Raw genomic sequence first — 81,905 nt, 5'->3', positions numbered from 1 at the left:
GGCAGCGTCCCCCTCACACCCGGCCGCCGAACGCCTCCCGGAAGGTCCCGGGGTGCCCCCTTCGCGGGTGCGGCCGGTGTCGGTGATGTCCACCGTTCGGCGGGCCATCCCGCGCGGTCGTGCGCGCATGCGTGCAGGGTGGTCGTACGCGAAAGACCGCCGCAGTCGGACAGGTGTCCGGCGAGGCGGTCTTGTGCGCGACGGCGCCGACGACTTAGGTAGGACGGCATGTGTATCCGCACCCCGGAAAGGCGGGCATCCGTCCATGACCGCGCGTGAGTTGACCGAGGCAGAGGCCGACGACCTGCTGCGATGTATCTGTTTCAAGACGGGTCCACCACGCACCGTCGGCGTGGAGCTGGAATGGCTCGTCCACGATCTGCACCAGCCCCGGCTCCCCGTCCCGCACGACCGTCTCAGATCCGCGTACGCGGCCTTGCGTACGCTGCCGCTGCGGTCACCGCTCACCGTCGAACCCGGCGGACAGCTGGAGCTCAGCTCGCTGCCCGCCGCATCCCTGATGGAATGCGTCTCCACCGTCTCCGCCGATCTGACGGCGGTCCGCTCCGCCCTCGCGGAGCGCGGCCTGGCCCTCGTCGGACTCGGCCAGGAACCCTGGCACCCTCCGCGCCGCATGCTGCGCGAGGCGCGGTACGACGCCATGGAAGCCCATTTCGACCGTACGGGCCCGGCCGGCCGGGCCATGATGTGTTCCTCGGCATCCGTACAGGTCTGCCTCGACGCCGGCTACGAGGAGCCGGGCCCCCTCGGCTTCGGGCGGCGCTGGCTGATGGCGCACCTGTTGGGGGCCGTGCTGGTCGCCGCGTTCGCCAACTCGCCGCATCACCTGCGGCAGTCGACGGGCTGGCGTTCGGTCCGCCAGGCGCACTGGAGCGACATCGACCCGGTGCGCGCGCTCGCCCCACCCATCGACGCCCCGCCGCGCGCGGCCTGGGCGGCGCACGTCCTGGACACCCCCGTCATGTGCGTACGGGCCGATGCGGGGCCGTGGTCCGCGCCCCCGGGTCTCACCTTCCGGCAGTGGCTGCGCACCGGAGAGCCGCGGCCCGCCACCCGGGACGATCTCGACTACCACCTGACCACCCTGTTTCCGCCGGTGCGACCGCGCGGCCATCTGGAACTGCGCATGATCGACGCCCAGCCCGGTGACGACGGATGGACCGTGCCGCTCGCCGTCACCCACGCACTGTTCGACGACCCGGAGGCGGCGGAGATCGCCTATCGCACCGTCAAACCCCTTGCCGAGCGCGCCGGTTCACGCCTGGCGCCGCGCAATCCGCTCTGGCATGCCGCCGCCCGGGACGCACTCGCCGACCCGGAACTGCGCGAGGCGGCCACGGTGTGCTTCGCGGCGGCACTCGACGCGCTCCCCCGGCTCGGCGCGACCCGTGACCTCCAGGACCGGGTCGCCGCCTTCACCGACCGCCATGTCGTACGGGGCCGATGTCCGGCCGACGACGTACCCTCGCCCGCCCCACCGAAGGACAGCCGCATATGACCGACCCGGAGCTGCTCAGGGCCCGCGCCCTGACGGCACTCACCGCCGCGCGCGCCCGCACCGGCGTGCTCACCTCCAGCGTCGACGACCATGAACTGACCTCACAGCACTCGCCGTTGATGTCCCCCCTCGTGTGGGACCTGGCGCACATCGGCAACCAGGAGGAGCAGTGGCTCCTGCGTGCCGTCGCCGGACAGGACGCGATCCGGCCCGAGATCGACTCCCTGTACGACGCCTTCGAGCACCCCCGCGCCACCCGCCCCAGCCTGCCCCTGCTCGCCCCCGCCGAGGCGCGCCGGTACGCCGCCGATGTGCGGGGCCGCGCCCTGGACGTCCTGGAGCGCACCCCATTGCGCGGCGGCCCGCTGATGGATGCCGCGTTCGCCTTCGGGATGATCGCCCAGCATGAACAACAGCACGACGAAACGATGCTGATCACCCATCAGCTGCGCAGCGGACCAGCCGCCCTGACCGCGCCGCAGCCGCCGCCCGGCACCACCGAGGGCCTGCCCGCCGAGGTTCTGGTGCCCGGCGGCCCGTTCACGATGGGCACCTCCACCGAGCCGTGGGCCCTGGACAACGAGCGCCCCGCGCATCAGCGCATCCTGCCCGCCTTCCACCTCGACACGACCCCGGTGACCTGCGGGGCCTATCTGTCCTTCATCGAGGACGGCGGCTATCGCGAGGAACGCTGGTGGGATCCCGCCGGCTGGGCGATGGTCCGCGAACACGAGCTCACCGCCCCGCTGTTCTGGCGCCAGGAGGGCGGCCAGTGGCTGCGCAGGCGGTTCGGGGTGACGGAGCCGGTGCCGCTGGGCGAGCCCGTCCTGCATGTGAGCTGGTACGAAGCCGACGCGTACGCCCGCTGGGCCGGGCGCCGTCTGCCGACCGAGGCGGAGTGGGAGAAGGCGGCCCGCCACGACCCGGTCTCGGGCCGCTCGCGCCGCTACCCCTGGGGCGACGCCGACCCGAGCCCGGCCCACGCCAACCTCGGCCAGCGCCATCTGCGCCCCGCCGCCGCCGGGGCGTACCCGGAAGGCCGGTCCCCCGCGGGCATACGGCAGTTGATCGGTGACGTGTGGGAGTGGACGGCGAGCGACTTCCTGCCCTACCCGGGGTTCGTCGCCTTCCCCTACCGCGAGTACTCGGAGGTGTTCTTCGGTCCCGAGCACAAGGTGCTGCGCGGCGGGGCGTTCTCCGTGGACGAGGTGGCCTGCCGGGGGACCTTCCGCAACTGGGACCTCCCGGTGCGCCGACAGATCTTCGCGGGCTTCCGCACCGCGCGGGACGCGACTTGATGTGCCGTCATATCGCTTACACGGGAGCTTCGGTAGTCCTCGGCGATCTGCTGGTGCGGCCCTCGCACGGGCTGTACCGGCAGGCGTGGGCGCCGCGCCGGCAGCGCTACGGAACGGTCAACGCCGACGGCTTCGGCGTCGGCTGGTACGCCGACGGCGACGTGGTGCCCGCCCGCTACCGGCGGGCCGGGCCGATGTGGGCCGACCCGAACGTCCTGGACCTGGCCCGGGTGGTGCGCTCGGGGGCGCTGCTCGCGGCGGTCCGGGACGCGACCGAGGCGGGCGCCGACAGCGAGGCCGCGGCGGCCCCGTTCGCGCACGGCCGCTGGCTGTTCAGCCACAACGGCGCCCTGCGGAACTGGCCCGGCAGCGTGGCGGAGCTCGCCGCCGCGCTGCCCCCCGAGGCTCTGCTCCGCCTGGAGGCGCGCTGTGACGCGGCGTTCGTGTGGGCGCTCGTGCTGCACCGTCTGAACAGCGGCGACGACGCGGCCCGTGCCATGTCCGAGACCGTCACCGAGCTGGCCGCCGCGGCGCCCGACTCACGGCTGAATCTGCTGCTCACCGACGGCGTGACGGTCACCGCGACCGCCTGGGGCGACACCCTCTGGTATCTGCACACGCCCGGCCGCTCCACCGTCGTCGCCTCCGAGCCCTATGACGACGATCCGCTCTGGTGCGACGTGCCCGACCGCACGCTGCTCACCGCCACTGACACCGACGTCCTGCTCACCCCCCTCAAGGAGCTCCAGTAGTGCGCCCCTTCCAGCTGACCCGCACCCTGCCCGAGGACGCCACCGGGGCCGCACTGCGCGCCGACGTGCTGCACGGGCTGACCAGCACCCCCAAGTCCCTCCCGCCCAAGTGGTTCTACGACGCGCGCGGCAGCGAGCTGTTCGAGGAGATCACCCGGCTTCCCGACTACTACCCCACCCGCGCCGAGCGTGAGATCCTCACCGACCGCGCCGCCGAGATAGCCGAGGCGACCGGCGCCCACACCCTGGTCGAGCTGGGTTCCGGATCCTCGGAGAAGACCCGGCTCCTCCTGGACGTGCTGCCCGCGCCCCTGACGTACATCCCGGTCGACGTGAGCGAGAGCGCGCTGGCCGGGGCGGCCGAGGGGCTGCTCGCCGACCACCCCGCTCTGCTCGTCCACGCGCTGATAGCGGACTTCACCCGGGTCCTCGAACTGCCCCGTACACCGGGGCCCCGGCTCGTGGCGTTCCTCGGTGGCACCATCGGCAATCTGCTGCCCGCCGAACGCGCCGAATTCCTCACCTCCGTACGCAAGTTGATGGAGCCCGGCGACTCGCTCCTGATCGGAACCGATCTGGTGAAGGAGGAATCGGTCCTGGTCCGGGCGTACGACGATGCCACGGGCGTGACGGCGGCCTTCAACAAGAACGTGCTCAGCGTCATCGACCGGGAGCTCGGCGCGGACTTCGACCTGGACGACTTCGCCCATGTCGCGCTGTGGAACCGCGAGGAGGAGTGGATCGAGATGCGGCTGCGCGCCCGCCGCGACGTGACCGTCAAGATCCCCGAACTGGATCTGGTGGTCTCCTTCACCGAGGGCGAGGAAATGCGCACCGAGGTGTCCGCCAAATTCCGCGAGCAGGGCGTACGGGCCGAGTTGGGCGCCGCCGGGTTCGAGCCGTCGCGCTGGTGGACGGATGCCGCCGGACGGTTCGCGCTCTCACTGGCGACCGCGGGCTGAGCCCCGGGGGTGGGGCCGCGCGGCGCAGTCGTCCGCGCAGCCCCACCCCGCGGTGCGCGGCCGCCGGAGCGTCCCGGGCCAGGGGGCGGCCGGGCGGCCGTGCCCAAGTGGCTGGAGACGAGGAAGGCCGGATTCGAACGCTTGCCCGCAGCAGGGGGCGGGCAGCGGACGGGTGTGCTGTTCCGCGCCGGACGACCTTCCCCCGACTCCTCCCGAGGACGTGCCGCCGATGGCGACTCCATCCCGTACTCCCTCCCCTTCCCGTGCCACCCCGCAGCCGCCGCGCGGTCGTCCGCTGCGGGCCCGTTCGGTCTGGTCGGGCGTGCTCATCGGCGTGGGCATCGCCGCCTTCGTCGATGAGACGGTCTTCCACCAACTCCTGCACTGGCACCACTTCTACGACCGCTCGACACCGGGCGTCGGCCTGGTCTCCGACGGCCTCTTTCACGCGTTTGGCTGGTTCGCCGTCGTCATCGGCCTGTTCATGGTCGCCGATCTGCGGCACCGGGCGGGTCTGGTGGGGCGCGCGCTGGCCGGGGGCATCCTGACAGGTACGGGGGCGTTCCAGCTCTACGACGGCACCGTCCAGCACAAGCTGATGGGTCTGCACCAGATCAGGTACCACGTCGACCTCACCCCGTACGACCTGACGTGGAACATCCTCGCGGTGCTGTTCCTCGGTGTCGGAGCGGTGCTGCTCAGGGGCGCGGGGTCGCCGAAGTCGCCTGGTACACGCGGCAATTGATGATGCATCAGCACGGCATGGGGCAGCCCGGGGCTCTCGCGCTCCTCGCGGCCGGGTCGGCACTGTGCGCGGGGATCGCCTACGGCTGGGCGGCGGCCGGGTTGCGGCGCCGCGGGGACGGGTGGCCGCCCCTGCGGGACCTCTGGTGGGCCGCGGGCTCGGCCGTGGTCGTGGCGACGGCCCTCTTCCCGTTTCCCGGTGGCCCCTTCGCCGCCCATATGGGCCGGCACCTGGCCGAGGGGATGGTGGCGCCGCTGCTGCTCGTCCTCGGCCGTCCGGTCACGCTTGCCCTGCGCTCCCTGCCGCCGGGAGGCCGGCGCCGGCTGCTCGCCGTGGTGCGCTCGCGCCCGCTGGGCGTCCTCGCCCACCCCCTGGTGGCCGCGGCGCTCGACGCGGGCGGGCTGTGGCTGCTGTACCGGACGCCCCTGTTCGCCCTCGCACACGAGCGGGCCTGGGTCGGCCACTTGGTGCACGCGCATGTCCTGGCGGCGGGACTGCTGTTCTCGGCCGCCGTCTGCTCGCTCGACCCGCTGCCGCGCCACGGCATGGTGGTCCGAGCGGCGGCGCTGGTCGGCGCGGGGGCCGCGCACTCCGTCCTCTCCAGGACCCTGTACGCGGCCTCCCCGCCCGGCACCGGCTTCGCCGCAGGCGACCTCTCGGCCGCGGCCGAGCTCATGTACTACGGAGGCGACCTGGTGGAAATCGCCCTCGCGGCCGTCGTGGGGTTCCAGTGGTACGCGGCCTCCGGCCGCCGCCTCGCGCGCGAGAGCCGGCGCGGGGCGATGACCCGGAGGCCGCCCGCCTCAGCCCCGTACCGTCAGTGACGCGGTGTGCGCACGGACCTGATCGGGTGTCAGATAGGCGTCGGTGTACTCGAAGTCCTTGAGCGTGGCGGGCTTTTGGGCCTGGAATCCGGTGCGGACGAAATCGTCGCCCGCGATCGCGTTGAGCATCCAGTTGGTCAGCACCCTGGTCTTGGCGACGTTGGTGCGCAGCGCCGACCAGTGGTAGCCGCGCGCCACCGCCTGGGCGGGCAGGCCGCGCAGTTCGATGCCGAGCGGCTTGGAGACGGCGTCCCGGCCACCGAGGTCCACCACGAGGCCGAGGTCCTTGTGGACGTAGGGCCGCAGCGACTGGCCCCGCAGCGAGGCCACGATGTTGTCGGCGAGCTTGGGGCCCTGGCGCATCGCGTGCTGGGCGGTGGGCGGGCAGAAGGCGCCCTCGCCCTTGGCGAGGTCGGGCACGGCCGCGGCGTCGCCGAGCGCGAACACGCCGTCGAGACCGGGCACGGTCATCTCGGGGGTGACCAGGAGCCGGCCGCGTTCGGTCTCCGCGTCCAGGGTGCCCACCAGCGGGCTCGCGGCGACGCCGGCCGTCCAGATCAGGGTGCGGCAGGGCAGGACGCGGCCGTCGGTGAAGGTGACCTTGTCCGCGCCGGCCTCGGCGATGGAGACGCCTAGCGACACCTCGATGCCGCGCTTCTGGAGGATGTCCAGCGCCGCCTTGCCCAGCTTGTCGCCGAGTTCCGGCATGAGCTTGGGGGCGATGTCGATGAGGTGCCACTTGATCTGGCGCGGGTCCAGACGCGGATACTTCTTGATCGCGTGCTGGGTGATGCGCTGGAGGCAGGCGGCGGTCTCGGTGCCCGCGTAGCCGCCGCCGACCACGACGAAGCGCAGCCGGGAGGCCCGCTCGTCCTCGTCCTGGCTCGCGTCGGCCAGGTCGAGCTGGGAGATGACGTGGTCGCGGATGTACGCGGCCTCCGCGAGGGTCTTCATGCCGCGGGCGTGTTCGACGAGCCCGGGGATGTCGAAGGTGCGGGTCACACTTCCCGGCGCCAGAACGATGTAGTCGTACGGCTGGTCGAGTGTCTCGCCGGTGATCTTGCGGATGACGCAGATCTTCGCCTTGGGGTCCACGCCGATGGCGCCGCCCGGGATGATCCGGGTGCGGTGCTTGGCGCTGCGCCGCAAGGAGACGGCGACGGACTGCGGTGTGAGGACCCCGGCCGCGACCTGGGGAAGCAGGGGCAGATAGAGCTGGTAGGAGAACGGGGTGACCAGGGAGATCTCCGCTTCTCCCGGTTGGAGGCGGCGTTCCAGGCGCCGTACGCATTCGACCCCGGCGAAGCCGGCGCCTACGACGAGAATCCTCGGTCGTGCCACGGTGTGCGTCCTTTCCCTGGGACCTGCGAACGGGGACGAGACTGGGCCGTCCACTGCCCGAGTGCCCCTGACCGGCGTTCGTCAACATCTCCATAGTGATCAACGCTGCGCGGCCGCACCACCGAACGGCGCCGTTCGCGTACGGGCGGGACGACGTCAGGCGACGACGACACCGCTGTCGCTGATGACGATGTCCGCGCTCGGGGCGCCGCTGCGGCTGCCGAGCGACTCGATCTTCTTCACGAGGTCCTGGCCCTCGACGACCTCGCCGAAGACGACGTGCTTGCCGTCCAGCCAGGGGGTGACGACGGTCGTCACGAAGAACTGGGAGCCGTTGGTGTTCGGGCCGCGGTTGGCCATCGACAGCAGGAACGGCCGGTCGTGCTTGAGGGAGAAGTTCTCGTCGGCGAAGCTCTCGCCGAAGATGCTCTTGCCGCCGGTGCCGTTGCCGTCGGTGAAGTCACCGCCCTGGAGCATGAACTCGGGGATGACGCGGTGGAAGGAGGATCCGGCGTAGCCGTAGCCGTTCTGGCCGGTGGCGAGCTCGCGGAAGTTGCGGGCGGTCTCCGGGACGACGTCGTCGAAGAGCCGGAAGACGATGCGGCCGGCCTTCTCGCCGCCGATGGTGATGTCGAAGTAAACGTTCTGCATGGACCCCATCCTGACATCCGTCCCTCCGTGGCCCGACCCCGGCTCGCCTTCCGGGCCCGCCGCCGCGCGAAATGCGGGCACGGCTCAGGGGAAGAGCAGCGTCGTGACCCGGTCGGAGGCGGCCTTGGCGGCCTTCTTCGGATCGGCGCCGTTCAGGACGCTCGTCATGTACGGCTTGATGGGATTGTCCGCCTCGACGGCCGCCCACTGGGGCGAGTTGGGGGTGGCCCGCCCCTGGGCCGCACCCTTGGCCATGGCGGCGGTTCCGGCCTGCCCCTGGACGGCGTGGGCGAGGGTGGACTTGTTGGGTACGTAGTTCATCGTCGCGGCCAGATCGGTCTGCCACTTCTCCCCGGTCAGGGCCGCCACGACCCGGACGGCCTCGGCCCGGTGGGCGGTCTTGCGCGGGATGATCAGGTCCGAACCGCCGGTGAAGACGGCGCCCGGCTTGGCGTCGGTGGGCCCCGGGATCGGGAAGTAGCCCAGCTTGTCGGCGAGCTTCGGATTGGCCTTCTGGATGGCCTTCGCGGCGCCGGGCACCGCGATCATCTGGGCGACCTTCCCGCCGGCGAAGATCCCGGCCTGCGGCGGGGTCTCCTCGTCCGCGTTCCTGGGGCCGTCGCCGAGGGCCTGGAGCTGCTTGTAGAACGCCATGCCGCGCAGGGCGGCCGGGCTGTCGAGGGCGCCCTTCCAGTCGCCGGTGTCCTGCTGGGCGAGCTCGCCGCCCTCGTCCCAGACGAATCCGGCCAGCGTGTACCAGTCCTGGCCGGCCAGGTAAATCCCCTGGTTCTGGCCGGAGTTGAGCTTGGCGGTGTCGGCGAGCCACTCGGCGCGGTCCTTCGGGGGCCTGGTGATCCCGGCCGCCCCGAAGAGGTCCTTGTTGTAGATGACGACGCGGTTGGCGGCGTACCAGGGGATGCCGTACTGCATGCCGTCCACGTTGCCGGGCTGCGCCAGGCCCGGCAGCCAGGCGTCGCTGCCCCAGTCGCGCAGCGACTCCAGGGTCATGTCGAGGAGGCCGCCGCTCGCCGCGTACCGGGGCACCTGGGTGTTGCCGACCTCGACGACGTCGGGCGCGTCGCCGTCCTTGAGCGCCCGGTCGATCTTCTCGCCGATGCCGGTCCACTCCTGGACGCGGACGTCGAGTTCCACGTCCTTGTGCTCCTGCTCGTAGCCGCGCTTGAAACGCTGGACGAAGTCGTCGGAGGCGCTGTTGCGCATCAGCCAGACGGTCACCTTGGTGGTGTCGTCCCCGAAGCCGGGCAGCGCGCCGCATCCGCTGACGGAACAGACCGACACCAGCGCGAGGGAACAGGCAAGAGCACGTCGGATCATCACGAGAGGTCACCTTCTGCGGGTGGGCAAGCAGTCATGGCCCGACGTGGGGGCAAGCGCGATCCGGCTTGTTCGGGTGTGGCTCGTGAGTTTGGTATGGACCAATGGGGCGGTCAAGCCCCGCAGGGGACCGAACTTTTCCGGCCATCCGCGCACGCGGCGCCCGCGGGTGGTCCCCCGCTGCCTCGCGCGGTGCGCCCGGGTGGGGCACGGTGGAGTAACGCGACGAGAGGAGAGCACCTCCATGTCCAACCACACGTACCGCGTCAGCGAGATCGTCGGCACCTCTCATGAGGGCGTCGACCAGGCCATTCGCAATGGTGTCACCCGCGCGGCGCAGACCCTGCGCAACCTGGACTGGTTCGAGGTGACCCAGGTGCGCGGACACATCGAGAACGGTGTGATCGAGCACTATCAGGTCGGACTGAAGGTGGGCTTCCGGCTGGACGACGACGCGGAGGTCTGACCCCATACATGGGGTCCGGGCCCGGTTGGGCCCGGGCCGCGCCCTCAGGTGCGGCCCTCGCGTTCCTGGGCGTGCTTGAGGGCCTCGCCCGTGGCGGCCCAGCGGGCCCGCACGACGCGGAAACCCGCGCGCTCGGCCGCGTCGCACACCAGCTCGTCGTCGTCGACCAGCATCCGGATCTCGCGGTCGCGCCCCAGCTTGCGCAGGATGTCCAGCTTGGTGAGGCGGGCGGGGCGCCGGTCGTCGTTGCGCCGCATGTGCAGGGCGCCGTCGGCGAGCCCCTGGGCGGCGAGCCACTCCACGGTGTCCCGGCGGCAGCGCTCCGGCCGCCCGGTGAGGTAGACGACCTCGCACTCCTCGGCCGCCTCCCGGCACAGCGCCACGCCCTCGGCCAGCGGCGGATCGGCCGGGGCCGCGGCGAAGAACGCGTCCCAGTCGCGGGGCTTGCGGTCGAGGAAGCGCTGACGATGGGAGCTGTCGGCGAGCGTGCCGTCCAGGTCGAAGACGGCCAGGGGCCGGGTTCTGTCGATCACGCCCCCAGGCTAGGGCCCGGCCTGCCGGTCGGGCCGGGTCGGGTCGGGTCGGGTCGGGTCGGGTCGGGTCGGGTCGGGTCGGGTCGGGTCGGGTCGGGTCGGGTCGGGTCGGGTCGCGGGAATCATCGCGCGCGGAGGGCGTTGAAACCGGTGTGAGCTCAGTGATCGCGACGACCCGTTTCTCCGTACTCGACCGCTCGCGCGTCCGCGCCGGGCACGACGGACCGCAGGCCCTGCGGGACACCGTGGCGCTGGCCCGCGAGGCGGAGCGCCTCGGCTACCACCGCTTCTGGGTGTCCGAGCACCACTCCGTGCCCGGTGTCGCGGGCTCCGCGCCCGCCGTCCTGACCGCGGCCATCGCCTCGGCGACCTCCTCGATCCGGGTGGGCACCGGCGGTGTGATGCTGCCCAACCACCAACCCCTGGTCGTGGCCGAGCAGTTCGGGGTCCTCGAGTCGCTCTTTCCCGGCCGGATCGACATGGGGCTCGGCCGCTCCGTGGGCTTCACCGACGGGATCCGCAGGGCGCTGGGCCGGGGCAAGGAGGACGCCGACGACTTCGGCGCCCAACTGGCCGAACTGCTCGGCTACTTCGACGCGAGCCAGCGCGTCCACCCCCAGGTCCACGCCCGCCCCGCCGAGGGCCTCGACGTGCCGGCCTTCGTCCTGGCCACGGGCAGGGGCGCCCGGGTCGCCGCCGAGGCGGGGCTCCCCCTCGTGATCGCGAACGTACGCGGTGAGGACGCGATGCTGCGGGCCATCGAGGGCTACCGGGCGTCCTTCCGCCCCTCCGCGCAGCGCGAGCACCCGTACGTCGTCGTCTCCGGCACGGTCGCCGTCGCGGAGACGACCGAGGAGGCCCGCCGGATCCTGCTGCCGGAAGCGTGGTCGACGGCGTACTCGCGCACCCGCGGCGAGTTCCCGCCCCTGACCCCGGCCGAGGACGTCCTCACCCGGCCCATGACCGACCGCGAACGGGCCCTGTTCGACGAGGCGCTGCGCGGCCAGGTGTACGGGACCGAAGAGGAGGTCGCCGACGCCCTGGAAAAGGTCATCGGACACAGCGGGGCCGACGAGTTCCTGGTCACGACGAGCACCTACGACCGTGCGGCGCTGCTCGACTCCTACGGTCGGCTCGCGCGTCTCGCGGGACTGGGCCGGGGCCGCCGGGTCTGAAGAGCACCGATGCGTCTCCGCCGTAGGATTCCGGTATGCAAAGCCCCACTGATCCGTACGTCCGTGTCCGTGGCGCCCGCGAGCACAATCTGCGCGGGGTGGACGTCGACATTCCGCGCGACTGCCTCGCCGTGTTCACCGGCGTCTCCGGGTCGGGGAAGTCCTCGCTCGCCTTCGGCACGATCTACGCCGAGGCGCAGCGCCGCTACTTCGAGTCGGTCGCGCCGTATGCGCGCCGGCTGATCCACCAGGTGGGGGCGCCCGCGGTCGGTGAGATCACCGGGCTGCCGCCCGCGGTCTCCCTGGAGCAGCGGCGCTCCACGCCCTCCTCGCGTTCGTCGGTCGGCACGGTGACCACGCTCTCCAACTCGCTGCGGATGCTGTTCTCACGGGCCGGCGACTATCCGGCAGGCGCCGAGCGCCTCGACTCGGACTCGTTCTCGCCCAACACGGCGGTCGGCGCCTGCCCCGAGTGCCAGGGGCTCGGCCGCGTCCACCGCACCAGCGAGGAGCTGCTGGTCCCCGATCCCTCGCTGTCGATCCGCGAGGGCGCGATCGCGGCGTGGCCGGGCGCCTGGCAGGGCAAGAACCTCCGGGACGTGCTCGACGCGCTCGGGTACGACGTGGACCGGCCCTGGCGGGAGCTCGACCCGAAGGACCGGGAGTGGATCCTGTTCACGGACGAGCAGCCCGTGGTGACCGTGCACCCGGTGCGCGACGCCGACCGCATCCAACGGCCTTACCAGGGAACGTACTTCAGCGCTCGGCGCTATGTGATGAAGACGTTCGCGGAGAGCCGGAGCCAGACGCTGCGAGCGAAGGCCGAGCGGTTCTTGACCTCGGCCCCCTGCCCGGTCTGCGGCGGCAGCCGGCTGCGCCCGGAGGCGCTCGCCGTCACCTTCTCGGGCCGTACGATCGCCGAGCTCGTCTCCCTTCCGCTCACCGCGCTCGCGGCGCTGCTCGCCGCGGCGGACGGCGGAACGACCGCGGACACCCTCACCGCCGACCTGCTCTCCCGCATCGCCCCGGTCGTCGAGCTGGGTCTCGGCTATCTGAGCCTGGACCGGTCCGCGCCGACCCTCTCGGCGGGCGAGCTCCAACGCCTGCGCCTGGCAACCCAGTTGCGCTCCGGGCTCTTCGGCGTGGTGTACGTCCTGGACGAGCCTTCGGCGGGCCTGCATCCCGCCGACACCGAGGCGCTGCTCACCGTGCTCGACCGGCTGAAGGCGGCGGGCAATTCGGTGTTCGTGGTCGAGCACCAGCTGGAAGTGGTCCGGCGCGCGGACTGGCTGGTCGACGTGGGCCCGCTGGCCGGCGAGCACGGCGGCCGGGTGCTGCACAGCGGACCGCCCGCCGACCTCTCCCGGGTCGAGGACTCGGCGACGCGCCGCTTCCTGTTCGACCGCTCCCCCGCCCCGCGCCGCACCGTCCGCGAGCCGCGCGGATGGCTGGAGCTGACCGGGGTACGGCGGCACAATCTGCGCGGTGTGGACGCGGCGTTCCCGCTCGGCGTGTTCACGGCGGTGACGGGTGTCTCGGGCTCGGGCAAGTCCACCCTCGTGGACGCGCTGACCGACCAACTCCCGGGCGTGGGGCGCCTGGTGAGGGTGGATCAGAAACCGATCGGCCGCACTCCGCGCTCCAACCTGGCGACGTACACCGGCCTCTTCGACGTCGTACGCAAACTGTTCGCCGAGACCGACGAGGCGAAGGCACGCGGCTACAAGGCGGGCCGATTCTCCTTCAACGTGACGGGCGGGCGGTGCGAAACCTGCCAGGGCGAGGGGTTCGTCTCGGTCGAGCTGCTCTTCCTGCCCAGCACCTACGCGCCCTGCCCGGACTGCCACGGCGCGCGCTACAACCCCGAGACGCTGGAGGTGACCCACCGGGGCCGCACCATCGCCGAGGTGCTCGACCTCACGGTGGAGGCGGCGGCCGAGTTCTTCGCGCAGACCCCCGCCGCCGCCCGCAGCCTGGGCACCCTCCTCGACGTGGGCCTCGGCTATCTGCGCCTGGGCCAGCCGGCCACCGAGCTGTCGGGCGGCGAGGCCCAACGCATCAAACTGGCCACGGAGTTGCAGCGCCTTCGCCGCGAGCAAACCCTGTACGTCCTGGACGAGCCGACGACGGGCCTGCACCCGGCCGACGTCGAGATCCTGCTGCGCCAGCTGCACGGCCTGGTCGACGCGGGCCACTCGGTGGTCGTGGTGGAGCACGACATGAGCGTGGTGGCGGGCGCCGACTGGATGCTCGACCTCGGCCCGGGCGGCGGCGACGAGGGCGGCCAGGTGGTGGCCGCGGGCCCGCCGACCGAGATCGCCGCCTCCGGAACGGGCCGCACGGCCCCGTATCTGGCGAAGGTTCTGGCGGGGGGCTGAGCAAGACGAACTCTCCGACTCCCTTGCGCCGCAGGTCAGTTGACCCATAAGGCAAAGCGCGCGGAATGAATTGGCCTAGACCCTTGACCGGTCGTTGGTCCAGACCAATCATGGGGCGTCCGCACCCTTCTCTCACCCCCGTCGGAGAGCCCCGATGAGACGCCCGAGATCCGTCCGCGCCCTGCTCGCCAGCCTCAGTACCGTCGCCGCGTCCGCCGGCCTCGTCATCGGGGCCGGCGGTGCGGCGCACGCCGCGACGCCGCTGCCCGCCCATGTCTTCGCGCCGTACTTCGAGGCGTACTCCTCCGACAGCCCGGCCGATCTCGCGCAGAAGTCGGGCGCCAAGTACCTGACGATGGCGTTCGTGCAGGCCGACACCAAGGGGTCCTGCACCCCGTACTGGAACGGGTCGACCAGCCAGCCCATCGCGTCGTCCGTGTTCGGCGCGGACATCTCCACCATCCGCTCGCGCGGCGGCGACGTCATCCCGTCGTTCGGCGGGTACGCGGCCGACAACGGCGGCACCGAGATCGCCGACAGCTGCACCAGCGTGGACTCGATAGCCGCCGCGTACGAGAAGGTCATCACCACCTATGACCTCTCCCGGCTCGACATGGACATCGAGGACAACTCGCTGACCAACAAGGCGGGCATCGACCGCCGCAACCAGGCGATCAAGAAGGTGCAGGACTGGGCGGCCGCCAACGGCCGGTCGGTGCAGATCTCCTACACCCTGCCCACCACCACGAGCGGCCTCGCCGACAGCGGGCTCGCGGTGCTCAGGAGCGCGGTCAAGTACGGCGCCAAGGTCGACGTCGTGAACCTCATGACCTTCGACTACTACGACGGCGCCACGCACAACATGGCCAACGACACCCAGACCGCGGCCACCGGTCTCTACAACCAGCTCAACTCCCTTTATCCGGGCCGCACTCCGGCGCAGCTGTGGGGCATGGTCGGCATCACCGAGATGCCCGGCATCGACGACTACGGGCCGGCCGAGACGTTCACCACGGCGGACGCCACCGCCGTCTACAACTGGGCCACCGCCAAGGGGATCAACACCCTCTCGTTCTGGGCCCTCCAGCGTGACAACGGAGGCTGCCCCGGCACCGGCGGTCAGGACGGCTGCTCCGGCATCGCCCAGGACCCGTGGTACTTCAGCCACACCTTCGAGCCCTTCACCGGGGGTGGCGGGCCCGTCCAGGACGACTTCTCGGTGGCCGTCACGCCCGGCTCGGCCTCCGTCGCGCCCGGCGGCTCCACGACCGCCACGGTGAACACCGCCGTGACCTCCGGCGCCGCCAAGCCGCTGGCGCTGACCGCCACCGGCGCACCCGCCGGGGTGAGCGCCACGCTCAGCCCGGGCTCGGTCACCGCGGGCGCCTCGGCCCAGCTCACGGTCACCGCGTCGGCCTCGGCCGCGCCCGGAACGTACCCGATCACCGTCACCGGCACCGCGGGCACGCTGACCCATTCGACGACCTTCACGCTCACCGTGTCGGGCCCCGGCGGCAACACCGGCGCGCTGGTCAACGGCGGCTTCGAAAGCGGCTCGCTCTCCCCGTGGACGTGCGACAGCGGCGCCGCCGTGGTGGCGAGCCCGGTGCACGGCGGCTCCCACGCCCTGAAGACCGCGCCCACCTCCGCGCAGACAGGCGAGTGCGCGCAGACGCTCACTCTCACCCCCAACACCCAGTACACGCTCAGCGGTTGGGTGCAGGGCAGCTACGCCTACCTCGGCGTGCGGGGCGGCGCCACCGCCAGCACCTGGGCCAATTCCAGCGGCTGGTCCAAGCTGACCGTGCCGTTCACGACCGGCGCCTCCGGGACCGTCACCGTCTATCTGCACGGCTGGTACGGACAGGGCGCGGTGTACGGGGACGATCTGTCCGTCGCCTGATCCGGTCAACCACCCTGTCCTGCGCGTGAGTTGAGCCTGCGGACGCGCCCCCGGGGACACCGGGGGCGCGTCTTCGCGCCGGGACCCCTCAGCGGCCGGCCTTCCGCGCCTTCCGCGTCGCCCGCAGCCACTCCTTGTTCATGGCCGCGATCGAGGGGAGCGGAATGCCCTTGGGGCAGGCCGTCGCGCACTCCCCGGTCAGGGTGCAGCCGCCGAAGCCCTCGGCGTCCATCTGTCCCACCATGCCCAGGACCCGCGTCTCGCGCTCGGGCGCGCCCTGCGGCAGCACGTTCAGATGGTTGATCTTCGCCGAGGTGAACAGCATCGCCGAGCCGTTGGGGCAGGCCGCCACGCAGGCGCCGCAGCCGATGCACTCGGCGTGCTCGAAGGCGAAGTCCGCGTCGGGCTTGGGCACCGGGGTGGCGTGCGCCTCGGGGGCGGCGCCGGTGGGCACGCTGACGTAGCCGCCGGCCTGGATGATCCGGTCGAAGGCCGAGCGGTCCACCACGAGGTCCTTGACCACCGGGAACGCCGAGGCGCGCCAGGGCTCGACGTCGATGGTGTCGCCGTCGCGGAACGACCGCATGTGCAGTTGGCAGGCGGTGGTCCGCTCGGGGCCGTGGGCGTCGCCGTTGATGACGAGTGAGCAGGCGCCGCAGATGCCCTCGCGGCAGTCGTGGTCGAAGGCGACCGGCTCCTCGCCCCGGAGGGTCAGTTCCTCGTTCAGGGTGTCGAGCATTTCGAGGAAGGACATGTCCGTCGAGATGTCGTCGAGGTCGTAAGTCGCCATCGCGCCGGGCGAGTTGGCGTTCTTCTGGCGCCAGACGCGCAGGGTGAGCCTCATGCGTAGCTCCGCTGGGTGGGGTGGACGTACTCGAAGGCGAGGTCTTCCTTGTGCAGGACGGGCGCGGCGCCGGGGGCAGCGCCCTGGTCCGCCGGCGCACGCCCCTCGGGCGCCCGGAACTCCCAGGCGGCAACGTAGGAGAAGTCCTCGTCGCGGCGTTCGGCCTCGCCGTCCGGGGTCTGGGACTCCTCGCGGAAGTGGCCGCCGCAGGACTCGGCGCGGTGCAGGGCGTCGAGGCACATGAGCTCGGCGAGCTCCAGGTAGTCGACGACGCGATTGGCCTTCTCCAGCGACTGGTTGAACTCCGCGCCGCTGCCCGGGACCTTGATGCGGCGCCAGAACTCCTCGCGGATCCCAGGGATCCGCTCCAGCGCCTTGCGCAGGCCCGACGCGGTGCGGGACATGCCGCAGTACTCCCACATCAGCTCGCCGATCTCGCGGTGGAAGGAGTCGGGGGTGCGGTCGCCGTCGACCGCGAGGAGCAGATGGAGACGGTCCTCGGTCTCGGCGACCGCTTCGGCGACCGCCGGGTGCTCGTCGGTGACCGGCTCCTGGTGCGGGTTGCGGGCGAGGTAGTCGTTGATGGTCGAGGGCAGGACGAAGTAGCCGTCGGCCAGACCCTGCATGAGGGCGGAGGCCCCCAGGCGGTTGGCGCCGTGGTCGGAGAAGTTGGCCTCCCCGATCGCGAACAGGCCGGGCACCGTGGTCTGGAGGTCGTAGTCCACCCACAGGCCGCCCATCGTGTAGTGCACGGCGGGATAGATCCGCATCGGCGTCTCGTACGGGTCCTCGGCGGTGATCCGGGCGTACATGTCGAAGAGGTTGCCGTACTTCGCCTCGACGGCCGGCCGGCCCAGGCGCGCGATGGCGTCGGCGAAGTCGAGATAGACACCCTGTCCGCCCGGACCCACCCCGCGCCCCTCGTCGCAGACGTTCTTGGCGGCGCGCGAAGCGATGTCGCGCGGGACGAGGTTGCCGAAGGAGGGGTAGATCCGCTCCAGGTAGTAGTCGCGCTCGTCCTCGGGGATCTCGGCCGCCGGGCGGGTGTCACCCTGGGCCTTCGGCACCCAGATGCGGCCGTCGTTGCGCAGCGACTCGCTCATCAGGGTCAGCTTGGACTGGTGCTCGCCGGTGCGCGGGATGCAGGTCGGGTGGATCTGGGTGAAGCAGGGGTTGGCGAAGTACGCGCCGCGGCGGTGGGCGCGCCAGATGGCGGTCGCGTTGGAGTTCATCGCGTTGGTGGAGAGGTAGAAGACGTTGCCGTAGCCGCCGGTGGCGAGGACCACGGCGTCGGCGAAGTAGGTGTCGATCTTCCCCGTGACGAGGTCGCGGGCCACGATGCCGCGCGCCCTGCCGTCCACCACGATCAGGTCGAGCATTTCGGTGCGCGCGTGCAACTCCACGTTCCCCGCGGCGATTTGGCGGGAAAGCGCCTGATAGGCGCCGAGCAGGAGCTGCTGGCCCGTCTGGCCCCGGGCGTAGAAGGTGCGCGAGACCTGAACCCCGCCGAAGGAGCGGGTGTCGAGCAGGCCGCCGTATTCGCGGGCGAACGGGACGCCCTGGGCCACGCACTGGTCGATGATCTCGACGGAGATCTGGGCGAGGCGGTGGACGTTGGACTCGCGGGCGCGGAAGTCGCCGCCCTTGACGGTGTCGTAGAAGAGGCGGTGCACGGAGTCGCCGTCGTTGCGGTAGTTCTTCGCGGCGTTGATGCCGCCCTGGGCGGCGATGGAGTGGGCGCGGCGCGGCGAGTCCTGGAAGCAGAACTGGACGACGTGGTAGCCCTGTTCGGCGAGCGTGGCACCGGCCGAGCCGCCCGCGAGCCCGGTGCCGACCACGATGACGGTGTGCTTGCGGCGGTTGGCCGGGTTGACCAGCTTGGCCTCGAAGCGGCGGGTGTCCCAGCGCTCGGCGATCGGGCCCTTGGGCGCTCGGGTGTCGTGGACCGGGTCCCCGAGCGTGTACTGGGTGTACGAGGTCATGTCAGCTCACCACTTCGGTCATCACGGCGACGGGTACGGCGACGAATCCGGCGAACAGCAGCAGCGCGAGGAGGGTGGCGAGCGCCTTCAGCACCCGGTCCCGGGCGGCGTTGCCGACGCCCAGGGTCTGCGCGGCGCTCCAGAACCCGTGCCGGACGTGCAGGGCGAGCGCGGCCATCGCCACGATGTAGATGGTGTTGCCGTACCAGGTGGAGAAGGTGTCCACGACGTTCTGGTAGGGGTGGCCGGGCCGGAAGCCGGAGTGCACGGTGCCGGTCGTCAGGTCCAGGATGTGCCAGACGATGAACAGGGCGAGGATGACACCGCCCCAGCGCATCGTGCGGGTCGCGTAGCTCGCCCGGGCCCGCTTGTGGACGTAGCCGCTGGGCCTGGCCCGCAGGTCGCGGCGGCTGAGCTGGTACGCGCAGACGGCGTGACCCACCACGGCGGCCACCAGCACCACCCGGATCAGCCAGAGCGCCCACTCGTAGTGCAGGAAGGGCTCTCCGATCGTCCGCAGCCAGTGGGCGTAGGAGTCGAACTGGCCGGCCCCGAAGAAGATCTTCAGGTTGCCCATCATGTGGACGACCAGGTAGGACAGCATGATCAGGCCGCTCACGGCCATGACCGTCTTCTTGCCGACGGTCGAGTCCCAGAGGGTGCGGGTCATGGACGGCCGTTTGTCCGTCCGCGGTGCCAGAGCCATGTTTTCGACGCTAGAGGCGAACGACCCGAGAGGTCCAAGACATGGTTCGGCTCATCTTCATAGCGATGACCTATCGTGCCTTATCGTGGGGGGTATGCAGTTCCAGCAGCTCCTCTACTTCGTGGCGGTCGCCGAGACCCGGCACTTCACCCGGGCCGCCGAGCGCGTCCACGTCTCGCAGCCCTCGCTCTCCCAGCAGATCAAGGCGCTGGAGAACGAGCTGGGCGCCGAGTTGTTCAGCCGCGCCCGGGGCAACATCGCGCTCACCGACGCGGGCGAGGCGCTGCTTCCGCTGGCCCGGCGCATCCTGGCGGACGCGGACACCGCCCGCATCGAGGTCCAGGAGCTGGCCCAGCTCCGGCGCGGCCGGGTGCGGCTCGGGGCCACGCCCAGTCTGTGCACGGGCCTGCTGCCGGATGTGCTGCGCGCCTTCCACGACCGCCACCCCGGCATCCAGCTCCTCATCGAGGAGGGCGGCTCGCACGATCTCGTACGTGAACTGGCGCGCGGGGCACTGGACTTGGCGCTCATCGTGCTGCCGCTCCCGGCCGGCTCCCCCGTCCTCACCACGGTCGAGCTGCTCCAGGAGGACCTGGTGGTGGTCTCCTCGCCCGCCGAGGCGCCGCCCGGCGCGGGCGCCGCGGTGCGGATCGCGGAGCTGCGCGAGGCGCCCCTGGTGATGTTCCGGCACGGCTACGACCTGCGGGAGCTGACGGTGGCCGCGTGCCGGGCCGAGGGCTTCGAGCCCACCTTCACCGTGGAGGGCGGCGAGATGGACGCGGTGCTCGGCTTCGTGCGGGCCGGGCTCGGGATCGCCGTGGTGCCGAGCATGGTGGCGGCGCGGGCCGGGGACCTGCGGGTGACCCCGCTGGCCCGGCCCGGCCTGCGCCGCACGATTGCCCTGGCCCACCGCAGCGACGTCGATCCGCCGCGCGCGGCACGGGAGTTGCAGCAGGTTCTGCTCAACATCGGGACGGGGCGGCGCGCCGGGGGCAGCGCCGCCCCCTGAGGTCACACCGCGTCCACCAGCGCCAGGGAGTGGATGCGGTCGGGGGCGCCGGGGCGGGCGTAGTACCAGCCCTGAGCCGTGTCGCAGCCCAGTTCCTTCAGTTGCTCGGCCTGGGCACCCGTCTCCACGCCCTCCACGGTGACCGCGAGGGAGAGGCTGTGCGCGAGCGACACGATCCCCTCGACGATCTTGATGTCCACCGGGTCGGCGGGGAGCTGCTGCATGGACTGGGTGAAGGACCGGTCCAGCTTGAGCACGCTCACCGGGAGCCGGCGCAGATTGGCGAGGTTGGAATAGCCCGTGCCGAAGTCGTCCAGGGCGATGTCGACGCCCATCTCGGCGAGCTGGCGCAGCGGCTTGAGCAGGTCGTCGTCGGCGCCTATCAGCGCGGACTCGGTGACCTCCAGGCAGAGCGCGCCGGGAGAGAGTCCGGTGCGCTCCAGCATCTCGACGGTGTCGGCGACCAGACCCGGGTGGTAGAGCTGGGTCGGCGACAGGTTCACGTTGATGCGCAGCGGGCCCCCGTCGGTGGCGGCGGGGTGTGCCTCCTGCCAGGCGCGCGCCTGGCGTACGGACTCCTGCATCACCCAGCGCCCGAGCGGCACGATGAGCCCGGTGTGCTCGGCGAGCGGGATGAAGCGGTCGGGCCCGAGCACCCCGTGCTGCGGATGCGACCAGCGCACCAGGGCCTCGGCGCCGTGCACACTGCCGTCGCCGAGATGCACCAGCGGCTGGTACTCGATGAAGAACTCGCCGCGCTCCAGGGCGGCGGGCAGCGCGTTGGTGAGCCCGTGCCGGGTGATGGCGCGCGCGTCCGCCTCGGCGTCCGCGAACTGGAAACGGTTGCCGCCCGCCGACTTGGCCCGGTACATCGTGATGTCGGCGCTGCGCAGCACTTCGGCGGCGCTGCGCTCGCCCGCCGGGCCCTCGACGACACCGATCGAACCGCGCACGGTCAGCTCACGGCCCTCGATGCGGATCGGGGTGGCCAGGGTGTTGAGGATGCGCGCGGCCAGCTCGTCCGCCTCGAACGCGGTGTCCGGTCCGGTGGTGAGCGCCACGAACTCGTCGCCCCCGAGCCGGGCCACCATCTCGCCGGGCCCCGTCGCGCAGCTCTGGAGCCGGTCGGCGACCTCCACCAGGAGCCGGTCGCCCGCCGAGTGGCCGAGGCTGTCGTTGACCGCCTTGAAGCCGTCGAGGTCCAGGTAGCAGAGCCCGAACCGCTTGCCGTCGCCCGGTGCGAGCGCCTTTTCCAGGCGCTCGAAGAACAGGGTGCGATTGGGCAGCCCGGTGAGCGCGTCGTGGGTGGCCTCGTAGCGCAGCCGCAGATTGAGCAGCCGGCGCTCGGTGGTGTCCTCCATCAGCGCGAGCTGGTACTGCGGCCGGCCCTCGGCGTCGCGCAGCAGCGAGACGGTGAGGTTGGTCCACAGCACGGTGCCGTCGCCGCGGTAGTAAGGCTTCTCGACGCGGTAGTGGTCCCGGTCGCCCCGCACGAGCTCCTCGTACAGGCGCCAGACCTGCGGGGCGTCCTCGGGGTGCACCCACTCGCTGACGTTGCGGCTGCGGAGCTGGCCCTCGATGCCGCCGAACATCCGGGTGAGCGTCTCGTTGACCTCCAGGACCCGGCCTTCGAGGTCGGCGATGCCGATCCCGATCGCGGCGCCCTCGAAGACCGCGCGGAACCGGGTCTCGGTGGCGTGCAGGGCGTCCAGGGCCGCGGTGCGCGCCGACATCGCGGAGCGGGCGATGGCCTCCTGCTCTGAACGGGTGCGTTCGCGCAGGGCCGCGGCGAATCCGGCCGCCAGGGCGTGCTGGAGCCGGGCGCAGCGGGCCCGCGCCTCCTCGGGCGCCAGCTCGTCGCCCGCACCGCAGTACAGGACGAGATAGGACTCGACCACGCCGAGGGTGCGGCTCAGGGCGTCCGGGTCGGTGCAGTGCACGGCCACCAGATCGGCGCCGACCTCCTGGGCGGGCGCGGGGTCGAAGTGCCGCCCGTGCAGGGCGTGGATGAGCCGGCGGGCCAGCGGCACCAGGTGCTGTTCGAACTCGGGCCGGGTCAGCGAGGTCGCGGTCACCGGGAAGATGGCCCGGCCCCAGATCGTCGCGAACCGTCTGAGCCGGTCCTCGGGGCTGTCCGGCGCCAGGTCCGGAGCCTGCGGCTCGGGCAGCTTGCTCACGCCTTGCGTCCCACGCCGGCGAAGCCCGAGAAGGCGTACGGGTCTTCCTGGTCGGCCTCGCCCTCCGGACGCCACAGCGGCATCGAGACCAGACCGGGGTCGAGCATCGTGAACCCTTCGAAGAACCCGGCGATCTCCTCGGGCGAGCGCATCACCAGGGGGCTCTTGATGTCGCGGTAGACGCCCACCGTTCGGCCCGCCTCCTCCTCGCTGAGCGGGATGCCTTCGTAGGAGGCGTGGGTGAGGACCAGGAGGCTGCCCGGGGCGAGCGCGTCGCGCAGTTCGGCGACGGCCTGGTAGGGGTCGTCCTGGTCCTCGACGAAGTGCAGCACGGCGATCAGCAGGAGGGCCACCGGCCGGGACAGGTCGAGCAGTTGGGCGGTCTCGGGGGCACTCAGGATGTCCTGCGGCTTGCGCAGGTCGGCCGAGGCGATGCCGGCCAGTTCGTTGCCCTCCAGGACGGCGCGGCTGTGCGCCACGGCCACCGAGTCGTGGTCGACGTACAGGACGCGCGCCTCGGGGTCGGCCGATTGGGCGACCTCATGAACATTTCCGAAAGTCGGGATTCCGGATCCGATGTCCAGGAACTGGGTGATTCCCTCGGACACGGCGAATCGCACCGCGCGCCGCATGAAGGCCCGGTTCGCCTGCATGATCTTGGGCAGCCCCGGCATGAATCGCATGGCCTCGCGGGCCGCTTCCCGGTCGACCTCGAAATTGTGCGAACCGCCCAGGTAGTAGTCGTATATGCGGGACACGCTCGGCACCGAGATGTCGATGCCCTGAGGGGCCCAGGCGGGACGCTCCATCAATGTCTCCAACAAGTCGCCGCAGGACGGCCATGACCATGACCATTGTTTGCGCCTGAGGCTACTGATCGTCCGCCGGGAGAGCGAGTAAAAACGGAAAATGGTCGTCCGTTATTAGTCACACGCCCACGGCATGTGCGCCGGATCGTACGGCTCGGCGCGGGAGCACGCGCCATCGTATCGCTGGGTGGACACACCGTCGGCCCGTCGCCGCGTGGGGGGTGGCGGTGACGGGCCGACGGGGTTGGGGGCGGGGCTACTTGGGTGCGCCGACGAGCTTGCCCTCGGGGGACACCGCGTACCATGTGCCGCCCGCCCCCTGGCCGTTGGTGTCCCCGGGCTTGGAGTCGCCGGTGAAGGTGTAGACGGGCCAGCAGGTGATCGACTGCTGTTTCACCCCATCGGGTCGGTCGAAGGTGACGAAGCCCTTGAGGGCGATGCCCTTGGTGTCGTTCTTCTCGACCGGCGCCACCACCGGCCACTTCTCCAGACAGGCGCCGGTGCAGGCGGACTTCATGGGCCAGGCGGAGTCCTTCTTGAAGCGGTAGACGGTCATGCCCCGCGCGTCCACGATGATGTCGCCGAGCTTGGCGTCCTTGCGGACCGACAGGCCCGGCATGGCGCCGGCGGCGGCCTGAGCGGGGGCCTCGGCCTGAGCCTGGGCCTGGGCCTTCTTGCCGTCGGGCGCGGCGGCGTGCCACGTCCCGCCCACGTTCTGCCCGTTGGTGTCGCCGGGGTTGGTGTCCTTGGCGTAGCGGTACATCGGCCAGCCCCCGATGGTGAGTTGCTTGCTGCCGTCGGCGCGGGTGACCGAGCCGAGCTTCGAGGCGTCGGTGCCCGCGGCCGCGCTCACCCCGTCGGCGGGCACCGCGGGCCAGGCCTTGGCACAGTCGCCCTCGCAGTTCGTCTTGGGCGGGCTGGCGGTGTCCTTGTCGAAGCGGTAGAGCGTGAAGCCGGCGCTGTCGGTGACGACCTTGCCCAGCTCCTTGCTGTCGCTCACCGTCAACTGCCCGGCCGGTTTCGCGGCGGAGTCGGCGCCGCCCGCCTGCCCGTAACCGCCGCCCGCGCCATAGGCGTTGTCGACGGGCTGCTGGGCGGCGCCGGCGTTGCCGACGGGCTGTCCGTTGCCGCCCGCGTAGCTGCTGCCCTTGTCCTGGCCGCAGCCCGTCGCGGTCAGTGCCAGTACCGCTGCCGCCGCTGCCGCGAGCGATGCGCTGCGCCAGGTACTCATGTCAACTCCCGTGTTCGGTAAGGCTGTTGAGACGCCGGATGCGCCGGGTGATGGCCCTATGTACGGGCGGGGGGCGCCGGTGTGTTCAACGCGGGCGCGGATATTTTTCCGAAGGGGCCCGAACAAGCGGTCAACGCGGCGAACACAATGCCGTCCGAAACTCCCCCCTTCAGGCGAATCGATTCGACGCCCCCTCCGGACGCGCCCCCACCGCCCGATGATCATTCAGTGCAAGGACGACACCTCGCCGGGCGGCTGCTCGCCGCCACGGCCTTCACCGTGCTGCTCACGGCGCCGGCACCGGCCGCGCAGGCCGACGCCTGCGCCTACGCCTCCGTAACGCAGGGCAGCGGGGGCGGGCCCTGGGCGGTCGCGGGCACGGGCCACCGGTGCCCCTGGCCGCCGCACCCTCCGCACCCTCCGCACCCCACTCCCCCGCCCACCCGGGTGCCCCCGACTCCGACCCCGCCCTCTCCCCCGCCCGCGCCCAAGCCACCGCCCGCACCCGCCCCGCGCCCGACCCCGCCCACCCGCCCCGCCCCGCATCCGAGGCCGCCCGCCGTCCCGCCCGCTCCGGCGCCTCCGGCACAGCGCCCGCCGGCGCCCCCCGCCGTGCCGGCGCCACCCGTGGCGCCGCCCCCGCCCGCCGCCTCGCCGCACCCGGGGCCGCCGCGTGCTCAGCGGATCGTCCTGCGCAACTACCGGATGCCACCGCGCAAGAAGGCGGCGCCCCGGCTCTCCCCCGTCACCATGACGCTGCTCATCACCGCGCCCGCCGTGATCGGCGCGGCCCTGCTGCGCACCCGTTCCGGCTCCCGCTCCCGCTGAGTCCGCCTTTTCCTGAGAGGTTCCCTTGTCCGACTGGCTCGTCCTGGTCATCGCCATGGCCGCCGCATGCGCGGTCGTGCTCACCATCACCCTGTTCAGCAACCGCCGGGTCGGCCCGGACGACGACCCCTCGGGCACCCCGGACGTCATCGAGTACATGACGATGATGATCGGCGTGGTGTACGCCATCGTGCTCGGTCTCGCCATCGCGGGCGTCTGGGAGGGGCGCGGGGCCGCCCAGGCGGATGTACAGCAGGAGGCCCAGGCCCTGCGCGAGATCTCGCAGCGGGTCCAGGTGTATCCGGCGGAGGTGCGCGAGCGCACCCGGACCGACGTCGAGGCGTACGCCTCCTATGTGGTGCACACCGAGTGGAGCCACATGGCCAAGGAAGGCGATCTCACCGAGGAGAGCGCGCAGAAACTGGAGAAGATCCGCCGCGATGTGACGGACTACCACCCCGCGAACGACTTCGAGGCCCAGGCCTACCAGCCTTTGATCGACCAGGTGGCCGCCGTGGACGCCGCCCGGACCGCCCGCGGTCAGGGGGCGGGCGCCACCATGCCCGGGGTCGTCTGGTTCGGCCTGATCATCGGCGCGCTGGTCACCGTCGGGCTGATCTTCACGCTCCAGATCAGGCGCACCCCGCGGGAGCTGTTGCTGGCGGGCCTCTTCAGCGCGCTCATCGCCTTCCTGCTCTTCCTGATCTGGGACTTCGACGCCCCCTTCGGCCGGGGCATCTCGGCGACGGCCGGGCCGTTCTTCGACCTGTTCCCCACCATCGGCTGACACCCCCGCCGGGCAGACCGCGGCCCCAGGGCTCCGCCGGACCGGCGGAGCCCTCGCTCGGCCGGGTGGGGGACGCCGATGCCCCATTCGCCCGACACGGATCGCGACACGCCGGGTCGCCTCCTAGCGTTTCGGGCATCGAGGTGCATTCACCCCCCAATGTGGAATCGGTTCCGCAGCTGCCCCTCGGGGACCGGAGGATTGACCATGGGCGCGATACGCATCGCATCCGTCGCATTCGTCGGCGCCGCCGCGCTCGGGCTCGCGCCGTCCACCGCGGTGGCCGCCAACGGCAGCGCCAACGCCAGCTCCACCACACCCACCTTCACCGTGACCCCCTCGGTGATCGCGCCAGGCGGGCAGGTCACCCTCAACGCCACCGGCTGCTCCGGCGACGCGACGGCGTCCTCCGGCGTGTTCGACACCGTCACCCTCCCCAAGGACAGTTCGCGCAACGCCACCGTCGACGGGGACGCCAAGCGGGGCGCCTCGTACACCGTGACGTTCAACTGCGACGGTGTGCGGTCGACGACGCAGCTCACCATCGCCGGCGGTGCGCCGACGGCCAGCTCGACCACCCGTCCCTCCGACCGTCCCACCGTCCGTCCCACGGTCCGCCCCACCGTCCGGCCCTCCACGCCGCTTGGCGTCCGCGGCGGGCTCGGCGGCAGCGTGAACGACGGCCTCGACCCCGTCCAGCTCACGGTCGGCGCCACCCTGGTCGCGGTGGCCCTCGGTGGCGGGGTCTACGCCCTGCGCCGGCGCTCCGCGGCCCGCAGGCACTAGGGAACACCCGAGCCCCCACACCCGTCGCCCCCGAGTCCTGGCCAGGACTCGGGGGCGACCGGCCGTTGGGGTCCTGCCCGGGAGGTTCGTCCGGTCAGATCCCTACGCCTTGGCGCCGGCGACGGGCGACGAACAGGGCGCCGCCGATCGCGGCCGTACCGACGAGGGCGCCGCCGACCGCCATCTCGGTGTCGCTCGGACCCGCGGCGCCGCCGAGCCCGCCGTCGGCGCCCCGGCCCTCGAGGACCCGGAAGCTGCGCGTCGCCACTCGGTCGTTGTCGTTGCACTTGACCGCGAGGCTGTACTCGCCCGGCGTCGTGTGGTCGTGGATCCGCGCGGTCGCGAAGTTGGTGTCCCCCGACGACAGGTGGACCTCGTCGAAGGCGTTCGAGCTGACTCGGCCGCCGTTGTGGCAGCCGTGGGCGGTGATGCTCAGGGTGGCGCCTTGGTGGACCCGGGAGGGGTCGACCTCGACTCCGGTCGGCCCGCCGGACGGCGGACCCCCCGCGAGGGCCGCCGGCGCGGCGAACCCGACCGCGGCGCCGACCGCCAGCGCCACCGTTAGAGCGCGTGAAGCACGCATCGTTGAACCTCCATGGGAGGACGCCCCGGAGCCGTGCCCCGGGATGATCGACGAGTACGCCTCCCACGACGAACCCTCACCGCCGCTCATACAAGCCGCATTTCGGTACTCATCCACCCTGGTGAACCGCGGGCCCCCCGTTCGGCCCCCGAAATCTGACGGACCCGCAGGTCACAGACCGTCAGATCATTTTTCGCGGCCGCATGACCCGGATGGCCCAGGCCGGCTGGACCGGCACCCGTTCGCCGCTCTGCGATCGCCGGGCGAGCGCGCCGCCCTTACGGTGCTCGAAGGCGCGCTGAGGGTGGACGGCGAAGGAGTTGACGAGAAGACATGGCGCACGAAGAGAGCGGCATGGAGCGTCGCAGGCGCTCCCCGTGGGGGGCCTTGGCCCTGGTGATGCTGACCGGCCTCGCGCTGATGCGCAACGGCGCGGACGCGACGATGGGACCGCCGCAACCCGCCGCAGCAGCGGCCCCGGCCAGCAGTTCGGGCACCGGCTCCACGCCCGCGCCGGCCGCCGAGGTCGAGCCGCTGCCCTTCGCCCCGGCCTCCCGGGTGCGGATCGAATCGATCAACGTGAACGCGCCAGTCATGGACGTCGGTACCGATGCCCAGGGCTGGGTGCAGGCGCCCCCGCCCCAGGACCCGAACCTGGCCGGCTGGTACCAGAACGGCGTGGCCCCGGGCATGCGCGGCACGGCGGTGGTGGTCGGCCACGTGGACAACATGAAGGGCCCCGCGGTCTTCTACGGGCTCGGCTCGCTCCAGAAGGGCAGCCACATCGAGGTGGACCGCTTCGACGGCCGCACCGCGGTGTTCGAGGTGTACGGCGTCGAGGTCTTCGACAAGGCCACCTTCCCGGGTGCCCGGGTGTACGGCGACACCGGGCACCCGGAACTCCGGGTGATCACCTGCGGCGGCGGCTTCTCCAGGGCCCGCGGCTACGACGGGAACGTGGTGGCCTTCGCGCGCCTCGTGTCCGTCAAGTAGCGCCGCGGCGCCCGCGCGGCCGTGCGGGAGGCGGCCGCCCCGCGGCTCATCTGCGCCGGGGCGGAACCTTCAACTCGTAACCCTGCGCGAGGAGTTCGGGCAGATAGGTGCGCAGGGCCGCGACGCTCTGCGAGCGGTCGCCGCCCGCGTCGTGCGAGAGCACCACGACGCCGGGCGCGGCCCCGTCCAGGACCCGGCGGATGATGCTGGGGGTGCCGGGCGTGGTCCAGTCGAGGGTGTCCACGGTCCAGGCGAGCGGCTCCATGCCCATCTCGGCCTGGATCTCGAACACATTGCGGTTCCACGCCCCGTACGGCGCCCTGAACCACTGCGGCGGTTCGCCCACGGTCTGCTCGATGACCTCGCTGGTGCGGCCGATCTCGGAGCGGATCGCGGCGGGGGCCGTCTTGTTGAGCTGCGGGTGGGTCCAGGTGTGGTTGCCGATGACGTGCCCGTCGTCGCGCATCTCGCGCAGCAGGTCCCGGTTGTCGGTGGCCATCTCGCCGCAGAGGAAGAACACGGCGCGCACGTCGTGATCGCGCAGCGTCTTCAGGATGCCGGGGGTGTAGCGCGGGTCGGGGCCGTCGTCGAAGGTGAGCACCATCGAGCGCTCCCCGAGCTGGGGCATGCTCAGGAACGGTCTGGTCCGCACCGGGGGCAGGGCGGTGTGGTAGCGCGGCGGGGTGTAGGCGGTCATGGGTTCCAGGCGGTACGCGCTGGTGCGCAGCCGGGGCGCGGCGGCCTGGGGGCCCGCGGCCGCGGGGGCCGCGCGGGGTGGCGCCGCGGGGGCGCCGGTGTTCTCGGCGGTGAGCAGGCGCACGGTGGCCGCGGCTCCGATGCAGGCCGTGAGGCGCAACAGCGTCCGCCGACTGGGGACCATCTGATCCCTTTTCATGACATACGGCTTTTGTTCGTCATGGCGGAAGATTAGGACCCCGGGCCGTCGCGGGGCCGGTGAAACGGCAGCGCCGGGACGACACCGGCACGAATGGAGTCACCCGGCGGTACCGGTCCCGGGCCGGTTCAGGTACGGCGGACCAGCGGGAAGGGCAGGGTCTCGCGGATCGTGAGCCCGGTGAGGAACATGACGAGGCGGTCCACGCCGATGCCGAGGCCGCCGGTGGGCGGCATGGCGTATTCGAGCGCGTCCAGGAAGTCCTCGTCGATCTCCATGGCCTCCGGGTCGCCGCCCGCCGCGAGCAGGGACTGCGCGGTGAGTCTGCGGCGCTGCTCGACGGGATCGGTCAACTCCGAATAGGCGGTGCCCAGTTCGGTGCCGAAGGCGACCAGGTCCCAGCGTTCGGCGAGCCGGGCGTCGGCACGGTGGCGGCGGGTCAGCGGGGAGACCTCGGTGGGGAAGTCCTTGTAGAAGGTGGGTTGGCGCGTCTTCTCCTCGACGAGCCGCTCGTACATTTCGAGGACGACGTCGCCCCGGGTGTTCTCGGGGGTGTGCGGCACCCCGGCACGGTCGCAGAGCCGGCGCAGGCGTTGCTCGTCGGTGTCGGCGTCGACCTCCTCGCCGAGCGCCTCGGAGAGCGCCCCGTACACCGTCTTGACGGGCCAGGGCCCGGAGATGTCGTACTCGGCCATGGTGCCGTCCGGGTCCGCCTTGCGGGCGATGGGGGCGCCGAAGGCGGCGGTGGCCGCGTCCTGGATGAGCTCGCGGGTGAGGTCGAGCATCACGTCGTAGTCGGCGTACGCCTGGTACGCCTCCAGCATCGTGAACTCGGGGTTGTGCTTGTAGGAGACGCCCTCGTTGCGGAAGGTGCGGCCCATTTCGAAGACCTTCTCGACGCCTCCGACACAGAGCCGCTTGAGGTACAGCTCGGGGGCGATGCGCAGATACAGGTCGAGGTCGTAGGCGTTGATGTGAGTGGTGAAGGGGCGGGCGTTGGCGCCGCCGTGGATCTGCTGGAGCATCGGCGTCTCGACCTCCAGATAGCCCCGGCGCAGCAGGCCCTGGCGCAGCGCCTGGACGGCGGTGGAGCGGGCCCTGACGACCTCGCGGGCCTCGGGGCTCGCCACGAGGTCGAGATAGCGGCGGCGCACCCGCGCCTCCGGGTCGGCGAGGCCGCGCCGCTTGTCGGGCAGCGGCCGCAGGCACTTGGCGGTGAGCTGCCAGGCGGTCGCGAAGAGCGAGAACTCCCCCTTGTCACTGGTGCCGGTCGCGCCGGAGGCGGTGATGTGGTCGCCGAGGTCGATGTCGCGGGTGAACCGGTCCAGGACGGCGGCGCCGGCTTCTTCGCGGGTGAGGACCAGCTGGAGGTCGCCGGACCAGTCGCGCAGGACGGCGAAGACGACGCCGCCGAAGTCACGCACGGCCATCACGCGTCCCGCGACGGTGGCGTTCGCGCCCTCGCCCGCGGCTCTGAGCCGGGCCAGGGTGTGGGTGCGGACCGCGACGACGACGGGGTAGGGCTCGGTGCCGTCCGCGCGCAGCCGCTCCAGTTTGCGGTGGCGTACCCGTACCTGCTCGGGGAGTTGACGCTCCGTCACCTCGGCCGCACCCGGCCCGGCGAGCCCGAGCGCCTCGATGGAGGGCAGGTTCGCGGTGGTGACGGGCTTGGTGACGCCCTTGGGCCGGCCCTTGCCCCAGAGCTTGCGCAGGCTGGGTACGGAGACGAAGCCCTCGGCGATGGCGGACGCGAGCCCGACCCGGGCGAGCGAGCCCGCGTCGCCGTAGCAGAGGAAGCGGGGGAACCACTGCGGCCGGTACTTCACGTTGGAGCGGTAAAGGGCCTCCAGCTGCCACCACTTGGAGAAGACGAGCAGCAGCTTGCGCCACAGCCGCAGCACCGGTCCCGCGCCGATGCGGGCGCCCTCCTCGAAGGCCGAGCGGAACACCGCGAAGTTGAGCGAGATCCGGCGGACCCCCAACTTCGGTACGGCGGCGCACAGTTGGGCCACCATGAACTCCATGACGCCGTTGGGTGCGCTGCGGTCGCGCCGCATCAGGTCGAGCGAGATGCCGTCGGTGCCCCAGGGCACGAAGGACAGCAGGGCGATCAGGGTGCCTTCGGCGTCGAAGGCCTCGACGAGCAGGCAGTCGCCGTCGGCCGGGTCGCCGAGGCGGTCGAGCGCCATCGAGAAGCCGCGCTCGGTCTCGGTGTCGCGCCAGGCGTCGGCGCGGTCCACGATCTGGCGCATCTCCTCGTCGGTGAGCGCCGAGTGACGGCGGATGCGGGTGGTGGCGCCGGTGCGCGCGACCCGGTGGACGGCCTGCCGGGTGACCCGCATGTCGCGGCCGTCGAGGTCGAACTTGGCGACGTGCAGGATCGCCTCGTCCCCGAGCTGGATGGCGCCGAGGCCGTGCCGGGCGTAGGCGGTCGCGCCCTCCTCGGAGGCGCCCATCACGGCGGGCGCCCAGGCGTACTGGCGGGCGATGTCGAGCCAGGCGTCGATGGCCGGGCCCCAGGCTCCGGCGTCGCCGACCGGGTCGCCGCTGGCCAGCGCCACGCCCGCCTCGACCCGGTAGGTGACGGCGGCCTTGCCGTTGGGCGAGAAGACGACCGCCTTGTCGCGGCGGGTGGCGAAGTAGCCGAGCGAGTCCTGGCGCCCGTAGGCGCCGAGCAGGGCGCGGATGCGCGGCTCCTCGTCGCCGTGCAGGGCCGCTTCCATCCGCTGCGAGCGGAAGAGCGTGGAGGCGGCCGTCAGCAGGGCGATGGCGCCGAACAGGCCGAGGAAGAAGTACAGGGGCCTCGGTGGGCTCCCGTCGAACTGGCCGTTGGAGACCAGGCCGCCGAGGACGCGGTTGGTGGCCCACAGCAGTCGCTGGCCGCGCGGCAGCGTGTTCGGGAACATCTCGACCAGGCCCCAGCCGACCAGGACGCCCGCCGCGAGCCCCAGGCACAGCACGCCCACCGCACGGCGGAAGGCGCCTCTGCGGGTCTGGGCGTAGAACTGTCCGCGGGCCAGGATCAGCACCGCGAGGGCGGCGGCGCACAGCACCCCGTTGGGGATCCACGCCCAATCGCCCACGGTGATCAGCAGCGCGTCGAGCAGGAGGAGCAGCCCGAGGTAGATGACGACCAGCCACCACGCGACCTTCTTGCGGGCGCCGATCGCGGCCGCGAGCAACAGCAGGAAGACGGCGTAGGCGAGGTTGGCGCTGACCGGCACGGTGACCCGGTCCAGGAACCAGGAGATGGGGTGCAGGAGTCTGCGCAGCGGGGGGATGAGCGCGATGACCGCGCAGAAGAGTCCGAGCAGGCCGAAGAACATCGCGAACGCTTCGGGCACCCGCCCCGGAAAACCGGTCCGGGACGGTATGGGCGCCGCCTCGCCGACGGTCGTGCTCCGCTCGTTGCCGACAGTCATGCTCTGCACTTTAGGGAGGCGGGGGCCGGGCCGCCTGTCGGAGGCTCCGCCCGGCCCGTTAGCCTCGGTACGTGACAGAGCAGCGGCCCCAGCCCCACCCCGAGTCCCAGCACTTCGAACGCGGTACCGACGGCCCGAAGGTGATCGTCGCCGGCGTGGACGGTTCGGACTCCTCCCTGCGGGCCGCGGCGTACGCCAGTGGCCTCGCCCGGCGGCAGAACGCCCTGCTCGCCCTCGTCTACGTCCAGCCGGTGCTCTCGGCGGGCGCCGCGCTCGGCGCGCCCGTCGCCGACGCCACCGGGGAGATCGCCGAGGGCCTGGTCGCGGAGATCAGGGCGGCGGCGGAGCGGGTGCGGGGCATCTGGGACGTGCGCTGGGAGTTCCACACCTTCCTCGGCGACCCTTACTCCGGGCTTGTGACCGCCGCCGACGAGCTGAAGGCGGACGCGGTCGTGGTGGGCGTCTCGGAGTCGGCCGGGCACCGCATCGTGGGCTCGGTCGCCGTGCGCCTGGTGAAGGCGGGCCGCTGGCCGGTCACGGTGGTGCCGTAGGCCCTGTCGGGTCACCGCCCGCTCCCCGGAGCGTTCAGCGGGACATCTTCAGGCCGTCCTTCGCGGCGCCCCGGCTGAGGACGGCGTCACGGATGTGGTCCCGCGCCTCGATGTAGTCCTCGCGGTCCGGTGACGCGGCGAGGGCCTCGGGCAGGCTCATCACGCGGCCGCGCTCCACGTCGATCCACTGCGGCACGAACTCGGCCCTGGCGACCTCCCACCGCGCTCCGGGCCGCGTCGGCGGTACGAAGGTGAAGCGGGCGATGGAGCTCATGTTGCCCCGGTCGTCGCGCTCGCCGCTCTCGTTGAACATCTCGCCCGCGATCTGGTCGCCCTCGCCGTAGACGATCCAGGTTCCGTTGACCTTCTCGTACGCCTGCGGGATGTGCGCGTGGGTGCCGAGGATGAGGTCGATGTCGGGCCTGCCGCCGGTCCTGGAGGCGGTGAGGGCCTTGCCGAGGGTGAGTTGGCGCTCGTCGGGCTCCGTCTGCCATTCGGTGCCCCAGTGGATGCTGACGACCACGATGTCGGCGCCCGCGGCTCGGGCCGCCCGGGCATCGGCGACGATCTTCTTCTGGTCGATGAGGTGGACCGCCCACGGCTGTCCGCCGGGCATCGGATACCCGTTGGTGTCGTAGGTGTAGGCGAGCTGCGCGACCTTGGCGCCCTGGGCCGTCATCAGCGCGGGCCGCGCCGACTCCTGTGCGGTACGGCCCGAGCCGGTGTGCGCCAGGCCCACCTTGTCGAAGGCCTTCAGGGTGCGGGCGATGCCGTCGGCGCCGTCGTCCAGGGTGTGGTTGGAGGCCGTCGAGCACGAGTCGTACCCGGCGTCCTTCAGCGCGGCGGCCACCTGGGGCGGGGAGGTGAAGGCCGGGTAGCCGCTGAAGGGGCCCTCGTCGGGGCCGTACACGGTCTCCATGTGACAGATCGCCAGATCGGCGCGCGAGATGATCGGCTTCACCCCGGCCAGCATCGGCCGGAAGTCGTAACTCCCGTCCCTCGCATCGGACTTGGCGCGCTGAATGGTCGAGTCGTGCGGGAGTACGTCGCCGGTCGCGACGAGGGTGAAGGGGCGGCGGACGGACGCGGCGCCCGAGGCCGGGGAGTGCTGGGCGTCCCGCTGGTGCGCGGGGTGCGCGGGCCGCTGCCCGCCGTCGCATCCCGCTGTGGCCGCGAGCACGAGGGCCGCGAGGGCCGCCGCCCCCTGCCGGGCGCACTGGGTCGGCTTCTGCATCGGCGTCGGACTCCGTCGGTCGAAGGCGGGCGTGTGTCCGAAATCCACCCCGCGAGAACCGGCCGGTCAAGCCGAAAAGCCGTTCATACGACCAAAGACCGCTGGATCGGACGCACCCGGCGGGCGGCCCGCGGCCCGTCCTCGACCGCTCGCCGTACCACTCGCCGCTCGGTTCGACCGCTCGTCGCAGCGCCCGGCGCGACCGCTGTCGCCGTCCCGCGGGATGCGCTCGGATACCGCTGATTCACGGGACACGGGGAAAGGGCGTACACGGTGACGACGGTGGTCTCGGACATACGGCGCTACACCCCCGAGCGGGATCTGGCCGAGTTGCAGCGCGCGCACGGCCCCGCCCTGCTCCACTTCCTGCTCGGGCTCACCTACGGGGACCGCCAGCGCGCCGAGGACCTGCTCCAGGAGACGCTGGTACGGGCCTGGCAGCATCCGGAGGCCTTCGAAGCGCCCTACTGCTCGATGCGGCCCTGGCTGTTCACCGTCGCGCGGCGGCTCGCCATCGACGCGCGCCGCGGCCGGCTCGCCCGGCCGGCCGAGGTCGGTGACGAGGTGCTGCTCGCGACGGCGGACTCCGGCGACCACACCGAGCGCTGCGCCGCCGCGCTCGACGTCCGCACCGCCGTGAGGTCGCTCACACCCGAACACCGGGCGGTGCTGGTGCAGTTGTACTTCCGCGGCCTGAGTGTGAACGAAGCGGCCGAAGTGCTCGGTGTGCCGCCAGGGACGGTCAAGTCCCGTTCGTACTACGCCCTGCGGGCTCTGGCCCGTGTGCTGCCCGGCTATTCTGCGTCAGGTCCCGAAGGGCTCTCCTCGGTGGGTTCCAGGTCCGCCTCGGTGAGCAGAGCGAGCAGCGAGGGCGCCTCGGCGACCTCCAGGTAGGCGGTTCGGCACGGTGCGCACCGGCGCAGATGCGCGGCGACGGCATGGTCGTCGCCGGGCTCCAGGGCGCCCAGGACGTACGCGCCCAACAGCTCCCGCACATGCATGAGCACCTCGTGTCGTGTGACGGATCCTGCCCTTCTGGCCACGGCGGGCACGCGCCCCCGGTTCAATGCTCCCTGGAGCTCCCCGGGAGCGCCGGGACGGTCGATGAAAGAGGCGAGACAGGATGCGTCCGGAGGGAAGTAACGGGACCAGCGGTGGCGAGCTGGTGGTGCCGATGGCATGGATGTACGCGGAGTACATCGCCGACGAGTTGCTGCGTACCGGCGATCTGATGCCGCCGACGACGCTGGAGTTCAGGGCCGGTCGCAACGCCCTGGCCCTGACGATCTTCCTGTCCGACGGGGCGGTCGGCGGGGCCCGGGTGGTGGCGCGGCTTGACGAGTGGAGTTCGCTCACCGCGGCCGGGCGGCCCTGGCGGCGCTGGATCCGCTCCCGGCTGAACACGGCGGCCCGCGATCAGGACCAGGGGCCCGATCTGGAGATGGCGCGGGCCGCCTGGCGGTGGCTGGAGGAGACCGAGCTCCTCGCGGCGGACCTGGACGCGGTGGTGCCCGGGGCCGTCGACCCGCGTACCGAGGAGGACGAGCCCCGCGTGTGGACCCCCGCCTGGGAACTGGGCCTGCCACTGGGCCATTTGGCGATCCATCTTTTCTGATGTGCCGTCAACTGTGCACGCCCGCACGGTATTTGGGGATACGTGCCGTCACCTTCATGCCCGCGCCGAGGCCGGTCTCGATGACGAGCCCGTAGGCGTCGCCGTAGACCTGCCTCAGCCGTTCGTCGACGTTGAGCAGACCGATGCCGCCGGAGGCCCCGTCATCGCCGCGCAGGATGCGGCGCAGCCGCTCCGGGTCCATACCCGCGCCGTCGTCCTCGATGACGACCTCGGCCTCGTTGCCCGCGTCCAGGGCGCTGATGGTGATGTGCCCCGCCGTGACCGCGCCCTCGATGCCGTGCTTGACGGCGTTCTCGACCAGCGGCTGGAGACAGAGGAACGGCAGGGCGACCGGCAGCACTTCGGGCGCCACCTGGAGGGTGACGGAGAGCCGGTCGCCGAAGCGGGCCCGCACCAGGGCCAGGTACTGGTCGATGGAGTGGAGTTCGTCGGCGAGCGTGGTGAAGTCGCCGTGGCGGCGGAAGGAGTAGCGGGTGAAGTCGGCGAATTCAAGCAGGAGTTCGCGGGCGCGCTCGGGGTCGGTGCGTACGAACGAGGCGATCGCGGCGAGCGAGTTGAAGATGAAGTGCGGGGAGATCTGGGCGCGCAGGGCCTTGATCTCGGCCTCGATCAACCGGGTACGGGAGCGGTCGAGTTCGGCGAGTTCGAGCTGGACGGAGACCCAGCGTCCGACCTCGCCCGCCGCCCGGGCCAGGACCGCCGACTCACGCGGAGCGTAGGCGATCAGGGTGCCGAGCACCCGGTGGTCCACGGTGAGCGGGACGGCCACCGCCCAGCGCAGCGGGCAGTCCAGGTCGTCACAGGAGAGCGCGAACGCCTTGTCGCGGCCGGTGTCGAACAACGCCGTTGTCTGGTCCATCACCTGGGCGCTGTGGTGCTGCTCCCCCGCGCCGTCCCAGGTCAGGATGGTGTCGCGGTCGGTGAGGCACAGCGCGTCGGTGCCGAGCAGCGAGCGCAGACCCCGGGCCGATTTGCGGGCGGCCTCGGCGGTGAGCCCGGCGCGCAGCGGGGGCGCGGCGAGCGAGGCGGTGTGCAGGGTCTCGAAGGTGGCGTGCTCGACGGGGGTTCCGACATCGCTGATGCGGCCCTGCCGGGCCAAGCGCCGGCCCAGGAGGAACCCGGCGCCGGCGAGCAGCGGGCCCAGGAAGAGCAGCGCGGCCAGGGTCATCGGTTCACGCCTCCCCGGCCGGCCAGCGCCTCGGGCAGATGGAAGCGGGTCATGGCGGCGTTGGTGCCGGGCGGGACGCGGCCCGGGGTCGCAAGCGACACCCCGATCATGGCGAGGAAGCCGACCGGCACCGACCAGACGGCCGGCCAGGCGAGCAGCGCGTGCGCGAGGCCGTGTGGGGCGAGCCCGAGGACGGTGGCGGCGACGGCCACCAGCGCGGAGCCTCCCCCGAGCACCAGTCCGGCGGCCGCGCCCGGCGGGGTCAGTCCCCGCCACCAGATGCCGAGCACCAGCAGCGGGCAGAACGAGGACGCCGACACCGCGAAGGCCATCCCGACCGCGTCGGCCACGGGCACCGCGCTGACCAGGAGCGCGCCGAGCAGCGGCACGGCGATGGCGAGCGGGGTGGCGAGCCGGAAGTGGCGTACGCCGCGCGAGGGCAGGACGTCCTGGGTGAGGACTCCGGCGACCGCCATGGTGAGCCCGGAGGCCGTCGACAGGAAGGCGGCGAACGCGCCCCCGGCGACCAGCGCGCCCAGCAGATCGCCCCCGGCGCCGCCGACCAGGCGCTCGGGCAGCAGCAGAACCGCCGCGTCGGCGTCGCCGGTGAGGGCGAGTTCGGGGGCGTAGAGGCGGCCGAGGGCGCCGTACACCGGAGGCAGCAGATAGAACGCGCCGATGAGGGCGAGGACGACGACGGTGGCGCGGCGCGCCTCGCGGCCGCCGGGGCTGGTGTAGAAGCGGACCACCACATGGGGCAGGCCCATGGTGCCGAGGAACGTCGCCACGATCAGCCCGTAGGTGGCGTACAGCGGGTATTCGGTCCGGGCCGCGCTGCCGGGGACGCGGGTTCGGGCCGCGAGCGCGAGCCGGGTGCCGGCCTCCACCCGGTGCTCCCCCGGCCGCAGTGTCAGGGCTTCGCCGTCGTGACGCCGGCCGTCCACGGTGCCGCTGGCGTGGACGGGCAGGGGCTCGGCCAGACGCAGGGTGAGGGTGTCGGCGAAGCGGACGGTCTGCTGGTGGCGCAGGGCGGCCGGTTCGTCGTAGACGGGGCGCGGCGCGCCGTCGCCCCGCCAGGCCAGGACCAGGAAGAACACCGGTATGAGCAGCGCGGTCAGCTTCAGCCAGTACTGGAAGGCCTGGACGAAGGTGATGGAGCGCATGCCCCCGGCGGCGACCGCCAGGACCACGACGCTCGCCACGAGCACCGGTCCCAGCCAGCCGGGCGCTCCGGTCAGGATCTTCAACGTGAGCCCCGCGCCCTGGAGTTGGGGCACCAGGTACAGCCAGCCCGCGCCGACGACGAACACGCTCACCAGGCGGCGTACGGCCCGCGACTCGAGCCGCCCCTCGGCGAAGTCGGGCAGGGTGTACGCCCCGGAGCGGCGCAGCGGGGCCGCGACGAACAGAAGCAGCACGAGGTAGCCCGCGGTGTAGCCGACCGGGTACCAGAGCATGTCGGGGCCCTGGACCAGGACGAGCCCGGCGACGCCGAGGAAGGAGGCCGCGGAGAGGTATTCGCCGCTGATGGCGGCCGCGTTGAGGCCGGGGCCCACGGTGCGCGAGGCGACGTAGAAGTCCGAGGTGGTGCGCGAGATGCGCAGCCCGAACCCGCCGACGAGGAGGGTGGCGACCACGACGGCGGTCACCGCCACCACCGCGTACGTCTGACTCACGAGGCGCGACTGCCGTGATCGGGGCGGGTGTTCGGGGAGCCGGGCTCCGGTGCGCGGGCTCGCGTCGGGCCGCCGTGCGGCGGGCGGCCCTCCGTCGGGCGATCGGCGACCAGACGGGCGAAGTCGCGCTCGTTGCGCTCGGCGGTGCGCACATACCACCAGGCGATGAGGCCGAGCGGCCCGTAGACGGCGAAGCCGAGCACGCACCAGGTGACCGCGGGGTCGTCCAGGGCGCGGAAGGCCGGCGGCAGCGTGGCGACGGTGAGCGCGAGCACCGCGAATCCGGTGAGCGCGGCGCGGAGTTGGCCGCGCATCAGCGAGCGCACATAGGCCTCGCCGAGCGCGGTCTGCTCGTCGATCTCGGACTGGGCGCGGTGGCGCGGCAGCGGGCGGGCCGTCCTCGGCTCCCCCGTGACCCTCTCGCGGCGCGCCGCCTGCTCTGCGGACATGGCGCGGAGTGTACGCAGCGCATCACGGTCGGGGAAGGGCCAGGTCAGCGGGGGGTGCGCCGCAGGAGCCGATCGCGGACGGTACGGGCGTGGCGGCGGCTGACGGGAAGTTCGGCGTCGCCGACCCGCACGCTCATGCTGCCCGCGTCCAGGCGGAGTTCGTCGATCCGGTCCAGCGCGACGAGGTGGCTGCGGTGGATCCGCACGAAGCCCCGGCTGCGCCAGCGCTCCTCCAGGGTGGACAGCGGGATCCGTACGAGATGGCTGCCGCGGGCGGTGTGCAGCCGGGCGTAGTCGCCCTGGGCCTCCGCGTACGCGATGTCGCCGATGGGCAGGAAGCGGGTGACGCCGCCGAGTTCGACGGGTATCTGGTCGGGTTCCTGGACGGTGGCGGTGCGGTCGCCGACGAGTTCGGCGACCCGGCGGACCGCCTCGGCGAGCCGCTCCCCGCGCACCGGTTTGAGGACGTAGTCCACGGCCTTGAGGTCGAAGGCCTGGACGGCGAAGCCTTCGTGGGCGGTGACGAAGACGATCAGTGGCGGCCGGGCGAAGTTCGCGAGCAGCCGGGCGATGTCGAGTCCGGTGAGGCCGGCCATGTGGATGTCGAGGAACACCACGTCGACGCCCCGCTCGCCGTCCTCGCCCGCTTCGAGGGCGGCGCCGATGAGCCGCAGCGCCTCGGTGGCGCCGGTCGCGCCCTCGGCGGAGTGGATGCGGGGGTCGGAGCGCAGCAGATACAGGAGCTCTTCGAGGGCGGGGGCTTCGTCGTCGACCGCCAGTACGCGCAGCATGGGGCCGGAGTTTAGGGCCTGGGCCCCGGCGGGGGATGCCGATGGCCTGAGCGTTCCGGCCGGTTCCTCCGTACCTGACGGCATGAGTTCGCCGCAGATCCACCGGGACGCCGGGGCCTACGCCCTCGGCGTGCTCGGCGCCGCCGACGCCTTCCGCTTCGAGGAGCACCTCGCCGGGTGTGCCCCGTGCCGGGCGCTGCTCGTCGAGTTCGGCGGGGTGAGGGCGCTGCTCTCCGCGTACGCGGCGGACCGGCCGGAGCCGGTCGGCCCGGTGTCGCCGGAGGTGCTGCACCGGATGCTGGCCGCGGTGGCGGGGCGGCGCCGGCGCGGCCGGGCGGTGCGGCTCGCTTCGGTGGCCGTCGCCGGGGTGTTGGTGGCGGGCGGGGCCGGCCTCGTCCTGGCGCCGGCGGCGCCGGGGTGGCAGGTGGCCGCGCACGCGCCCGGGGTGACGGCCACGCTGGTGACCGCGCCCAAGGAGTGGGGTACGGATGTGGAGCTCGGGCTCGCGGGCGCGGCACCGGCGTCGTGCACGCTGGTCGCGGTGGGCCGGGACGGCACGCGCCAGACGGTGGCGACCTGGGCGGACCGCGGCGGGCAGCCGGTACGGATGCGGGGCGCCGCGGCTCTGGCGCAGGATTCCATCGCGCGCTTCGAGGTGCGGACGGCGGACGGCACACCGCTGGCGACGATGGCGCGCCGGTGAGGCGGCGCGCCCCGGGCGGCGCTACTTGAGCAGCTTCGACAGGCGCCGGTCCGCGAGGATCTTGCCGCCGGTCTGGCAGGTGGCGCAGTACTGGAGCGAGGAGTCGGCGAACGACACCTCGCGGACGGTGTCGCCGCAGACCGGGCAGGGCTGTCCGGTGCGGCCGTGCACCCGCAGCCCGCTCTTCTTCTCGGCCTTGAGCCGGCCCGCCGCGAGGCCGTGCGAACGCTCGACGGCTTCGGCGAGGGTGGTGCGCATCGCCTCGTACAGCGCGGTGATCTCCTCGTCGGTGAGGTGGGCGACGGGCTTGAACGGGGACATCCGGGCCGCGTGCAGGATTTCGTCGCTGTAGGCGTTCCCGATGCCCGCGATGAGCGACTGGTCGCGCAGCGCGCCCTTGAGTTGCCGCCGCTCCCCCGCGAGCAGCGCGGCGAACGCGTCGCGGCCGAAGCCGGGGGCCATCGGGTCGGGGCCGAGCCGGGCGATGCCGGGGACCTCGGACGGGTCGTGGACGAGGTAGGCGGCGAGGCTCTTGCGGGTGCCCGCCTCGGTGAGGTCGAAGCCCGCCCCGCCGGTGAGCGCGACACGCAGCGCGAGCGGGCCCTTGCCGGGCTTGGGCGGGGCGTCGGGCAGCACGTCGTGCCAGCGCAGCCAGCCCGCGCGCGCGAGGTGGACGCACAGGTGCAGACCGTCGGCGTCGAGGTCGAGGAACTTGCCGTGCCGCGCGACACCGGTGACGGTGCGCCCGGCGAGGGCGGTGTACGGCGGGTCGTAGGTCTTCAGGACGCTGATCGCGACGGGCTGGGCGCCCGCGATCTCCTGCCCGACCAGGTGGTCGGAGAGGAATTCCCGCAGGGCCTCGACTTCGGGAAGCTCCGGCATACGTACCAGGGTGCCCCGGTCGCGTGGACTCAGCGAGCCGCGCGGGCCCAAGGCGCTCAGCGGGGCGGCCCCGGTCCCGGTGTGGACCCGGACGGAGGAGGCGCTGGTCAGCGTTTGGCGCCGCGCTCCGGGACGACGAACTCGCACCACACGCACTTGCCGCTGCCGCGCGACTCCACGCCCCACACGTCCGCGAGCCGGTCCACCAGCATCAGGCCGCGCCCCGACACCCCCGAGGCGCCGGCCTCCCGTCGGCGCGGCAGGGCGCTGGAGCGGTCCTCCACCTCGACCCGCAGCCGGCGCTCGGGCCCGGACAGCACGCGGATGGTGATGATCGCCCCGCCGTCGGTGTGCATCAGGGCGTTGGTGATGAGTTCGTCGGCGGCCAGCTCGATCTCGTCGGACCGCTCGCGGGCGCCCCAGGCGCGGACCGCCGCGCGGATCATGTGCCGCGAGGAGCTGAGCGCCTCGGGATCGTTCTGCGCCACGTGCTGACGGAGTCTGCCGCCGCCCTGCGGGACCTCCATCGTGCGCCGACGCAGGAGCAGCAGGGCCACGTCGTCGTCGCCGGCCCGTTCGTCGACCACGTCGCACAACCGGTCGGCGAGCGCTTCGAGGTCCTCCGGGCCCGATCTGACCAGGGACGCCAGCAGGCGCATGCCGTCGTCGAGGTCGGCGCCCGGCTGCTCCACGAGTCCGTCGGTGTAGAGCAGCAGGGTGTGGCCCGGGTCGAGCTCGATCGTGGAGACCGGGTATTCGAGCCGTCCGAACTCGGCGGAGAGCCCGAGCGGAAGCCCGCCTTCCACCGGAAGCCGGCGGCAGGTGCCGTCGGGCAGGCGGACCAGGGGGTCGACATGTCCCGCGCGCACGATCTGCAGCACTCCCGTGCTCAGGTCGGCCTCGGCGTAGGTGCAGGTCGCGAAGCGCTCGGTGTCCAGCTCGTGCAGGAAGACCGAGGCCCGCGCCATCACGGTGGCCGGCGTGTGCCCCTCGGCGGCGTACGCGCGCAGCACGATGCGCAGCTGGCCCATCACGGCGGCGGCGTGCGTGTCGTGGCCCTGGACGTCGCCGATGGCCACCCCGACCCGGCCGCCGGGCAGCGGGATCACGTCGTACCAGTCGCCGCCGATGTCCCGGCCCAGCCGTGCCGAGCGGTAGCGCACCGCGAGCTGGGCGCCGGGCACCTCGGGGATGCGGCGCGGCAGCATCGCCTGCTGGAGCCCCTCGGCCAGATCGTGCTCCTGCTCGTAGAGCATGGCGCGCTGGAGGGACTGGGCGATCGAACTGCCCAGCGCCACAAGGAGGTTGCGCTCCTCGCTGGTGAACCCCCGCTTGTCGCTGTAGAGCAGGCCGATCGCGCCGATCGGGCGGGCCTGGGCGATCAGCGGCAGATAGGCGGCGGAGGTGATGCCGAGTCCGCTGATGTTCGGCCACAGGCCCGGATAGGACTCCGCGAAGTCCTCCGGCGACTCGATGAAGCGGGGGGCCAGCGTGCGGACGACCTCGCTCATGGGGTACTGCTCGTCGACGCGGGTCCACCGGGTGCCCGGTACGAAGCTGCCCTCGGGGCCCTCGGCGATCAGATGGATGCGGCCGGCCTCCAGGAGGCCCATCACCAGGCTGGTGGCGCCCAGGTACTCGGGGCCGCGCGAGTCCCGCATGACGTCGATGACGTCCTTGACGGTCCTGGCGTGCGCGAGGGCGGCCGTGGTGGCCTCCACGACGCTGGTGGTGCGGCGCCGCTCGGCGTCCAGGCCGACCCGGGCGGTGGACTCGGCGAGTTCCTGGGTGGCGTCGCGGACGACGCCGATGATGCGCAGCGGGCGGCCGGTCTCGTCGCGGCGCACGAAGCCCTGGGTGTGGGTCCAGCGCAGACCGCCGTCACGGCGCCGGATGCGGAAGTACACGCCGTAGTTGACGCTGCCGTTCTTCAGCGCCTGCGAGACGAGCGCGTCGAGCCTGAGCGACTCGGCGGGCGGCACCCGGGCGGCCAGCGTCTCGGGCCGGTTGTCGTACTCGTCGGGCCGCAGGTCGAACACGTCGAGCGCGGCGCCGTCCATGTGCATCAGACCGGTGCCGAGGTCCCAGTCGAAGCTGCCCATCCGCAGGTCTCGGCCGTACGAGTGAAGGAAGCGGCACTCCTCGTCCCCGGCGGGCTCGCCGCAGTGGCACAGTTCGCCCGCCCCTGCGTCCCCTGTACCCGCGTCCATGGGGCCACGCTAGGCGCAGCCCGGAGCGCGCGCATCAGGGAACATCAGGGAACATCGGGGAGAGGGGCTCGGGTGGGGCGCCGGACGGCTCAGTGGGCCGGGGAGGCCTTGCGCAGGGCGGTGATGCAGGTGTCGATGGCCGCCTGGAGGTCTTCGAGGCGCTGGACCATGTCGTCCTCGTAGATGTCGCCGGCGTCGTCGAGCGTGAGCTCCTCGAACACCTTGGTCGCCCGCTGGAGGCTGCTGTAGAACTTGGTGCGGCGTTCCTGGACGCGCAGCTCGGGGTCGGCCTCCACGGCCTGCGCGACGAGGTTCTTGACGGTGTCGTACGCCTCGGTCGCCCATGCGCCGCTCTCTTCGGAGCCGTCGAGCTCGTCGAGCAGGGACAGGTGCCGCTCGGCCTCCGCGCGCAGCTCGGCGGGGGCGTCGACGGTCTGCCCGGCGGGGGTGCGGATCTGGCCGTTCTCGACGATCTGGCGGACATAGCCGATGCGGTCGGCCGCCCGGGTCTCGGAGGCGACCGCCTTCTTCAGCTCGTCGGTGCGGGCGATGTCGCGCGCCAGCTCGGTCTGGAGCGCCGGGTCGTCCTTGAGGCGGTCCAGGAGCGCGGAGCGGGCGGCCTGGGCGGTCCCGGGGTCGGCGAGGATCGCGGCGCGCAGCGCGGTCGGGTTCTCGGCGACCTCCAGGGCCTTGGTCGGCCGGATGCCCTCGGCCTCGGCGGCGGCCGTGATGGCGGTGCCCCGCTCGGAGGTCGCGCTGGAGCGGGAGGCGTAGTAGGTGAGCCAGACATCGGCGTCGGGCAGCTCGATGTCCTGGCCCGGGGCGAGTTCCTCGAAGAGCGGGACCAGGCCGTCGTCGGAGGCCTTGTCCCACGCCTTGTAGTAGCGCATGACGCGCTCCGCCGAGCAGCCGGCGAGCACGCCGAACTCCTTGGCGGAGATCTTCGGCGTCTCACCGGCCGCCTGTCCGCCGGGACGCACGCTGCGCGCCACCTTGAGGGCGAACGCCCAGCCGCCGGTGCGGGCGTAGGCGCCGAACGCGCGGGCGTCGCGCGCCACGTCGGCGTGGACTTCGGCGAGGGAGGGCGCGGACGGTTCGGGCAGGTCGACGGTGACGGTCACGGAGGGCTCTCCCGGCTGCTGGACGAAGGACGACGGCACAAAGAACGCAGCCTATATGCGCCCGTTGGTCCGTCTTTTCGTCGCGGCCCTCATCGCTGTCCCGTGTCGCGCGTGCCGCGGTCACCGGCGTCGCCCGCCGGTGGCCGCGGCCCGTACGCCTCAGACGTTCTCCGACTCCGAAGACGGTCCGAAGGGGTCGGATCCCGGGCCGCTCGGCATGTCGGAAGGCAGCGACGGCATGTCCGACGGCAGCGAGGGGAGGTCGCTGGGCGCGCTCGTGTCGGGCGAGGGCACCGCCGGGGAGGGTGGCGAGGAGCTCGGCGCGGGCTCGGAAGGCGTCGGGGTCACCGTCTTGGTGGCGGTCGGGCAGCCGCTCGGGCTCGACGCGGGCGGGCTCTGCGGGGACGGCGGAGCGGACTGGGGGGACGCCGGGGAGGACTGCGGCGGCGGTGAGGCGGGCGTCTCGGTGACCGTCACGGTCGGCGTCGGGCAGTCGGGGCTCGGCGACGGCGAGGTGCTCGGGCTCGCCGACGGTGACGGTGACGGCGGCTCGGGGACCGGCGGCTTGGTGGGGTCGATGTGGATGTCGGGGCGTCGCTTGTCGTGCTGCCCGTCGTCGCCGCTCCTGCGCTCGATCCAGGTGTTGTTGGTGACGTTGACGATGATCAGGGTGTTGATGACCACCGTGGTGGGCCGCACCACGATGACGCGGTCGCCCCGGTAGCCGGGCCACGGCGTGCCTTTGTCCTTCCAGCCGCCCTGGTGGGCGCTGGGCGGCTTCAGCGGGTTCCCGCAGGCGCACCGCACGCGCGGCGCGCCGTGGTCGTCGACCAGCACGGCGGTGCCGGCCTGGAGCACCGACTGGAAGCTGGTGGCCGAGCCGTCGCGGAAGCCGTGGTTGGTGACGCGGGTGTCGGCGCGCAGCACGACGGGGGTCAGGCCGCGCAGGAAGCCCGGGATGGAGCCCGGGTCGATGCCGGCGGCGTCGGCGAAGGCCCGGGTCTTGGCCCGGTCGCCGCCGAGGAAGCGGATCTGCTTCTCCACGTCGCAGCTCGCCACGGACTGGGTGCCGCCGTACAGACCGGGCGTGGAGCCCGTGACGGTACGGGCCGAACGGAAGCCGGGCGCAGGTGTCGCGCTCCCGGCGCCGGGCGGGAGGGCCGGGGTGGGCGTCGACGTCGACTCGGCCGTGGACTCGGTGAACGGGTCCGGCCCCTGTGCCGCGATCGGCTGGAGGTTGAGGTCCTGCTCGCTGTCCGCGCCGTTGGCGCCGCCGCCGCATCCGGCGGCGAAGGCGCCGACGGACAGGACGGCGGCGGCAGTGGCGATTTTGCGCAGGGTCGAGGGCACGTGGATCTCCCACCTGTACGCCCCGAGTTGCCCCTCATTGTGTGCCGCAGGCGGACACCCCACGCAAACGGACGGGGGCGGAACGGGCGACCCCGGGCCCCCTCACACCATCGCGGGCCGTTCCCACTCCTTGCCCAGTACGTGGTGGTCGAGGAAGTTCAGCAGGGTCGCGTACCAGAGGCGGGCGTGGTTCGGGGCGAGGATCCAGTGGCCCTCGTCGGGGAAGTACAGGAACTTCACGGGGACCTCGTGGCGCTGGAGCTCCTGGAAGAGGGCCCTGCCCTGGCCGACGGGCACCCGGTAGTCCTTGCCTCCGTGCACCACCAGCATCGGGGTGCGGATGCGGTCGGCCGCGAGGGAGGGCGAGTTCTCGTCGTAGCGCTCCGGCCGGGTCAGCGGGTGGCCGAAGATCCGCCGGAAATAGTCCGGGACGTCCGTGTCCGGCTCGAAGGTCCGCAGGTCCCAGATCGAGGCGTGCGACACGATCGCCTTGAAGCGGTTTGTCGAGGTGGCGACCCGGTTGGCCATGTAGCCGCCGTACGAGGCGCCCGCCAGGCCGGTGCGGGTGGCGTCGATGTCGGGGCGCGCCTCGGTGGCGTCGGTCATCCGCATCAGGTCGTCGTAGGGCCGCCCGCCCCACTGCCCCCAGCCGCGCTCGTGCATCCGCTGCCCGTAGCCGGCCGACAGGGCGGGGTCGGGGAGCAGGACCGCGTATCCGCGGGCGGCGAAGGGCCACGGGTTCCAGCGCCAGGTCCAGGCGTTCCAGGAGGTCTCCGGTCCGCCGTGCGGGAAGACGAGCAGCGGCGCGGGCCGCTCGGCGGACGCGCCGTCGGGCAGCACCAGCCAGGACCGCAGCGGGAATCGGTCGCCGCCCACCGTGTGCACCTCGGTCAGGGTGCCCGGCAGCCGGCCCACCGCGCCGGGTGCCTTGAGCGCGACGGGCTCCTGGTCGGGCGCGGCGGCGTCGAGGCGGACCGGGGTGGGCGGGCTCGCGACGGAACTGCGCAGCGCGTACAGCGTCCGCCCGTCGGGCGCGACACACAGCGAGGTGTACGTGCCCGACGCGGTGAGCCGGGTGACGGTGCCGTCGGCGTCGCGGCGGAAGACGGGAGAGTGGCCGAGTTCGTCGGCGGCGAACCAGAGGGTCGCGTCCTGGGCGCGCGGTGAGACCACCGCCCCGATGGGCCAGTTGTCGAAGTCCGGCAGGAGTTCGCTCTGCTCACCGCCGGCCAGGTCCACGTGGACGAGGGTGTAGCGGTACGGGCGCTCATAGGTTTCGAGGACTTGGCGGGTACAGATCAGGCCGGCGCCGTCCGCGGTGAACAGCGGGGTGCTGTAGACGTGGTCGTCGCTTTCGACCACCCGCAGCTCCTCGCCGGTGGTGGCGTCGGCGACCACGACGACGGTGCGGTTCCGGTCGGGCACCGGACCGTGGACGAAGCGGGTGTGGGCGACGCGGGTGCCGTCGGGCGACAGGGCGGTCTCGGCCTCGCTCACGAAGCCCTGCCCGCCGACGTCGACGGGTGACCCCTGGCCGTCGTGGCCCCGGCGCACGAAGGTGTGGGGCTCGTCGGGGCCGAGGTCGCTGTCCCAGTGCCGGGTGAGCCCGGACTCGTAGAGGATGGCGGTGACCTTGGCGTCGGCCCGGTCGGCGCGCAGTTTGGCGTGCGCCTCGGCGTCGGCGGCGCCGGGCAGCAGGCCCCCGGTGTAGGCGAGGGCGGGGATGTCCCGGGCGAGGGTGAACCCGGCGATGCCGCCGGGGTGACGGGCCGTCAGGGCGGCCTCGCCGCTCTCGGGCAGCGCCCAGATCGCGGGGGTCTCGTCGGTGTCCTTCGGTGCCTTCGGGTCGCTGTCCTGGCGGCCGGAGAGGAAGTACAGGGTGCCGTCCGGGCCGAACGCGGGCGCGGACTCGCCCTTGCGGGAGCGGGTCAGCCGGCGGGGTTCGCGTATCGCCTCGGGGTCGATGTCCCACAGGCCGGACACGTATCCGGTGCCCTCGGCGTCGAGGGCCGCCACGGCGGCCACCAGGCGCTTCCCGTCGGGCGAGAGCGCGAGGCCGTTGACGCGCGGGATCGCGAGGAAGGCGGACAGGTCGTGGAAGGCGGTGGTGTCACCGGGTGTCTCGGACATCCGGTCATCGTGCCGTGCGGCGCGCCCCGGGCGACAGGGCCCCACGCGACGAATGCCGCGTCCGACGCACCTGACGCATCGTCATCCGGCGGGCGCGGAGCGGACGTTCGGGCTTCTTCGAGGGGATGACGCGCGAGTCCGTGCCCCCGGATGTCGGGGACACGGACTCGGTGGTGCGGGGCGCGTCAGTCGATGCCGGGCAGGATGTGCGGCTCGGCGAGGTCCTCTTCGTAGCCCGCGAGGCGGATCGGGGCCGAGCGGGCCCACACCTCGATGTTGCGGAGCTTGTCCGGCCGTCCCGCTCGTTCGGCATGGCGTTCCGGTGTTCGGCGTTCGCGTTCTGTGGTCTCTGGTGTCACCGCGCACTCCTCTGGGTCGCGTAACCCTGGGCGTTCCGGCCTGCGTCGATCTTCGACCCGGTGTGCGCCCGAAGGCAGGGGCAAGGGCAGTTCTGACGCGGTGGCGCCGGCACTCTGTCCGCATCACGGCCACAGGTTGTGGGACGGATCCGGAACGGGCCTTGAGGGCTGGTGGACCCGCTGCGGCTACCGTTCGCCCTAGAGTAACCAAATGAGCGCGGTTGCGCTCGATAGGGCCACTTCCTTTGCGTCAACTTTCCTTGGCCGGGCGTTCAGCCCGATGTTCCTTCGCCATGATCTGCCGAGGAACTCGGCCGCCGCGCGCCGGGAGCACGGTCCGGGTACTCCATTGCGGTGACGGGCGCGGCGCGCCGTCCCCGCGGTACGGCCGGCGCCCGGCGGGAACGCCACAGGGGCGGCACGCGGGTGCGCGCCGCCCCTGGGAGCGGATCGGGAACGGGCTCGGGCCTACCAGTTGCCGGGCGCGTAGTCCTTGAGGAAGACGCTGTGCAGGTCCTCGCCCAGCTCGCCGCGCACGATCGGGTCGTAGACGCGGGCCGCGCCGTCGACGAGGTCGAGAGGGGCGTGGAAACCCTCCTCCGCGAGCCGCAGCTTGTCGTGGTGGGGGCGCTCGTCGGTGATCCAGCCGGTGTCGACCGACGTCATCAGGATCTTGTCGCTCTCGAACATCTCCTGGCCGCTGGTGCGGGTGACCATGTTCATGGCGGCCTTGGCGGCGTTGGTGTTGGGGTGCCCCGCCCCCTTGTAGCCGCGGCTGAAGACGCCTTCCATCGCGGACACGTTCACCACGTAGGCGCGCCCGTTCGGTGCCTTGCGGGCCGCGTCCGCCATCACCGGGCGGAGGCTGCTGATCAGGATGAACGGCGCGGTGTAGTTGCAGAGCTGGGTTTCGAGCAGTTCGACCGGCGAGATCTGGTCGATGGACTGCACCCAGGTGTTGGTGTCGACGACGTCCGGGAGCAGCCCGCCCGCGTCGAGGGCGGTGCCGTCGTGGTGCTTGGCGATGCTGGCGTTGCCGGCGACCAGGGCGAGGTCGGCGACCCGCTGGGCGTCGAGGCCCGAGGCGCCGACGGGAAGCGCCGCCAGGCCGTCGACCGCGCCCGAGTTGAAGGCCCCGATGACATGGTGGGCGGGCAGCTCCCCGGCGGGCAGCGGCGCGCTTTCGCCGTCGACCAGGGCGGCGTACGCGGAGGGCAGCCGGCGCACCGTCTGCGTGGCGTTGTTGATCAGGATGTCCAGCGGGCCCCGCGCCGCGGTCTGCTCGGCCAGGGCGACGACCTGCGCGGGGTCGCGCAGGTCGATGCCGACGACTTCGAGGCGGTGCATCCACTCCGCGGAGTCCTCCATCGCCTTGAAACGGCGGATGGCGTCCTTGGGGAAGCGGGTGGTGATGGTGGTGTGCGCGCCGTCGCGCAGCAGCCGCAGCGCGATGTACATGCCGATCTTCGCGCGGCCGCCGGTGAGCAGGGCGCGCTTGCCGGTGAGGTCGGTGCGGGCGTCACGGCGGGCGCGGTTCTCGGCGGCGCACTTCTGGCAGAGCTGGTGGTAGAACGCGTCGACCTCGACGTACCGGGCCTTGCAGATGTAGCAGGAGCGGGGGCGCTGGAGTATGCCCGCGATCTCGCCGGTGACGGACGACTTGGGCAGCAGGCCCTCGGTCTCGTCGTCGATGCGCTCGGCGGAGCCGGTGGCGGTCGCCTCGGTGACGGCCCGGTCGTGGGCCGTCTTCGCCGCGCGGCGCTCCTGGCGGCGGCGCTGCTTCACGGTCCGGTAGACGCCGGCGGTCGCGCGGCGCACGGCGATGGCGTCGGGGTGGTCGACGTCGATCTGATCGAGTTCCGCCAGCACGCTCAGGCAGAGCGCGAGCCGCTCGGGGTCGATGCCGGGGCCGAAGTCCTGGTCAACGCCCTGGCCGGGCCGCTCGTCGACACCGGGACCGTGCTCCTGGTCCTGGAAGTCCTCTGTCACCGTCATCGCCGCCGCGTTCCTCGATCAGTCGTGTTTTTCAAGTTCCCAAAAGCGCCATGGTACGGAGCGACCCCCCTGCGGACCAAACCGCCCGCTGCCGGGGCCCCTGGCGCGGGGCCCCGGCAGCGGGCGGTGGGCGGGCAGCGGCCCGGAGTGGTTACGCGCCGCCGGGGGCGGCCCTGGTCAGCACCTCTTCGCGCAGCCCCACCGGGTCGACCGCGAGCGCCGCGAGGACTTCGGCGCCCCGGCCTCCGCCCCCGGCCGCCAGCAGCCCGAGCAGCATGTGCTCGGTGCCGAACCGCTCGTGGCCGAGCGCCCTGGCCTCGCCGAGGGTGGCCTCCAGGACCTTCTTGGCGCGGGGGGTGTAGGCGGGCCGGGGGTACTGGAAGGCGCCCGGCCCGAAGGAGGTGTCGGCCTGCCGCTTGATCTCCTCGACGTCGATGCCGATCGAGGCGAGGGCGTCCCTGGCGGGCTGCCCGCCGGTGCTCGCGACCCCGGCCGCCTCAAGGATGCGCACGGTCTCCGCGCGGACCCGCTCGACCTCGACCCCTCGCGCCCTCAGGGCCTCCCGGGCGGTGCTGTCCTCGGTTCCGGCGAGTCCGAGCAGGATGTGCTCGGTGCCGATGAAGTCGTGGCCCAGGGCGATCGCCTCGTCCTGGGAGGCCACGATCGCCTGCTTCGCACGGTCGGTGAAAAACTCGAACACCTTCAGTCCTCCTTGCCGGTGGCCTTGCGCCTGCTCGCGTGCTTCTCGTGCACCGACTGCCTGCTGACCCGCAGCGAGGTGGCGATGCTCTGCCAGGACCAGCCCTGTTCCCGGGCGTTGTCGACGTGCACCCGCTCCAACTCCTCCAGGAGGCGGCGCAGCGCGACGACCGCCGCCAGTCCGACGGCGGGGTCCTTGTTGGTGACCTGTCCGGCCAGTGAGGCCGGGGTGTCCTCAGCTCCCATAGCCGTCAGGGTGCCCTGACACCGGAACCCTGTCAAGGAACCCTGACACCCTCGGGGCGGGGTCAGATCGAGTCGCCGGCCCGCCTCGGCGGACGCTCGAAGACGCAGTCGCCGCAGAGCCCGCCGGCCGGGCAGCGGTAGTAGAGGCAGCAGCTGCGCCTGCGGAACGCGGGGCCGGGCGACAGGGTGCCGGTATCGGCCAGACAGGGGTGGGCGAACAGGGCGGAACCCAGGGCCAGGGCCCGCTCCCCCACCTCGGGGCGGCCCAACCTCCGTGCCCAGCCGTGGAGTTCACGCACCGCACCGGCGAGCGCCGAACCGGCGTTGCCGCGCAACAGCGCGGACGAGACCGGGGTGTCGCGGCGGACCGCCTCGCCGAGCGGGACGAGATGGCCTTCCAGTACGGATTTCACCAGGTGCTCGACGGTGGCCTCGCGGGCCTCGCCCCCGGGCGCGAGGAGCAGGTCGTCCGGGCTGGTCCGCCCGCCGTCCCAGGACAGCCGGTCCGCCGCGAGGTCGGGAACGGCTCCATGGAGGGCGGCCGGGCCCAGCGCGATCGACCAGAGCCGCGCCGCGAGCCCCAGGTGGGCGATGGACGCGGCGACCCTGCGCTCGGGGGCGCGCAGGCGGGCGGCGACGGTGTCGATGCGGGAGGTGAGGGGCGCCGTCCGCCCCGCGTACAGGGTGGCGAGCGGCACCCAGGGGTGTTCGGCGCGGCCGGTGCGCAGGGCGAAGAACCCTCCGATCGACGACGCCTGTGCCAGGTCCTGCTGATTCAACGCCCTCGCCCGCCCCATGTCCGGTTCCCGCCCCACGTCCGTTGTCAGTTCGTGTCACTGTGGCACGAAGGCGCCGGCGACCGGTTCCCGCCCTGCGGGCAGGGATGTTCCACGATCGGCCACCACCCCGGACCTTCCCCGGGGAAGGCGATCTTCCGATCCCCTTGACGCCCCTTTTGAGCTGCGGATTTACTGAAAGTCCGAAATCTGGGACGACTTTGGTCGTAGCCCCTACTCCGTCTGGAGTACGCGGCAATCGGTGCTCAGGGACGACGACACAAGGTCCGCAACGAGACATCGTGGTAGCCATGAGCGCCCTTGTCCTGGCCGTGCTGCTGTCCCTGGTCTCCGCCGTCGCGTACGCGGCGGCGGCGATCGTGCAGGAGCGCGTCGCCGCGTCCGCCCCGAGCAGTGCGTACGCCCCCGTGCGCCGCCCGGCGTGGTGGGGCTCGGTGACCCTCAACGGGCTCGGCGCCACCCTCCATGTCGCGGCCCTGGCCTGTGGCCCGCTCACGCTGGTGCAGCCGCTGGGCGCGCTCACCATCGTCTTCGCGCTGCCGATGTCGGCCGTGTTCATCCACCGCGGGGCCGGCGCGGCCGCCTGGCGGGGGGCTGTCATGGCCTCGGCGGGCCTTGCGGGTCTCCTGGCGCTGACAAAAGGGTCGGACGCGAGCGCGGTGGCCATGGGGCCGCGTCTGATCCTGGCCGCGTCCGGCTTCGCCGCGGTGGCCGCGCTGTTCATGGCGTCCAGGGCCCCGCACCGGGCGGCCATCCGCAGCGTGCTGCTCGCCACCGCGGCGGGCGCCGCCTTCGCGCTGGCCTCCGTGTTCACCAAGTCCGTCGCCGAGGACTGGCACTCGGGGCTCCCTCTCGTGGAGCTCCCCATTCTGCTCGCCACGGCCGGGTTCGCGGCCTCGGGGCTGCTGCTCTCGCAGGCCTCCTATCGCGGCGCCGGCCTCGCGGCACCGCTCGCGACGGTCACCGTCGTCAATCCGGTGGTCGCCGCGGCCATCGGACTGACGCTGTTCGGCGAGTCGTTCCGGTACGGGTCGGCCGGCACCGCGATCGCCCTCGCCTTCGGTGTCGTGGCGGCGGGCGGCCTGATCCTGCTCACCGCGGAACGGCCGGCCGGCGCCCGTCGCGGCAACCCGGTCCTGGCCTCGGGCCCGGCGCCCGGTGCCGCCGGGCGCCGCGGGGACGACCGGGATCAGACCTCGACGCCGCCCGCCCTCAGATAGGCCAGCGGGTCCACGTCGGAGCCGTAGGCGGGGCCGGTCCTGATCTCGAAGTGCAGATGCGGCCCGGTGGCGTTGCCGGTCGCGCCCGAACGACCGATCCGCTGACCGGTGTTGACCCGCTGCCCCGCCTTCACATTGACCGCGGACAGGTGGGCGTACTGGCTGTACCGGCCGTCGGGGTGGTGGATCACCACCTGGTACCCGTACGCACCGCCCCACCCGGCCGACACGATCGTGCCGGAGGTGACCGCCTTGACCGAAGTCCCCGTGGCCACCGGGAAGTCGACGCCGGTGTGGTAGCCGCTCGCCCAGGACGCACCGGCCCGGTGGTAGGGGGTACTGGGGTGCGCGTCGACGGGCGCGGTGAACCCGGCCGACGTGGCGGGCGCCTTCGCGACGGGCTTGGCCGCCGGAGGCCTGGCGGCCGGATGCTTGGCCGCCGGGGGCTTGGCGGGCGCCTTCGGCACGGTCTTCGGCGGGGTCGTCGGCTTCGCGGGCGCGGCTCCGGGCAGGGTCAGCTGCTGCCCCGGACGGATGAGGTCGGGGTCGGCGCCGACGACCGTGCGGTTCTCGGCGTACAGATGCGGCCAGCCGCCCTGGACCCGCTGGCGCTCGGCGATCAGCGACAGGGAGTCGCCGTGCATCACGGTGTACGACTCGCGCCGGCCCGGCACCTTGGTCGGGCTCGCCGGCTCGGCGTCGCGCACGGCGGGAGCCTTGGCGGCATGTGGTCCGGCGGCCGGCTTCGCCGCGGGGTGGGCCGACTGGGCGGGGATCTCGGCCCGGTGGTGCGTGGCCGGCTGCGGCGCCGAACCGCCCCGGGTGAGTCCGGCCTGCCCCGAGCACACCGGCCAGGCGCCGGGGCCCTGCCCCTTGAGCACCTTCTCGGCGACCGCGATCTGCTGGTCGCGGGTGGCGAGGTCCGCTCGCGCCGCGTACCGGTGGCCCCCGTACGCCGCCCAGGTGGACTGGGTGAACTGGAGCCCGCCGTAGAAGCCGTTGCCGGTGTTGATGTGCCAGTTGTTGGTCGACTCGCAGGCGGCGACCTTGTTCCACACATCGACGGACGCCGCGTCCGCGGTGCCCGCGCCGATCAGGGGGAGGGCGATGCCCGCCCCGCCGGCCGTGACCGTCAGGGACGCCCGGTTGATCCGGCTCGGCTGGTACCGGCGGTGCCGGCCGCGTAAGGCCATGAGTCCCCCTCGAAGGCATCAAGAGCCGCCAAAATAGGGGCTGGGAACGGGGCATGACAAGGGATCGGACAAGCGGAACGCGGGCCTCGACATGAGGGGGACCTTCGTCGCTCCGTGTCGGGCATCCCGACCATGCCGTGTGACGTGCCCCGTTCCGTAGGGTGGGCGCCAAACGCGCGCCGTGACGGTCGCTCGTGGCGCCGCGAACCCCGAGGATCCAGGAGCACACGCATGAGTGGAACAGCCCAGATCGGCGTCACCGGACTCGCGGTCATGGGCCGCAACCTCGCCCGCAACTTCGCGCGCAACGGGTTCACGGTCGCCGTGCACAACCGGACGGCCGCCAAGACCCGGGCGCTGGTCGAGGAGTTCGGTTCCGAGGGCAGCTTCGTCGCGGCCGAATCACCGGAGGACTTCGTGGCCGCCCTGGAGCGGCCGCGCCGTCTCGTCATCATGGTCAAGGCGGGCGAGCCGACCGACGCGGTGATCCAGGAGTTCGCCCCGCTCCTCGAAGAGGGCGACGTCATCATCGACGGCGGCAACGCCCACTTCGAGGACACCCGCAGGCGCGAGCGCGAACTGCGCGAGCGGGGCATCCACTTCGTGGGTGTGGGCATCTCGGGCGGCGAGGAGGGCGCGCTGCACGGGCCGAGCATCATGCCGGGCGGCTCCGCCGAGTCCTACACGTCCCTGGGTCCGCTCCTGGAGCGGATCGCGGCGAAGGCCCCGGACGGCTCCCCGTGCGTCACCCATGTGGGACCGGACGCCGCCGGTCACTTCGTGAAGATGGTGCACAACGGCATCGAATACGCCGACATGCAGCTCATCGCGGAGGCCTACCACCTGCTGCGTACGGTCGCCGGCTACTCCCCCGCGAAGATCGCCGAGACCTTCCGCGGCTGGAACACCGGACGCCTCGACTCGTATCTGATCGAGATCACCGCCGAGGTGCTCGCCCATGTCGACGCGGCGACCGGCGAGCCGTTCGTGGATGTCGTGCAGGACCAGGCCGAGCAGAAGGGGACCGGCCGCTGGACCGTACAGATCGCGCTCGACCTCGGCGTCCCGGTGTCGGGCATCGCCGAGGCCGTGTTCGCCCGCTCCCTCTCGGGCCACGCCGAGCTGCGCGAGGCGGCCCGCTCCCTGACCGGACCGGAGGTGAACCCGCTGGACGAGAAGGAGGCGGAGGCCTTCGCGGCGCGGGTGGAGCAGGCGCTGTACGCCTCGAAGATCGTGTCGTACACGCAGGGCTTCCACCAGATCCAGGCAGGCAGCGAGAACTACGACTGGAACGTGGACCCGGGCGCGGTCGCGGCGATCTGGCGCGCGGGCTGCATCATCCGGGCCGCGTTCCTCGACCGGATCCGGGCCGCCTATGACGCCCGGCCCGATCTGCCGAGCCTGCTCTCGGACAAGCGGTTCGGCGACGAGATCGGGGCGGCGCAGGACGACTGGCGTGCCGTGATCGTGGAGGCGACCCGCCAAGGCGTGCCGGTCCCGGGCTTCTCGGCGGCGCTCGCGTACTACGACGCGCTGCGCGCCGAGCGCCTCCCGGCAGCGCTCACGCAGGGCCAGCGCGACTTCTTCGGCGCGCACACCTATCGGCGCACCGACCGGGAGGGCTCGTTCCACACGCTGTGGGGCGGGGACCGGAGCGAGGTGAGCACCGGCTGACGGGCGGCGCCCGCGGCCCGTCCCGCCCCCGGCCCCCGTCGCCGAGCCCCGTCCCCATCAGGCTGCTGGTACGGGGTCCGTGGGCCAGGGAGGGGGGCTCGGCGGGGTTCCTCCTCAGCCCGCCGGTTCGGGCTGCGGCGGGCCCGGTACGGGGTCGGGGCCCGGCGGCTGCGGCACGGGGTCCGGCAGGTCCGGGTCCGGGCCCGGCTGCGGGGGCCGCGGGTCGGGGCCGGGGCTCGGCGGCTGCGGGTCGGGGCCGGGGCCGGGCCTCGGCGGCACCGGATCGGGGCCCGGGCCGGGGCCGGGGCCGGGGATGGGACCCGGTTCGGGGTCGGGCAGCGGGGTGGGCCACGGCGGAGTGGGCTCCGGGTGCGGCACGGTCATGGTCGGCCTCCTCAAGGTTCGAGTTCAGCTTCACCTGCGCACGTGCCCGGCGCCCGCCGGTTCAACCCGTCCGGGTCCGGCCCGCCGACGCTGCCGCCGCCCCCGCAACCGCCGCTTCCACCGCCGCTGCCGCCGCGCGAAGGCCGGGCCGGGGGCTGGCCAGGACGGGAACCTTGAGCGTGGTCCGTTCGGCGGCGGGGGCCATCGAGGCCTGGGCCAGAACGACGACGTCGACGTCCGTCAGCGCGTCGACGGTCCGCGCGATCTCCGCCAAGTACGCCTCCGTGTCGCCCGCTTCGAAGTACGGCCAGGCGTGCTCGGCCGGAACCATGCGCAGGGCGAGGGGCCGGTCGCCGGCCTCTTCGCGGATCAGCGCGGCCGTCGGCTCCAGGGTGGAGGCGACGGCGGCCACCACGGCGATGCGCCGCCCCCGCGCCACGGCCGCAGCGGCCATCGGCCGGTCGACCCGCAGCACCGGAACGCCGAGCGACGCCGAGGCCGCCTCGGCGACCGCGCCGATCGTGGAGCAGGTGCACAGCACCGCGTCCGCGCCCTCGGCCACCGCTTCGGCCAGCACGGACCCGACGGCTTCGGACACGACATCAGGCCCCAACTCCCGTGCCCGGGCGAGCAGTTGCTCGTCCACGAGATGGCGCAGTTCGAGGCCCGGGGCGTCCTGGTCGCGCAGGGCGTCGAAGACCGGGACGTGGACGGGCGAGGTGTGCAGGAGCGCGAGTACGGTCACCACAGCTCCGGGCGCGCGGCGAGCCGGGCCCGCGCGGCCTCGACCACGGCCGTCGGCGCGGCGGGCGCCTCGTCCGGATGCCGTTCGGCCCACTTGGCGGCGTACGGGCAGAGCGGCACGACCCACCGGCCCTCGCGCGCGGCCAGGGCGTAGAACTCCCGCACCAGGGCGCCGGCGAGGCCCTGCCCCTCGTGGCCGGGCTCGACCACGGTATGCACGGCCACCAGCGCGGACGGCTCCCGGTCGGGGGCGTCCGAGCCGCCGGAGCCGTCCAGGGTGAAGTAGACGATGCGGCCGACCGTTTGGCCGCCCTCGGAGGCGGTGAGCAGCCCCTGGGCGCGGTCGTCCCGGATCTCGGCCATGGTGCGGGGGTCCTTTCCGGCGGCCGGGCGGGGGCTACGGGGCGGGAATCCTGGCCTGCGGGCTGCGGAGCTGGTCGGTGCCGGGGACCGGCGCCGAGGCGTCGGTGCCGAGCTCGACGATCCGGTTCTCCCCGTCCACGTGCACCACGCTGGGCTTGAAAGCCCGGGCCTCGGCGTCGTCGATCTGGGCGTAGCTGATGAGGATCACCAGATCGCCGGGGTGCACGAGGTGGGCGGCGGCACCGTTGATGCCGATGACCCCCGAGCCGCGCTCGCCCTCGATGACGTACGTCTCCAGGCGGTTGCCGTTGTCGATGTCGACGATGTGGACCAGCTCACCGGGCAGCAGATCGGCCGCCTCCATGAGCTCGACATCCACCGTGACCGAGCCCACGTAGTGCAGGTCGGCCTGGGTCACGGTGGCCCGGTGGATCTTGGACTTGAACATGGTGCGCAGCATCGAGGCACTCCCGGATCTATGCTCCCTGCCTGCGTTTATGCAGGTCAAGTGCGGTTTCCTTACCTTACAACGAGCCGCGGTCCCGGTCACCGGGCCCCGGGATTCCGAAGACCGACGCCGACCGAGCACGGACCTGTCCGACACGCCGTCGACCGGAATCGGAGGCGACTGATCCCACCCGCCCCCCGGCCCACCGCGACGACGGGGCAAGCCTACGCAACGCCTGTCGTCAGCAGGGCGTGGCCACCGCCACTGTGACCGGCCCCACGGCACGTGGGCGGGCGGCCGTCCGCCCCGGCCGAGCCGAGAGGCGTGGTGGGCGGGGCCTGATGACGACCGCCGGACCGCGCAGTCGACTGTGCCTGGGGCTCGGTTCGCCGCAACCGCGGCCGTCTCGGGGACGAGCGGGACCGAGCACGGCCGAGCACACACGGGCTTTCACCGCGCGACACACGCGTCGCTTTCACCGCGCGGCCGCGTCATGCGGTCGGCCCCCGGCCTCGAGTGCCGCGGCGGCGCGGCCCCGGTAGGCGCGGAAGCGGCGCAGGTACGAACGGGCCATCGGGCCCGGCGGAACCCCCCGGGCGAAGGCCCGCATGTTGCGTTCGCCCGCGTTGTAGCCCAGGGCGAGCAGTTCGTCGCGGGTGTAGCGGCGCGCATGACGCCCGGGGAGGCTTTGGTCCAGGTCCTTCAAGTGCAGGGCGGCGGCCCGGATGGCGAACGCGGGGTCGTCACGAAGGTCCCGCCACCGCTGCGACAGGCCGTGCTTGCGCCGGACCTGCTCGAACGTCGCCCGGTGCATGTTGGCCACCCCGAACGACGCCCCCGGCTTCCACCACTGCCACAGCCGTTCCAGGAGAGGGTGGTGCGGTTTGTACGCCTCGTTGTGCAGCACGGTCATCACCAGCAGGGGCGACACCCCCGCCTCCTCGGCCGAGGAGGCCACATACTCGGCGTAGTCCGCCGGATCGTAGCCACCGGGGCGCAGCGGCGGCGTGCCGACCTCGCCCTGGCCTTCCGGCCGCGGCCCACGTTCCGACTCCGCCGTCGCCAACTCGCCCACCCTCACTCGCCTTTCCTCTGCCGCCGCCCTCACCCGGACCGGCGGTCTCCTCGACCTGCGGCCCGTATGCCCTCGCCGAACGCCCCCAACCCCCGTCGGCTCCGAACGGCTTCAGGATCGCCCGGGCGAGGACGACGGGGCCGGATACCGCAGCCCCCTGGAGGAAGGAGCCGGCACCCCAACCACCCGCGCCCCGCGGTCAGTCGAAGCTTTCGCTCTTGTCGCGGTCCTGCTCCTTGGCTCGGCGGCCGACCACGACCGCGGCCGCCGCGGCGCTGGTGAGGAAGGCGACGGCGACGGTCCAGGGCTGGTCGAGGAGGTGGTCCGTGGCGTGGTCGAGGGAGTAGCGCCCGGCGCCCGCGAGGCCGATGGCGGCGGCGGTGAAGCCGAGGAACGCCGGGTACTCGAAGCCGCCGCCCTGGGCGAAGAAGCCGGCCGGGGCGTGTACGGAGACCGCGCCCGCCATGGCGCCGGCCGCCGCCGCTCCGGCGGCCGGGGTCGCAAGGCCCAGGGTCAGCAGTGCGCCGCCGCCCATCTCGCCGAGCCCGGCGGCGATCGCGCTCTGCTTGCCGGGCTTGAAGCCCATGTGCTCCATGGCGGCGGCGGTGCCGTCCAGGCCGCCCCCGCCGAAGCAGCCGAAGAGCTTCTGGGCGCCGTGCGCCATCAGGACCGCGCCGGTGCCGGCCCGCAGCACGAGCAGTCCGAGGTCGCGTCGGTTGAGGCAGGTCATGGCGTCTCCCGGGAGGCGTGCGGCGATGGGCTCGTCCTCCACTCTCGGGGCCTCCCGGCTCCGACCCGCAGCGTTACTGGGCCGTACGGGTCACGGGCCGCCGACGCCAACGCCGATGCCGACGCCGATGCCGACGCCGACGCCGGGTCACGATCGCCCGTCGGCGCCCGGTACCGCTGGACGCCCCCACGCGCCGTCCGCATCGGCCCGCCCCTCCCCCGTCGGCGGTCTGCGCTGCGCATCGCGGCCGGTCAGCGCGTGGTCTCGCCCTGAGCCGTCTCGATGCCGCCGTGCAGGTCCGCCGCCGCGTCGATCGCCGTGACGGCCGACGCACACAGGCAGCCGAGCAGGAGGGCCGCTATGAGCCGGGCGCCGCGCGAGCGGGGAAGTCGCGCCGCGGCGTCGCGGTCGAGCAGGGCCGCGACCCTGCGCGGCACCGGTCCCGCGGCCGCGGCGAGCACCGCGCGGGGCCGGGCCGCGCCGGGCGCGACGGCGTGGGAGGCGAGCGCGGCCCGGCCGATCGCGCGCGCGGCCAGCTTGCGGTCGCCCACGGCCTCGGCGGCGTACTCGTCGGCGGACCGCTCCAGGGCGAAGGTGAGGGGCGCTCGAAGTGCCCGGAGCGAGGGGTGGCAGTGGGCCGCGAGTTCGGCGGCGGCCAGGAACAGGTGGTGACGGCCCCGGAGATGGGCGCGCTCATGGGCGAAAAGGGCCTCACGCTCGTCGGGCCCGAGCGCGCGCAGCATCCCGGTGGTGACGACGATCCTGCCCGGGCGGCCGGGCAGCGCGTACGCGTCGGGGTCGGGGTCGCGCAGCACGGCGAGCTCACCCGCCCCGGGGCTCAACCGGCCGTGCGCGGTGCGCAGTTCGGCCAGCTGGCGGCGGGCGGAACCGATCAGGGCGACGCCCGAGACGGCGACGACCCCGGCGGCGAGGCCCGCGGCCGGATAGGAGAGCCACGCCGGCAGCGCGTCGAGGGGCGCCACCAGGTGTTCGAGGGAGGCGAAGAAAGGCAGCCGGAGCGCTCCGGCCAGCGCGAGGAGACCCAGCGCGGCGGTCGAGCAGGCGGCGAGCCCGATGGCGGCGGTGGCGAGCAGCCAGGCGGCGGCGCGGGGCGGCAGCACCTCGGCGAGCCTGCGCGCCATGGGGACGGCGAGGAACGGCACGAGAAGCGGGACCCACACCGAGAAGATCATCGCCCGTCGCCCCCGGCCCCCTCCGGATGTCCATCGACTCCGGACCCCTCAAGACCCGGGAGCCCATCACCCCCGGCCTCCCCCAGGAGCGAGCGCAGCAGTTGCTCGTCCTCGTCGGTGAGCTGGGAGACGAAGCGGGCGAGGACCGTGGAGCGGTCCTCCTCCTTGGCCAGTTCGGTGTGCATGCGGCGGGCCGTGAGCCCCGGCGCGTCCTCCGTGGGGGTGTACGCGTACCCGCGCCCGACACGCCGACGGGTGACCGCACCCTTGTCGTGCAGGCGGGTCAGGATGGTGGTCACGGTGGTGCGGGCCAGGCTTCCGCCGAGTTCGGCCTGGACCTCGCCGGGGGTGAGCGGAGCGTCGGCGGCCCAGAGCGCGGCGAGGACCCCGGCCTCCAGTTCGCCCGCGGGGCGTCGCGCGTCCCGGTGCCCGGCGCCTGGCGTGGCAGTCATGGAACACTCCTCCCGCGTCACTCGTCTACAGTGCTGTAGACCGTCCGCATCACTGTCATCAGCCGGGCCGTGCGCGTCCCCCGTGGACGAGCGGCCCGACCACCATTATGGGAGGGCCCACTGACATGGCTGTCGCAACCCTGTTCGCAGCCTCGGCCCCACAGGCCGTGAACGTCCTCGACGCCGGATCGCTGCTGTCCGCGTTCGGCGCCCTGGGCATCGCCGTGGTGCTCTTCGCCGAGACGGGTCTCCTGATCGGCTGCTTCCTCCCCGGCGACTCTCTGCTCTTCACCGCGGGCCTGCTGTGCGTGCCCGGCGGAAACGGGCCGGTGTCGCTCTCGCTGCCGCAGGTGCTCGTCTGCTCCGTGGCCGGCGCGCTGCTCGGGGCGCAGGTGGGCTACTGGATCGGGCGCCGGGGCGGCCGCGCCCTGCTGGCCCGCAGCACGTCCCGCAAGCTCCATGAGGGCGCGGACCGCGCCGAGGAGTTGCTGGCCAAGTACGGGCACGCGAAGGCGATCGTGCTGGCGCGCTTCGTGCCGATCGTCCGCACGGTACTCAACCCGCTCGCGGGCGTGCTCGGCGTACCGGCCCGGGTCTTCGCCCTCTGGCAGGTCATCGGCGGGCTCGTGTGGACCTGCGCGCTGGTCCTCGCCGGCTACGGGCTCGGCTCGTCCGTACCGAACATCGACCGCTATCTGCTGCCGCTCGTGGCCCTCGTCGTGGCCGTCTCCCTCACCCCGGTCGCCCTGGAGATCCTGCGCGCCCGCCGCTCGCGTACGGCCTCCGAGGACGCCGGTTGATGCCCTGCGGCGGGGAGTCCGCGCGGCGGCCCGGCCACGGCCGGCGGCGGCCGGTGACCGCTCGATGACGCCGGGCCGGCGCACGGGCACGGCGGCGGGCGTGCTGCTGTTCCTTTTCGCGCTGCTCACGGTGGTCGTCGCGGTCCGGCACGGGGCTCCGCTGCCCGGCGACCGGACCCTGCACCGCTGGCCGCTCGATCGCCGCCCGCCGGTCGCGGTGGCCACCGCCCTGGCCGTGACGGCCACCGGCACGGGGCTCGTGCCCTATCTCCTGGCGGTCGTCGCGGGCCTGATCGCGGGCCGTGACGGCAGAGAGCGCCGGGGCGCCGCGGCCGGTGCGCTCGCGGTACTCATCCTCGGACAGGCGGTCCGGTACGGCCTGATGGCGGCCGTCGCCCGCCCGCGCCCGGCCGCCTACGACTGGGCGACCACGGCCTCGGGCCACTCCTTCCCGTCCGGGCACACCACCACGAGCGCGCTCACCGCGGGACTGCTCGTCTGGGCGGTGCTGATCCGCTCCCGCGTCTCGGCCGTCCGCTTCACGGTCGCCCTGCTGCTGCTCTGGGCGGTCGCGGTCGGCCTCTCCCGGGTCTACCTCGGGGTGCACTGGGCCAGCGACGTACTGGGCGGCTGGCTGTTCGCCGCGTTCTGGCTCTGCCTCGCCGCCCGGGTCACGGAGCCTCGCGTACGGCCGCTGCGCGCGGAGCCGACAGCGGCGCGCCGACCATGAAGGCGGCCTGAACTCCCCAGGGACTCACGCCGCCTTGAAGAAGGCGTTCCAGCCGCCGGGGGGCGCCTGTCCCACTTCCAGCGAGCGGAGTCTGCCGAGGACCTTGGGGTCCTGCACATCGAGCCAGTCCACGAACTGGCGGAAGGACACCAGCCGTACGTCCGGCTTGCCGGCCATCGCCTTCAGCGCCTCTTCGACGGCGTCCATGTAGATGCCGCCGTTCCACTCCTCGAAGTGGTTGCCGATGTAGAAGGGCGCCCGGTTGGTCTCGTACGCGCGCTTGAAGCCGGCCAGGTACGAGGCGGCGGCCTGCGTCCGCCAGTTGGGATAGCGGTACGCCACGCCCTTGGTGCTGTTCTTGGACTGGTTGGCGAGGATGTTGTAGTCCATCGACAGGACCTCGAAGCCGTGTCCGGGGAACGGGATGCCCTGAAGGGGCAGGTCCCAGACGCCGTGTCGTTTCTCCGGCCACATCTGGCGGCCTCCGGGCGAGGAGGCGTCGTAACGCCAGCCCCGTTCCTTCGCGGTGGGCAGCAGGTTCTCCTGGCCGAGGAGGCACGGCGTGCGGCCGCCGACGAGTTCCTTGTGGTAGTCGAACGGCAGCGGGTCCTCGTCCTTCCAGCCGGTGTTGGTGCGCCATTCCGTCACGAAGGAGACCGCCTGGTCGATCTCGCTGTTCCACTGGGCGGGCGTCCAGCCGGCGACCGAGCCCGAGCCGCCGCAGAAGTGGCCGTTGAAGTGGGTGCCGATCTCGTGACCCTCCGACCAGGCCTGCCGGATGTACTTCAGCGTCTCCTTGACGTGCGTGTCGCTGAGGTAGCCGATGTCGGAGGCGCCGACGGGGTTGTTCGGGGGGCGGTAGAGGCTCTTCTTCGACTCGGGGAGCAGATAGAGGCCGGAGAGGAAGAACGTCATGCCCGCGCCATGGTCCCTGGCCAGTTCGAGGAAGCGCGGGAACAGCCCGTTGCCGACCTCGCCCGCACCGTCCCAGGAGAAGATCACGAACTGCGGCGGGGTCTGGCCGGGTTCGAGCGGGACGGGGCTTTCCGGCTGGTTCGGTTGCTTGCCCGTGTCCGCCGTCGATCCATCACCGATGAGCCTGGCCTGCGACTTTCCCGGCTTCGCGGGGCCCTGGCCCTGTCCGGGGCGGCTCGCGCCTCCCGAGCCCTCACCGTCCGGCGAACCGCACCCGGCGAGTCCCGCCGCCGCGACCGCCCCAAGTCCCGCTCCCAGCAAACCCCTTCGACTGATGCCTGGCATGCCTGCTCCCGTCACTCATCCACGGACCTCAGATGTGTAGACCGGATAGTCATGAATTAACCGATATCCACCGAGATTGCGCCGCCCGCGACCCCGAAATGCGCCTCAGCGTCACCATGCATGACCGCCGTTGACCTTCCTTTGGTCATCCATTGACCCCGCGTCGACCCCAGGGGCGATCGACCTCAACTCGGGCCGCGGGGGCCGCCCTTCCGATCGTTCACGTCATCTTGACGATAAGCGGCGCGGTCTATATCGTCGGTGTGACGAAAAGGAAGGGGTCGTTCCCATGGCCGACATCTCCAGGCGCTTCGGCTGGCGCCATCTGCGCTCCGCGCCCACCTCGCACATCCGCCACCACAGGAACGGTCGCCCGGCCCATGACGGCGCCGGGCTCAGCTTCTGGTTCAGGCCGCTCAGTGCCGCGCTGTCCGAAGTGCCGGTCAACGACCGGGAACTGGCCATGGCCTTCCACGCCCGCACCGCCGACTTCCAGGACGTCACCGTGCAGGCGACCGTGACGTACCGGATCAGCGAGCCGGGCAGCGCCGCCGACCGGCTCGACTTCTCCATCGACCCGGACACCGGCGTCTGGCGCGGCGACCCGCTGGAACAGCTCTCGACCCTGCTCACCGAGACCGCGCAGCAGCACGCCCTCGACGTCCTCGCGCGCACCGCCCTGTCCGACGCCCTCGCCGACGGCGTGGCCGCGGTACGGGAACGGATCGCGACGGGGCTCGCGGCGGAGCCCCGGCTCCCCGCGACCGGCATCGAGGTCGTCGCGGTACGGGTCGTCGCGATCCGCCCCGAGCCCGAGGTGGAGCGGGCGCTGCGGACCCCGGCGCGCGAGCGCATCCAGCAGGAGGCGGACCGGGCGACCTACGAGCGGCGGGCCGTGGCCGTCGAGCGGGAACGCACCATCGCCGAGAACGAGCTGGCCAGCCGCATCGAACTCGCCCGGCGCGAGGAGGAGTTGGTGGAGCAGCGCGGCACCAACACCCGCCGTGAGGCGGAGGAGGCGGCGGCCGCGGACGCGGTGCGCACCGAGGCCGAGGCCGCCCGCACCGTGCGGCTGGCGCGGGCCGAGGCGGAGGCGGCCCGCGCGTCGGGCGAGGCCCGGGCCGGGGCCCAGGCGGCCTGGCTCCAGGTGCACGGCGAGGCCGACCCGGTCACCCTGCACGCCCTGGCCGCGACCCGGCTGGCCGAGAACCTGCCCCGCATCGACAGCCTCACCCTCTCCCCCGACGTGCTCACCACCCTGCTCGACCGGCTCGGCCGGGGTGAACGGCCGTGAGTCTGGCCCCGCGCGCGGTGCTGGTCCATCGCACCTCGGAGTACGAGGAGTTGCTGGCCCGGCACGGCACCCACGGCCAGGCCGACTTCTTCCTGTCCTCGCGCGGCCGGAGCCTGCGCGAGGTCGCGGAGCGGCATCACCGGGCGCTGCGGGCCGTCGCCGACGTGGCCGCGGCGATCCCGCCGCAGTGGCGCCAGGCCCGGGTCGAACGCGCGGACCTGGACCGTTTTCTGTTCGCGCCGGAGGACGTCGTGGTGGTGGTCGGCCAGGACGGTCTGGTCGCCAACGCGGCGAAGTACCTGAGCGGACAGCCGGTCGTCGGCATCGACCCGGAGCCCGGCCGCAACCCCGGAGTGCTGGTACGCCACCGGCCGGCCGCCGCCGCGGGACTCCTGCCGGCGGCCGCCGCACAGGGCTGCGCGGTGGAGGAACTCACCATGGTGGAGGCCCGTACCGACGACCGGCAGCGGCTGCTGGCGCTCAACGAGATCTACCTCGGAGCGTCCGGCCACCAGACGGCGCGCTATCGCATCGGCCCCGACGACCCGGCCGCCACCGGCGAGGCGCAGGCCTCGTCCGGTGTGCTGGTCGGCACCGGCACCGGGGCCACCGGCTGGCTGCGCTCGCTGTGGCGGCAGCGTTCGGACGCCCCGGCGCTGCCGGCCCCGGCCGATGCCCGCCTGGTCTGGTTCGTTCGGGAGGCATGGCCCTCCCCGGTGACCGGGACCTCGCTCGTCGAGGGCGAGTTGTCCGGTTCCCGGCGGCTGCGGATCACCGTCGAGTCCGACCGTCTGGTGGTCTTCGGGGACGGCATGGAGGGCGACGCACTGGACTTGACGTGGGGGCAGTCGGTGAGTGTCGGCGTCTCGGACACGGCGCTGCGGCTGGTGGGTTGAGGCCGATCGGCCGCGCGTCAGCGGGCCGTGGGCCTCGATTGTCAGTGGCGTACGGCATCGTGAACGGTGAGCCCGTACTGCCGAGGGAAGGCTGCCGATGACCGCCACCGTTGTGATGACGTCCCATGAACGCTCCGCCGCCCAGGCCTATCTGCGCCTGCTGAGCACCGTGCGCGCCGCCCTCGACGCCCCTGACGGCCTGCCCCAGGCCCCCGTCGCGCTGGAAGGCGTCATCGCCGAGGCGGACGAGGCGCTGGCCCGGGCGGGGCTCGCCGGCAACGAGGCCGCCCTGTTCGCGCTCGTCGGCGGCCTCACGGGTGGAGCGCCCGCGCCGGGGCGGCCCCGCCGGTGAACGCGGCGGGACCGGCCCACGGCTCAGCGCTTGAGGCCGACGCCCCCGTACATCGCGACCTCGTCGGGCAGCGTGTCGCCCGCCTCCGGGCGCCAGCGTGAGCACGACACCACACCGGGCTCAAGCAGTTCGAGCCCGTCGAAGAACCCGGCCACCCGCTCCGGGGTGCGCTGGGTCAGCTTCGGGGTGCCGTGTTCGTTCCAGAACGCCACGGCGGCGTCCACGTCGGGCATGGCCGGGCTGGTGATGGTGTGCGAGAGCACCAGGTAGCTGCCCGGGGCGAGTTCCTTCATCAGGTCGCGTACGAGCGCGCGGGCCTCGGCCTCGTCGGGGATGAAGATAACGACGCCGAGCAGCATGAGGGCGACCGGCTTGCTCAGGTCGAGGGTCTTCGCCGCGTGTTCCAGGATGCTCGCGGTGTCCCGCAGGTCGGCGTCGAGGTAGTCGGTGCGGCCCTCGGGGGTGCTGGTCAGCAGCGCGCGGGCGTGGGCCAGGACGAGGGGGTCGTTGTCGACGTACACGATCCGGGCCTCGGGCGCCAGGCGCTGGGCGACCTCGTGGGTGTTGTCGGCGGTGGGCAGTCCGGTCCCGACGTCGAGGAACTGGCGCACCCCCCGGTCGGCCACCAGATGGCGCACGGCCCGGCCGAGGAACAGCCGGTCGGCCAGGGCGTAGTCGCCGATGCCCGGGTGCAGCGAGCGGATCTGGTCGCCGACCTCACGGTCGACGGGGTAGTTGTCCTTGCCGCCGAGCCAGTAGTTCCAGATCCGGGCGGTGTGCGGCTGCGCGGTGTTGATGCGGTCGCGCACGTGGTCGGGCGTCGACGAGGGTGCGGGGTTCTCGGTCACGGGTGGGTCTCCTGAGGTGCGTCGCTGCGTCAACGGCCAATCTAGATAATCGCGTTGCGAAGTGTCACAGGGAACGTGCCGTCGCGCACCGGGTATCTCACGGTGAGCTCCGCACCGACGCCTTCGAAGGGGTCCCGCCCTCATGTCCCTTTGTCATCAAGGCCGTTGAAGGACTGGTAGGAAACTTTCCTGTCCGCTACGCTCCCCGGCGGCGGCTCGGCGCGGTGCCCTGACCCCCCCCGTGGGCATGACGCGCTCAGCGAGAGCTCTGACCCGGCCGTCGCGACGCCACCCCCTGCCCGGACGAGGGCCGGGCGCGGCGCCTCGCGCAACGGTGTCCAGCTCTCGCCACCCCCAAGGCAGGGAGTTCCAGGTATGCGCCTGAACGTCTTCGCTCCACCCTTCTCGGCTCCGCGCCGCCCCGCCGTCGGCGTCGCGCTCGCCGCCGTCCTCGTCCTCGTCGCGGGTCTCCTGCTCATCTGGCCCGACCGGGCCGGGGCGGCCACGGACCCGCTCATCTCCCGGGACCGGCCCACGACCGCCTCGTCCTTTGAGAGTTCCGCCCTCGGCCCGAACAACGCCGTCGACGCCTCCCCCACCACCCGCTGGGCCAGCGCCGAGGGCAAGGACCCCCAGTGGATCCAGGTCGACCTCGGCGCGAGCGCCGACGTCACCCGCGTCACGCTCAGCTGGGAGGCCGCGTACGCCAAGGCCTATCGCGTGGAGACATCCGCCGACGGCACCACCTGGACCCGCCTCGCCAACGAGACCGCCGGAAACGGCGGCACCGACGACTGGACCGGTCTGTCCGGCAAGGGCCGCTACGTCCGGGTGTACGGCACGGCCCGCGGCACCTCGTACGGCTACTCGCTCTACGACCTCGCGGTCTACGGCAGCCTCGGCGGCGGCACACCGCCCTCCGGCGCGTTCACCGTGGTCGCCGCCGGCGACATCGCGGCCCAGTGCACCGCGGCCGACAGCTCCTGCGCACACCCCAAGACCGCAGCGCTCGCCCAGAAGATCGACCCGCGGTTCTATCTGACGATGGGCGACAACCAGTACGACGACGCCCGCATCGCCGACTACCGCGCCTACTACGACAAGACGTGGGGCGCCTTCAAGGCCAAGACCCACCCGATCCCCGGCAACCACGAGACGTACGACCCCGCGGGCAGCCTGTCCGGCTACAAGCAGTACTTCGGCGCCATCGCCTACCCGCAGGGCAAGAGCTACTACAGCTACGACGAGGGCAACTGGCACTTCATCGCCCTGGACTCCAACTCCTTCGACCAGTCGGCACAGATCGACTGGCTCAAGTCGGATCTGGCCCGCACCAACAAGGGCTGCATCGCCGCCTACTGGCACCACCCGCTGTACTCCTCGGGCGGCCACGGCAACGACCCGGTCAGCAAGCCCGTCTGGAAGATCCTGTACGGCGCCGGAGCCGACCTCGTCCTCAACGGCCACGACCACCACTACGAGCGCTTCGCCCCGCAGGACCCGGACGGAAAGGCGACCGCCAAGGGCATGGTGGAGATCGTCGGCGGCATGGGCGGCGCCGAGCCGTACCCCATCGAGCAGGTCCAGCCCAACAGCCAGAAGCGCATCAGCGGCGAGTACGGCGTGCTGAAGCTCGACCTCAACGACACGGGATACACCTGGAGTTACGTCGGCACGGACGGCCAGGTCAAGGACTCCGCACCGAACTACACCTGCCACTGATGTACCTGGCGACCACCGGTCGCCGGGACGCGCCGCCCCCGTCCGCCACCGGCGGACCCGGGCGGCGCGTCCCCGCCACCGTCCTCGCGCTCGGCATGGTCAGCCTGGTCACCGACGTCTCGTCGGAGATGGTCACGGCGGTCCTGCCGCTCTATCTCGTGGTGGGCCTCGGCCTGTCCCCCCTCCAATTCGGCTTCCTGGACGGCCTGTTCAACGGAGCGGCCGCCGTCGTACGGCTCGTCGGCGGACACGCCGCCGACCGGGGCGGCCGGCACAAACGCGTCGCCGGCCTCGGCTACGCCCTCTCCGCCTGCTCACGCCTCGGCCTGCTGCTCGCGGGCGGCGCGACCGGCCAGATCGCGGCCGCGCTCGCCGTGGACCGGGTCGGCAAGGGCATCCGCACCGCGCCCCGCGACGCGCTCATCACCCTGAGCAGCCCGCCCCATCTGCTCGGCCGGTCCTTCGGTGTGCACCGCGCCATGGACACCACGGGCGCGCTGCTCGGGCCGCTCGCCGCCTTCGCCCTGCTGTGGGTGACGGCCGACGCCTACGACGCGGTGTTCGTCGTCAGCTTCTGCACCGGACTGCTCGGCGTCCTCCTGCTCGTCCTGTACGTGCCACCCCGGGAAGCAGCCGTCAAGCCGCCAACTCGGCGCACCACCAACCCCTTTGGCGCCCTGCGCAGCGCGGCGTTCCGCCGCATCCTGTGCGCCGCGGCGCTCCTGGGCGCCGCGACCGTCGGGGACTCGTTCGTCTATCTGCTGCTGCAACGCGGGCTCGACATCCCGGTCGGCTGGTTCCCGCTGCTTCCGCTCGGCTCGGCGGCGGCGTACCTCCTGCTCGCGATCCCGGCCGGGCGCATCGCGGACCGCGTCGGGCGCCGCCTTCCGTTCCTCTACGGCCATGTGGCGCTGCTGGGGGTGTACGCGCTGCTGCTCGTCCCGGCCCAAAGCCCTGCGCTCGCCCTCGTGCTGCCGGTGCTGATCCTGCTCGGGGTCTTCTACGCGGCGACCGACGGCGTCCTCATGGCGCTGGCCGCGCCCACCCTGCCGGAGGGCGGCCGGGCCGGCGGGCTCGCCGTGCTCCAGACCGGCCAGGCCCTGACCCGCCTCCTCGGCACGGCCGGCTTCGGCGCCGCCTGGACGGTGTGGGGGCCGAGCCGGGCGCTGTGGGTGGCGGTCGCCGCGCTGATCGTGTCCCTCGCGGGCGGCTGGGCGCTGCTGCCGGGCGCCCCGGTCCCCGACCCCGAAAGGTCCACCGCATGAATCCCCGCGCCAGACTCGCCGTCCTGGTCACCGCCGTCCTGCTGCTCGCCGCCGGCTCACTCGGCTACGTACTGCACTCTGCCCACCAAAAGCCCCAACAGGCCGTCCAGGACGGCTCGTTCACCCTGGACGGCCCCGGCCTGTACTTCCGGGACACGGCCACCGGCCGCATCGCCCACCAGCCGCTCGGCACCCCCCGCGGCGCCCGTGCCGGCGGCGGTCCCGAGTGCGAGCGGTTCTACGCCGCCGGGGACACCGCGGTGTGCCTGCGCAGGGAGCCGGGGGTGCCGCCGCGCGCGTACGCCATCGTGCTCGACCGGCACCTTCGCGAGGTGCGCCGGGTGGCCGTGCCCGGCATCCCCAACCGGGCCCGGGTCTCCGCCTCGGGTCGGATGCTGTCCTGGACGGTGTTCGCGGTCGGCGACTCGTATGCCACCAGCGCCTTCTCGACCCGCACCGCCATCCTGGACCTGCGCAGCGGCTACCTCATCAAGTCCATGGAGGAGATCCCGCTGACCCTCGCGGGAGCCCGCTATCACGCGCCCGACGTCAACTACTGGGGTGTGACGTTCGCGCGCGACGACAACGTGTTCTACGCGACGGTCTCCACGAAGGGGCGCACCCATCTCGTCCGGGGGAACATGGCCGACTGGTCGGCCACGACCCTGAGGGAGAACGCCGAGTGCCCCTCCCTCTCGCCCGACAACACCCGTATCGCCTTCAAGAAGAAGGTCTCGGACGACACCGGCGCGCCCTGGCGCCTGTACGTCCTGGACCTCGCGACGATGCGCGAGCACCCGCTGGCCGAGCCGGGCAGCGTCGACGACCAGGCGGCCTGGCTGGACGACCGTACGGTCGCCTACGCACTGCCCGGGCGGTCGGGGCGGGCGAGCGACATCTGGGCCGTACCGGCCGACGGAAGCGGCGCCCCCGAGCTGCTCGCGGAGGGCGCCTCGTCACCGGTGGCGGTCGGCTGAGGCGTACCGCCTGGGGGCCGGGGACGTGCGGGTTGACCGGTCGGGCCCGGGGTTTCCCGGGCGCGCGGCGCATCGGCCGCTCAGGCTCGGCCCGCCGCCCTCACCCCTCCTCCACCGCGTCCGCCACGGCATCGAAGAAGGCGGCGTGGGAGCGGGCGCTGCACGGGGCCTCGGGGTTCCAGTCCAGGACGCGCGCGCCGCCTTCCAGGGCGCGCCACGCGGGCTCGGACCGCAGGCCGTCCAGGGGCGCGGCATTGGACCTGATGTCCGCGAGGACGATGTCGGGCCGCAGCGCGGCCGCCGTCTCCCAGGGCGCGGTCAGCCAGTTGGCGCCGGGTCCCTTCCCCGGCTCGATCAGGTCCACTCCGTGCTCGCCGAGGTCGCGCAGCTCGGGCCAGGCCCCCGGCCGGGCCAGGTGGACCTGGTCCGGGCCGGCCGGGGAGAGCGCGAGGACGCGCGGCCCGGGCGTCCGTGCCGCGGCCGCGCGCAGCCGCGAACGCGCCGCCGCCAGAGCGGAGTCGTCCTGCTCGGGCGCCCCCAATGACCGTGCCAGGTCCGCGAATCGCTCCCGTATGTGCGCCAGGGTGCGGGCCTGGCCCACCTCAAGGACGACCACCGGAACCCGCTCCTCCAGATGCTTGGCCGTCTCCGCGCCGAGCCCGTAGAGCTGTCCCCCGCCGTAGCTGACGGCGACGACGAGGTCCGGCGCCGGGGAGAGGAGCGCTTCCGCGTCGAGGGTGTCTCCGGCACCCAGGTAGGCGATCTCGGCCAGGGGCAGTGCGCCGGCCTTGGCCGGGTCGGGTTCCGCGCCGTCGTGGAAGGACCCGAACACCGCCACCGGGCGCACCCCGAGGTCCTCCAGCGTCGCCCCGGCCTGTATGTAGGCCACCACGCGGACCGGCGGCACCGGCGCCGTCGCCCTCTGTCCGCGGTCGTCCGAGAATCGCCAGGCAGTCTGCTCCATGACGTCATCCGCCCCCAATGCGGTCGCGTTGCCGACTCGTCACAGCCGTGTCCCCGCTTGCCTGCCCAACGCGCGAGCCCATCACGCCAGTTCCCGGCGCGCCGCCCCAACTGCCGCTCCCCGCACGCCCTCGCGGCCCCTGTGCCGTGCACCGGGGGCCGCGTCACGGGTGGGCCGCAGTAGGGAGTACGCCGTTTCCGTCGCGGCTTCCCGATGGGGCGAACCATCACCCGGCGCCACCGCGGCGCGCCCGCGTCCCCCCTGCTGTGCTGCGAGGACGGGTCGCCGCTCGGGCCGTCGTGCCGGGGCGCCGGGCACCAGCGGTTTCGAGCCGTACCGCGAGGAGAGGGGCGACGGCGGGCCGGGGCGCTTCTAGTCTGCGGGGCCATGAACACGACACGCCTCGCAGGTCTCGGCCTCGCCGCGGTCCTTTCATGCACCGGCGCCCTGCTGTTCTGTGGGGGCACCCCCGCGAACGCCGACACCGCCGATCTCACCTTCGACACGGAGACGGACGCGGTCACTCCCGGCTCCGCCGTGGAGCTGACGATGACGCTCACCAACACCCAGTCGACCGAGATCAGATTCGTCTACCAGTCGATCCGGCCGACCTGGGACACCGAGCGGCAGACGGACCTCAAGTACGCACTGGTCTCCTGTGAAGCGGACGGAGCCGCCTGCGCGGACACCACGAGGCTCGGCCTCGACTACACGCTTCCACTGGCCCCCGGGGCGAGCCGCACGGTGACCCTGACGTACCGCGTCGCCCCGGACTCCGCGTGCGGCCGGACCCTGGGCTTCTCCTCGTACCTCTACTACGAGTACGGCAGCGGTCTGTTCTCCACGAGCGACACGTTCTGGTCGCCGGACATCCGCGTCGACTGCCCGGCCGCGCACTGAGCCGTAACGGGACGTGAGGCGTCCCCGGGGCTTGAGGAGTACCAGCCCCTGAGCCATCAGGACATGACCGTGGCCCCGGCATCCCCACCGGGGCCACGCTTTTCGGCGCACGGCTAGCGCGTGGCGCCCCGGAACCTCCGGTAGAGGACTCCGCCGCCCAGGAGCAGCGCGGCGGACGCCGGGACCGCCAGGCCGAGGCCATCGGCGCCGGTGTGGGCGAGCGCGGCCCGCTGCGGGGCGGCGGCCACCGGGTGCGCCGGCGCGGGAGCGGGCGGCGCGGGCGGCGCCACGGCCGGGGGCGGCGGGGCGGGGTGGTGACGGACCGGCGGCGGGGCGGACTGGTTCGTCGCAGTGTTGCCGAGGGCCGGGTTCAGCACGCCGACGACGCCGATCGAATTCCCCGAGATGTTGACGGGGAGGTCGACGGGCAGCTTGAGGCCGTTGCCCGCGAGCACCCCGGGCGAGCCCTGCTCACCGCCCACCGCGTGTGCGCCGCCGCCAGCCGCGCGCGGGGCGCCCGCCCTGCCCGCGTGGGCGGCGCGCGAGGCGTTGGCGCAGGTGTTGCCGGCGCTCGGGTTGAGCAGTCCGAGCACGTCCACGGTGTTCCCGCACACGTTGACGGGGATGTGGACGGGAAGCTGGACGGCGTTGCCCGCCAGCACCCCCGGGGAGGAATCCGCACTACCGGCGGCGTTCGAGTCCGCGTAGGCGTAGCCGGTCGCGGCCAGTACACCGCCCGTGGCCACCGCCGTGACCAGGCCCTTCATGGCGACCCGTCTCATTGGTTTCCTGCCTTCCGGAGTTCGTCACGGGCGACACGCCCGCACCGCCATCAACGCCCAAGGAGCCGGATGGGTTATGCCTCATACGCCTTTCACCCCATCGAGTGGCCTGATTATCGAGGTGAACCGCAGAAACGATTAATGCCGCGTATCGGCCGGTATCGCGGCGCCCGACAAGGCGCCGCACACCCGGCCGAATGGGGCGGGGGCGGCGCTCGATCCCGGCGGCCCTCGTGGCAAGATCGTGCGGTGGTCGGCGGGGAGTGCCTGGCCAGAGGGGTCTGGGGGGTTGAGGGTGCGCGGGGACACAGAGGCCCGGGAGCGGACGGGCGGGCCGGAACCGGACGTGGCGACCGTCCGGCGGTTCGTAGCCGCGCCGACGGCCCGGGCGCCCGGCGGAGCCGAACACGGACTCGGCCGTTTCGCACGTTTCCTCGGGCGCACCCTGCTGCGCGAGTTCCAGGCGATCATCGTCCAGCCGGCGCGCGCACTCGTGCGGCGCGGCCTGTCCGGCGTCGTCCTCGCGATCATCGCCTCGGTGGCGGTGCTCACCCTGCACGCGGTGGACCAGTCCCCCACCGGCGCGGCGCTGATACGGCTCACCTCGCACGTCCGCGGCGACATCCCCCTCCCGCTGGTGCTGCTGCGTACGCCGCTGTCGCTGTTCGTCCCGGCCCGCGACATGGCCGCGCTGCCGGGCATCCCCGTGCTGTTCCTCGGGATCGCGCTGGCCCAACTGGTGCTCGGCCGCACCCGGACCGTCCTGGTCGCCTACGCCGTCTCGCTGGCGGGCACCCTCAGCGCCCGCGTCATGATCGAGCTGGGACCGCGGTGGTGGGGGCTTCCCCCGGACGCGGCCCAGGTCATCGACACCGGTGCGTCCGCCGCGGTGGTCGGCCTCTTCGCCCATGTCGCCACGGTGAAGCGGGCACCCGTCCTCTTCTTCTTCGCGGTCACGCCGACGGTGCTCCGATCGATCCACAAGCCGAACCTCGCGGGCCGCGAACATCTCGTCGCGATCACCGTCGCCGTACTCCTCGGCCTGCTCGCCACCCGCAGGAACCCCGCGCTGCGCGACGCGGAAGGCCCGGCGTGAGGGGAGCCGGGTATCCGGCCCGAGCAGCCCCGAACGCCCGCCGAGCCGTCCTCACCCGAGGAGGAGCCGTCACTCGTCCTCGTTGCCGCCCCGGGTACACGCCACCACGCCCGCGACATCGGCGAACCGGGCCGTGAGGATGGCGGAATCGGCGCGGCCGACCGCCGAGATCAGGACCTCCGCGGTGTCCCCGACGCCGCCCGTGCCGAGCATCTGGAGCCCGACCACGGTGAATCCGCCGCGCTCGCACTGCTTCATCAGCTCCTGGAGCAGCCCCGGGCGCTGCTCGTAGGCGATCCGGAAGGTGGACGCCACCGCGCGCATCGCGGGCAGGCGGTGGACGAGCGGGCGGACCAGATACGCGGCGAGGAAGTACGCGGCGGTCGCCAGGACCGCGAGCAGCGGGAGCCCCGCCGCGGCGGCGGCGCCGACGGCCGCCGTCAGCCAGATCGTCGCCGCCGTGGTGAGCCCCTGGACGGACCCGCGGTGCACGAAGATGACCCCCGCGCCGATGAAGCCCACGCCCGACACGATCTGCGCGGCGACGCGCGAGGGGTCGAGTTCGACGGTCCCGGCGTGCAGGACGTCACCGAACCCGTACTTGCTGACCAGCGTGAACAGCGCGGCCCCGACGCCGACCGTGGTGTACGTACGCAGCCCGGCGGCCTTCTGCCGGATCTCCCGCTCCAGGCCGATCGCCGCGGAGAGCAGGAACGCCAGACCGAACTCCCCGGCCTGTAGCCAGCCCTGCCCCCTCGGCTCCAGTACCTCGGCCACCACCATCGGGTGCCCCTTCCCACTCAGCCGGCGTTCCCCGCACGAACAGGCTCTCCCTACCCATACAGCCACATTCCATGACGGGCTGCCCGGCCTGCGCCACCGCCCGCTACGGCACGGTGAACGCGCCGGGCCGGAACGGAACGGTGGCGGAGCGCCGGGCGCCCGCGCGGTCCTGCGGGTCACCAGCCCTCCCCGTCGAGCGTCCTGCCGAGGCGCTCGACGATGCGCTCGCGCAGGGGGCCGATGGATCCGCGGGCGTTGCCCGGCTTCTCGCCGATCCGGTCGTATCCCACCGGCGGTTCGGCGATGAGCGGGGACACCAACTCCTGGTGCGGCGGCGGGATTCGACGCACCGCCGCGCGGACGAGATCCCGTTCCTCGCGGCTCACCACGCGCTCCTCGGGACAGCCGGCCGGACCGGGCCGGTCGTCGAACTCCCCGGCGCACACCGGAAGGTCTCGTCGGGCACGGCCGACGTGCCAAAGGGGCTCACCTCTGGCCACCGTGGCCGGCCAGGCGCGACAGCCGGTCCGTCGCCCGCACGGTGTACGGATCCCGGTGGACGCGCGCCCGCACCTGCCGGCACACGTCTCCGCCCGGCCCCGGGGGCCAAGTCGGGCGCGGTGGACGGGTGTTCGCCGACGGCGCCTCAGGAGTGTGATCGTGAGCCGGTGCCCGTGATCGTCCTCGAGCCGGAGCGCGGGGAGGCCGCTCTCCCACAGGACCCCGAAAACGATCAAGGGCCGGTGTCGGATGTCTCCGATACCGGCCCTGATCTGCGACTCTTTCGAGTCGGGACGACAGGATTTGAACCTGCGACCCCTTGACCCCCAGTCAAGTGCGCTACCAAGCTGCGCCACGTCCCGATGCCCGTCTGACCTGGGGTTTCCCCCGGCCGCTCGTGCATGAGAACCATACCGCACTCCGGCACCACGGCAGGAACGGGGGACAATCGGGGCATGGAGAGTTCCGCACGCCGCGATCGTGATGCCGAGGGGCGGGCGCGCAACGCCCGGCCGAGGGACGGGCTCGGGCGGCCGCTGCCCTATGGCGCCGACGGGGTGGCCCGTCAGCCGGAGGGCGTGCGCAGGACGCCCGAGCAGACGCTCCGGGAGGCACAGCGCCTGCTGGACGCGGGGATGCCGTTCCACGCGCACGAGGTGTTCGAGGACGCGTGGAAGGCCGGCCCCGCCCAGGAGGAGCCGCTGTGGCGGGGCTTGGCGCAGCTCGCCGTCGGCCTCACCCATGCCGCACGCGGCAACGCGAGGGGCGGCGCCTCCCTCCTGGAGCGGGGCATGGGCTCACTCGCCCGCTACGCGGCCGAGGAGGGCGTACCGACGTACGGAATCGACCTGGACGGCCTCGCGCGATGGGCACGGGCCCTCGCGGACCGGCTGCCGGACCCGGTGGACGCGGCGACGCGGGCGCCACGACTCACGCACTGAGCGCGATCACCCCCGGCCCCCCGTGGCTCACCCGACGACCAGCACCACTTCCAGGGTGCGGGGGCCGTGTACGCCCTCCACGCGGTCGAGCTCGATGTCGCTGGTGGCGGACGGGCCCGAGATCCAGGTCAGCGGGCGGCGGGGGTCCAGGCGGGACATCGCCTGCGGGACGGACGCGACGAGCTGGTCCGGAACCCGTACGACGCAGATGTGGTGGTCCGGCACGAGGGTGATGCGGCGCCTGCCCTGGTCCGGCCCCGCGTCCAGGACGAGGGTGCCGGTCTCGGCGATGGCGAGGGCGCAGCCGGTGACCACGCTGTCCACGGCGTCGAGTTCGGCCGCGGTGGCGTCCGGGGTGTCCGCCACGCGTACGCGGGAGGTGTGCGCCAGCCACTCGGGCGGCAGCCCGGCCGGGGCCAGCACGCTCATCGCCCCCCGCGCGCCGAGCAGTTGGGCGATCAGGGGACCCACCCCGGCCGGGTCCGTGCGGTGCACGAGGGCGCGGTAGTCGGCGAGGTTCTCGTGCAGCAGGTCGAGGACGGCCGCCGGGTCGTCGGGGGTGTGGCTCGTCAGGTAGTCGCGGACGGTGGGGGCAGCCTCGGGGGCGCCGTCCACCGCGGCCCGGACGCGGGCCAGGATGCGGTCGCGTGAGCTCATGCGCGGTTCTTCCTCCACCAGTCGCGGAAGGGTTCCTCGGGGAGTTCGGGCAGGTCGCGGCTCTCGGTCCAGGCCCGGGCGCCCGGTGGCCGCTTCGGATGCAGCGCGCGGGTCCTGGCCGCCGCCCGCTCCCCCGCCGCCAGGACGGCGGGGTGGTCCATGACCCAACTGGCCGCCTTCATCGCCGCCTTCTCCAGGCGGTGCCCCCGGCCGCCCTGGTCGGCGACCTTCTCGCGGAGGTGGACCAGGACCTCCGGGATGTCGATCGCGACGGGGCACACCTCGTAGCAGGCCCCGCACAGCGAGGAGGCGTACGGCAGCGAGGCGTCGATCTCGCTTGTGGTGCCCCGGAGTTGGGGGGAAAGGATGGCACCGATCGGCCCCGGGTAGACCGAGCCGTAGGCGTGCCCGCCGGCCCGCTCGTACACCGGGCACACATTGAGGCAGGCCGAGCAGCGGATGCAGCGCAGCGCCTGGCGGCCGATGTCGTCGGCGAGTGCGTCGGTGCGGCCGTTGTCGAGCAGCACCAGGTGGAAGGCGCGCGGCCCGTCCCCGTCGGTGGTGCCGGTCCACATGCTGGTGTACGGGTTCATGCGCTCGGCGGTCGAGGAGCGCGGCAGGGTCTGGAGGAACACCTCCAGGTCCTGCCAGGTGGGCACCACCTTCTCGATGCCGACGACCGAGATCAGGGTCTCGGGCAGCGTCAGGCACATGCGGCCGTTGCCCTCGGACTCGAAGACGACCAGGGTTCCCGTCTCGGCGACCATGAAGTTGGCGCCGGAGATGGCGACCTTGGCCCGCAGGAACTTCTCGCGCAGGTGCAGCCGGGCGGCCTCCGCGAGGTCGGCGGGTGTGTCGGTGAGGCCGTCCGGGGCGGGCCTGCCCCAACTCGCCATTCTTTCGCGGAAGATGTCGCGGATCTCGCCCCGGTTGCGGTGGATCGCCGGGACCAGGATGTGCGAGGGGCGGTCGTCGCCGAGCTGGACGATGAGTTCGGCGAGGTCGGTCTCGTAGGCGTGGATGCCTTCGGCGGCCAGCGCCTCGTTGAGCCCGATCTCCTGGGTGGCCATCGACTTGACCTTGACCACCTCGCTCTCCCCGGTGGCTTTGACGAGGTCCCCGACGATGCGGTTGGCCTCGTCCGCGTCGGCCGCCCAGTGCACGATGCCGCCGGCGGCGGTGACCGACTCCTCCAACCGCACGAGATGGCGGTCGAGATGACGCAGGGTGTGGTCCTTGATGCGCCGGCCCGCCTCGCGCAGCTCCTGCCAGTCGGCGAGCTCGGCGACCGCCGCGGCACGCTTGTCGCGGATGGTGTGGGTGGCGTGCCGCAGATTGGCGCGCAACGTCTCGTCGCGGACGGCGTCATGGGCGGCCTCGGGAAACGCCCGGGCGGGGGGCGGGGGGAACGCGGGCATGCCGACGAAGGTGCCGCTCATACGTGGGGCTCCGCTTTCGTGCTGAGGAGGATCTCGGCGATGTGCAGGGCCCGCATCGGGGCGTCCTGGCGGTGGAGGATGCCGCCGAGGTGCATGAGGCACGAGTTGTCCGCGCCGCACAGCACCTCGGCACCGGTGGCGGCGGCGTTGCGCACCTTGTCGGCGCCCATGGCGGTGGAGACGTCCGGGTTCTTGACGGCGAAGGTGCCGCCGAAGCCGCAGCACTCCTCGGCGCCGGGCAGTTCGCGCAGCTCGAGTCCCTCGACGGCCTCAAGGAGCTTGCGCGGCCGGTCGCCGAGGCCCAGCAGGCGCAGGCCGTGGCAGGACGGGTGGTAGGTGACGGTGTGCGGGAAGTACGCGCCGACGTCGGTCACTCCCAGCACGTCGACGAGGAACTCGGTCAGCTCGTACACACGCGGCACCAGCGAGGTCGCGATCGCGCCGAGCCCCGCCTCCCGGCCTTCCTCGGCGGCCCGGCGGGCGATGCGCGGGTAGGTGTCCCTGACCATCGCCGCACAGGAGCCGGAGGGGGTGACGATGTGGTCGTAGCCCTCGAAGACCCGCCCCATCCGGCGCACCAGGGGCTCGGTCTCGTGGCGGTAGCCGGTGTTGAACTGGGGCTGCCCGCAGCACGTCTGCCCGGCGGGGAAGTCGACCTCGACCCCGAGTCGTTCGAGCAGCTTCACCGTCGCGATAGCGGTGGCCGGGTACACCGCGTCGTTGACGCAGGTGACGAAGAGTGCGACTCGCATGGTCGGAGGATATGTCGCGCGAGGGATCCGGAACAGGACCGTGCTCGGCGGAGATTGCTCCCCAATCCGGACAAGGCGGCGACGAAGGGGTCGACAGAGGTCGGACAACTGCCGTGTACGCAAGGGCGGTTGGAGGATCGACGGGGATCGACGGTCGAAGGTCTACTTCTGCTCGGTCTTACTCGGTCTGTGAGAACCGGGATCGACGGGGCGCCTCACCACACCAGCGGAAGTTGCTCCGGCGAGCGGTGGATCATCGTGGGGCGCATGACGACGGGTCTCTCCTCGGCGAGGCGCACCCCCGGCAGGCGGCTCGTCAGGAGCTCCAGGGTGATACGCAGCTGTTCGCGCGCCAGGGTCGAGCCGGGACAGCCGTGCACGCCGTATCCGAAGGCGAGGTGGCGCGCGGGCGGGCGGGTGATGTCGAAGACGTCGGGTCGTTCATGGCGGCTCGGGTCGCGGTTGGCGGATCCGTAGGCGACGAACACCACGGCGCCGGTCGGGAGTTCGGTGCCGGAGAGCACGACCGGGCGGGTGGT

Annotated in this window: 79 protein-coding genes, 1 tRNA gene and 1 pseudogene (1 of these 81 cut by a window edge); 32 read left to right on the top strand and 49 right to left on the bottom strand. The window is 72.7% G+C overall.

Features of this window, described 5'->3' with window-relative positions; all coding sequences use genetic code 11:
* Positions 1-265: 265 nt before the first annotated feature.
* The 6 genes from egtA to N4G70_RS15880 all read left to right on the top strand — a co-directional run bounded on the left by egtA (position 266) and on the right by N4G70_RS15880 (position 6,100).
* Complete coding sequence (gene egtA, locus N4G70_RS15905) at positions 266-1,519, top strand: ergothioneine biosynthesis glutamate--cysteine ligase EgtA (RefSeq protein WP_261713282.1); 1,254 nt, start codon at positions 266-268, stop codon at positions 1,517-1,519.
* Positions 1,516-2,817 carry an ergothioneine biosynthesis protein EgtB gene (egtB, locus tag N4G70_RS15900; RefSeq protein WP_261713281.1) on the top strand — a complete coding sequence of 434 codons (1,302 nt, stop codon included), beginning with the start codon at positions 1,516-1,518 and terminating at the stop codon, positions 2,815-2,817. The genes egtA and egtB overlap by 4 nt, the downstream gene beginning before the upstream one ends.
* On the top strand, positions 2,817-3,569 hold the full coding sequence (gene egtC / locus N4G70_RS15895) for an ergothioneine biosynthesis protein EgtC (RefSeq protein ID WP_261713280.1): 753 nt from the start codon (positions 2,817-2,819) through the stop codon (positions 3,567-3,569). The genes egtB and egtC overlap by 1 nt, the downstream gene beginning before the upstream one ends.
* Entirely contained in the window at positions 3,569-4,531 is a 963-nt protein-coding gene (egtD, locus tag N4G70_RS15890) for an L-histidine N(alpha)-methyltransferase (RefSeq protein ID WP_261713279.1), read from the top strand. Before egtC ends, egtD begins: the two co-directional genes overlap by 1 nt.
* Positions 4,532-4,760: 229 nt before the next feature.
* Positions 4,761-5,276, top strand: coding sequence for a DUF2243 domain-containing protein (locus N4G70_RS15885; RefSeq protein ID WP_261713278.1), 516 nt, complete (start codon positions 4,761-4,763; stop codon positions 5,274-5,276).
* On the top strand, positions 5,276-6,100 hold the full coding sequence (locus N4G70_RS15880) for a cytochrome c oxidase assembly protein (RefSeq protein WP_261713277.1): 825 nt from the start codon (positions 5,276-5,278) through the stop codon (positions 6,098-6,100). Before N4G70_RS15885 ends, N4G70_RS15880 begins: the two co-directional genes overlap by 1 nt.
* Here the strand turns inward: N4G70_RS15880 and N4G70_RS15875 are convergent.
* The 3 genes from N4G70_RS15875 to N4G70_RS15865 form a co-directional block, all read right to left on the bottom strand.
* Positions 6,080-7,441: an NAD(P)/FAD-dependent oxidoreductase gene (locus tag N4G70_RS15875; protein ID WP_261713276.1), complete on the bottom strand. Its 1,362-nt coding sequence runs from the start codon at positions 7,439-7,441 to the stop codon at positions 6,080-6,082. The two genes, N4G70_RS15880 and N4G70_RS15875, sit on opposite strands and share 21 nt — an antisense overlap.
* Before the next feature lie 156 nt (positions 7,442-7,597).
* Positions 7,598-8,092: a peptidylprolyl isomerase gene (locus N4G70_RS15870; protein WP_261713275.1), complete on the bottom strand. Its 495-nt coding sequence runs from the start codon at positions 8,090-8,092 to the stop codon at positions 7,598-7,600.
* 84 nt (positions 8,093-8,176) lie between these two features.
* Complete coding sequence (locus N4G70_RS15865; protein ID WP_261713306.1) at positions 8,177-9,427, bottom strand: extracellular solute-binding protein; 1,251 nt, start codon at positions 9,425-9,427, stop codon at positions 8,177-8,179.
* Between the two features lie 244 nt (positions 9,428-9,671).
* Here N4G70_RS15865 and N4G70_RS15860 point away from each other — a divergent pair, with 244 nt between their 5' ends.
* Complete coding sequence (locus tag N4G70_RS15860) at positions 9,672-9,893, top strand: dodecin (protein WP_261713274.1); 222 nt, start codon at positions 9,672-9,674, stop codon at positions 9,891-9,893.
* Positions 9,894-9,937: 44 nt separating this feature from the next.
* Here the strand turns inward: N4G70_RS15860 and N4G70_RS15855 are convergent, their stop codons facing one another.
* On the bottom strand, positions 9,938-10,426 hold the full coding sequence (locus N4G70_RS15855; protein ID WP_261713273.1) for an HAD family acid phosphatase: 489 nt from the start codon (positions 10,424-10,426) through the stop codon (positions 9,938-9,940).
* A gap of 152 nt (positions 10,427-10,578) precedes the next feature.
* On the opposite strand from N4G70_RS15855, the gene N4G70_RS15850 reads away from it, so the two are divergent.
* The 3 genes from N4G70_RS15850 to N4G70_RS15840 all read left to right on the top strand — a co-directional run bounded on the left by N4G70_RS15850 (position 10,579) and on the right by N4G70_RS15840 (position 15,882).
* Positions 10,579-11,601 carry an LLM class flavin-dependent oxidoreductase gene (locus N4G70_RS15850; protein ID WP_261713272.1) on the top strand — a complete coding sequence of 341 codons (1,023 nt, stop codon included), beginning with the start codon at positions 10,579-10,581 and terminating at the stop codon, positions 11,599-11,601.
* 35 nt (positions 11,602-11,636) lie between these two features.
* A complete protein-coding gene (locus tag N4G70_RS15845; protein WP_261713271.1) occupies positions 11,637-13,979 on the top strand; it encodes an excinuclease ABC subunit UvrA in 2,343 nt (780 codons plus the stop codon).
* A gap of 154 nt (positions 13,980-14,133) precedes the next feature.
* Positions 14,134-15,882, top strand: coding sequence for a glycosyl hydrolase family 18 protein (locus tag N4G70_RS15840; protein ID WP_261713270.1), 1,749 nt, complete (start codon positions 14,134-14,136; stop codon positions 15,880-15,882).
* Between the two features lie 88 nt (positions 15,883-15,970).
* Here N4G70_RS15840 and N4G70_RS15835 read toward each other — a convergent pair whose 3' ends face one another.
* The 3 genes from N4G70_RS15835 to N4G70_RS15825 are packed head-to-tail and all read right to left on the bottom strand — an operon-like array spanning position 15,971 to position 19,414.
* On the bottom strand, positions 15,971-16,726 hold the full coding sequence (locus tag N4G70_RS15835) for a succinate dehydrogenase/fumarate reductase iron-sulfur subunit (RefSeq protein ID WP_261713269.1): 756 nt from the start codon (positions 16,724-16,726) through the stop codon (positions 15,971-15,973).
* Positions 16,723-18,708: a fumarate reductase/succinate dehydrogenase flavoprotein subunit gene (locus tag N4G70_RS15830; RefSeq protein WP_261713268.1), complete on the bottom strand. Its 1,986-nt coding sequence runs from the start codon at positions 18,706-18,708 to the stop codon at positions 16,723-16,725. The genes N4G70_RS15835 and N4G70_RS15830 overlap by 4 nt, the downstream gene beginning before the upstream one ends.
* Position 18,709: 1 nt before the next feature.
* The gene (locus tag N4G70_RS15825) at positions 18,710-19,414 is read right to left on the bottom strand and encodes a succinate dehydrogenase (RefSeq protein ID WP_261713267.1); all 705 of its coding nucleotides are present in this window, start codon (positions 19,412-19,414) and stop codon (positions 18,710-18,712) included.
* Positions 19,415-19,508: 94 nt separating this feature from the next.
* On the opposite strand from N4G70_RS15825, the gene N4G70_RS15820 reads away from it, so the two are divergent.
* Entirely contained in the window at positions 19,509-20,423 is a 915-nt protein-coding gene (locus N4G70_RS15820) for a LysR family transcriptional regulator (RefSeq protein WP_261713266.1), read from the top strand.
* A gap of 2 nt (positions 20,424-20,425) precedes the next feature.
* Here the strand turns inward: N4G70_RS15820 and N4G70_RS15815 are convergent, their stop codons facing one another.
* From N4G70_RS15815 to N4G70_RS15805, 3 genes are all read right to left on the bottom strand, one after another.
* Entirely contained in the window at positions 20,426-22,600 is a 2,175-nt protein-coding gene (locus N4G70_RS15815) for a bifunctional diguanylate cyclase/phosphodiesterase (RefSeq protein WP_261713265.1), read from the bottom strand.
* A complete protein-coding gene (locus N4G70_RS15810) occupies positions 22,597-23,409 on the bottom strand; it encodes an SAM-dependent methyltransferase (RefSeq protein ID WP_261713264.1) in 813 nt (270 codons plus the stop codon). The genes N4G70_RS15815 and N4G70_RS15810 overlap by 4 nt, the downstream gene beginning before the upstream one ends.
* Before the next feature lie 256 nt (positions 23,410-23,665).
* Positions 23,666-24,640 (bottom strand): SCO0930 family lipoprotein, encoded by a 975-nt coding sequence (locus N4G70_RS15805; protein WP_261713263.1) that lies wholly within the window; start codon positions 24,638-24,640, stop codon positions 23,666-23,668.
* Positions 24,641-24,868: 228 nt separating this feature from the next.
* On the opposite strand from N4G70_RS15805, the gene N4G70_RS15800 reads away from it, so the two are divergent.
* From N4G70_RS15800 to N4G70_RS15790, 3 genes are all read left to right on the top strand, one after another.
* Entirely contained in the window at positions 24,869-25,468 is a 600-nt protein-coding gene (locus N4G70_RS15800; protein ID WP_261713262.1) for a hypothetical protein, read from the top strand.
* A gap of 25 nt (positions 25,469-25,493) precedes the next feature.
* On the top strand, positions 25,494-26,255 hold the full coding sequence (locus N4G70_RS15795) for a DUF4239 domain-containing protein (RefSeq protein ID WP_261713261.1): 762 nt from the start codon (positions 25,494-25,496) through the stop codon (positions 26,253-26,255).
* A 207-nt stretch (positions 26,256-26,462) separates the two neighbouring features.
* On the top strand, positions 26,463-27,041 hold the full coding sequence (locus N4G70_RS15790) for a hypothetical protein (RefSeq protein WP_261713260.1): 579 nt from the start codon (positions 26,463-26,465) through the stop codon (positions 27,039-27,041).
* A 94-nt stretch (positions 27,042-27,135) separates the two neighbouring features.
* On the opposite strand, the gene N4G70_RS15785 is transcribed toward N4G70_RS15790, so the two are convergent.
* Complete coding sequence (locus tag N4G70_RS15785) at positions 27,136-27,624, bottom strand: hypothetical protein (RefSeq protein ID WP_261713259.1); 489 nt, start codon at positions 27,622-27,624, stop codon at positions 27,136-27,138.
* A 333-nt stretch (positions 27,625-27,957) separates the two neighbouring features.
* Between N4G70_RS15785 and N4G70_RS15780 the strand changes: the two genes are divergently transcribed.
* Complete coding sequence (locus tag N4G70_RS15780; RefSeq protein WP_261713258.1) at positions 27,958-28,617, top strand: class F sortase; 660 nt, start codon at positions 27,958-27,960, stop codon at positions 28,615-28,617.
* 46 nt (positions 28,618-28,663) lie between these two features.
* Here N4G70_RS15780 and N4G70_RS15775 read toward each other — a convergent pair whose 3' ends face one another.
* Positions 28,664-29,512 carry a polysaccharide deacetylase family protein gene (locus N4G70_RS15775; RefSeq protein ID WP_261713257.1) on the bottom strand — a complete coding sequence of 283 codons (849 nt, stop codon included), beginning with the start codon at positions 29,510-29,512 and terminating at the stop codon, positions 28,664-28,666.
* 128 nt (positions 29,513-29,640) lie between these two features.
* On the bottom strand, positions 29,641-32,934 hold the full coding sequence (gene lysX, locus N4G70_RS15770) for a bifunctional lysylphosphatidylglycerol synthetase/lysine--tRNA ligase LysX (RefSeq protein ID WP_261713256.1): 3,294 nt from the start codon (positions 32,932-32,934) through the stop codon (positions 29,641-29,643).
* 71 nt (positions 32,935-33,005) lie between these two features.
* Here lysX and N4G70_RS15765 point away from each other — a divergent pair, with 71 nt between their 5' ends.
* Positions 33,006-33,485, top strand: coding sequence for a universal stress protein (locus tag N4G70_RS15765; RefSeq protein WP_261713255.1), 480 nt, complete (start codon positions 33,006-33,008; stop codon positions 33,483-33,485).
* A gap of 34 nt (positions 33,486-33,519) precedes the next feature.
* Here the strand turns inward: N4G70_RS15765 and N4G70_RS15760 are convergent, their stop codons facing one another.
* Positions 33,520-34,719, bottom strand: a complete 1,200-nt coding sequence (locus N4G70_RS15760; RefSeq protein ID WP_261713254.1) for a CapA family protein — start codon at positions 34,717-34,719, stop codon at positions 33,520-33,522.
* Between the two features lie 273 nt (positions 34,720-34,992).
* Here N4G70_RS15760 and N4G70_RS15755 point away from each other — a divergent pair, with 273 nt between their 5' ends.
* Entirely contained in the window at positions 34,993-35,613 is a 621-nt protein-coding gene (locus tag N4G70_RS15755) for a sigma-70 family RNA polymerase sigma factor (RefSeq protein ID WP_261713253.1), read from the top strand.
* On the opposite strand, the gene N4G70_RS15750 is transcribed toward N4G70_RS15755, so the two are convergent.
* The gene (locus N4G70_RS15750) at positions 35,514-35,720 is read right to left on the bottom strand and encodes a zf-HC2 domain-containing protein (RefSeq protein WP_261713252.1); all 207 of its coding nucleotides are present in this window, start codon (positions 35,718-35,720) and stop codon (positions 35,514-35,516) included. The genes N4G70_RS15755 and N4G70_RS15750 overlap by 100 nt on opposite strands.
* 122 nt (positions 35,721-35,842) lie before the next feature.
* Between N4G70_RS15750 and N4G70_RS15745 the strand changes: the two genes are divergently transcribed.
* Positions 35,843-36,334, top strand: coding sequence for a hypothetical protein (locus N4G70_RS15745; protein WP_261713251.1), 492 nt, complete (start codon positions 35,843-35,845; stop codon positions 36,332-36,334).
* Between the two features lie 7 nt (positions 36,335-36,341).
* Here N4G70_RS15745 and N4G70_RS15740 read toward each other — a convergent pair whose 3' ends face one another.
* The 4 genes and pseudogenes from N4G70_RS15740 to N4G70_RS15725 all read right to left on the bottom strand — a co-directional run bounded on the left by N4G70_RS15740 (position 36,342) and on the right by N4G70_RS15725 (position 40,439).
* The gene (locus N4G70_RS15740) at positions 36,342-37,523 is read right to left on the bottom strand and encodes a sensor histidine kinase (protein WP_261713250.1); all 1,182 of its coding nucleotides are present in this window, start codon (positions 37,521-37,523) and stop codon (positions 36,342-36,344) included.
* Positions 37,520-39,199: a cation acetate symporter gene (locus N4G70_RS15735; protein ID WP_261713249.1), complete on the bottom strand. Its 1,680-nt coding sequence runs from the start codon at positions 39,197-39,199 to the stop codon at positions 37,520-37,522. Before N4G70_RS15735 ends, N4G70_RS15740 begins: the two co-directional genes overlap by 4 nt.
* 95 nt (positions 39,200-39,294) lie before the next feature.
* A pseudogene (locus N4G70_RS15730) lies at positions 39,295-39,648 on the bottom strand (hypothetical protein); the annotation flags it as partial.
* A gap of 44 nt (positions 39,649-39,692) precedes the next feature.
* Positions 39,693-40,439 carry a LytTR family DNA-binding domain-containing protein gene (locus tag N4G70_RS15725; RefSeq protein ID WP_261713247.1) on the bottom strand — a complete coding sequence of 249 codons (747 nt, stop codon included), beginning with the start codon at positions 40,437-40,439 and terminating at the stop codon, positions 39,693-39,695.
* Positions 40,440-40,521: 82 nt separating this feature from the next.
* On the opposite strand from N4G70_RS15725, the gene N4G70_RS15720 reads away from it, so the two are divergent.
* A complete protein-coding gene (locus tag N4G70_RS15720; protein ID WP_261713246.1) occupies positions 40,522-41,142 on the top strand; it encodes a zf-HC2 domain-containing protein in 621 nt (206 codons plus the stop codon).
* A gap of 21 nt (positions 41,143-41,163) precedes the next feature.
* On the opposite strand, the gene N4G70_RS15715 is transcribed toward N4G70_RS15720, so the two are convergent.
* The 10 genes from N4G70_RS15715 to N4G70_RS15665 all read right to left on the bottom strand — a co-directional run bounded on the left by N4G70_RS15715 (position 41,164) and on the right by N4G70_RS15665 (position 52,931).
* Positions 41,164-42,024 (bottom strand): Fpg/Nei family DNA glycosylase, encoded by an 861-nt coding sequence (locus tag N4G70_RS15715; RefSeq protein WP_261713245.1) that lies wholly within the window; start codon positions 42,022-42,024, stop codon positions 41,164-41,166.
* Positions 42,025-42,131: 107 nt separating this feature from the next.
* The gene (locus N4G70_RS15710) at positions 42,132-44,126 is read right to left on the bottom strand and encodes a SpoIIE family protein phosphatase (protein ID WP_261713305.1); all 1,995 of its coding nucleotides are present in this window, start codon (positions 44,124-44,126) and stop codon (positions 42,132-42,134) included.
* Between the two features lie 197 nt (positions 44,127-44,323).
* Positions 44,324-45,337 (bottom strand): hypothetical protein, encoded by a 1,014-nt coding sequence (locus N4G70_RS15705; protein WP_261713304.1) that lies wholly within the window; start codon positions 45,335-45,337, stop codon positions 44,324-44,326.
* A 177-nt stretch (positions 45,338-45,514) separates the two neighbouring features.
* Entirely contained in the window at positions 45,515-46,705 is a 1,191-nt protein-coding gene (locus N4G70_RS15700) for a DUF6777 domain-containing protein (protein ID WP_261713244.1), read from the bottom strand.
* 102 nt (positions 46,706-46,807) lie between these two features.
* On the bottom strand, positions 46,808-48,835 hold the full coding sequence (locus N4G70_RS15695; RefSeq protein ID WP_261713243.1) for a S9 family peptidase: 2,028 nt from the start codon (positions 48,833-48,835) through the stop codon (positions 46,808-46,810).
* Between the two features lie 185 nt (positions 48,836-49,020).
* Positions 49,021-49,194, bottom strand: a complete 174-nt coding sequence (locus N4G70_RS15690) for a hypothetical protein (protein WP_261713242.1) — start codon at positions 49,192-49,194, stop codon at positions 49,021-49,023.
* Positions 49,195-49,662: 468 nt separating this feature from the next.
* Positions 49,663-51,189: an SDR family NAD(P)-dependent oxidoreductase gene (locus tag N4G70_RS15685; protein ID WP_261713241.1), complete on the bottom strand. Its 1,527-nt coding sequence runs from the start codon at positions 51,187-51,189 to the stop codon at positions 49,663-49,665.
* A gap of 151 nt (positions 51,190-51,340) precedes the next feature.
* The gene (locus N4G70_RS37020; protein ID WP_315904256.1) at positions 51,341-51,889 is read right to left on the bottom strand and encodes a Clp protease N-terminal domain-containing protein; all 549 of its coding nucleotides are present in this window, start codon (positions 51,887-51,889) and stop codon (positions 51,341-51,343) included.
* Between the two features lie 2 nt (positions 51,890-51,891).
* Positions 51,892-52,134 (bottom strand): hypothetical protein, encoded by a 243-nt coding sequence (locus N4G70_RS15670; protein WP_261713240.1) that lies wholly within the window; start codon positions 52,132-52,134, stop codon positions 51,892-51,894.
* Between the two features lie 62 nt (positions 52,135-52,196).
* Positions 52,197-52,931 carry a (2Fe-2S)-binding protein gene (locus N4G70_RS15665; RefSeq protein ID WP_399035581.1) on the bottom strand — a complete coding sequence of 245 codons (735 nt, stop codon included), beginning with the start codon at positions 52,929-52,931 and terminating at the stop codon, positions 52,197-52,199.
* 290 nt (positions 52,932-53,221) lie between these two features.
* On the opposite strand from N4G70_RS15665, the gene N4G70_RS15660 reads away from it, so the two are divergent.
* On the top strand, positions 53,222-54,151 hold the full coding sequence (locus N4G70_RS15660) for a DMT family transporter (protein WP_399035578.1): 930 nt from the start codon (positions 53,222-53,224) through the stop codon (positions 54,149-54,151).
* Here the strand turns inward: N4G70_RS15660 and N4G70_RS15655 are convergent.
* Positions 54,121-55,344, bottom strand: a complete 1,224-nt coding sequence (locus N4G70_RS15655; protein WP_261713238.1) for a transglycosylase family protein — start codon at positions 55,342-55,344, stop codon at positions 54,121-54,123. The two genes, N4G70_RS15660 and N4G70_RS15655, sit on opposite strands and share 31 nt — an antisense overlap.
* A 231-nt stretch (positions 55,345-55,575) precedes the next feature.
* Here N4G70_RS15655 and gndA point away from each other — a divergent pair, with 231 nt between their 5' ends.
* On the top strand, positions 55,576-57,018 hold the full coding sequence (gene gndA, locus N4G70_RS15650) for an NADP-dependent phosphogluconate dehydrogenase (RefSeq protein ID WP_261713237.1): 1,443 nt from the start codon (positions 55,576-55,578) through the stop codon (positions 57,016-57,018).
* 114 nt (positions 57,019-57,132) lie between these two features.
* On the opposite strand, the gene N4G70_RS15645 is transcribed toward gndA, so the two are convergent.
* The 8 genes from N4G70_RS15645 to N4G70_RS15610 form a co-directional block, all read right to left on the bottom strand.
* A complete protein-coding gene (locus N4G70_RS15645) occupies positions 57,133-57,402 on the bottom strand; it encodes a hypothetical protein (protein ID WP_261713236.1) in 270 nt (89 codons plus the stop codon).
* A 61-nt stretch (positions 57,403-57,463) separates the two neighbouring features.
* Positions 57,464-58,147: an aspartate/glutamate racemase family protein gene (locus N4G70_RS15640; protein WP_261713235.1), complete on the bottom strand. Its 684-nt coding sequence runs from the start codon at positions 58,145-58,147 to the stop codon at positions 57,464-57,466.
* Positions 58,144-58,509, bottom strand: coding sequence for a GNAT family N-acetyltransferase (locus tag N4G70_RS15635; protein WP_261713234.1), 366 nt, complete (start codon positions 58,507-58,509; stop codon positions 58,144-58,146). The genes N4G70_RS15640 and N4G70_RS15635 overlap by 4 nt, the downstream gene beginning before the upstream one ends.
* Positions 58,510-58,543: 34 nt before the next feature.
* Entirely contained in the window at positions 58,544-58,969 is a 426-nt protein-coding gene (gene panD, locus N4G70_RS15630) for an aspartate 1-decarboxylase (protein WP_261713233.1), read from the bottom strand.
* Between the two features lie 463 nt (positions 58,970-59,432).
* Positions 59,433-60,038, bottom strand: a complete 606-nt coding sequence (locus N4G70_RS15625; protein WP_261713232.1) for a transglycosylase SLT domain-containing protein — start codon at positions 60,036-60,038, stop codon at positions 59,433-59,435.
* A 193-nt stretch (positions 60,039-60,231) separates the two neighbouring features.
* Positions 60,232-60,762, bottom strand: a complete 531-nt coding sequence (locus N4G70_RS15620; RefSeq protein ID WP_261713231.1) for a DoxX family protein — start codon at positions 60,760-60,762, stop codon at positions 60,232-60,234.
* Positions 60,763-61,013: 251 nt separating this feature from the next.
* Positions 61,014-61,943 (bottom strand): M56 family metallopeptidase, encoded by a 930-nt coding sequence (locus tag N4G70_RS15615; RefSeq protein ID WP_261713230.1) that lies wholly within the window; start codon positions 61,941-61,943, stop codon positions 61,014-61,016.
* 8 nt (positions 61,944-61,951) lie between these two features.
* Positions 61,952-62,407: a BlaI/MecI/CopY family transcriptional regulator gene (locus tag N4G70_RS15610; protein WP_261713229.1), complete on the bottom strand. Its 456-nt coding sequence runs from the start codon at positions 62,405-62,407 to the stop codon at positions 61,952-61,954.
* A gap of 125 nt (positions 62,408-62,532) precedes the next feature.
* On the opposite strand from N4G70_RS15610, the gene N4G70_RS15605 reads away from it, so the two are divergent.
* Positions 62,533-63,207 carry a DedA family protein gene (locus N4G70_RS15605; RefSeq protein WP_261713228.1) on the top strand — a complete coding sequence of 225 codons (675 nt, stop codon included), beginning with the start codon at positions 62,533-62,535 and terminating at the stop codon, positions 63,205-63,207.
* A 100-nt stretch (positions 63,208-63,307) separates the two neighbouring features.
* Positions 63,308-63,937, top strand: coding sequence for a phosphatase PAP2 family protein (locus N4G70_RS15600; RefSeq protein ID WP_261713227.1), 630 nt, complete (start codon positions 63,308-63,310; stop codon positions 63,935-63,937).
* Positions 63,938-63,961: 24 nt separating this feature from the next.
* On the opposite strand, the gene N4G70_RS15595 is transcribed toward N4G70_RS15600, so the two are convergent.
* A complete protein-coding gene (locus N4G70_RS15595; protein WP_261713226.1) occupies positions 63,962-65,197 on the bottom strand; it encodes a hypothetical protein in 1,236 nt (411 codons plus the stop codon).
* A 289-nt stretch (positions 65,198-65,486) separates the two neighbouring features.
* Here N4G70_RS15595 and N4G70_RS15590 point away from each other — a divergent pair, with 289 nt between their 5' ends.
* The 3 genes from N4G70_RS15590 to N4G70_RS15580 all read left to right on the top strand — a co-directional run bounded on the left by N4G70_RS15590 (position 65,487) and on the right by N4G70_RS15580 (position 67,739).
* Positions 65,487-66,491: an SPFH domain-containing protein gene (locus tag N4G70_RS15590; RefSeq protein ID WP_261713225.1), complete on the top strand. Its 1,005-nt coding sequence runs from the start codon at positions 65,487-65,489 to the stop codon at positions 66,489-66,491.
* Entirely contained in the window at positions 66,488-67,387 is a 900-nt protein-coding gene (locus N4G70_RS15585; protein WP_261713224.1) for a hypothetical protein, read from the top strand. The genes N4G70_RS15590 and N4G70_RS15585 overlap by 4 nt, the downstream gene beginning before the upstream one ends.
* Positions 67,388-67,484: 97 nt before the next feature.
* Positions 67,485-67,739, top strand: coding sequence for a hypothetical protein (locus N4G70_RS15580; RefSeq protein WP_261713223.1), 255 nt, complete (start codon positions 67,485-67,487; stop codon positions 67,737-67,739).
* 23 nt (positions 67,740-67,762) lie between these two features.
* Here N4G70_RS15580 and N4G70_RS15575 read toward each other — a convergent pair whose 3' ends face one another.
* Positions 67,763-68,587: an SAM-dependent methyltransferase gene (locus N4G70_RS15575; RefSeq protein WP_261713222.1), complete on the bottom strand. Its 825-nt coding sequence runs from the start codon at positions 68,585-68,587 to the stop codon at positions 67,763-67,765.
* Between the two features lie 375 nt (positions 68,588-68,962).
* Between N4G70_RS15575 and N4G70_RS15570 the strand changes: the two genes are divergently transcribed.
* From N4G70_RS15570 to N4G70_RS15560, 3 genes are read left to right on the top strand one after another with little or no spacing between them, the layout of a single operon-like run.
* Entirely contained in the window at positions 68,963-70,309 is a 1,347-nt protein-coding gene (locus N4G70_RS15570) for a discoidin domain-containing protein (RefSeq protein WP_261713221.1), read from the top strand.
* A complete protein-coding gene (locus N4G70_RS15565; RefSeq protein ID WP_261713220.1) occupies positions 70,309-71,574 on the top strand; it encodes an MFS transporter in 1,266 nt (421 codons plus the stop codon). The genes N4G70_RS15570 and N4G70_RS15565 overlap by 1 nt, the downstream gene beginning before the upstream one ends.
* Positions 71,571-72,551, top strand: a complete 981-nt coding sequence (locus N4G70_RS15560) for a hypothetical protein (protein ID WP_261713219.1) — start codon at positions 71,571-71,573, stop codon at positions 72,549-72,551. Before N4G70_RS15565 ends, N4G70_RS15560 begins: the two co-directional genes overlap by 4 nt.
* A 100-nt stretch (positions 72,552-72,651) precedes the next feature.
* On the opposite strand, the gene N4G70_RS15555 is transcribed toward N4G70_RS15560, so the two are convergent.
* Positions 72,652-73,515, bottom strand: coding sequence for an ABC transporter substrate-binding protein (locus tag N4G70_RS15555; protein WP_261713218.1), 864 nt, complete (start codon positions 73,513-73,515; stop codon positions 72,652-72,654).
* 387 nt (positions 73,516-73,902) lie between these two features.
* Between N4G70_RS15555 and N4G70_RS15550 the strand changes: the two genes are divergently transcribed.
* The gene (locus N4G70_RS15550; protein WP_261713217.1) at positions 73,903-74,415 is read left to right on the top strand and encodes a hypothetical protein; all 513 of its coding nucleotides are present in this window, start codon (positions 73,903-73,905) and stop codon (positions 74,413-74,415) included.
* A gap of 113 nt (positions 74,416-74,528) precedes the next feature.
* Here N4G70_RS15550 and N4G70_RS15545 read toward each other — a convergent pair whose 3' ends face one another.
* Positions 74,529-75,197 (bottom strand): chaplin, encoded by a 669-nt coding sequence (locus N4G70_RS15545; protein WP_261713216.1) that lies wholly within the window; start codon positions 75,195-75,197, stop codon positions 74,529-74,531.
* Positions 75,198-75,492: 295 nt separating this feature from the next.
* Here N4G70_RS15545 and N4G70_RS15540 point away from each other — a divergent pair, with 295 nt between their 5' ends.
* On the top strand, positions 75,493-76,293 hold the full coding sequence (locus N4G70_RS15540) for a hypothetical protein (protein WP_261713215.1): 801 nt from the start codon (positions 75,493-75,495) through the stop codon (positions 76,291-76,293).
* A gap of 69 nt (positions 76,294-76,362) precedes the next feature.
* On the opposite strand, the gene N4G70_RS15535 is transcribed toward N4G70_RS15540, so the two are convergent.
* The 3 genes from N4G70_RS15535 to N4G70_RS15525 form a co-directional block, all read right to left on the bottom strand.
* Positions 76,363-77,073, bottom strand: a complete 711-nt coding sequence (locus N4G70_RS15535; RefSeq protein WP_261713303.1) for an MgtC/SapB family protein — start codon at positions 77,071-77,073, stop codon at positions 76,363-76,365.
* 179 nt (positions 77,074-77,252) lie between these two features.
* Positions 77,253-77,462, bottom strand: a complete 210-nt coding sequence (locus tag N4G70_RS15530) for a hypothetical protein (protein WP_261713214.1) — start codon at positions 77,460-77,462, stop codon at positions 77,253-77,255.
* A gap of 403 nt (positions 77,463-77,865) precedes the next feature.
* Positions 77,866-77,939 (bottom strand) — tRNA-Pro (locus N4G70_RS15525).
* 93 nt (positions 77,940-78,032) lie between these two features.
* On the opposite strand from N4G70_RS15525, the gene N4G70_RS15520 reads away from it, so the two are divergent.
* A complete protein-coding gene (locus N4G70_RS15520; RefSeq protein ID WP_261713213.1) occupies positions 78,033-78,518 on the top strand; it encodes a DUF309 domain-containing protein in 486 nt (161 codons plus the stop codon).
* 27 nt (positions 78,519-78,545) lie between these two features.
* Here the strand turns inward: N4G70_RS15520 and N4G70_RS15515 are convergent, their stop codons facing one another.
* The 4 genes from N4G70_RS15515 to N4G70_RS15500 form a co-directional block, all read right to left on the bottom strand.
* Positions 78,546-79,175: an LUD domain-containing protein gene (locus tag N4G70_RS15515; protein WP_261713212.1), complete on the bottom strand. Its 630-nt coding sequence runs from the start codon at positions 79,173-79,175 to the stop codon at positions 78,546-78,548.
* A complete protein-coding gene (locus N4G70_RS15510) occupies positions 79,172-80,614 on the bottom strand; it encodes a LutB/LldF family L-lactate oxidation iron-sulfur protein (protein ID WP_261713211.1) in 1,443 nt (480 codons plus the stop codon). The genes N4G70_RS15515 and N4G70_RS15510 overlap by 4 nt, the downstream gene beginning before the upstream one ends.
* Complete coding sequence (locus N4G70_RS15505; protein WP_261713210.1) at positions 80,611-81,366, bottom strand: (Fe-S)-binding protein; 756 nt, start codon at positions 81,364-81,366, stop codon at positions 80,611-80,613. The genes N4G70_RS15510 and N4G70_RS15505 overlap by 4 nt, the downstream gene beginning before the upstream one ends.
* Positions 81,367-81,581: 215 nt before the next feature.
* Positions 81,582-81,905, bottom strand: partial view of a cytochrome P450 gene (locus N4G70_RS15500; RefSeq protein ID WP_261713209.1) — the final stretch only. 906 nt of this gene lie beyond the right edge of the window; only the last 324 of its 1,230 coding nucleotides appear in the window; its start codon lies beyond the right edge, outside the window; its stop codon occupies positions 81,582-81,584.

Source organism: Streptomyces sp. ASQP_92, from assembly GCF_025399895.1.
Classification (GTDB): Bacteria; Actinomycetota; Actinomycetes; order Streptomycetales; family Streptomycetaceae; genus Streptomyces.
The sequence above is the reverse complement of the archived record's forward strand: the minus strand, read 5'-3'. Positions and strand labels throughout refer to the sequence as shown.

Coding starts and splice junctions, on each gene's coding strand:
- egtA (WP_261713282.1), top strand. CDS start 266: ATGACCGCGCGTGAGTTGACCGAGGCAGAGGCCGACGACCTGCTGCGA.
- egtB (WP_261713281.1), top strand. CDS start 1,516: ATGACCGACCCGGAGCTGCTCAGGGCCCGCGCCCTGACGGCACTCACC.
- egtC (WP_261713280.1), top strand. CDS start 2,817: ATGTGCCGTCATATCGCTTACACGGGAGCTTCGGTAGTCCTCGGCGAT.
- N4G70_RS15885 (WP_261713278.1), top strand. CDS start 4,761: ATGGCGACTCCATCCCGTACTCCCTCCCCTTCCCGTGCCACCCCGCAG.
- N4G70_RS15880 (WP_261713277.1), top strand. CDS start 5,276: ATGATGCATCAGCACGGCATGGGGCAGCCCGGGGCTCTCGCGCTCCTC.
- N4G70_RS15870 (WP_261713275.1), bottom strand. CDS start 8,092: ATGCAGAACGTTTACTTCGACATCACCATCGGCGGCGAGAAGGCCGGC.
- N4G70_RS15865 (WP_261713306.1), bottom strand. CDS start 9,427: ATGATCCGACGTGCTCTTGCCTGTTCCCTCGCGCTGGTGTCGGTCTGT.
- N4G70_RS15860 (WP_261713274.1), top strand. CDS start 9,672: ATGTCCAACCACACGTACCGCGTCAGCGAGATCGTCGGCACCTCTCAT.
- N4G70_RS15845 (WP_261713271.1), top strand. CDS start 11,637: ATGCAAAGCCCCACTGATCCGTACGTCCGTGTCCGTGGCGCCCGCGAG.
- N4G70_RS15840 (WP_261713270.1), top strand. CDS start 14,134: ATGAGACGCCCGAGATCCGTCCGCGCCCTGCTCGCCAGCCTCAGTACC.
- N4G70_RS15835 (WP_261713269.1), bottom strand. CDS start 16,726: ATGAGGCTCACCCTGCGCGTCTGGCGCCAGAAGAACGCCAACTCGCCC.
- N4G70_RS15830 (WP_261713268.1), bottom strand. CDS start 18,708: ATGACCTCGTACACCCAGTACACGCTCGGGGACCCGGTCCACGACACC.
- N4G70_RS15825 (WP_261713267.1), bottom strand. CDS start 19,414: ATGGCTCTGGCACCGCGGACGGACAAACGGCCGTCCATGACCCGCACC.
- N4G70_RS15820 (WP_261713266.1), top strand. CDS start 19,509: ATGCAGTTCCAGCAGCTCCTCTACTTCGTGGCGGTCGCCGAGACCCGG.
- N4G70_RS15810 (WP_261713264.1), bottom strand. CDS start 23,409: ATGGAGCGTCCCGCCTGGGCCCCTCAGGGCATCGACATCTCGGTGCCG.
- N4G70_RS15805 (WP_261713263.1), bottom strand. CDS start 24,640: ATGAGTACCTGGCGCAGCGCATCGCTCGCGGCAGCGGCGGCAGCGGTA.
- N4G70_RS15790 (WP_261713260.1), top strand. CDS start 26,463: ATGGGCGCGATACGCATCGCATCCGTCGCATTCGTCGGCGCCGCCGCG.
- N4G70_RS15785 (WP_261713259.1), bottom strand. CDS start 27,624: ATGCGTGCTTCACGCGCTCTAACGGTGGCGCTGGCGGTCGGCGCCGCG.
- N4G70_RS15780 (WP_261713258.1), top strand. CDS start 27,958: ATGGCGCACGAAGAGAGCGGCATGGAGCGTCGCAGGCGCTCCCCGTGG.
- N4G70_RS15775 (WP_261713257.1), bottom strand. CDS start 29,512: ATGAAAAGGGATCAGATGGTCCCCAGTCGGCGGACGCTGTTGCGCCTC.
- lysX (WP_261713256.1), bottom strand. CDS start 32,934: ATGACTGTCGGCAACGAGCGGAGCACGACCGTCGGCGAGGCGGCGCCC.
- N4G70_RS15760 (WP_261713254.1), bottom strand. CDS start 34,719: ATGCAGAAGCCGACCCAGTGCGCCCGGCAGGGGGCGGCGGCCCTCGCG.
- N4G70_RS15750 (WP_261713252.1), bottom strand. CDS start 35,720: ATGCATGTGCGGGAGCTGTTGGGCGCGTACGTCCTGGGCGCCCTGGAG.
- N4G70_RS15745 (WP_261713251.1), top strand. CDS start 35,843: ATGCGTCCGGAGGGAAGTAACGGGACCAGCGGTGGCGAGCTGGTGGTG.
- N4G70_RS15740 (WP_261713250.1), bottom strand. CDS start 37,523: ATGACCCTGGCCGCGCTGCTCTTCCTGGGCCCGCTGCTCGCCGGCGCC.
- N4G70_RS15725 (WP_261713247.1), bottom strand. CDS start 40,439: ATGCTGCGCGTACTGGCGGTCGACGACGAAGCCCCCGCCCTCGAAGAG.
- N4G70_RS15720 (WP_261713246.1), top strand. CDS start 40,522: ATGAGTTCGCCGCAGATCCACCGGGACGCCGGGGCCTACGCCCTCGGC.
- N4G70_RS15715 (WP_261713245.1), bottom strand. CDS start 42,024: ATGCCGGAGCTTCCCGAAGTCGAGGCCCTGCGGGAATTCCTCTCCGAC.
- N4G70_RS15710 (WP_261713305.1), bottom strand. CDS start 44,126: ATGGGCAGCTTCGACTGGGACCTCGGCACCGGTCTGATGCACATGGAC.
- N4G70_RS15695 (WP_261713243.1), bottom strand. CDS start 48,835: ATGTCCGAGACACCCGGTGACACCACCGCCTTCCACGACCTGTCCGCC.
- N4G70_RS15685 (WP_261713241.1), bottom strand. CDS start 51,189: ATGACGGTGACAGAGGACTTCCAGGACCAGGAGCACGGTCCCGGTGTC.
- N4G70_RS15670 (WP_261713240.1), bottom strand. CDS start 52,134: ATGGGAGCTGAGGACACCCCGGCCTCACTGGCCGGACAGGTCACCAAC.
- N4G70_RS15665 (WP_399035581.1), bottom strand. CDS start 52,931: ATGGGGCGGGCGAGGGCGTTGAATCAGCAGGACCTGGCACAGGCGTCG.
- N4G70_RS15660 (WP_399035578.1), top strand. CDS start 53,222: ATGAGCGCCCTTGTCCTGGCCGTGCTGCTGTCCCTGGTCTCCGCCGTC.
- N4G70_RS15655 (WP_261713238.1), bottom strand. CDS start 55,344: ATGGCCTTACGCGGCCGGCACCGCCGGTACCAGCCGAGCCGGATCAAC.
- gndA (WP_261713237.1), top strand. CDS start 55,576: ATGAGTGGAACAGCCCAGATCGGCGTCACCGGACTCGCGGTCATGGGC.
- N4G70_RS15645 (WP_261713236.1), bottom strand. CDS start 57,402: ATGACCGTGCCGCACCCGGAGCCCACTCCGCCGTGGCCCACCCCGCTG.
- N4G70_RS15635 (WP_261713234.1), bottom strand. CDS start 58,509: ATGGCCGAGATCCGGGACGACCGCGCCCAGGGGCTGCTCACCGCCTCC.
- panD (WP_261713233.1), bottom strand. CDS start 58,969: ATGCTGCGCACCATGTTCAAGTCCAAGATCCACCGGGCCACCGTGACC.
- N4G70_RS15620 (WP_261713231.1), bottom strand. CDS start 60,762: ATGACCTGCCTCAACCGACGCGACCTCGGACTGCTCGTGCTGCGGGCC.
- N4G70_RS15610 (WP_261713229.1), bottom strand. CDS start 62,407: ATGACTGCCACGCCAGGCGCCGGGCACCGGGACGCGCGACGCCCCGCG.
- N4G70_RS15605 (WP_261713228.1), top strand. CDS start 62,533: ATGGCTGTCGCAACCCTGTTCGCAGCCTCGGCCCCACAGGCCGTGAAC.
- N4G70_RS15595 (WP_261713226.1), bottom strand. CDS start 65,197: ATGCCAGGCATCAGTCGAAGGGGTTTGCTGGGAGCGGGACTTGGGGCG.
- N4G70_RS15590 (WP_261713225.1), top strand. CDS start 65,487: ATGGCCGACATCTCCAGGCGCTTCGGCTGGCGCCATCTGCGCTCCGCG.
- N4G70_RS15580 (WP_261713223.1), top strand. CDS start 67,485: ATGACCGCCACCGTTGTGATGACGTCCCATGAACGCTCCGCCGCCCAG.
- N4G70_RS15570 (WP_261713221.1), top strand. CDS start 68,963: ATGCGCCTGAACGTCTTCGCTCCACCCTTCTCGGCTCCGCGCCGCCCC.
- N4G70_RS15565 (WP_261713220.1), top strand. CDS start 70,309: ATGTACCTGGCGACCACCGGTCGCCGGGACGCGCCGCCCCCGTCCGCC.
- N4G70_RS15560 (WP_261713219.1), top strand. CDS start 71,571: ATGAATCCCCGCGCCAGACTCGCCGTCCTGGTCACCGCCGTCCTGCTG.
- N4G70_RS15555 (WP_261713218.1), bottom strand. CDS start 73,515: ATGGAGCAGACTGCCTGGCGATTCTCGGACGACCGCGGACAGAGGGCG.
- N4G70_RS15550 (WP_261713217.1), top strand. CDS start 73,903: ATGAACACGACACGCCTCGCAGGTCTCGGCCTCGCCGCGGTCCTTTCA.
- N4G70_RS15545 (WP_261713216.1), bottom strand. CDS start 75,197: ATGAGACGGGTCGCCATGAAGGGCCTGGTCACGGCGGTGGCCACGGGC.
- N4G70_RS15520 (WP_261713213.1), top strand. CDS start 78,033: ATGGAGAGTTCCGCACGCCGCGATCGTGATGCCGAGGGGCGGGCGCGC.
- N4G70_RS15515 (WP_261713212.1), bottom strand. CDS start 79,175: ATGAGCTCACGCGACCGCATCCTGGCCCGCGTCCGGGCCGCGGTGGAC.
- N4G70_RS15510 (WP_261713211.1), bottom strand. CDS start 80,614: ATGAGCGGCACCTTCGTCGGCATGCCCGCGTTCCCCCCGCCCCCCGCC.
- N4G70_RS15505 (WP_261713210.1), bottom strand. CDS start 81,366: ATGCGAGTCGCACTCTTCGTCACCTGCGTCAACGACGCGGTGTACCCG.